The sequence below is a fragment of the Aeromonas sp. R7-2 genome (assembly GCF_040908105.1).
Taxonomy (GTDB): Bacteria; Pseudomonadota; Gammaproteobacteria; order Enterobacterales; family Aeromonadaceae; genus Aeromonas; species Aeromonas caviae.
In genome coordinates this window covers 1-82,746 of the sequence record NZ_JBFODC010000033.1, presented here as the reverse complement: position 1 = coordinate 82,746, position 82,746 = coordinate 1, and the positions used below count along the sequence as shown (strand labels likewise).

The 82,746-nt window shown below is 61.2% G+C and carries 71 protein-coding genes, 4 tRNA genes and 1 riboswitch; of the genes, 29 read left to right on the top strand and 46 right to left on the bottom strand.

The annotated features are described in order from the left end of the window. The first annotated feature begins 64 nt into the window (after positions 1-64). Positions 65-1,215, top strand: a protein-coding gene (locus AB5Y47_RS13495; protein ID WP_102948979.1) for an IS3 family transposase whose coding sequence is annotated in 2 segments (ribosomal slippage) — positions 65-302 and positions 302-1,215 — 1,152 coding nt in all. Because the reading frame shifts where the segments join, the coding sequence is not laid out codon by codon here. A 15-nt stretch (positions 1,216-1,230) separates the two neighbouring features. On the opposite strand, the gene AB5Y47_RS13490 is transcribed toward AB5Y47_RS13495, so the two are convergent. The 9 genes from AB5Y47_RS13490 to AB5Y47_RS13450 all read right to left on the bottom strand — a co-directional run bounded on the left by AB5Y47_RS13490 (position 1,231) and on the right by AB5Y47_RS13450 (position 7,965). Then, on the bottom strand, positions 1,231-1,527 hold the full coding sequence (locus tag AB5Y47_RS13490) for a hypothetical protein (protein WP_049637215.1): 297 nt from the start codon (positions 1,525-1,527) through the stop codon (positions 1,231-1,233). A 162-nt stretch (positions 1,528-1,689) separates the two neighbouring features. Then, the gene (mnmE, locus tag AB5Y47_RS13485) at positions 1,690-3,051 is read right to left on the bottom strand and encodes a tRNA uridine-5-carboxymethylaminomethyl(34) synthesis GTPase MnmE (RefSeq protein WP_010672278.1); all 1,362 of its coding nucleotides are present in this window, start codon (positions 3,049-3,051) and stop codon (positions 1,690-1,692) included. A gap of 109 nt (positions 3,052-3,160) precedes the next feature. Beyond that, complete coding sequence (yidC, locus tag AB5Y47_RS13480) at positions 3,161-4,807, bottom strand: membrane protein insertase YidC (protein WP_041214180.1); 1,647 nt, start codon at positions 4,805-4,807, stop codon at positions 3,161-3,163. A gap of 5 nt (positions 4,808-4,812) precedes the next feature. Further along, on the bottom strand, positions 4,813-5,061 hold the full coding sequence (yidD, locus tag AB5Y47_RS13475; RefSeq protein WP_010672280.1) for a membrane protein insertion efficiency factor YidD: 249 nt from the start codon (positions 5,059-5,061) through the stop codon (positions 4,813-4,815). Beyond that, positions 5,028-5,387, bottom strand: coding sequence for a ribonuclease P protein component (rnpA, locus tag AB5Y47_RS13470; RefSeq protein ID WP_010672281.1), 360 nt, complete (start codon positions 5,385-5,387; stop codon positions 5,028-5,030). Before rnpA ends, yidD begins: the two co-directional genes overlap by 34 nt. After that, the gene (gene rpmH / locus AB5Y47_RS13465) at positions 5,387-5,521 is read right to left on the bottom strand and encodes a 50S ribosomal protein L34 (protein WP_005307156.1); all 135 of its coding nucleotides are present in this window, start codon (positions 5,519-5,521) and stop codon (positions 5,387-5,389) included. The genes rnpA and rpmH overlap by 1 nt, the downstream gene beginning before the upstream one ends. A gap of 269 nt (positions 5,522-5,790) precedes the next feature. Then, complete coding sequence (locus AB5Y47_RS13460; protein WP_010672282.1) at positions 5,791-6,525, bottom strand: amino acid ABC transporter ATP-binding protein; 735 nt, start codon at positions 6,523-6,525, stop codon at positions 5,791-5,793. A 12-nt stretch (positions 6,526-6,537) separates the two neighbouring features. Beyond that, on the bottom strand, positions 6,538-7,206 hold the full coding sequence (locus AB5Y47_RS13455) for an amino acid ABC transporter permease (RefSeq protein ID WP_010672283.1): 669 nt from the start codon (positions 7,204-7,206) through the stop codon (positions 6,538-6,540). Then, complete coding sequence (locus tag AB5Y47_RS13450; protein WP_010672284.1) at positions 7,207-7,965, bottom strand: amino acid ABC transporter substrate-binding protein; 759 nt, start codon at positions 7,963-7,965, stop codon at positions 7,207-7,209. Between the two features lie 310 nt (positions 7,966-8,275). On the opposite strand from AB5Y47_RS13450, the gene dnaA reads away from it, so the two are divergent. The 4 genes from dnaA (at position 8,276) to gyrB (ending at position 14,347) form a co-directional block, all read left to right on the top strand. Further along, positions 8,276-9,646 carry a chromosomal replication initiator protein DnaA gene (dnaA, locus tag AB5Y47_RS13445; protein WP_039040645.1) on the top strand — a complete coding sequence of 457 codons (1,371 nt, stop codon included), beginning with the start codon at positions 8,276-8,278 and terminating at the stop codon, positions 9,644-9,646. Between the two features lie 83 nt (positions 9,647-9,729). Next, a complete protein-coding gene (gene dnaN / locus AB5Y47_RS13440; RefSeq protein ID WP_041212068.1) occupies positions 9,730-10,833 on the top strand; it encodes a DNA polymerase III subunit beta in 1,104 nt (367 codons plus the stop codon). Positions 10,834-10,835: 2 nt separating this feature from the next. Continuing rightward, complete coding sequence (recF, locus tag AB5Y47_RS13435; protein ID WP_010672287.1) at positions 10,836-11,939, top strand: DNA replication/repair protein RecF; 1,104 nt, start codon at positions 10,836-10,838, stop codon at positions 11,937-11,939. Beyond that, complete coding sequence (gyrB, locus tag AB5Y47_RS13430; protein WP_010672288.1) at positions 11,936-14,347, top strand: DNA topoisomerase (ATP-hydrolyzing) subunit B; 2,412 nt, start codon at positions 11,936-11,938, stop codon at positions 14,345-14,347. Before recF ends, gyrB begins: the two co-directional genes overlap by 4 nt. A 98-nt stretch (positions 14,348-14,445) precedes the next feature. Here gyrB and AB5Y47_RS13425 read toward each other — a convergent pair whose 3' ends face one another. Beyond that, positions 14,446-15,411: a GlxA family transcriptional regulator gene (locus AB5Y47_RS13425; protein ID WP_180911302.1), complete on the bottom strand. Its 966-nt coding sequence runs from the start codon at positions 15,409-15,411 to the stop codon at positions 14,446-14,448. Between the two features lie 85 nt (positions 15,412-15,496). Beyond that, complete coding sequence (locus AB5Y47_RS13420; protein ID WP_124244155.1) at positions 15,497-16,267, bottom strand: MBL fold metallo-hydrolase; 771 nt, start codon at positions 16,265-16,267, stop codon at positions 15,497-15,499. Positions 16,268-16,523: 256 nt separating this feature from the next. On the opposite strand from AB5Y47_RS13420, the gene AB5Y47_RS13415 reads away from it, so the two are divergent. Together AB5Y47_RS13415 and AB5Y47_RS13410 are read left to right on the top strand one after the other, a co-directional pair. Then, positions 16,524-16,937, top strand: coding sequence for an Hsp20 family protein (locus AB5Y47_RS13415; RefSeq protein WP_010672291.1), 414 nt, complete (start codon positions 16,524-16,526; stop codon positions 16,935-16,937). Between the two features lie 92 nt (positions 16,938-17,029). Beyond that, entirely contained in the window at positions 17,030-17,470 is a 441-nt protein-coding gene (locus AB5Y47_RS13410) for an Hsp20 family protein (RefSeq protein WP_010672292.1), read from the top strand. A gap of 72 nt (positions 17,471-17,542) precedes the next feature. Here AB5Y47_RS13410 and AB5Y47_RS13405 read toward each other — a convergent pair whose 3' ends face one another. After that, positions 17,543-18,793: a valine--pyruvate transaminase gene (locus AB5Y47_RS13405; RefSeq protein WP_368220305.1), complete on the bottom strand. Its 1,251-nt coding sequence runs from the start codon at positions 18,791-18,793 to the stop codon at positions 17,543-17,545. Positions 18,794-19,076: 283 nt separating this feature from the next. Here AB5Y47_RS13405 and AB5Y47_RS13400 point away from each other — a divergent pair, with 283 nt between their 5' ends. After that, positions 19,077-19,310 carry a hypothetical protein gene (locus AB5Y47_RS13400; RefSeq protein ID WP_041212072.1) on the top strand — a complete coding sequence of 78 codons (234 nt, stop codon included), beginning with the start codon at positions 19,077-19,079 and terminating at the stop codon, positions 19,308-19,310. On the opposite strand, the gene AB5Y47_RS13395 is transcribed toward AB5Y47_RS13400, so the two are convergent. Further along, positions 19,240-20,064 carry a helix-turn-helix transcriptional regulator gene (locus tag AB5Y47_RS13395; RefSeq protein WP_368220304.1) on the bottom strand — a complete coding sequence of 275 codons (825 nt, stop codon included), beginning with the start codon at positions 20,062-20,064 and terminating at the stop codon, positions 19,240-19,242. The two genes, AB5Y47_RS13400 and AB5Y47_RS13395, sit on opposite strands and share 71 nt — an antisense overlap. A gap of 92 nt (positions 20,065-20,156) precedes the next feature. Here AB5Y47_RS13395 and AB5Y47_RS13390 point away from each other — a divergent pair, with 92 nt between their 5' ends. Continuing rightward, entirely contained in the window at positions 20,157-21,284 is a 1,128-nt protein-coding gene (locus AB5Y47_RS13390; protein ID WP_368220303.1) for a multidrug effflux MFS transporter, read from the top strand. A gap of 4 nt (positions 21,285-21,288) precedes the next feature. Here AB5Y47_RS13390 and AB5Y47_RS13385 read toward each other — a convergent pair whose 3' ends face one another. The 10 genes from AB5Y47_RS13385 to AB5Y47_RS13340 all read right to left on the bottom strand — a co-directional run bounded on the left by AB5Y47_RS13385 (position 21,289) and on the right by AB5Y47_RS13340 (position 37,705). Next, positions 21,289-21,972 carry a response regulator gene (locus AB5Y47_RS13385; RefSeq protein ID WP_201970148.1) on the bottom strand — a complete coding sequence of 228 codons (684 nt, stop codon included), beginning with the start codon at positions 21,970-21,972 and terminating at the stop codon, positions 21,289-21,291. Between the two features lie 38 nt (positions 21,973-22,010). After that, positions 22,011-24,599 carry a sensor histidine kinase KdpD gene (locus AB5Y47_RS13380; protein WP_319896717.1) on the bottom strand — a complete coding sequence of 863 codons (2,589 nt, stop codon included), beginning with the start codon at positions 24,597-24,599 and terminating at the stop codon, positions 22,011-22,013. A 102-nt stretch (positions 24,600-24,701) separates the two neighbouring features. Then, the gene (locus tag AB5Y47_RS13375) at positions 24,702-25,229 is read right to left on the bottom strand and encodes a potassium-transporting ATPase subunit C (RefSeq protein WP_368220301.1); all 528 of its coding nucleotides are present in this window, start codon (positions 25,227-25,229) and stop codon (positions 24,702-24,704) included. A gap of 60 nt (positions 25,230-25,289) precedes the next feature. Continuing rightward, positions 25,290-27,347, bottom strand: coding sequence for a potassium-transporting ATPase subunit KdpB (gene kdpB, locus AB5Y47_RS13370; RefSeq protein WP_368220300.1), 2,058 nt, complete (start codon positions 27,345-27,347; stop codon positions 25,290-25,292). A gap of 55 nt (positions 27,348-27,402) precedes the next feature. Next, positions 27,403-29,085 (bottom strand): potassium-transporting ATPase subunit KdpA, encoded by a 1,683-nt coding sequence (kdpA, locus tag AB5Y47_RS13365; RefSeq protein WP_368220299.1) that lies wholly within the window; start codon positions 29,083-29,085, stop codon positions 27,403-27,405. Between the two features lie 325 nt (positions 29,086-29,410). Continuing rightward, positions 29,411-30,760 (bottom strand): glutathione-disulfide reductase, encoded by a 1,350-nt coding sequence (gene gorA, locus AB5Y47_RS13360; RefSeq protein ID WP_201956202.1) that lies wholly within the window; start codon positions 30,758-30,760, stop codon positions 29,411-29,413. A 76-nt stretch (positions 30,761-30,836) separates the two neighbouring features. Beyond that, entirely contained in the window at positions 30,837-32,795 is a 1,959-nt protein-coding gene (locus tag AB5Y47_RS13355; protein WP_069651592.1) for an ATP-binding protein, read from the bottom strand. Positions 32,796-32,915: 120 nt separating this feature from the next. Next, positions 32,916-35,996: a multidrug efflux RND transporter permease subunit gene (locus tag AB5Y47_RS13350; RefSeq protein ID WP_045522654.1), complete on the bottom strand. Its 3,081-nt coding sequence runs from the start codon at positions 35,994-35,996 to the stop codon at positions 32,916-32,918. 15 nt (positions 35,997-36,011) lie between these two features. Further along, positions 36,012-37,118 carry an efflux RND transporter periplasmic adaptor subunit gene (locus tag AB5Y47_RS13345; RefSeq protein ID WP_041212081.1) on the bottom strand — a complete coding sequence of 369 codons (1,107 nt, stop codon included), beginning with the start codon at positions 37,116-37,118 and terminating at the stop codon, positions 36,012-36,014. Beyond that, positions 37,115-37,705: a TetR/AcrR family transcriptional regulator gene (locus tag AB5Y47_RS13340; RefSeq protein ID WP_010672311.1), complete on the bottom strand. Its 591-nt coding sequence runs from the start codon at positions 37,703-37,705 to the stop codon at positions 37,115-37,117. The genes AB5Y47_RS13345 and AB5Y47_RS13340 overlap by 4 nt, the downstream gene beginning before the upstream one ends. A gap of 263 nt (positions 37,706-37,968) precedes the next feature. Here AB5Y47_RS13340 and AB5Y47_RS13335 point away from each other — a divergent pair. The 5 genes from AB5Y47_RS13335 (at position 37,969) to AB5Y47_RS13315 (ending at position 39,101) form a co-directional block, all read left to right on the top strand. Then, positions 37,969-38,045 (top strand) — tRNA-Arg (locus tag AB5Y47_RS13335). A gap of 50 nt (positions 38,046-38,095) precedes the next feature. After that, positions 38,096-38,171: transfer RNA gene (locus tag AB5Y47_RS13330), tRNA-His, on the top strand. A gap of 20 nt (positions 38,172-38,191) precedes the next feature. Further along, a tRNA-Leu gene (locus tag AB5Y47_RS13325) sits at positions 38,192-38,277 on the top strand. 58 nt (positions 38,278-38,335) lie between these two features. Next, a tRNA-Pro gene (locus AB5Y47_RS13320) sits at positions 38,336-38,412 on the top strand. A gap of 170 nt (positions 38,413-38,582) precedes the next feature. Further along, the gene (locus AB5Y47_RS13315; RefSeq protein ID WP_043153707.1) at positions 38,583-39,101 is read left to right on the top strand and encodes a ricin-type beta-trefoil lectin domain protein; all 519 of its coding nucleotides are present in this window, start codon (positions 38,583-38,585) and stop codon (positions 39,099-39,101) included. Between the two features lie 70 nt (positions 39,102-39,171). Here AB5Y47_RS13315 and AB5Y47_RS13310 read toward each other — a convergent pair whose 3' ends face one another. From AB5Y47_RS13310 to AB5Y47_RS13280, 7 genes are all read right to left on the bottom strand, one after another. After that, positions 39,172-39,975: a Cof-type HAD-IIB family hydrolase gene (locus AB5Y47_RS13310; protein ID WP_102949268.1), complete on the bottom strand. Its 804-nt coding sequence runs from the start codon at positions 39,973-39,975 to the stop codon at positions 39,172-39,174. A gap of 103 nt (positions 39,976-40,078) precedes the next feature. Then, positions 40,079-41,119: an alpha/beta fold hydrolase gene (locus tag AB5Y47_RS13305; protein WP_102948987.1), complete on the bottom strand. Its 1,041-nt coding sequence runs from the start codon at positions 41,117-41,119 to the stop codon at positions 40,079-40,081. Further along, a complete protein-coding gene (gene trmH, locus AB5Y47_RS13300; protein ID WP_180911303.1) occupies positions 41,109-41,852 on the bottom strand; it encodes a tRNA (guanosine(18)-2'-O)-methyltransferase TrmH in 744 nt (247 codons plus the stop codon). Before trmH ends, AB5Y47_RS13305 begins: the two co-directional genes overlap by 11 nt. A gap of 107 nt (positions 41,853-41,959) precedes the next feature. After that, positions 41,960-44,077: a bifunctional GTP diphosphokinase/guanosine-3',5'-bis pyrophosphate 3'-pyrophosphohydrolase gene (spoT, locus tag AB5Y47_RS13295; protein ID WP_039040667.1), complete on the bottom strand. Its 2,118-nt coding sequence runs from the start codon at positions 44,075-44,077 to the stop codon at positions 41,960-41,962. Between the two features lie 135 nt (positions 44,078-44,212). Then, on the bottom strand, positions 44,213-44,488 hold the full coding sequence (gene rpoZ, locus AB5Y47_RS13290; RefSeq protein WP_005307060.1) for a DNA-directed RNA polymerase subunit omega: 276 nt from the start codon (positions 44,486-44,488) through the stop codon (positions 44,213-44,215). Positions 44,489-44,567: 79 nt separating this feature from the next. After that, entirely contained in the window at positions 44,568-45,194 is a 627-nt protein-coding gene (gene gmk / locus AB5Y47_RS13285; protein ID WP_045522661.1) for a guanylate kinase, read from the bottom strand. Between the two features lie 256 nt (positions 45,195-45,450). Continuing rightward, positions 45,451-46,551, bottom strand: a complete 1,101-nt coding sequence (locus tag AB5Y47_RS13280) for a glycosyltransferase family 9 protein (RefSeq protein ID WP_102949269.1) — start codon at positions 46,549-46,551, stop codon at positions 45,451-45,453. A 138-nt stretch (positions 46,552-46,689) separates the two neighbouring features. On the opposite strand from AB5Y47_RS13280, the gene AB5Y47_RS13275 reads away from it, so the two are divergent. Continuing rightward, positions 46,690-47,403, top strand: coding sequence for a 3-deoxy-D-manno-octulosonic acid kinase (locus tag AB5Y47_RS13275; RefSeq protein ID WP_010672321.1), 714 nt, complete (start codon positions 46,690-46,692; stop codon positions 47,401-47,403). A 169-nt stretch (positions 47,404-47,572) separates the two neighbouring features. Then, positions 47,573-48,436: a sensor domain-containing diguanylate cyclase gene (locus tag AB5Y47_RS13270; protein ID WP_039040669.1), complete on the top strand. Its 864-nt coding sequence runs from the start codon at positions 47,573-47,575 to the stop codon at positions 48,434-48,436. A 63-nt stretch (positions 48,437-48,499) separates the two neighbouring features. Here the strand turns inward: AB5Y47_RS13270 and AB5Y47_RS13265 are convergent, their stop codons facing one another. Continuing rightward, complete coding sequence (locus tag AB5Y47_RS13265; protein ID WP_053287971.1) at positions 48,500-49,354, bottom strand: carboxylate/amino acid/amine transporter; 855 nt, start codon at positions 49,352-49,354, stop codon at positions 48,500-48,502. A gap of 42 nt (positions 49,355-49,396) precedes the next feature. Between AB5Y47_RS13265 and AB5Y47_RS13260 the strand changes: the two genes are divergently transcribed. Then, on the top strand, positions 49,397-49,867 hold the full coding sequence (locus AB5Y47_RS13260) for a DUF6314 family protein (RefSeq protein ID WP_113978755.1): 471 nt from the start codon (positions 49,397-49,399) through the stop codon (positions 49,865-49,867). A gap of 105 nt (positions 49,868-49,972) precedes the next feature. Here AB5Y47_RS13260 and AB5Y47_RS13255 read toward each other — a convergent pair whose 3' ends face one another. Then, a complete protein-coding gene (locus AB5Y47_RS13255) occupies positions 49,973-50,134 on the bottom strand; it encodes a hypothetical protein (RefSeq protein WP_113978745.1) in 162 nt (53 codons plus the stop codon). Next, entirely contained in the window at positions 50,119-51,018 is a 900-nt protein-coding gene (locus AB5Y47_RS13250) for a DMT family transporter (protein WP_160837950.1), read from the bottom strand. Before AB5Y47_RS13250 ends, AB5Y47_RS13255 begins: the two co-directional genes overlap by 16 nt. 91 nt (positions 51,019-51,109) lie before the next feature. Here AB5Y47_RS13250 and AB5Y47_RS13245 point away from each other — a divergent pair, with 91 nt between their 5' ends. Further along, positions 51,110-52,084 (top strand): LysR family transcriptional regulator, encoded by a 975-nt coding sequence (locus AB5Y47_RS13245; RefSeq protein ID WP_039040672.1) that lies wholly within the window; start codon positions 51,110-51,112, stop codon positions 52,082-52,084. Here the strand turns inward: AB5Y47_RS13245 and trpS are convergent. Continuing rightward, positions 52,063-53,076 carry a tryptophan--tRNA ligase gene (gene trpS, locus AB5Y47_RS13240; RefSeq protein WP_104455000.1) on the bottom strand — a complete coding sequence of 338 codons (1,014 nt, stop codon included), beginning with the start codon at positions 53,074-53,076 and terminating at the stop codon, positions 52,063-52,065. The genes AB5Y47_RS13245 and trpS overlap by 22 nt on opposite strands. A 191-nt stretch (positions 53,077-53,267) precedes the next feature. Continuing rightward, positions 53,268-53,702, bottom strand: coding sequence for a universal stress protein (locus AB5Y47_RS13235; protein WP_010672329.1), 435 nt, complete (start codon positions 53,700-53,702; stop codon positions 53,268-53,270). Between the two features lie 452 nt (positions 53,703-54,154). Between AB5Y47_RS13235 and fabV the strand changes: the two genes are divergently transcribed. Then, a complete protein-coding gene (fabV, locus tag AB5Y47_RS13230) occupies positions 54,155-55,342 on the top strand; it encodes an enoyl-ACP reductase FabV (RefSeq protein WP_045522675.1) in 1,188 nt (395 codons plus the stop codon). Positions 55,343-55,359: 17 nt separating this feature from the next. Here the strand turns inward: fabV and AB5Y47_RS13225 are convergent, their stop codons facing one another. Then, on the bottom strand, positions 55,360-57,144 hold the full coding sequence (locus AB5Y47_RS13225) for a GGDEF domain-containing protein (RefSeq protein WP_049637076.1): 1,785 nt from the start codon (positions 57,142-57,144) through the stop codon (positions 55,360-55,362). A gap of 209 nt (positions 57,145-57,353) precedes the next feature. On the opposite strand from AB5Y47_RS13225, the gene ftnA reads away from it, so the two are divergent. Further along, entirely contained in the window at positions 57,354-57,878 is a 525-nt protein-coding gene (ftnA, locus tag AB5Y47_RS13220; RefSeq protein WP_010672333.1) for a non-heme ferritin, read from the top strand. 162 nt (positions 57,879-58,040) lie between these two features. Beyond that, entirely contained in the window at positions 58,041-59,225 is a 1,185-nt protein-coding gene (locus tag AB5Y47_RS13215; RefSeq protein ID WP_049637075.1) for an NAD(P)/FAD-dependent oxidoreductase, read from the top strand. A gap of 225 nt (positions 59,226-59,450) precedes the next feature. Here AB5Y47_RS13215 and AB5Y47_RS13210 read toward each other — a convergent pair whose 3' ends face one another. Then, entirely contained in the window at positions 59,451-60,671 is a 1,221-nt protein-coding gene (locus AB5Y47_RS13210; protein ID WP_041214206.1) for an MFS transporter, read from the bottom strand. A 211-nt stretch (positions 60,672-60,882) separates the two neighbouring features. On the opposite strand from AB5Y47_RS13210, the gene leuE reads away from it, so the two are divergent. Then, on the top strand, positions 60,883-61,521 hold the full coding sequence (leuE, locus tag AB5Y47_RS13205) for a leucine efflux protein LeuE (RefSeq protein ID WP_010672336.1): 639 nt from the start codon (positions 60,883-60,885) through the stop codon (positions 61,519-61,521). Between the two features lie 34 nt (positions 61,522-61,555). Here the strand turns inward: leuE and AB5Y47_RS13200 are convergent, their stop codons facing one another. The 5 genes from AB5Y47_RS13200 to AB5Y47_RS13180 all read right to left on the bottom strand — a co-directional run bounded on the left by AB5Y47_RS13200 (position 61,556) and on the right by AB5Y47_RS13180 (position 67,688). Then, a complete protein-coding gene (locus AB5Y47_RS13200) occupies positions 61,556-62,230 on the bottom strand; it encodes a fimbria/pilus periplasmic chaperone (RefSeq protein ID WP_234922342.1) in 675 nt (224 codons plus the stop codon). Positions 62,231-62,244: 14 nt separating this feature from the next. Next, positions 62,245-63,867, bottom strand: a complete 1,623-nt coding sequence (locus AB5Y47_RS13195) for a hypothetical protein (RefSeq protein WP_043153743.1) — start codon at positions 63,865-63,867, stop codon at positions 62,245-62,247. Between the two features lie 2 nt (positions 63,868-63,869). Next, positions 63,870-66,317, bottom strand: coding sequence for a fimbrial biogenesis outer membrane usher protein (locus tag AB5Y47_RS13190; RefSeq protein ID WP_223918057.1), 2,448 nt, complete (start codon positions 66,315-66,317; stop codon positions 63,870-63,872). Positions 66,318-66,395: 78 nt separating this feature from the next. After that, positions 66,396-67,055 (bottom strand): fimbria/pilus periplasmic chaperone, encoded by a 660-nt coding sequence (locus AB5Y47_RS13185; RefSeq protein ID WP_045522689.1) that lies wholly within the window; start codon positions 67,053-67,055, stop codon positions 66,396-66,398. A gap of 60 nt (positions 67,056-67,115) precedes the next feature. Next, positions 67,116-67,688 carry a common pilus major fimbrillin subunit EcpA gene (locus AB5Y47_RS13180; RefSeq protein WP_010672341.1) on the bottom strand — a complete coding sequence of 191 codons (573 nt, stop codon included), beginning with the start codon at positions 67,686-67,688 and terminating at the stop codon, positions 67,116-67,118. A 585-nt stretch (positions 67,689-68,273) separates the two neighbouring features. On the opposite strand from AB5Y47_RS13180, the gene AB5Y47_RS13175 reads away from it, so the two are divergent. Continuing rightward, positions 68,274-68,897: a response regulator transcription factor gene (locus AB5Y47_RS13175; protein WP_045522690.1), complete on the top strand. Its 624-nt coding sequence runs from the start codon at positions 68,274-68,276 to the stop codon at positions 68,895-68,897. After that, entirely contained in the window at positions 68,894-72,493 is a 3,600-nt protein-coding gene (locus tag AB5Y47_RS13170; protein WP_368220297.1) for a transporter substrate-binding domain-containing protein, read from the top strand. Before AB5Y47_RS13175 ends, AB5Y47_RS13170 begins: the two co-directional genes overlap by 4 nt. A 31-nt stretch (positions 72,494-72,524) precedes the next feature. Here the strand turns inward: AB5Y47_RS13170 and AB5Y47_RS13165 are convergent, their stop codons facing one another. Continuing rightward, positions 72,525-72,965, bottom strand: coding sequence for a hypothetical protein (locus tag AB5Y47_RS13165; RefSeq protein WP_368220296.1), 441 nt, complete (start codon positions 72,963-72,965; stop codon positions 72,525-72,527). Between the two features lie 161 nt (positions 72,966-73,126). Between AB5Y47_RS13165 and AB5Y47_RS13160 the strand changes: the two genes are divergently transcribed. From AB5Y47_RS13160 to AB5Y47_RS13150, 3 genes are all read left to right on the top strand, one after another. Further along, complete coding sequence (locus AB5Y47_RS13160) at positions 73,127-74,800, top strand: LytS/YhcK type 5TM receptor domain-containing protein (protein WP_368220295.1); 1,674 nt, start codon at positions 73,127-73,129, stop codon at positions 74,798-74,800. 76 nt (positions 74,801-74,876) lie between these two features. Then, positions 74,877-75,605, top strand: a complete 729-nt coding sequence (locus tag AB5Y47_RS13155; protein WP_069651566.1) for a LytTR family DNA-binding domain-containing protein — start codon at positions 74,877-74,879, stop codon at positions 75,603-75,605. 109 nt (positions 75,606-75,714) lie between these two features. After that, positions 75,715-76,908, top strand: coding sequence for an MFS transporter (locus AB5Y47_RS13150; RefSeq protein ID WP_069651565.1), 1,194 nt, complete (start codon positions 75,715-75,717; stop codon positions 76,906-76,908). A gap of 72 nt (positions 76,909-76,980) precedes the next feature. Here the strand turns inward: AB5Y47_RS13150 and AB5Y47_RS13145 are convergent, their stop codons facing one another. Next, positions 76,981-78,105: a 5-(carboxyamino)imidazole ribonucleotide synthase gene (locus AB5Y47_RS13145; protein WP_368220294.1), complete on the bottom strand. Its 1,125-nt coding sequence runs from the start codon at positions 78,103-78,105 to the stop codon at positions 76,981-76,983. Further along, positions 78,102-78,611, bottom strand: coding sequence for a 5-(carboxyamino)imidazole ribonucleotide mutase (gene purE / locus AB5Y47_RS13140; protein WP_029313402.1), 510 nt, complete (start codon positions 78,609-78,611; stop codon positions 78,102-78,104). Before purE ends, AB5Y47_RS13145 begins: the two co-directional genes overlap by 4 nt. Positions 78,612-78,818: 207 nt before the next feature. Continuing rightward, a riboswitch (cobalamin riboswitch) is annotated at positions 78,819-78,997 on the top strand. A 51-nt stretch (positions 78,998-79,048) separates the two neighbouring features. Between purE and AB5Y47_RS13135 the strand changes: the two genes are divergently transcribed. Both AB5Y47_RS13135 and murI read left to right on the top strand, forming a co-directional pair. Further along, entirely contained in the window at positions 79,049-80,914 is a 1,866-nt protein-coding gene (locus AB5Y47_RS13135; RefSeq protein ID WP_049636934.1) for a TonB-dependent receptor, read from the top strand. Between the two features lie 108 nt (positions 80,915-81,022). Continuing rightward, on the top strand, positions 81,023-81,811 hold the full coding sequence (gene murI, locus AB5Y47_RS13130) for a glutamate racemase (protein ID WP_049636935.1): 789 nt from the start codon (positions 81,023-81,025) through the stop codon (positions 81,809-81,811). A gap of 3 nt (positions 81,812-81,814) precedes the next feature. On the opposite strand, the gene AB5Y47_RS13125 is transcribed toward murI, so the two are convergent. After that, a complete protein-coding gene (locus AB5Y47_RS13125) occupies positions 81,815-82,306 on the bottom strand; it encodes an RNA-binding protein (RefSeq protein WP_041212101.1) in 492 nt (163 codons plus the stop codon). Between the last annotated feature and the right edge of the window lie 440 nt (positions 82,307-82,746).

Here is an 82,746-nt window from a genome sequence, read left to right as displayed (position 1 = left end):
TTGAATCGCCCCCAGTTCCCTAGACACCTCACAGCCTTAAAATGAGGCAACTATTGGAGGTGTTATGACCCGTCAGCGTTATCCAGAAACATTCAAAATCGAAGCCGTTAAACAAATCACCGAGCGCGGGCGGCCGGTGGCTGACGTTGCACGTGCCATCGGGGTATCCAGCCACAGCCTGTATGCATGGCTCAAGCAGTACGGTAAGCCTGCTGACCAGCAGATAGAAGAGTCTGCCTTGCAAGCCGAGATCCGCCGCCTGAAAACTGAACTGCGCCAGGTCACCGAGGAGCGCAATATTCTAAAGGAGGCCGCCGCGTACTTTGCCAGCGAGTCAAGGAAAGGTACGCGTTCATAACCTCCCGACTCGACCGGTACAGTGTCGTTACCCTGTGCCAGACCCTGGGGGTTCACCGAAGTGGCTTCTACGCGTGGTTGAAACAGCCCACATCGCCACGACAGCAGGAGGACGAACGACTGACCGGATTGGTCAAGCAATCCTGGCTGGAAAGTGGTGCTGTCTACGGTTATCGCAAGATCCATCGCGACTTTCGTGGCGCAGGGGAAGCCTGCGGCAAGCACCGTGTGGCCAAATTAATGAAGCGGGAGGGACTGCGTTCGCAAACGGGCTATCAACGCCGCAAGGGGCATTATGGAGGCAAGAGCACGCAAGCTGCCCCAAACACGCTGGCACGTCAGTTTAAGGTGCCAGCCCCCAACATCACCTGGGTGACTGACATTACCTACATTCGCACTCAAGAAGGGTGGCTGTACCTGGCGGTGGTGCTCGACCTGTTCTCTCGCCAGATCGTCGGCTGGGCGATGAAGTCACGCATGACGGCAGACTTGGCGGTTGATGCGTTATTGATGGCCGTCTGGCGGCGCAAACCCAAGCAGCCGGTACTGGTGCATTCGGATCAGGGCAGCCAGTTTACCGGTGGTGAATGGCAAGACTTTCTGAAGGCCCACAACCTGAGTTGCAGCATGAGCCGACGGGGTAACTGTCACGACAACGCGGTCGCCGAGAGCTTCTTTCAGTTGCTCAAACGGGAGCGGATCAAGCGCAGGATTTACGCGACAAGAGACGAAGCCCGCAGCGATGTGTTTGATTATATCGAGATGTTTTACAACCCAATCAGGCGTCATGGTTCCAATGATGGGCTGTCGCCGGTAGAGTTTGAAAGGCAGTTTATTTTTCAGCAACAAAGTGTCTAGAAAACCAGGGGCGCTTCACTCGAAGAAGCTGGCCTTGTAGGCATTCGAGAAATCCAGATGGTGTTTACCAGTCTCGTACTCGAAGAGTCGCTTGGCGCGGATGGCTTCGGCTGCTCGCTGGGTTTCTTTGTTGTGGAGCCGCTGTGCTGGGGTACGCGGCTTGTCGTACAGGAAGAGATCCAGGGTCTCTCTGCTGCGTTTGTGCTTGCGGATGCCCGTGGTTGGGTCAAGGTAGGAGCCGGCGTAGTAGGTTAGGCGCAGAGCGCGCTTGCCTTCGGCGTCCGGTGCGCGGTATTCGATGCTGATCTTCATAAGTGTCCCCCAAAAGTACCCCAAGAGGTTACTTCGGGGTACTCTCGGGGTAAATTCTCACGAAACAAGATCAGGCAAGAATAGCCAGAAAAAAACAAAATCCAATATTTACAATTACTTATGTTCTCACTGGCTGCTTTTTATTGCTGATTTTTCACCACATTACTTCCCGATGCAGAAGCTGGAGAAGATGCGGCCCAGCAGATCGTCGGAGCTGAACTCGCCCGTGATTTCGGACAGGGACTCCTGGGCCAGGCGCAGCTCCTCGGCCACCAGTTCGCCAGCCACATAGACCTCAAGCTGCTCCCTGGCCACCAGCAGCCGCTCGGCGGCGCGCTCCAGGGCGTCCAGGTGGCGGCGGCGGGCCATGAAGCCCCCTTCGGTGTTGCCCTGGAAGCCCATGCAGGCTTTCAGGTGCTCGCGCAGGGCGGGCAGCCCCAGTTCGGTCTTGGCGGAGATGCGATAGACGGCATGGCCCTGCTCCTGGCTCGGTGCCAGATCCTCGCCGGTCAGGTCCGCCTTGTTGCGCACCACGGTGAGGCCGATGTTTTTTGGCAACCGATCAACGAATTCCGGCCAGATGTCGTGGGGGTCGACGGCATCCGTGGTGGTGCCGTCCACCATGAACAGCACCCGGTCGGCCTGTTCGATCTCGGCCCAGGCGCGCTCGATGCCGATCTGTTCCACCTTGTCCTGGGTATCGCGCAGGCCCGCGGTGTCGATGATGTGCAGCGGCATGCCATCCAGATGGATGTGCTCGCGCAGCACGTCGCGGGTGGTACCGGCGATCTCGGTGACGATGGCGGACTCGCGGCCTGCGAGGGCGTTGAGCAGGCTCGATTTGCCGGCGTTGGGGCGACCGGCGATCACCACCTTCATCCCCTCTCGCAGCAGGGCACCCTGCTTGGCCTCGCCGCGCACGTCGTCCAGCTCGGACATGATGGCGTAGAGGTCACCCGCCACCTTGCCGTCGGAGAGAAAGTCGATCTCTTCATCCGGGAAGTCGATGGCCGCTTCCACATAGATGCGCAGCCGGGTGAGGCTCTCCACCAACTGCTGAACCTTGCCGGAGAACTGCCCCTGCAGGGAGTGCATGGCGCTGCGGGCGGCCTGCTCGCTGGAGGCTTCGATGAGATCGGCGATGGCCTCGGCCTGGGCCAGATCCAGCTTGTCGTTGAGGAAGGCGCGCTCGCTGAACTCGCCCGGGCGGGCGGGGCGGATGCCGTCGATCTGCAGGATGCGGCGGATCAGCATGTCGAGAATGACGGGGCCACCATGGCCCTGCAGCTCCAGCACGTCTTCGCCAGTGAAGCTGTTGGGGGCCTTGAACAGCAGGGCGATGCCCTGATCCAGCGCCTGGCCCTGCTCGTCCCTGAACGGCAGATATTCGGCATAACGCACCCTGGGGAGCTTGCCGAGCACTATCTCGGCGACCCGCTCGGCGGCAGGGCCGGAGACGCGGACTATGCCGACGCCGCCACGGCCGGGGGCGGTGGCCTGGGCCACGATGGTATCTGTTGTCATCTTGCTTGACTCGCTGGTTGGCTGAATGAGTAAGAGGGTGGGGGACATTGTAATAAAAAAGGCGGCCCGAAGGCCGCCTCTTTTGTCATCAGGAAAGATGGGCTGCGCATCAGTTGCGTGAGTGCAGGCCTTTCTTCTCCAGCTGACGATAGATGATGGTCTGCTGGATGATGGAGATGACGTTGCTCACCAGCCAGTACAGAGTCAGACCTGCCGGGAACCAGAGGAACATGAAGGTGAAGATGATCGGCATGAACTGCATCACCTTCTGCTGCATCGGGTCCGTGATGGTGGTCGGGCTCATCTTCTGCAGATACCACATGGAGGCACCCATGAGGATTGGCAGCACGAAGAAGGGGTCCTTCACCGACAGGTCGGTGATCCACAGGGCGAACGGCGCGTGGCGCAGCTCGACAGACTCCATCAGTGCCCAGTAGAGGGCGATGAAGATGGGCATCTGAACCAGGATGGGCAGGCAGCCGCCCAGCGGGTTGACCTTCTCCTTCTTGTACAGCTCCATCATGCCCTGGGACATCTTCTGGCGATCGTCACCGAAGCGTTCCTTGAGCGCAGCCAGCTTGGGCTGGAGCATGCGCATCTTGGCCATGGAGGTGTACTGGGCCTTGGTCAGCGGGAACATGATGCCGCGCACCAGCAGGGTCAGCATGATGATGGCCAGACCCCAGTTCTGGACGAAACCGTGGAACACGGTCAGCAGCCAGTGCAGCGGTTGGGCGATGAACCAGAGCCAGCCGTAGTCGACAGTCAGATCCAGGTGGTTTGCCACCTTGGCCATCTGATCCTGCAGCTTGGGACCGATCCACAGCTTGCCGCTCACTTCGGCCTGCTGGCCGGCAGCGACGTCAACCAGAGGCGCCTTGTAGCCGATGATGGCCTGGTCCTTGCCCGGGATCACGCGGCTGTAGAAGCTGTTGGTGTCGTTGGCATTCGGAGCCCAGGCAGAGACGAAGTAGTGCTGCAGCATGGCGACCCAACCACCCTGGGTGGTCTTGTTCAGGTCGGCATCCTTCATCTCGTCGAAGGTGTACTTCTTGTAGCGGGAGTCTTCGCTGGAGAAGGCACCACCACGGTAGGCACTGGCCACCATGGCATGACCTTCCTGATCCTTCGGCGTGGTCATGGTCTGCTTCAGCTGACCGTAGAACTGTACCTGGACCGGCTCGGCAGACTTGTTGTCGATCTTGTAGTCGACGCCCACGGCGTAATCACCGCGCTTGAGCACGAACTCCTTGGTGAAGACCACGCCCTTGCTGTCGGTCCAGGTCATCGGAACGACGACTTGATCCTGACCATCGGCCAGCTGATAGCTGGTCTGGGCGGCTTCATAGGTGGGACGACCCTGGGCCTGGCTGTCCGGACCATCGCGACCGACCAGACCGCTCTGGGCCACATAGAGGTGGGCAGGCTGGCTGGTCAGCAGGGTGAACGGCTGTTCCTTGCCTTCTTCCAGCTTGTGGGCCAGCAGTTCGGCAGAGACGATGTCACCGCCCTGGGTGTCCAGGGTCAATTTGAGCACGTCGGAGGAGACGGTGATCAGCTTGCGCGCGGCGTTACCATTTGCTTGCTCGGAAACCTGAGGAATATCACCGGTCTGACCGGCTTCAGGTACGAAATGTTCGGTTTGGGCCACGGTAGTCGGGGCCGGCTTCGGAGCCTTGTCGGACTCCCACTGTTGCCAGAGCAAGAAGCTCACGAACAGCAAACCGATCAGGAGTAAATTGCGTTGTGATTCCATAGTCTTCAGTTTCTTCGCTTTGGTTGCGGAACCGGGTCATAACCACCCTCGGATAAGGGATGGCATTTTAATAGACGTTTGCTGGCTAACCAAACGCCTTTTATGAAACCGTGAAGTCGGATTGCTTCTATCGCAAATTGGGAACAAGTCGGGGTGAAACGGCAGCGCGGCCCGAGCAGGGGACTAATGATTAGCTGATACAGGCGTATCAGTTTGATTGCTACCCATTGCAACGGCGTGACAGAGTGCGCCATAGCTTTTCCAGTAACTTGAACAGCGCTTCGTTGTCCATCTCCTTCACGCCACCCTTGGCGATCACGACGATGTCGATAGCGGGCAGATTGGCTTGATTGAGGCGAAAACTTTCCCGAACCACTCGTTTTACACGGTTGCGCCAGACGGCACGCTTGAGCGCCTTTTTGGGCACGGCGAGGCCAAGACGGGGGTGTTCGAGGGAGTTGGGGCAAGCAAGAAGCGTAATTTGCGGAGAAGCGGCCCGGACAGGCTCGGCGAAAACGCGTTTGAAGTGTTCGGGAGTTAACAGACGTAACTCCCGAGAGAAGGTGTGCTGGGTAGGCATTAGACTACCAGGCGGGCACGACCCTTGGCACGACGAGCGGCCAGAACTTTGCGGCCGTTGGCAGTAGCCATGCGAGCGCGGAAACCGTGAGAGCGCTTGCGCTTCAGGTTGGACGGTTGAAAAGTACGTTTCATGATTCGATTCCGTATTTCTGTACAGTTTTGATTGTCACACTTAGCCGACGCGCCAGCTATAGCGTGTGACGACTAGCAAAAGAGGCCGAATTCTAAACAGAGTTCAGCTTCTCGTCAATCCGCCGTTCCTTTCCATCTCGCCCCGTTCGTCGACCGAGCGGGGTAATCTGGCAGGATCCGGAGGATCAAGGGCCCCGAATTATACTGGCAACCCGGGGTTAAACAAGGATCCCTCAAGAAAAAAGGCGGCCAGGCCGCCAAAGAGAGAGCTATTTAAGTACTTTGCGCAGGAACTCCCGGGTACGGGGATCCTGCGGATCGACCAATATCTGATCCGGCGGGCCCTGCTCCACGATCCGGCCTCCTTCCATGAAGATCACCCGATCGGCGACATCACGGGCAAACTCGATCTCGTGGGTCACCACAACCATGGTCTGGTGCTGGCGGGCGAGCTGCTTCATCAGGCCCAGCACCTCGTCGACCCACTCGGGATCGAGGGCGGAGGTGGGCTCGTCAAACAGGATCACCTTGGAGTGGGCCGCCATGGCCCGGCCGATGCCGACGCGCTGTTGCTGGCCGCCGGAGAGGGAGGCCGGGTAGGCATCCTGTTTCTCGGCGAGGCCGATGTCCTTGAGGATGCCCAGGGCAGTGGCACGAGCCTCCGCCTTCGGCTGCTTCCAGACGGTGATCAGCCCCTCGGCGATGTTGTCCAGCGCCGTCTTGTTGGCGAACAGGGCGTAGTTCTGGAACACGAAAGAGGCACGTTTGCGCAGTTCGATGGCCTGCTGGTCGCTGGCCTTGGCCAGATCCACGGCGAGGTCATCGATGACGAGCCGCCCTGCATCCGGGGTTTCCAGCAGGTTGAGGCAGCGCAGCAGAGTCGACTTGCCGGTACCGGAAGGACCGATGATGACGACAATCTCCCCCTTCTTTACCTCAAGATCGATGCCGTTGAGCACCTGATTTCCGTCATAGGCCTTGGAGAGACCCGTTAGGTTGATCATGACAGGCCTCCTTTAATAAGCACGGTTCAGCCGCACTTCCAGCAGATGCTGCAAGCGAGTGAAGAAGATGACCACCACCCAGTAGATCAGCGCCACCGCCATGAAGCTCTCGAAGAACTTGAAGGAGGAGGCCGCTTCCATCTGGGCCTTGCCCATGATCTCCGCCACTCCCAGGGTAAACGCCAGGGAGGTGCTCTTGATCATGTCGATGAAGTAGTTCATCAGCGACGGTGTCGCGATGCGGGCCGCCTGGGGCAGGATGATCCGCTGCATCGCCTGCAGCCGGCTCATGCCGATGCTGAGGGCGGCTTCCATCTGGCTCTTGTGGATGCCGAGAATGGCTGCCCGGATCGACTCGGCCATGTAGGCGGCAAAGTGCAGGGTCAGGCCGATGATGGCGGCGGTAAAGGCATCCATCCCCACGAAGATGGGGAAGAGCTGCGGCAGCCCGTAATAGAGCAGAAACAGCTGGACGAGCAGCGGTGTACCCCGGAAGAACGAGATATACAGCATCGCCAGCCAGTGAAGTGCGGGAACGCGAAACACCCGTACTATCGCCAGGATCAGCGACAGTACGAGTGCCAATACGAATCCCCACAGGGCCATTTCCATCGTGGTGCCCAGGTATTTGAGCAGGATGGGAAACAGCCCTAGCGTGTACTCGAGGTCAAATTCCATCATTTATTTGCTGGTGATGTCCGCTGCGAACCATTTTTCGGAGATTTTGGTCAGGGTGCCGTCTTTGCGCATGGCGGTGAGGGCATCGTCAACCTTTTTCAGCACTGCCTGCTTTTCCGGGGTCTTCAGGAAGGGCAGGGCGTTCTCGATGGTTTCGAACGGTGCACCGGCCTGTTGCAGCGGCAGCTTGGATTCCTTGATCAGCTGGGCGGTGGAGACGCGGTCCATCACGAAGGCGTCGATGCGGCCCAGGGCGACATCCTGCTCGAAGGCGGAGTCATAGGTACGGATATCGATCTTCTTGTTGGGGTCGTTCTTGCGCAGCAGCTCTTCGAAGTTGGAGCCCAGGTTGACGGCGACTTTCTTGCCTTCCAGATCCTTGATGCCGTGGATGGTGTTGTTGCCCTTGCGGACCACGATCTGGGCACCGTCATAGACATAGGGCTGGGAGAAGGCGTACTTGGCCTTGCGCTCGTCGGTGATGGTGATCTGGTTGGAGATGGTGTCGACGCGGCCGGTTTCCAGCATGCCGAACAAGCCGGAGAAGCTGGCGGTCACGAACTCGACCTTGTAGCCGGTGCGCTCACCGATCTGGTTCCACATGTCCACCTCGAAGCCCTGCAGCTTGTCCTGCTTGACGAAGGTGAACGGGAAATATTTGCCGGACATGCCGACCTTGATGGTTTCCTGGGCGATGGCCTGGCCGGACAGGCTGGCCAGCAGAATGGCGGCGCCGGAAATCAGCTTGATGGTGGTTTTCATGGGGATTCCTCTCTCTGTAGTGCTGTATTTTTAGTTGTAATCACGGGTTGGCGCTGATGTTATTGGAATAAAATATAAAAAATAAATGATATTTGGTTATATAAAATAACTATGGTCGCAGCGCGCCATTCTGTCCACATTGACGATATCCGGCTGTGGGTAACTTTGGGGATGAAATGGGATCCTGGGGCGTTGGATCCTTGAAAGTCAAGGATCTTATTTGCTGGATCCGTGCGGCAGCAACTGGAGATCCGGCCACTAAAAACGTAGAATAGCCGGTCTTTACTTAATCAATTGACGGGAGTCTAGAGTGACTGCTTCGCTATGGCAGCAGTGCCTTAACCGGCTGCAAGATGAGTTGCCCTCGGCAGAATTCAGCATGTGGATCCGGCCGCTTCAAGCGGAGTTGAGTGACAATACTCTGACCCTGTATGCACCGAACCGCTTTGTTCTGGACTGGGTACGCGACAAGTACCTGCTCCGGGTCAACGGCATCATCAACGAGCTGTGCGGAGCCGACGCTCCCACCCTGCGTTTTGATATCGGCAATCGCCCTCATCCCGTCGCGGTCGCCAGGGCGCCGGCCCGTGGTGTCGATCCTGTGAATAACTCTCCCAAGAGCTGGGAAAACAAGGCCGAAAACAAGCCCGAGCCAAACCACAAGAGCAACACCAACGTGAACTATACCTTCGAGAATTTCGTCGAGGGTAAGTCCAACCAGCTGGCCCGTGCGGCCGCCCGTCAGGTGGCCGACAATCCGGGTGGTGCCTACAACCCGCTGTTCCTCTATGGCGGCACTGGCCTTGGCAAGACCCACCTGCTGCACGCCGTTGGCAATGCCATCAAGGATCGCAAGAAAGACGCCAAAGTCATCTACATGCACTCCGAACGGTTCGTGCAGGACATGGTGAAGGCGCTGCAGAATAACGCCATTGAAGAGTTCAAGCGTTATTACCGTAGCGTCGATGCCCTGCTCATCGATGACATCCAGTTTTTCGCCAACAAGGAGCGCTCCCAGGAGGAGTTCTTCCACACCTTCAATGCCCTGCTTGAAGGCAACCAGCAGATCATTCTGACCTCGGACCGTTATCCGAAAGAGATCAACGGGGTGGAAGATCGTCTCAAGTCCCGCTTCGGCTGGGGACTCACGGTGGCGATCGAGCCGCCGGAGCTGGAGACCCGGGTTGCCATCTTGATGCGCAAGGCGGACGAGAACCAGATCCACCTGCCGGATGAAGTGGCCTTCTTTATCGCCAAACGGCTGCGCTCCAACGTCCGTGAACTGGAAGGTGCCCTCAACCGGGTGATCGCCAATGCCAACTTCACCGGCCGCGCCATCAACATCGACTTCGTGCGCGAGGCGCTGCGCGATCTCCTGGCCCTGCAGGAGAAGCTGGTCACCATCGACAACATCCAGAAGACGGTGGCGGAGTATTACAAGATCAAGCTGGCGGATCTGCTCTCCAAGCGTCGCTCCCGCTCCGTTGCCCGCCCGCGCCAGCTGGCGATGGCGCTGGCCAAGGAGCTGACCAACCACAGCTTGCCTGAGATAGGGGATGCCTTTGGTGGCCGTGACCACACCACGGTTCTTCATGCCTGCCGCAAGATCGAGCAGCTGAAGGAAGAGAGTCACGACATCAAGGAAGACTATTCCAACCTGATCCGTACCCTTTCTTCCTGATAACGGAACGGAGTGCACAGATGCAGATTGCATGTTCCAGCCTGATCCGAATCCTTTCCTCCCAATAACAACGGAGAGCACAGATGCAGCTCGAAATTAGCCGTGAGGCCCTGTTACGTCCCCTGCAACTGGTGTCCGGTGCCCTGGGTGGCCGGCCGACCCTGCCCATCCTCGGCAACGTCCTGCTCGATGTCAGCAATGGCCTGCTGTCGCTGACCGGGACCGATCTCGAGGTGGAGATGATCGGACAGGTCTATCTCAACAGCGACAGCCAGGATGGCCGCACCACAGTGCCGGCGCGCAAGCTGCTGGACATCTGTCGCGGTCTGCCGGAGGGGGCGGAGATCCGCCTCAGCACCGAGGGAGAGCGCCTCATCATCCGTTCCGGCCGCTCCCGCTTCAACCTGTCGACCCTGCCGGCGACCGAATACCCGAACATCGAGGATTGGGAATCCGTGCTCGAGTTCGACATCAGCCAGCTGGAGCTGAAAAAACTCATCGACGCGACCCAGTTCTCCATGGCGAGCCAGGACGTGCGCTACTACCTGAACGGCATGCTGTTCGAGAGCGAAGGACACGGCCTGCGTACCGTGGCGACGGACGGTCACCGGCTGGCCACCTGCCGCCGCGAAGTGGTAACGGAATCGCTGCCCGACCATCAGGTTATCCTGCCACGCAAAGGGGTGCTGGAACTGGTGCGCCTGCTGGAAGCGGAAGACAAGCCGGTGCGGCTGCAAGTGGGTCGCAGCAACCTGCGCGCGGCCCTGGATGGCTTCATCTTCACCTCCAAGCTGGTGGATGGCCGTTTCCCGGACTGGCGCCGCGTCATCCCGAGAGGGAGCGACAAGGCCCTGATCGCCGGTCGCGAGGATCTGCGCCAGGCCTTTGCCCGTGCCGCCATCCTCTCCAACGAGAAATTCCGTGGGGTGCGTCTCAATCTGCAGGAAAACCTGCTGCGCATCACCGCCAACAACCCGGAACAGGAAGAAGCCGAAGAGCTGCTTGACGTACAATACGCCGCTGGCGAGATGGAGATCGGCTTCAACGTCTCCTATGTGCTGGACGTGTTGAATACGTTAAAATGTGACCAAATCCGGATCAGCCTGAGCGATTCCATCAGCAGCGCCATTATTGAGGATTTTGAGAACCAAGATGCCCAGTATGTGGTGATGCCGATGCGGATCTAGTCGTGTCCCTGGTCAAACTCCAGCTCAGCGACTTTCGCAATATTCAGCACGCCAGTCTCGCGCTGTCTCCCGGCCTCAATATCCTGGTCGGGAGCAACGGCAGCGGCAAGACCAGCGTGCTGGAAGCCATTCATTACCTTGGTCTCGGCCGCTCGTTTCGTACCCATTTGACCGGGCGGGTCATCCGCCAGGGCGAGCGGGCCTTTACCCTGTTTGCCCAGTGCGAGCTGGAGGGGCGTCAGGTGCCCATCGGGCTTGCCAAGGACAAGGGGGGCGAAACCCAGCTCAAGATCGCCGGTGCCCAGGCCCAGCGCCTGGCCGATCTGGCGGAGCTGTTGCCGGTACAGTTGATCCACCCCGATGGTTTCAGCCTGCTGACCGGTGGGCCCCAGGCCCGCCGTGCCTGGCTCGACTGGGGTGTTTTCCATCAGGAGCCGACCTTCTTCTCCCTCTGGGGGCGGGTGCGTCGGCTGCTGAAGCAGCGCAATGCCTTGCTGCGCCAGAGCACCCAGTATCGTCAACTGGCGTTCTGGGATCAGGAGCTGGTGCGACTGGGTGGCGAGCTGGCGGGTTTTCGCGCCAGTTATTGTCAGGCCATTACGCCCCTGATCAAGGAGATGACGGCAGATTTTCTGCCGGAGTTCGATATCAGTCTTGGATTCTATCGAGGCTGGGAAAAAGACACTCCCCTCGATGCATTGCTGGAGGCGGGGTTCGAACGGGATCGTTCGCTGGGGTACACTGGGGTCGGTCCGCAGAAGGCGGACGTGCGGCTCAAGGCGAACGGCGTGCCCGCGCAGGATATTTTGTCCAGGGGTCAGCTGAAGTTGCTGGTCTGTGCCATGCGGCTGGCCCAAGGGCTCTATTTGAATCAACATAGCAGCCGCGGCTGTATTTTTTTAATTGATGATTTTGCCTCTGAACTGGATGTCGACAAACGTCGTCTGCTGGCCGCAAGGCTGAAGCAGTGCGCGTCCCAGGTGTTCATCACCGCCATCGATACCGGTCAGCTCGCAGACATGATGGATGCGAGTGACTGCAAGCTGTTCCACGTGGAACAAGGCAAGATCTCCGAAACGTTAGAGAAGGCAGAGAGTAAGCTATGAGTGAAAATACTTACGACTCCTCGAATATCAAGGTGCTCAAGGGCCTGGATGCGGTCCGCAAGCGCCCGGGGATGTATATCGGCGATACGGACGATGGATCGGGCCTGCACCACATGGTGTTCGAGGTCGTCGACAACTCCATCGACGAGGCTCTGGCTGGCTACTGCTCCGATATCCAGGTCAAGATCCATTCCGACGGCTCCGTCTCCGTGCGCGACAACGGTCGCGGCATACCGGTGGACATCCACCCGGAAGAGGGCCGCTCCGCCGCCGAAGTCATCATGACCGTGCTGCACGCCGGCGGCAAATTCGATGACAACTCCTACAAGGTGTCCGGCGGTCTGCACGGTGTAGGCGTCTCCGTGGTGAACGCGCTTTCCGACAAGCTGCTGCTGACCATCCGCCGCAACGGTCATGTTTACGAGCAGACCTATCACCTGGGCGAGCCGCAGGCACCCCTCAAGCAGATTGGTGACAGCACCGGCACCGGGACCGAAGTTCGCTTCTGGCCGAGCCCGACCATCTTCAGCGACACCCTGTTCCACTACGAGATCCTGGCCAAGCGTCTGCGCGAGCTCTCCTTCCTCAACTCCGGCGTCTCCATCCGTCTGATGGACGAGCGTGACGGCCGCGAGGCGCACTTCTGCTACGAAGGGGGCATCAAGGCCTTCGTCGAGTACCTGAACCAGAACAAGACCCCGATCCATCCCAAGGTGTTCCACTTCACCACTGAGCAGGACGGCATCGGTGTCGAAGTCGCCATGCAGTGGAACGACGCCTATCAGGAAGGGGTCTACTGCTTCACCAACAACATTCCGCAGCGGGATGGTGGCACCCACCTGGTGGGCTTCCGTACCGCGTTGACCCGGACGCTGAACAACTACATGGACAAGGAGGACTACAGCAAGAAGGCCAAGTCCGCCGCCAGTGGTGACGATGTCCGTGAAGGTCTGATTGCCGTTATCTCCGTCAAGGTGCCTGACCCTAAGTTCTCCTCCCAGACCAAGGACAAGCTGGTCTCGTCCGAGGTGAAGACCGCCGTGGAACAGGCGATGGGCGAGAAGCTGGCAGACTTCCTGCTGGAGAACCCGGGCGACGCCAAGATCGTGGTCAACAAGATCATCGATGCGGCCCGTGCCCGCGAAGCGGCCCGCAAGGCCCGCGAACTGACCCGCCGCAAGGGCGCGCTGGATATCGCCGGTCTGCCCGGCAAGCTGGCGGACTGTCAGGAAAAAGACCCGGCGCTCTCCGAACTCTACATCGTGGAAGGGGACTCTGCTGGCGGCTCCGCCAAGCAGGGTCGCAACCGGAAGAACCAGGCCATCCTGCCCCTCAAGGGTAAAATCCTTAACGTGGAGAAGGCCCGTTTCGACAAGATGATCTCCTCCCAGGAGGTGGGTACCCTGATCACCGCTCTGGGCTGTGGCATCGGTCGTGACGAGTACAACCCGGACAAGCTGCGCTATCACAACATCATCATCATGACGGATGCGGACGTCGATGGTGCGCACATCCGTACCCTGCTGCTGACTTTCTTCTATCGTCAGATGCCGGAAATCATCGAGCGTGGCTATGTCTTTATCGCCCAGCCGCCGCTCTACAAGGTGAAGAAGGGCAAGCAGGAGCAGTACCTGAAAGACGAAGACGCATTGTTGCAGTACCAGACCGCCATGGCGCTGGACGGTGCGACCCTGCACGTCAACGAGTCTGCCCCGGCCATCGGTGGCGAGGCGCTGGAGCGTCTGGTCAACCAGCATCGCTCCGTGACTCACCTCATCACCCGCATGTCCCGCCGCGCGCCGGAAGCCGTGCTGACCCAGCTGATCTATCAGCCTGAGTTGAACGAAACCCTGCTGGCCAGCGAGAGCGATCTGCAGACCTGGTGCCAGAGCATGGAAGCCGTGCTCAACGAGAGCAACCACGGTATCCAGTACCAGATGCAGGTACGCCGCGACGAGGAGCGCAGCCTGTTCGTGCCCCACGCCGTGGTACGCCAGCACGGGGTCGACCGTGAATATCCGCTGAGCTATGACTTCCTGCAATCCTCCGAGTACCGTCAGCTGGTCTCCCTGGGCAAGGAGATCGCCAACCTGATCGAGGAAGGCGGTTACATCAAGCGTGGCGAGAAGGTGAAGCCGGTCGCCAGCTTCGTTGAAGCGGTCGAGTGGCTGATGGGCGAAGGCAAGCGTGGCATCTACATCCAGCGCTATAAAGGGCTGGGGGAGATGAACCCGGAGCAGCTGTGGGAAACCACCATGGATCCGGAAGCTCGTCGCATGCTGCGTGTCACCATCGACGACGCGGTCGGCGCAGACCAGCTCTTCTCCACCCTGATGGGTGACGCCGTAGAGCCCCGTCGCGACTTCATCGAGACCAACGCCCTGCGGGTTGCCAACCTCGACGTCTAATCAGACGGTCCGACAACCATCAAAAGCCGCTCCTCGTGAGCGGCTTTTTGTTTGCTGGGGCAAGGAAGAGGGCGCGTTCCACGTGAAACATGAGGGACCTAGACTCTGTCACCACGAAAGGTGCGGCGCCACTCCCGCGGCGACACCCCGAAGCGGGCGCGAAAGTGCTTGCGCAATATGGTGGCAGACCCGAGCCCCACCAGTTCGGCGATGCGTTCCACGGTGTGGGAGCTGGACTCCAGCAGCGTCTGGCTGCGGTGCAGGCGCTCCGCCATCAGCCACTCCCCGAGGGAGAGACCGGTGGCGAGCTGGAAGCGGCGGCTAAAGGTGCGTCGGCTCATCATGCAATGTTCCGCCAGGCTGTCCAGGGTGTGGGGCGCGGCCAGGTGCAGGCGCAGGTGATCGAACAGCTGGTTGATCCTGGCATCCCGGGTGGTGGCGGGTACCGGCAGCTCGATGAACTGGGCCTGGCCACCCTCCCGGTGGGGAGGCACCACCAGCCGCCTGGCCAGCTTGTTGGCAATCTGGCTGCCGTGATGCTGGCGAACCAGATAGAGGCAGCAGTCCAGGCTGGCGGCGGTGCCAGCCGAGGTGATGAGTCCGTCGTCGTCGACGTAGAGGGCATTGGTATCGAGCCGCACCCGGGGGAAGCGCTGGACGAACTCCTGTTCAAATTCCCAGTGGGTGGCGGCACCGCGCCCGTCCAGCAGGCCGGCATAGGCCAGCACATAGGTGCCGAGACAGAGCCCCACGATCTGGGCTCCCCTGATCCGGGCGGCAACCAGGGCATCGAGCAAGGGTTGGGCGGGGCGCTCGGCCGGATCGCGCCAGAAGGGGATGATGATGATATCCGCCTCCAGCAGGCCCTCCAGGCCATAGTCGGCCTCCATGCGAAAGCCCTGGGAGGAGGCGGGTTGCCGCGTGTCATCCCCGGCGCAGAGTCTCAGCTCGAACAACGACTGGCCCGGCATCATCTTGTCGCCAAAGATGAGGCAGGGCACCGAGCAGTGAAAGGGGCTGAAGCGATCGAAGGTGATGACGGCGACGATAAGGGGACGGGGCATGGTGGCAGACTCCTTTGCACTCGGATCCCCATCATACGGGGCCGCAACAGAAAGCCGAAGAGCCATGTGGTGCCCGGCCTCTCGCTCAGAGCACCATGGTGTCGCCATCCTCGGGCACCCTTACCCGGGCGGCCATCCCCTGGCTGTCCAGGTAGTCGCGCAGCTCCCGCCGGGACAGCAGGGCATGATTGACCGCCTCCATGTGGCTGGCGATCAGGGTGGCCTGCGGGGCGGCCTGATAGACGGCGGCCACATCCTCCTTGCCCATGATGATTGCGCCCAGACCCGTCACCTGGGCATCACCGCAGTTGAGGACAACGACCTCGGGTTGGTGCCGGTGCAGCGCTTGTTCAACCTGGGCATTCCAGACGGTGTCGCCGGCCAGATAGAGGGTCTTTTCGGCGGGATGGGAGAAGACCACTCCGCTGACCTCGCCAAGGCGATCCCCCAGCAGGGCCATGATGGTATCGCTGCCGTGCCGGCCTTCCGTCTGTTGCAGGCGGATGCCGGCGAACTCGCCGACCTCGCCCAGCAGGCGCACATCCTCGAAGCCGCATCCCCTCATGGTGTCGGCATCTTTCTGATGCTGCACGAACAGGGGAAGGTGCCTGGGGATCTTCGCTTTCGCGACATCGTCCCAGTGATCCAGATGGTCATGGGTGACAATCACCGCATCCACCTCCAGCAGGGTCGCCATGGGCAGCGGCAGCTCGACCAAGGGGTTGCGAAGATGGCTGTTGGCCATGCCTTCGAAGCCGGGGTAGCTCCCCTTGGGGGCCAGCATGGGGTCGATGAGGAAGCGGGTTCCTGCGTAGTGGATGAGCAGGGTGGCGTTGCGAACCTGGGTAATCTTCATGACGTGCTCCGGTTTCTCGTTGGGGACACGGCCAGTATGGAGGGATGAGGGACGGATCATGAGTGGCCCGCAGGCCTATTATCGATCTAATCGGGCCATTTTTGATGGCCTGCATTTCTTTTGTTTTTACCCCTTGAAAGCCAAATGTTGGCCCCTATATAGATAACAAGGCCGGAACGCTCGACAGAGGTTTCGACCAGGCGCCCGTCCATCAGGAGGGCAAACAATCCGTTATCGCTCACAAGAGGGTAATACTATGCGTTCTATCGACTTTTCTCCGCTCTATCGTTCTGCCATCGGTTTCGATCGTCTGGCCACTCTCATCGAATCTGCCGCCAGCAATGGCAATGCCGGATATCCCCCCTACAACATCGAGCAGCTGGGTGACAGCGACTACCGCATCAGCATGGCGGTGGCGGGCTTTACCCAGGAAGAGCTGGAGCTGAGCTTCCAGGAAAATCTGCTGACGGTGAAGGGCAGCAAGCAGGCCGATACCGAGCGCAACTACCTCTACCAAGGCATTGCCGAACGCGGCTTCGAGCGTCGCTTCCAGCTGGCCGACTACGTGCGGGTGAAGGGGGCCGACCTCAAGAACGGTCTGCTGCACATCGACCTGGTGCGCGAAGTGCCCGAGGCGATGAAGCCCCGCAAGATCGAGATCAACGGCTGACAGCCTGACCTCGTCGCATTGCTGATGTTTCCCGGGTGCCGATGGCGGGCCCGTGGAGAGTAAACCCTGTTGCTTTATAGAAGGATAGGATCATGCGTAACCTCGATTTTTCTCATCTCTATTCCAATGCCGTCGGCTTCGAGCGGATGGCCCGCGAGCTGGAAGGCCTGTTCGATCAGAAGACCTCGGCCTACCCCCCGTACAACATCGAGAAGCGGGATCACGACAGCTACCTCATCACGGTTGCCGTGGCCGGTTTCGATCGCAATGAGCTGGAGCTGGAGACCGAAAACGGTACCCTCAAGGTGAAGGGGCGCAAGGTCGCCACCATGGGCGAGCGCCAGTTCCTCCATCAGGGGATCGCCGAGCGGGACTTCGAGCTCGCCTTCAAGCTGAGCCAGCACGTGGAAGTGCAGGGGGCCAGGCTGGAGCACGGCCTGCTGACCATAGAGCTGGCCCGGGAGCTGCCGGAAGCGCTCAAGCCCCGCGCCATCCCCATCGGCAAACCCGATCAGCTGGCACTGCCCGGTTAAACAACATCGCTGACCACCTGATAGAAAAGAGGCCTGCATCTGCAGGCCTCTTTTTTCATGCCGAAGGGGGAATCAACCGGCGTAGAGGGCGTTGATCTCGTCGGCCAGGATGGCGATGCCACGACGCACCAGATCTTCGCTCTGGGCATAGTTGAGGCGGATGCACTCCTGGCTGTGGCGCCACTCGGGGTCGTCGATGCCGGGGAAGAAGTAGTGGCCGGGCACGATCAGCAGGTTCTTCGCCTTCAGTCGCTCATACAGCTCCTGGCAGTGGATCGGCAGGTCTTCGAACCAGAGCCAGAGGAAGAGGGCACCCTCCGGCTTGTGGATGTTGAAGCGCGGATCCGGAATGGCCTCGCGCAGCAGCTGGACCGCGAAGGTGGCTTTCTGCTGGTAGAAGGGTTTCACCACCTGTTCGCTCAGGGTGATGATGTCACCGTTCTCGATCATCGGAATGGTGATGGCCGGACCCAGGCTGCCCGGTGCCAGATTGATGATGCCGCTCAGGTTGGTGATGGCCCGGATGATCTTCTCGTCGGCGATGACGATGCCGCAACGGGTGCCAGGCAGGCCGAGCTTGGAGAGGCTCATGCAGAGGATGGTGTTGGCGTTCCAGAACGGCTTGGCGTCGCTGAAGATGATGCCGGGGAAGGGCACGCCGTAGGCATTGTCGATGAGGAGCGGGATCCCCTTGTCACGGGCGATCTGATCGAGGTGCTCGATCTCCTCGTCGGTGAGCACGTTGCCGGTGGGGTTGGTCGGCCGGGAGACACAGATCACCCCGATGTCGTCGCCCACCTGCAGGCTCTCGAAATCCACGTGGTATTTGAACTGGCCGTCGGGCAGCTTCTCGATGGTGGGCTTGTAGGCGACGAAATGATCGTCCGAGAGGGCCGAGTCGGCATAGCCGATGTACTCGGGGGCGAGCGGGAACAGCACCTTCTTCTTGCGACCGTCGGCGAACTCGCCGGCCAGCAGGTTGAACAGATAGAAGAAGGCGTTCTGGCTGCCGTTGGTCAGGGCGATGTTGCGGGCGGAGATCTCCCAGCCCAGCTCCTTGCTGAGCAGGGCGGCCAGCGCCCTGGTAAACCTGTCCTTGCCCTGGGGGCCATCGTAGTTGGCCATGGCCTTGATCAGTTCGCCGTTGTCGAGCAGGGTATTGGCCTCGGCCTGAAAGCGTTCCAGCATGGCGGGGATGGGGGCCGGATTGCCGCCTCCCAGCATGATGGCGTCGGGATTCAGCAGCCCTTGATTGAGGTCGTCCATGAGTTGGGTAATACCGGCGTGGCGAGTGAACTTCTCGCCGAACAAGGAGAATTCCATTCGGTGGCAAATCCAGAGTCAGTTAAGGGGGGAGCTAGCACCATAGCTCACTTCAAAAGCGGGTGTCGATCAAAAAAACGGGGCGTTTCACGTGGAACAGGGTTGCCATGATGGAGGTGGTAAAAAAAACCATTTATAGGTTTTAAAATAACCAACATTCGATTCAGGAAGGGGGGTGGCAGCATCAAAAAATTATTTATATCAATAAAATCATGCTGTTATAAATCTGGCACAACTATTGGAATAGTTATGTGGTCATCTCAACCACACCGGAGCACGCCAGATGAAGATCCTGATCGCTACCCTGATTGCCAGCAGCCTGAGCCTGAATGCCATGGCCGCCGAGAACCCGAGACCCGAGCTGGACAGCGCCGCCCTGCAGCAGGAGATGCTGGCCTTGCAGCAGCAGGCTTCCCATGACGTGGTGGCAGAGGCCATTCAAAACCTCAAGCCGCTGGCCCTGGAGACCCTGGTGGTGGAGGCGAGTTCGGCCGATGCGACTCATCCCGAGAGTTGAGGTAGCGCAAGGGGGTCTGCCCCGTGTGCTGCCTGAAGAAGGAGATGAAGGCGCTGTCGCTGGCGAACTCCAGCGCAGCGGCCACCCGGCTGATGGGCTCGGCTTCGGCCAGCAGTTCCATGGCCCGCAGCAGTCGCCACTGCTGGCGCCAGGCCTGGTAGCTCATGCCGGTCTCCCGCATGAAGATGCGGCCTATGGTCTTGTCACTGGCACCCACCCGTTCGGCCAGCCGGTTGAGCCGATCGGGCAGGGTGTCACCCCGCTTTAACTCCTGCAGCCAGCCGGTCAGACGCCCGTCTGACGGCAGCGGCAACTGCCAGGATTCCCGCGGCGCTTGCGCCAGCTCTTCTTTCAATAATGCCAGTGTGCAGGTTTGCTCTGCTTCCGGCTTGTCCCAGGGCCAGAGCGCCATCCGTTCGATGATCTCCCGCAGCAGCGGGTTGACCGCCAGCACCGCCATCTCGTTTGGCAACGCGGGCTCCGGCTGGAAGTAGAGGGAGCGATAGGCCACTACCCCGCGCATCAACACCCGATGGGGCAGGCCTGCTGGCAACCAGGCCGCTCGCGTCGGCGGCAGCAGGCAGACCTGATCGTCCAGCTCTATGGTCATGCAGCCTGCCTGGGCGAACAGCAGCTGGTGGCGCTGGTGCTGATGGCGGCCGGAGTCGTGCCAGCCGAGGGCGGCGGCAATACCGATGGCGCTGCCATCGTGCTGGTCCGGATCAAAGGGGTGATCGGGAAGAATAAAGGCCATGTGTCCGATTCTTGCTGTTTATAGTCCGCCTTATTGTAATCGGACATGTTATCCCTCTCTAGAATGGCGACCTCTTGTGAAGGAGGTGTGTCATGAACAACAGGTTGCCACCGCGCTGGCTGGTGGTCGGATTGATGATGTTTCCCCAGATGGTGGAGACCATCTACAGCCCGGTGCTGACCCATATCGCCACTGAGTTTCGGGTGAGCGAGGGGCAGGCGTCCCAGACCCTGTCGGTCTATTTTCTGGCGTTTGCGGCGGGCGTGGTCTGCTGGGGCAGGTTGTGCGATCTCATCGGGCGGCGTCCCGCCATGCTGGCGGGGTTGCTGACCTATGGCGCCGGCACCCTGCTGGCGTTGCTGGCCACTCAATTTGAAACCCTGCTGCTGGCCCGGGTCATCGCGGCCTTCGGCGCCGCCGTGGGTTCCGTGGTGACCCAGACCATGCTGCGCGACAGCTATCAGGGCAGCGATCTGGCGCGGGTCTTTTCGGTGATGGGCATCGCGCTCTCCCTGAGTCCTGTGCTGGGGCTGGTGAGCGGTGGCCTGCTTGCTGATGGCTTGGGTTATCTCGGGGTATTCGGCGCCCTGCTGGCGCTGGCAATCGGCTTGTTGCTGATGGCTTGCTGGCAACTGCCGGAAACCTGCCCGGCCACCACCCAAAGGGTCGCACTCTGGCCGCTGGCCTGCCGGATGGTGCGTGATACCGGCTTGTGGCGCAGCGCTGCCCTGGTCGCCCTGTTCAACACCATGCTGTTCGGCTACTACAGCCTGGCGCCGTTTCTGTTTGCCAGTCTGGGGTTGAGCGCGGGCGAGTTTGGTTACTCCGGCATCGTGCTGGCGCTGGCGACCCTGGTGGGCAGCCTGCTCAACAAGCGTCTGCTGGGCCGTGGCTGGACGCCTGCCTCGTTAATACGGCTCGCCGCCGTGCTGGCGCTGGGTTCGGGTTGGCTGGTGTGGGCCAGTCAGGCATCGCTCTGGTTTCTGCTGCCCATGACGGGAGTGGTGGTCGCGTTCGGGCTGGCTATCCCCAATGTGCTGAGCCAGGCACTGCTGGCCTATCGGGAGGTGGCGGGCAGTGCCGGGGCCCTGTTCGGGCTCGGTTACTACCTGTTGCTCAGCCTGGGATTGGCGGTTGCCGCCAGCTTGCAGGATCTCGGGCTGCTGCTCGGGGGATGCGGTCTGCTGGCATTTTGCTGCGGTTGGCGTCGTTCCACGTGAAACATCAGCTGCCGATAAAGCGGTAGCCGATGCCGGCTTCAGTTTCGATCAGGGTGGGTTGCTGGGGGTTATCTCCCAGCTTCTTGCGCAGGCTGGCGATGACGATGCGCAGGTAGTGAGTGTCCTCCTTGTGGCTTGGCCCCCAGATGTCGATGAGCAGCTGGGTCTGTTGCACCAGCTTGCCGGGGTGGCACACCAGCGCCTGCAACAGGGCGAACTCCTTGCGGGAGAGGGGGATCTCCTCGCCCTGCAGGGTCACTTTGTGGCTGCTGCTGTCCAGGGTCAGGCCACAGTGGGGGAAGTGGCGGCATTCGCCGCTGGTGGCACCGACTCGCTGGCGCAGCAGCACCCGGATACGGGCCATCATCTCCCCGACGCCGAACGGCTTGCTCATGTAGTCGTTGGCCCCCGCATCCAGCAGCCGCACCTTCTCCTGCTCCGAGTCCCGCGCCGAGAGCACCAGAACGGGATTGGCGTGATGCTCGCGGATGGCGTGCAGGATCTGCATGCCATCACCGTCCGGCAGGCCCAGATCCAGGATCACCAGGTCGGGGTTGAGGTGGCGATACTGCGCCATCCCCTCGGTGACGCCGACCGCCTCACTCACCTGATGTCCTTCGGCGATCAGGCTGATCCGCAAAAAACGGCGGATGGCCGCCTCGTCGTCGATGACCAGTATGTGAGCCATTCAGCCTCCCGTTTGCTGATTGAAAAGGGCGGCGACCATCAGGCCGCCGGTGCGTTGAGGGCCAGCGGCAGGGAGATGCGCATGCAGGTGCCGTTGCCGTTGGGGCCGGCGAATGCCCAGATGCGGCCGCCGTGGACCTCTATCATAGCGCGGGAAATGGCGAGGCCAAGCCCGGTGCCGCGGCTGCCGCAGTCACCGACCGGCTGGGTGTAGAACAGATTGAAGATCTTGTCCCGATCCGACTCGGCGATGCCGACCCCGATATCGATGATGTCGATGATGAGGTCGGGGTCCGCCAGCATCACCTTGAACTCGATGGGGGTGCCGGCCGGTGAGTAGCGGGAGGCGTTGTCGAGGATGTTGACCAGCACCTGCTCGATCAGGGCGCCGTGCACATAGAGCCGGGGGATCTGCTGATCGAAGTGCACCAGCAGCTTGTGCTGGCGCCAGGAGGAGTCGAGCCGGCGGCGGGCGCTTTCCACCAGGTCCGCCAGGTCGACCCAATCCCGTTTCAGCTGGAAATCCGGTGAACCGATGCGGGTCATGTCCAGCAGGTTCTGCACATAGCCGTGCAGGCGGCGCGCCTCGTCCTGCACCGAGTGCAGCAGTTCGATGCGGTCCTCCGCACTTATCCGGTCCCCGTATTCCAGCAGGGTGCTGCCAGCCCCCATGATGGTGGCCAGCGGCGTCTTCAGGTCGTGGGAGACCGAGGAGAGCAGGGCCGCGCGCATCCGGTCGGTCTCCGCCTGCAACTGGCTGTCGGCCAGCCGCTCGTTGAGATCGATCCGCGCCAGGGCGGCGCGGATATCGGTGAGCAGGGCCTGTAGCTGGTGCTCGGCGGCGGAGGTGAGCGGGCTGGCCAGCCGGATGCCCAGCACCAGGTCATCGCCGAGGTGATGATACTGGGCCTCGGCGGCGTTGAGGGTGGCGGTATGGGCACCGGCACTCTGTTTCTGGGCCAGGCACCAGTCAATGGCGGCCTTGTCTGTCTGGCCCGGCCCGGTCTGGGTGTCACCGGCCCGGTACTGGTAATCCCCATCGAGCGCGAACACGGGCTGCCCAAGGGCGAGGGCGATGGCCTGGGTTCCCTGTCTCAGCACGTCCACCGGGCTGCTGGCGGTGGCCAGCCCCTGGCTCAGGGAGAGCAGGGCGTTACCGAGCTGCTGGGTCTCGCGCAGACTGACCAGTTGCTGACGCTGGCGGGAGGCGAGGCGCCCGGCCGCGATGCCGACGATGAGCAGCACGAACAGGGTGAGCAGGTCGCTGTGGCTGGCCACGCTCAGGGAGAAGTAGGGGAAGGTGAACAGCAGATTGTGGCCGACGAAGCCCAGCACGGCGGCCAGGATGGCGGGGACCAGGCTGGTGGTGAGCGCGGTGGCCAGCACCCCCAGCACGAACAGCATGGGCAGGGAGGCGGGGGGCAGCCAGTGGGAGAGGGCCCAGACCACGGCCGAGGTCCCCCCCATGATGGCCACCGCGAGCAGGCTCTGGCGAAGCTCACCCGGGCCTGCCGTAGGTAGGGTCAGGCCGGGCTTGCGCTTCTCGGTATCCACCAGCGTGATCTCGAATCCCTGCGCCTGTTTGAGCAGGTGCTGTACCAGGGATCGACGCCAGGGCGGGTTGCGGGATTTGCCGAGCAGCAATTGGGAGACCTGCTGCTGTTCGGCGGTTTCCAGCAGGGCATCGGCCACGGCCGGGCTGGAGAGGGTCAGCACCCTGGCCCCCAGTTGGGAGGCGAGGGCCAGCGCCTGCTCCAGCTCGGGGGAGCGTTGCCCCTTGCTGTCGATGTGCACCACCAGCCAGGGTAGTTGCCTGCGCTGGGCGAAGCGGTGGCCGTAACGCACCAGAGCGGCGCCGTGCTCATCCCCGATGCAGACCATCAGTTTGCCCCGCAGCGGCAGTGTGGTCTTGCCGGCGGCCTGCCACTGCAACTGCAGATCCCCCTCCACGTGGCTGGCGGCGGTCTGCATTGCCAGCTCCCGCAGGGCGGTCAGGTTGTTGAGGGAGAAGAAGGACTGCAGGGCGGCCTTGGCCTGATGGGGCACATAGACCTTGCCCTCTTTGAGGCGGCCGAGCAGCTCCTTGGGGGGGAGGTCGATCAGTACCAGGCTGTCGGCCTCCAGCAGCACCTGATCCGGCAGGGTCTCCTTGACCCTGACCCCGGTCAGCTGCCACACCAGATCGTTGAGGCTCTCCAGGTGCTGCACGTTGAGGGTGGTGTAGACATCGATGCCGGCACCGAGCAACTCCTCCACATCCTGCCAGCGCTTCTCGTGGCGGCTGCCGGGGGCGTTGCTGTGGGCCAGCTCGTCCACCACGGCGATGGCAGGCTTGCGCTCAAGCAGGCCATCGAGGTCCATCTCTTCCAGCCGCTGTTGACGGTGAGAGTAGAGTTGGCGCGGCTGGATGGGCAGTTTGTCCAGCAGGGCCAGGGTCTCCTGGCGACCGTGGGTCTCCACCACCCCGATCAGGATGTCGACTCCCTCTCTGGCCTGCTCCCGCACCGCCTGCAGCATGGCGTAGGTCTTGCCGACGCCGGGGGCCGCGCCGAGAAACACCTTCAGCTTGCCCCTGTGCTCCTGCTCCAGGCTCGCCAGCAGGGCGTCCGCCCTCACCTCATCACGCATCCCCGTGCTCCCGTTGCATCGGCCGAACCGCGGCCGTGACCTCATTGCTCATGCTTGTCCCCGTTGTCGAAAGGGAGCCTTCCCGAACGGCAAGGAGCGCCCTCAGGCGCCCTTTTGATGATCGAGTTGCAGGTTCAACTGGAGAATGTTGACCACCTGCGGGCCAAGGATACCAGCTTGTGCCGCCGACTTGACCTGCTCCGTCAACTGAACGGGATCCAGCCCCCGTTGCCCGGCGACCCTATCCACCTGGGCCAGCGCTGCATCGAGGGGCAGATGGGGATCGAGGCCGGAGGCGGAGCGGGTCAGCAGGGCGGGGACCCTGGCTTCCGGCTGCGCCCTGGCCGCAGCTGCGGCAAACTCGGCCCGTAGCGGCGAGCTCATCCTCAGGTTGCTTCCGCCGCCACCTATGGTGGCGAAATCGCTGGCGGAGGGGCGGGAGTGGAAGTAGTCGGCCCGCTCGAACTTCTGTGCCAGCAGGGCGCTGCCGACCACCTGCTGTTTGGCGTTGGTGAGCAGGCTGCCGTTGGCCTGCCAGGGGAAGAGCAGCTGGGCCAGCCCGGTGACGACCAGCGGATACGCTACCCCCAGCAGCAGGGTCAGGGTCAGCAGGGTTCTGATTGCTATCATGATTTTCTTGCTCCAAATGCGTTGGTTGGATGCGGGTCTGTCCCGCATCCGGTGATGCCGTTACACCAGCCCCAGGCCGGTGATGACCAGGTCGATCAACTTGATGCCGATGAAGGGCACTATCAGGCCGCCGACGCCGTAGATCAGCAGGTTGCGGCGCAGCAGGCTGGCGGCCGTTCCCTTCAGGCTGACCCCGCGCAGGGCCAGCGGCACCAGCGCGACGATGATCAGGGCGTTGAAGATGATGGCCGACAGGATGGCGCTCTCTGGGCTGCCCAGCTGCATCAGGTTCAGCACCCCCAGCTGCGGATAGGCGGCGATAAACAGGGCCGGCAGGATGGCAAAGTACTTGGCCACGTCGTTGGCGATGGAGAAGGTGGTCAGGGCGCCACGGGTCACCAGCAGCTGCTTGCCCACCAGCACCACGTCCAGCAGCTTGGTGGGGTTGGAGTCGAGATCCACCAGGTTGCCCGCCTCCTTGGCGGCCTGGGTCCCCTCGTTCATGGCCAGGCCCACGTCGGCCTGGGCCAGCGCCGGTGCGTCGTTGGCGCCGTCCCCGCACATGGCGACCAGGCGGCCATCGGCCTGCTCCTGACGGATGTAGGCCAGCTTCTTCTCCGGCGTCGCCTCGGCGATGAAGTCGTCCACCCCGGCCTCGGCGGCGATGGCGGCGGCGGTCAGCGGGTTGTCACCGGTGATCATCACGGTGCGGATCCCCATGTGGCGCAGGATCTGGAAGCGTGCCTTGATGCCCGGCTTGATGATGTCCTTGAGGAACACTACCCCCAGCAGCTTCTCGTGGGTGCAGACCAGCAGCGGGGTACCGCCCTGGCGGGCGATGTTGTCCACCGATTTGAGGATGAGCTCGGGCACCCCCTTGCGATCGAGCGAGAGGTAGCGCAGCACCGCGTCCACCGCCCCTTTGCGATAGTGATGGCCGTTGCGATCCAGCCCGCTCAGCCGGGTCTCGGCGCTGAAGGGGATGATGATGTCGCTCTCCAGCTGGCTCGGCTTGGTGTGGCTCTTGCCCGCCAGGATCAGGATGGATTTGCCCTCCGGCGTGTTGTCACCGAGCGAGGCCAGCATGGCGGCCTGTGCCAGCAGGGAGGGGTCCACGCCGGGGGCCGGGATCAGCTCGTCCGCCATCCGGTTGCCGAAAGTGATGGTGCCGGTCTTGTCCAGCAGCAGGGTGTGCACGTCGCCGGCGGCTTCCACCGCCCGGCCCGACTTGGCGATCACGTTGAGCTTCACCAGCCGGTCCATGCCGGCGATGCCGATGGCGGAGAGCAGACCGCCGATGGTGGTCGGGATCAGGGTGATGAACAGCGCCAGCAGATAGAGCCGGGGCACCTGGGTGCCGTTGTAGTCGAGGAACCAGGGCAGGGTGGCCACCACCAGCAGGAAGATCAGGGTCAGCCCCACCAGCAGGGCATCCAGCGCCATCTCGTTGGGGGTCTTCTGCCGCTTGGCTCCTTCCACCAGGGCAATCATGCGATCCAGCGTGCTTTCGCCCGGGTTGTTGCTGATGTGCACCCAGATCTGGTCGGAGACGACGGTGGTGTTGCCGGTCACGCCGCTGCGGTCGGTGCCCGACTCGCGGATGACGGGGGCGGATTCGCCGGTGATGGCCGCCTCGTTGACCGAGGCGATGCCGGCGACCACTTCGCCGTCGGCCGGGATCATCTCGCCGCTGCGCACCAGCACCAGATCGCCCTTGAGCAGGCTGGTGGCCGGTACCCACTCGCCCTTGTCATCCTGCGGGCTGGTGACTCGACGTGCCTTGAGCTGGCTCATGCCGGCCTTCAGGCTGTCGGCCCGCGCCTTGCCGCGCCCCTCGGCCAGAGTCTCGGCGAAGTTGGCAAACCAGAGGGTGAGCCAGAGCCAGGCTGTCAGCTGCCAGGCCAGCGAAGGAGCGACGCCGGAGAGCGGTTGCCCCAGCAGCGACTCCAGGGTCGCCATCACGGCCGCCAGCCAGAGGGTGAACAGGATGGGGCTGCCAAACAGCGCCCTGGGGTTGAAGCGATAGAGGGCTTCCACCATGGCCTGCAGGATCTGTGATTTCTGTTTCTTGCCCTTCACCGGAATGGTGTCGGTGCGCATTGAAGCGGACTTGCTCATTGGAAAGCTCCCTGCATCGAATAGTTGGTCACGCAGATCAGTGGGGTGTGCCGCATCAGAAGGCACCTCCCAGCAGGCTCAGGTGTTCCGCCACCGGGCCCAGCGCCAGTACCGGCAGGAAGGAGAGACCCCCCATCAGCAGCACGGTGACGATCAGCAGGGTGATGAAGAGCGGGCCGCTGACGGGGAAGTCCCCCTCGCTTCGCTCCTGGCGCGGGGCACGGGCCAGCTGGCCGGCGATGGCCAGCACCGGAATGATGTAGCCGAAGCGGCCGAGCAGCATGGCCAGCCCGATGGCGATGCACTGCCAGCTGTCGGCGGCGGCAAAGCCGGAGAAGGCGGAGCCGTTGTTGCCGGCGGCCGAGGCGTAGGCATAGATCAGCCGTGACAGACCGTGGGGGCCGTCGTGACCGATGACGGTGGCGGAGTTCGGCATCAGCAGGGTAATGCCGCCGATCACCAATACCCCGACCGGCATCACCAGCATGCTGGCGACCACCCACTTCATCTCGGTGATGCCGAGCCGTTTGCCCAGATAGGTGGGGGTGCGCCCCACCATCAGGCCGCACAGGAACACGGTCAGCAGAACGAACAGCATCATGCCGTAGATGCCGGCACCGACGCCGCCGAACACCACTTCACCCAGCAGCATGTTGATCATGGCGACCATGCCGGCGAGCGGGGCGAAGCTGTCGTGCATGGCGTTGACCGAGCCGTTGGAGGCGGCGGTGGTGGCCACTTCCCAGATGCTGGACAGCACGGGGCCGAAGCGGCTCTCCTTGCCTTCCCAGTTGCCGGCTTCGCTGGTGAGGTGGGCGAGGGCCGGATCCGGTTTCAGCTCCTGACCGATGGCGAGGCAGAGCCCCAGCACCAGCATGATGGTCATGGCGATGAGGATGGCGCGACTGTGAGCCAGATCCTTCACGTAGCGACCCAGGGTGCAGACCATGGCGGCGGCCAGCGTCAGCAGGGCGACCATCTCCAGCCAGTTGGAGAGGGCGGTCGGGTTCTCGAACGGATGGGCCGAGTTGATGCCGAAGAAGCCGCCACCGTTGGAGCCGAGCTGCTTGATGGCGATCTGGGAGGCAGCCGGGCCGAGCGGCAGCAGCTGCTCCTGGCCTTCCAGCGCGTGGAACGGCAGGTAGGCCGACAGGCTCTGGGGCACCCCCTGCCAGACCAGCAGCAGCGCCAGGATCAGCGCCATCGGCAGCAGCACGTAGAGACAGAAACGCACCAGATCCTGCCAGAAGTTGCCGAGGTGGGTGGTCTGCTGGCGGGCGATGCCGCGAAACAGGGCGATGGCGACGGCGGCGCCGGTGGCGGCGGAGACGAAGTTCTGGGTGGTGAGCCCCACCATCTGGCTGAAGTAGGAGAGGCTGGCTTCGCCGGAGTAGGCCTGCCAGTTGGTGTTGGTCATGAAGCTGACCGCGGTGTTGAAGGCGAGTTGCCAGTTCAGCCCGGGCAGCTGCTGCGGGTTGAGGGGCAATAGCCCCTGCGCCATCAGGATCAGGAACAGCAGGCCGAAGCCTGCGCCGTTGAAGGCCAGCAGGCTGAGGGCGTAGGACTTCCAGTCCTGCTCGCGCCCGTCCGTGCCGCAGCAGGCCAGGGTGGCGCGCTCAAGCGGGGCCAGCCAGCGACTCTTGCCTTCAAACACCCGATACAGGTAGTTGCCAAGCAGAGGCGCCGGCAGCAGCACCAGCAGCACGAACGCGACGGGATAGATGATCTCTTGCCACATATCCGGTTCCTCACTCATGAGTGCGCGCGAGGGCGCGCAGCAGATAGCCCGCGAGGGCGAGGACCAGCAGCAGATATAGCCAATTCATAACGACTCCGTTGAGGTAATTAGCGTCAGGGATCGATGCATATCCGTGTCGATCCCATGGGTCTCATTGACGCTGAAAGGGTATGTAAAACGGGCGTAAAGGCGCCATAAAGCCGAATTTGGCTGGCGTAAAATCGGCGTAAAGAAGGCAGGTTTTGTTGGCTGGTGGACAGGCAAGGCACAAAAAACCCGGCCTGGGCCGGGTTTGGTAGCAAGTTGCTGTGACTTTGATATGCGGTTAGCGCATGGTCACAAACTCTTCCGCGCTGGTGGGATGGATGGCGACACAGTTGTCGAAGTCCGCCTTGGTGGCGCCCATCTTCATGGCGACGCCGAAGCCTTGCAGGATCTCGTCCATGGCGAAGCCGATTCCATGCAGGCCGACTACCTTCTCTTCCGGCCCGACGCAGACCAGTTTCATCCGTGTGGGCTGGCGATGCTGGGTCAGGGCCGAGTACATGGCGGTGAACTGGCTGCGGTAGACCTTCACCTGATCTTCCCCGTACTCGGCAACGGCTTCCGGCTCGGTCAGGCCTATGGTGCCGATGGGCGGGTGGCTGAACACCACGGTCGGCACCAGATCGTAGTTGAGGTGCTCGCCCGGCTTGTTGTTGAACAGCCGCTCCGAGAGGCGGCGGCCTGCCGCGACAGCCACCGGGGTGAGCTGGATGCGGCCGGTGTTGTCACCGACGGCATAGAGGTTGGCGACGGCGGTGTTCTGGAACTTGTCGGTGGGGATGAAGCCCTTCTCGTCCAGGGTGATGCCGGTGGCAGCCAGATTGAGGTTGTCGGTGGCAGGCTCGCGACCGATGGCCCAGATGAGGCAGTCCACGGTGAGGTGGCGACCATCTTCCAGTTGCAGGGTCAGGCTGTCGTCTGCGTTCTTGATGACGGCCTTGGGAATGGCGTGGGTGTGCAGCTTGGGCCCTTCCTGCGCCATGATCTCCACCAGAGTCTCGTGGATCATGGGGTCGAAGTTGCGCAGCGGCGCATGCTTGCGCACCACCAGATGGGTCTCGGAGCCAAGGGCCTGCATCACGCCTGCGATCTCCACGGCGATATAGCCGGCACCCACCACGGCAACCCGTTTGGGCTGGCTTTGCAGGTCGAAGAAACCGTCGGAGTCGATACCCAGTTCGGCGCCCGGAATGGTCGGGACCTCGGGGCGGCCGCCGGTGGCAATCAGGATGTGATCGGCGCTGTAGTGCTCGCCGTTCACCTCGACGGTATGGCTGTCGACGAAGCGGGCGAAGCCCTTGATGACGGTGATCTGGTTCTTGCCCAGCACGTTCTGGTAGGACTGGTGAATGCGCCCGATATAGGCCTGACGGGATTCGACCAGCTTGGCCCAGCTGAAGTGGTTGAGCGTGGTGTCGAAGCCGTAGTCGGCGCCATATTTCAGGGCATCGGCGATCTGGCCTGCATACCACATGGCCTTCTTCGGTACGCAGCCGACGTTGACGCAGGTGCCACCCAGCTCTTTGGCTTCGATCAGGGCGACTTTCTTGCCGTACATGGCTGCCCGGTTGGCCGAGGCGATGCCGCCGCTGCCGCCACCGATGGCGATGTAGTCAAAATGCTGTGCCATTGAGAGGTTCTCCGCTCGTTAAGAATGCAGTCACAGCATGATGGGGACAAAGCGGCCGGCCCACAAGAGCCGGTGCTCAGTTCTGCTGGATGGGCAAGCGAATGTGGAACTGGGCGCCCTGGCCCGGTTCGCTGGCGCAGTGGATGCGGCCGCGCAGCAGCTGGACCACCAGGTTGTAGATGATGTGAGTGCCGAGCCCGCTGCCACCCTGTCCCCGCTTGGAGGTGACGAAGGGATCGAAGATGCGCGGCAATATCTCCGGGGGGATGCCGCGGCCGTTGTCACTGTAGTCGATGACCAGCTCGTCTCCCTGCTGCGCCACCTGGATGGTGATCTTTCTGGGCCTGTCCCAGCCATCGAAACCGTGATGGATGGAGTTGAGGATCAGGTTGGAATAGATCTGGGTGAAGCTGCCCGGGAAGGAGTAGATGCTCAGCTTGGGATCGCACTGGATGTCCACCTCGCACTGGGCCTTCTTGAGCTTGTAGCCGAGGGAGACCACCACCTGATGCAGGTTGTCGGCGAGGCTGAAGTTGTAGCGGGCCTCGGAGGACTGATCCACTGCCACCTGCTTGAAGCTGGCGATGAGCTCGGAGGCGCGTCTCAGGTTGCCTTGCAGCAGTTGCATCGACTCGTCGAGATTCTGGGTGAATTCGTTGAGGTAGGAGCGGGAGAGCTGCTTGGCCTCGATATGCTGCTTGAAGTCGGCCACCCGCTCCTGCAGGTAGGAGGAGGCGGTGACGCTGATGCCGATGGGGGTGTTGATCTCGTGGGCCACGCCGGCAACCAGGGAACCGAGGGAGGCCATTTTCTCCGACTCCACCAGGGTCTGCTGGGCCTGCTTGAGATCGTCATAGGCCTTGCCCAGCTGGTCGTTGGCATCGCTCAGGCTGCGGGTGCGTTCAGCCACCTTGCCTTCCAGCTGCTCGTTGAACAGGGTGATCTCCCGCTCCACCTTTTTGAGGGGGGTGATGTCATAGCCAAAGCCGATCAGGTACTTGAGGTTGGGCCCCTCGTAGAAGGGAGCGAAGGTCCACTGCAGTACCAGCTCGTTGCCCTGCTGGTCGTGCATGGTGATCTCCCTGTCCTCCAGGGCGCCCTGATCGGCCAGGGTGGCGGCCAGCTCGTCACGCTGCTCCTTGCTGACGAAGAGATCCAGCCAGTTGTGCTGCAACAGCTCCTGGTGGTGATAGCCGGTGAGCAGGATGGCCGCCGGGTTGATGCTGGCGATGTTGAGATCCGGCTCCATGCAGCAGATGACCATGTTGGCGGAGTTGATCAGGGTGGCGGAGAAGTCCCGCTCCTGCTGGAGCTGATCGGCGGCCTGATGGCGGGCCGTGAACTCGTCGTTCAGCCGGGTGCGCATCTGGTTGAGGGTGGCGGCCAGGGTATCGAATTCGTCAGGAGACTTGCGGGGCAGGGGGCGACCTTCCAGGGTCAGCTCCACCGCGAGGCGATCCAGGCTCAGTTTCTGGGCATAGCTGACGATGCGGTTGATATGACGGATCACCAGATAGTAGATGATGACCAGGATGCAGAACGAGACGACCAGGGTCTTGATGGTCTGGCTGACCAGGATCAGCACGGATTTCTCGATGAGGCGCTGGTAGACCTGCTCCAGGGAGGCGGCGACGAACAGCTTGCCGACCACTTCCCCCTGATAGCTCAGGGTGAACTCGCGGGAGATGTCGTATTGGGGCTGCTCCACCCCCTGGGTGAGCAGGGGCACTTCCGAATTGCCCAGCATCTCCTTGACCATGACGAACTGCATGTTGGGCAGGTTCATGATGCCCTCGATCTGCACCTTCACCTGCTCTTCATCCAGATTCCAGAGACTGGCCGAGATGGGTTGCAGGAAGGAGGCCTCGATCTGGCCGATGCTGGCCTCGATGACGGTCACATCCTTGTTGTAGTCCCAGGCGAGCTGAAGCACGGTGATGAGCAGTGCCAGCACCGTACTGCAGATCAGAATGTAGGAAAGCAGACGATAAGAGAGTCCGTTAAGGCCGACGGCCTTGGAGAAGATTCCTGACATGGCGTCCTTGCGGTCTGGATTGAGTGCGGTTTAGTTTAACTGCTTCATGGACTTATGTCGTGTGTCATCCAATGGATAAAAATAAGGCCCCTTTCGGGGCCTTTTTTGTGTGGGCTGGGATCAGTGACCGCCCTTGGCTTTTGCCGGGATGGATTCGTCGAATTCCGGCAGCGGCTTGTGCTCGGATGCCAGGAAGGTGTAGATGACCGGCAGCACGAACAGGGTGAACAGGGTGCCGATGGCCAGACCCGCCACGATGACGATGCCGATGCTGAAGCGCTGTGCCGCCCCCGCACCCGAGGCATAGAGCAGCGGGATAAGGCCTGCGATCATCGCCGCCGTGGTCATCAGGATGGGGCGCAGACGGACCTTGGCAGCCTGCATCACGGCTTGCATCCGGTTCAGACCATGGAGCAGCTGCTCCTCCTTCGCCACCTCGCAGATCAGAATACCGTGCTTGGTAATCAGACCGACGAGGGTGATGAGACCGACCTGGGAGTAGATGTTCATGGTGGCCATACCCCACGCCAGGGCGATCAGCGCGCCACTGATGGCCAGCGGCACCGACACCATGATGACCAGCGGGTCACGCACGGATTCGAACTGGATCGCCAGCACCAGGAAGATGATGGCCAGGGCCAGGGCGAAGGTGGCGTAGAGCGCATTCCCTTCGGTCACGAACTGGCGGGCTTCACCCATGAAGTCGTAACGATAGCCTTGGGGCAGCTTCTCTTCCGCGGTCGCCTTGAACCAGTTGATCGCATCCCCCATGGCCACGCCCGGTGCCGGTACGGCGCCGATGGTGGCGGAGTTCAGCTGGTTGAAGTGGGGCAGGGCACGGGGCTCTCCCTTCACTTCAATCTTGATCAGGCTGCCCAGCGGGATCGACTTGCCGTCGGCGGCACGCACGTAGTACCCCTTGATGGACTCGGGGTTGAGACGGAACTTGCGCTCCACCTGCGGGATCACCTCGTAGGAGCGGCCATCCAGGTCGATACGGTTGACGTAACCGTCCGCCATCATGGTGCCCATGGTGATGCCGATGTCCTGCATGGTGATGCCGTAGGCACCCGCCTTGTCCTTGTCGATGCTGATCTTCATGGTGGCCGAGTCGTAGTTCAGATCGAGATCCGAATAGACGAACTGGCCGTTGGCCTGGGTTGCCGCCAGCATCTCACCCGCGATCAGGAACAGGCTCTCGAAGCTGTTCGGGGTTGTGATGACGAACTGGATGGGCAGACCGCTCGAGGCCCCCGGGAGTTCCGGGAACTGGAAGGTGGTGATGGCCATCCCGGGGATGTCCTTCACCAGACCGGCAACCCGATCCAGTACCTCTTTCTGGCTCGCTTCACGCTGGCTCCAGGGCACCATGGAGGCGATACCGAACGCCTGATTGGAGTTGAACACCCCCGAGAAGACCTGGGAGTAAGCAATCTCCGGCTGGTCGTCCAGGACTTTGTTCACGTCCGCCATGGTGTTTTCGATGTAGTCCAGGTTGGCGTTGGAAGGCGCCGTCCCCAGCACCGCCATGACGCCTTTGTCCTCGGACGGGGCCAGCTCGCTCGGAATGAACTTGAACAGCAGCGGCAGGCTGGCGAACACGATGACGGCAAACAGGATGACCACGATGCGCTTTTGCATCACGGCATGGAGCATGGCGTCGTAGCGGGCCGTCATCCGGTCCAGCAGATCGTGCACGGTACGCTCGAACTTGCCGGGCTCCTCGTTGGCCCTGAGCATCTTGGCGCACATCATGGGCGACAGGGTCAGGGCGATGATGCCCGAGACGAACACGGCGCCTGCCAGGGTCAGCGCGAACTCCTTGAACAGGGAGCCGGTGATGCCCCCCATCAGGGCGATGGGCGCATACACCGCCGCCAGGGTGACCGTCATGGCGATGACGGGCACGGCGATCTCCCGGGTACCTATGATGGCGGCCCGGAACGGCTCTTCCCCTTCCTTGATGTGGCGGTCGACGTTCTCCAGCACCACGATGGCGTCATCCACCACCAGACCGATGGCCAGCACCATCGCCAGCAGGGTCATGAGGTTTATGGAGAAGCCGAACATGTCCATCATCATCACCACGCCGATGAGGCTCAGGGGAATGGTGATGATGGGGATGATGACCGCCCGGAACGAACCGAGGAACAGGGTGATCACCACCAGTACGATGGCGGCCGCCTCCAGTATGGTCTTGATGACCTCGTGGATGGATTCGTTGATGGCGATGGTGGAGTCATACAGGATGTTCACCTGCATGGTGCTCGGCATGTTGCGCTTCAGGCTCGGCAGCAGCTCCAGCACATCGTGGGCGATGTTGATGGGGTTGGCTGTCGGGGCTGCGTTGATGGCCAGAACCACGGCTTCGCGGCCGTTGGCGCTGGCGCGATAGATGTCGTGGCTCTTCTCCAGGGAGACCTTGGCGATGTCGGAGAGACGGATCACCTTGCTGTCGCGGGTGGCGACCACCAGACGCTTGAGCTCTTCGATGTTGCCGACCTGGGTCTCGGCGTTGCCGTTGAACAGGGTGAAATAGCCGGTGGCCTGGCCGGTCGCGGACTGATAGTTGTTGCTGTTGAGCACCGTCATCACGTCGCTTGAGGTCAGGTCAAAGGCGGCCATCTTGGCCGGATCCAGCCACACCCGCAGGGCGAATTCGACCCCGCCATACAGATCCACCTTGGAGACCCCGCCCACGGTAAACAGCTGGGGCTTGATGACCCGCTCCAGGTAGTCGGTGATCTGGCTGGAGTTGAGCTCCGGGCTGGTGAAGCCCATGTAGAGCACCGCCGTGGTGGAGCCGGTGGAGGAGGTGACCGAAGGGTCTTCCGCCTCTTTGGGCAACTGGGAACGCACCGAGTTGACCTTGGCCAGGATGTCGGACAGCGCGGCGTTCGGATCGGTGTTGAGCTTCATGTACGCCGTCACCGTGGAACTGCCCAGCTGGCTCGAGGAGGTCATGAAGTCGATGTTGTCGGCCTGGGCGACCGCCTGCTCCAGGGGCTGGGTGATGAAGCCTTGGATCAGATCCGCACTGGCGCCATAGTAGCTGGTGTTGACCGTGATGACGGTATTGATCACCTCGGGGTATTCACGCACCTGCATCTTGAAGATGGCCTGGAAGCCCAGCAGGGCTATCAGGAAGCTGAGCGAGATCGCCAGCACAGGCCGTTTTATGAATATGTCAGTAAATCGCATCGCAGCTCTCCGCGCTTACAGCATCGGGGTTTGTGCCGGAACGGCAAGGGCATCGTTCTCGACCACGTGCACCTTGGTATCGTTGCTCAGGCGAACCTGACCCGACAGCACGATTTGATCGCCAGCCTTGATGCCGGACAGCACATGGACATCGTTGCCGCGACGCTCACCTGCCTTGACCACCACCTGCTTGGCGCGTTTCACGCCGTCAGCCTCGTGAATGACGTAGACGTTCTCGCCATAGAGGGTGAAGGAGATGGCGGACTGCGGGATCACTATCTGGTCTTTCACCGTGGGCAGTATGATGCTGGCGCGGGCGAACATGCCGGAACGGAGCTGGCCGTCGTTGTTCGGAATGTCTGCCTGCACCTGGATCAGGCCGCTCTGATAGTTGACCGCGGGCTCGATGGCTGTGATTTGGCCGTCAAACTGGGTCTGGGGATAGGCATCCACGTTGATCTTGATGGTTTGTCCCAAGGTGATTTTGGAGATGTCGGTCTGGGGCACGGTGAAGCGCAGGCGCATCACGCTGGTGTCTTCCAGGCGCACGATCTCGGTACCGGGCTCCAGATACTGGCCGAGGAAGACGTTGCGCAGGCCCACGGCGCCGCTGAAGGGGGCACGCACCTCACGACGGGCGATGGTGGCCTTCAGACTGTCTATGTCCGCCTCGAGGGAGCGGTAGCTTGCCTCGGCATCATCCAGCTGGTCCCGGGAGATGGAGTTCTTCTGATAGAGGTTCTTGTAGCGCTCGAACTTGGCCCTGGCTGCCGGCAGCCTGGCCTGGGAAGAGTTCAGATTGGCTTTTTCCACACTGGAGTCCAGGCTCAGCAGCAGTTGATCCGCTTTGACATGTGCCCCGGATTCGAACCGGATGCTGTCGATGGTGCCTGACAGCTCGCTGGAGAGGGTGACCCCCTGGTTCGGCTCGATGAAGCCGATGGCTTCAATGGTGGGGACCCAGTCCTGCGCCTTGGTGACCATGGCGGTGACCGGGAACTCGGGCTCGGGCCGATTGGCCATGAACTCTGCAATCTTCTTCTGCTTGAACATATTGAAGCCGATGACACTGCCAAACAGGGCGAGTGCTATCAGCAACATGATGGCCATCCACTTTTTCATGAACAGGCTCCTGTGATGGAAACATTAGGGTTTAAAATGGCATTCCAGCTGGCCCGGATGACCGTCTCCAGCTGTTCCTGCGTCAATTCGAAATCGTGAACCCGGCGCTGCTGTGCCAGGTTGGCCACGCAATCCAGACTCAATGCTTGCAACACCAGAATGGGGAGATCGATGAAGAGTCCCTGTTGGCGTCCTTGCTCAAAGAAGCGCTCAAGTGGCGCCCACGTCGCCATTATGACCGGATCCCGCTCCAATTCAGCCCCCAATGGAGAACTTTCGTACTGCAATTTGCACTTGAGTGCATTGGGGTAGCTGGTGAAGATGGCATCGATGTTGAGCCAGAGGCGTCGATACTGCTTATAGGACACCTCTTCTATCTGCACACCTTCCATGACCAGGGGATGACACTTGAGGATAGTGTGCTGATAGAGCTGGCGGATCAGGTCATCCTTGTCGCTGAAATAGCGATAGATGGTGCCTGCCGCCACCTTGGCTTTCTTGGCGACCACGGCAATGGAAAGGCCGTAGAAGCCCTGCTCGCCGAGGATCTCGTGAGCTGCTTCGAAAATGCGTTCTTTCTTATCCATGGTTATCAGAGGTCAACGACTGAATGAACGTTCATTCATTCTAGGTGGGCGCAAAGGCAAGTCAAGCATTGCCCATCATCTCTGACCCTATGGGGTGAGGGATTCAAAAAGTAGTGGGGAATTGCTGGATCCAGCCTGAACAAAACAAAAATAGTTGAAAAGGGTCGGAAGTGATTGAAAAACAGGCACTTGATTCTTTGTGTCAAAAAAAGAGTAGACAAGGTCGGCATCATCATCAATAATGCGCCCCGTTCGACAGCGTAGCGCCCGTAGCTCAGCTGGATAGAGCGCTGCCCTCCGGAGGCAGAGGTCACAGGTTCGAATCCTGTCGGGCGCACCATCAAAAGTGCGCCGGTTAAACGGGCGTGTTGAAGAACGAAAACAGCTGTGGTGGCTGTAGCTCAGTTGGTAGAGTCCCGGATTGTGATTCCGGTTGTCGTGGGTTCGAGCCCCATCAGCCACCCCATTTTACAGCTTGTCAGGTACGCGAAGGTGGCGGAATTGGTAGACGCGCTAGCTTCAGGTGTTAGTGCCCCCCGGGTGTGAGGGTTCGAGTCCCTCTCTTCGCACCATACTTGCTGTATGACGAGGATGACCAGATGGTCATCTTTGTGTTTTTAGAATACCCCTCGGTGATTAGCGCAGCCCGGTAGCGCATCTGGTTTGGGACCAGAGGGTCAAAGGTTCGAATCCTTTATCACCGACCACATTTGAAAACCCCGCTCAGGCGGGGTTTTTGCTTTTTGGCGTTTCTCTTCCGCTTTTTCCTGTCACGTCTTTTTACACTTCTTCAGGCGCCTGTTCGCCACGAGTTCGGTATGCTGGGCCCGGAGCCGCGAGACAGGGGACGCTCGGGCACGGACCAGATACAAGGCCTATGCATCACCATATCACTTCTCTTCAACTCTCCGTGCTGGCCATGGCCGCACTGCTGCTGGGTGGTTGCGCCCTGCAGCCGAAACCGGAAGATCTTCTGATGGGCGCCGCCCCCAAGCCAAAGGCCGAACTCGAGGCCACCTTGGTAACCAGTGGTGGCTTCTGCGTGACCCTGAGCGAGCAGGGCCGTCTGCTGACCCAGCCCTGCGATCAGCAACCGAACCAGTCATTCAGCTGGGATGTCGGCGCCCTGCAACTGGCCGGGGATTGCCTGGTCGCCAGAGGGGAAGATGGTCTGGGGATGGAGGTGTGCCGGGAGGAGAGCCATCAATGGCAGTGGCAGGGGGATCGTCTGTTTAATCGGCAGGTGTCGCTGTGCCTGGATGTGGCGGGTCGCCGTCATAAGCCGGCCGTCCCCCTGCGCCTCGCCGAATGCTATGGCGGCGCCAACCAGAGCTTTGAGTGGACGCCATCCGGCACGCTGTTGAACCGTCTGATGCACCCGGCACTGGCGTGGTGACAAGAGAGCGAGAAACAAAAAGGGTGGCCACATGGGCCACCCTTTTTCGATCCGCGATGGGGATGCCTAATCAGCGGGTCTGGGAGGCGAACAGTTTCTCCAGATAGACGGCAACGCCATCTTCATCGGAAGTGAGGGTCTGTTCGTGCTCTGGCAGGGCCAGTTTGAGGCGATCGTGGGCGTTGCCCATGACCACACCACGGCCCACCATGCTCAGCATCTCGAAGTCGTTCATGCCATCGCCGAAGGCCACGGCCTGTGACATCTCCAGGCCGTGCTGCTCCAGCACGGCGCGCACGGCATTACCCTTGTGCACACCGGCATGCATCACCTCGAGGCAGTCAGGCAGGGAGAAGGTGACGTTGAGTCGATCACCATATTGCTGGTTGAGGTGCGCCTCTATCTTCAGCAGCTTGTCGTGGTCGCCGATGTAGAACACCTTGTTGACCCTGTCCATCGGGTGGCTGGCGAGATCCGCCAGACGGTAGCTGAAGCCGGAGTCGTGATGGAACTTCAGCAACCAGGGCAGCTCCTCTTCCACCAGCCACTCGTCGCCGTAGTAGACGTTGATGTGGATGGACGGGTCGCGTTCCATGGCGATCAGCTCGGCCGCCACCGTGCTCGGTAGCGCCTGGTTGTAGACCAGTTGATCCTGCTTGTCGTGAACCACGGCGCCGTTGGAGGTAATGAGGTAGATATCCAGCCCCAGCGCATCGCGGATGCTGCGCACATCCACATGGTGACGGCCGGTGGCGACCACGAACTTGACGCCCTGGTCGACCAGGCGGTGCAGGGTATCCCGGGTGCGGGAGGAGATCTGGTGCTGCCCGTTGAGCAGGGTACCATCGAGATCGGACACAACTACCTTGAACATCATTACCTCGACTTCAATTGAACGCCGAGGGAGTGTACCCCAGCGTCTGCCGTCACCCCATTTATTTAGGGATCCAAAAAATAACCAGCCCCTTCTGGTTGCGTCAGTAGCGCGCGAAGAAGGCCAGGGTTGCATTGAGCGCGGCCTGGCGCTGGGGATCCGCCTCGATGAAGAGCTCGTGCCAGGCCCCTTCGATACGCAGCGGCTTGCTCCCTTCACATTGGGCCTTGGCGCAGAAGGCCTCCTGGGCGGCGTTGTCCACCACGCTGTCCTCGCCGGCCTGCAGCAGCAGCAGCGGCGTCTTGATGGCGCGGGCGTCGGCCACGACCGCGTCCGATCCTGTGATGGCCTGATGGATCCAGTGGGCGGTGGCGCCCCCCAGCCTGACCTGGGGATGCTGTTCGTAGATCTGGCGGAAGGCCTGATAACGCGCCGTGCTGTGGGTCAGCTCGTTGTCGGCAAAGCCGTGATCCTCATAGGGTCCCTGACCCGGGCCGTAGGGGGGCTCGCCCACCCAGCCGCCGACCGTGCCGATGGTGGCCGCCAACCCCTTGGCCAGCCACTTGGGCAGGCCGCCGAGGTTGATGCCCATCATGGGGGAGGAGAGCACCGCCGCCTGGATGTCGTTCGGCCAGCGTTCCAGATAACGGGCCGAGATGGCCCCCCCCATGGAGTGGGCCAGCAGGAACAGCTTGGCGGGTTGGTCCTGGGCGATCACTTCGTCATGAAACTGTTTGAGATCGGCGACATAGTCGTCGAACTGGTCGACATACCCCTTCTCTTTGTCGACCAGCATGCGGTCTGACATTCCCTGGCCGCGATGATCGATGAGGTAGAGGCTGTAACCCTGACGCCAGAGATCCCAGGCCAGCTCCTGATACTTGAGGTAGCTCTCGACCCGGCCGTTGACGATGAGGATGGCGCGATCGATCTTGGGCTGGCGCAGGGCGGCATAGCGGAGGGTGACCCCGTCCTTGCCCTTGAACTCCCCCTCGACGGCATGCTGGCGCCAGAAGTCGGGCAGGGTCTGCTGATAGAGGGCGGGGACGTCGGCTTCAGTGGTCAGCTGGTAAGGATTGCTCACGGCAAGGGCTCCGGCAGAAAACAGGGTCAGGGCCAGCAGGGGCAGGTGGTTAAGCTTCATCAGTGTACTCTTCCGAAGGATCATCCGATTGTTGGGCGGCCCATCCTTTGCGGGTCAGCTGCATCTGCTGCCACCAGCGTTCGTCCGCCAGGATCTCGCCGGTCGGGCCGAGCTGGGGGTAGGGCATCTCTTTCTCCTTGCAGAGCTGGGCATAGACGGGATAGCCCCCCTCGAACAAGATTGTGTTCTGTTCTTCGGGTGTGAGTGGGCAGCCGCGCTGATAACAGCCGGCCAGTTCGCGCTGGCGCTGGGCCTCGTAAAGGATGGCGGCGGCAGCCACCGAGACGTTGAGGGACTGCACCATGCCTACCATGGGGATGACGATATGGTGATCGGCCAGGGCCAGCGCCTCTTCGCCGATGCCGTGCTTCTCCTGGCCCACCAGGATGGCGGTGGGTCTGGTGTAGTCGATGGCGCGAAAGTCCACGGAGCTGTCGGAGAGGTGGGTCGCCAGGATCTGCATGCCGGAGGCCTTGAGTTCGGTCACCGCGCTGCCGATGTCCGGGTGCAGCTTCACGTCCACCCAGTTCTGGCTGCCGCGGGCGGTGCCCTTGCGCTTGTGGATCCAGCTCTTGGGCCAGACCGCGTGCACCCGGTGGATGCCGATGGCATCGGCAGTGCGCACGATGGCGGCCAGGTTGTGAGGTTTATGAACCTCTTCCATGCAGACGGTCAGGTCGAGCTGGCGCTGGGCCAGCATGTCGGAAATGCGTTTGAAGCGTTCAGGAGTCATGTCGGTTTCTATGTCGTGAGGCCGGTGCATGCAACAAGGCTGGTGGCTTGCGGCATGGGGCCCTGGGTATCTCTTGAAAAGCAGCAGGCGGCTTGCGCCGCCTGTGTTCAGTTTTTCTGTCGGCTCACCCTGAGCACGTTGGGCATGACCCGGATCTTGCGCATGATGTTGGCGAGGTGGATCCGGCTCTTGGTGGTGATGAGCAGGGTGACCACATAGACCCGGCCATCTTTCTCCTCAGTGCTGATGGCGTGGATGTTGGCGCCGGTGGCGGCAATCACGTTGGCCAGCTCCGCCAGGGCGCCCTGGTGATTGACGATCTCGATGCTGATGCCGGTGCGGAATTCCTGCTCCTGCTCCTTGTCCACCTCCCACTGCACCGGCAGGTATTTGTCCGGTTCGCGGCTGTAGCCCTTGATGTTGCGGCAGGACTCCTGGTGGATCACCAGTCCCTTGCCCGGGCTGATGTGGGCAATGATGGCGTCCCCCGGGATGGGGCGGCAGCAGTTGGCGAAGGTGACCAGCATGCCGTCGGCCCCCTTGATCGGCATCTTCTTGCTGGTGGATTTGGGCTGCTCTTCCGGCGGCAGTTCATCTCCCAGCATGCGGCGTGCCACCATGACGCTCATGGCGTTGCCAAGGCCCACGTCGGCCAGCAGCCCCTGCAGGTTCTCGTGTTTGGTATCGGCCAGCACCTGCTTGACGCGGGCTTCCGGGATGTCTTCGATGTTCTTGGCGCCGAGGGCATGGTTGAGCAGGCGGCGGCCCAGCACCACGGACTCTTCGGTGCGCAGGTTCTTGAGGAACTGACGTATCTTGGAGCGCGCCTTGGTGGTCACCACGAAGTTGAGCCAGGCCGCGTTCGGGCGGGCGCCGGGGGCCGTGATGATCTCCACCGTCTGACCGGAGTGCAGCGGGCTGCTCAGCGGATAGGGGTGGCGGTCGACCCGGGAACCGACGCAGGCATGACCGATGTCTGTGTGCACCGTGTAGGCGAAGTCCACCGGGGTGGCGCCGGCGGGCAGCTCCATGATGCGGCCCTCCGGTGTGAAGACGTAGATCTCGTCGGGGAAGAGGTCGGTCTTGACTCCCTCGATGAACTCGAAGGAGCTGCCGGCGCTCTGTTGCAGCTCCAGCAGGCTCTGCATCCAGCGCTGGGCGCGGATCTGGGCCGTGGTGCCCGAGCTGTCCCCATCCTGCTTGTAGGCCCAGTGGGCGGCGACGCCCTTGTCGGCCATCTGGTCCATGAACTCGGTGCGGATCTGCACCTCCACCGGTACCCCGTGGGGGCCCACCAGGGAGGTGTGCAGGGACTGGTAGCCGTTGGTCTTGGGGATGGCGATGTAGTCCTTGAAGCGACCGGGGCGCGGCTTGTAGAGGCTGTGCATCTGCCCAAGCACTCGGTAGCAGGTGTCTATGTCTTTCACTCTCACTCTGAAAGCATAGATATCCATCACTTCGTGGAATTGCAGTTCTTTCTTCTCCATCTTGTTGTAGATGGAGAATAGGTTCTTCTCGCGTCCGCTCACCTGGGCATCGATACCGGCTTCCCGCAGACGCCCCTCAATCTCGCTCTGGATGGAGTCGATGATCTCGCGCCGGTTGCCACGGGCGCGGCGCACCGATTCCCGCAGTACCCGGGAGCGCATGGGGTAGAGCGCCTCGAAGCCGAGCTCTTCCAGCTCGTTCTTCATGGTGTGAATACCGAGGCGGTTGGCGATGGGGGCGAAAATCTCGAGGGTTTCCCGGGCGATGCGGCGGCGCTTGTCCGGTCGCAAGGAGCCGAGGGTACGCATGTTGTGAGTGCGGTCGGCCAGCTTGATCAGGATGACCCGGATGTCCTGGGTCATGGCCATCATCATCTTGCGGAAGTTCTCGACCTGCGCTTCCTTGCGATCGCGGAATTTGAGCTTGTCGAGCTTGGAGACACCGGAGACCAGCTCGGCGACGGCGTTGCCAAACTGCTCGGCCAGGTCGTCCTTGGTGACAGGGGTATCTTCGATGACGTCGTGCAGCACGGCAGCCATCAGGGTCTCGTGATCGAGGCGCATGTCGCCTAGGATGCGGGCCACGGCAACGGGATGAGTGATGTAGGGTTCACCACTGGAACGCATCTGTCCCTGGTGAGCATCACGGGCTACCACATAGGCTTGCCTGAGCTTCTCAACCTGCTCGGGTGGCAGGTAGGAACTGGCTATTTCTTTAAGATTTTCAAATAAATACAAGACAGTCCCCGCAGCGGTTAAACGGCAATCCGTGAAATTGAGGGTATGCCCTCGAGTTTGCGAGGTTTTCGAGCGGTTGTAAATGGGGAGAACAGCCGGCACCCGGGCGGGCGCCGACTATGGGAAGCGACTGACTTAGCCGCGACCTTCTGCGATGGCAGCAACGGCAGCCAGCTCGGCGGCTTCCTGCTCTTGCTGCTCGTAGCGGTCCTGAGTATCCATCACCTGGTTGTTGACCAGACCCAGTTCGATCTCGCGCAGGGCGATCACGGTCGGCTTGTCGTTCTCTTCGTCGACCAGGGGATCCTTGCCTTGTACCGCGATTTGACGAGCGCGGCGCGCGGCGACCAGCACCAGGTCAAAACGGTTACCTACCTGTTTTACAGCATCTTCTACAGTAACGCGGGCCATGCGGGACTCCAGTGTTTGGGCTTTCTGTGATTGAAAAAGCGGTGTTTAAAAATGACGCAAAAGTTTACTTGTTTTTGGCTTACTCTGCCAGTAGCTGTTTCAGCAAGTTTTGCTGGGCCTGCTGTTGCTGACGCATTTCCAGGCGCTGGCACTCTATGATGGCCCTGAGCTGGAACAGTGCCTGATCAAAGTCTTCATTGATGATGACATAGTCATACTCGTCGTAGTGCACCATTTCGGCAATGGCTTTCTCCATCCGGCCCTTGATCACCTCGGCGCTGTCCTGGCCGCGGCCGATCAGGCGGCGCTCCAGCTCCTCGCGGCTGGGGGGCAGGATGAAGATGGACTTGGTCGGCATCAGTTCGCGGATCTGGCGGGCACCCTGCCAGTCGATGTCGAGGAAGACGTCGATGCCCTGCGCCAGACAGGCCTCGATGGCGGCGCGGGAAGTGCCGTAGTAGTTGCCGAAGACTTCTGCCCACTCCAGAAAGTCACCGCGCTCGATCAGCGCCTTGAACTCTTCCACCTTGACGAAGTGGTAGTGCACCCCGTGCTCTTCACCGGGACGGGTGGCGCGGGTGGTGTGGGAGACCGAGAGTTGCATCTTGCCGGCGGCGTTGTGCTGGGTCAGCAAGGCATTGAGCAGACTGGACTTACCGGCCCCGCTCGGGGAAGAGATGATATAGAGAGTGCCTTGTTGCGCCATGTCTGTACCTTTAAGCGATGATCCGCGCTTTGGTTGTAGCAGAGGCCGCCGTCTTGTGCCCGATAAGGGAGACGGTTGCTCGCAATGCGCGGAGGAATCAGAGTCAGGAGGATGTAAAGGCGGCGAATGTTAGCAGATGGGGGCGGATAAAAAAACGGCCGGAATCATATTCCAGCCGATCAAAATATCCGTAGCTTGCTGTGCGGGCGTTACCCGCATAGAGGGCCATTCTGCCCACGGAGCCGGGGCCGGGCCATCAGATTATCCCTGCGCCAGGGCTCGGAATTTCCGAGTTGCCCTGGGTCGGTAGAAGATGCTTGTCGGTACAGAGGCGGTCGAAGGCGGCGATGACCCGCTCGCGGCTTATCTTGGCCATGGCGTCCGGATCCTTGAGGCGGGTGCGCCAGCCGAGCTCGGCCAGCGGCTTGCCGGTCTCCTGCTCAATCAGTTCCTGATAGACGCTGACCAGATAATCCCGGCACAGATAGGGGCCGGTACGGGCGGGGTTGTGGTGGGCGTAGAGGCCGATCACGGGTGTTCCCACCAGGGTGGCCATGTGGGCAGGGCCGGTATCCGGGGCCAGCACCAGGCTCGCCTCGCCAATCAGCGCCAGCAATTGCTTGAGGCTGGTCTGCCCCACCAAATCTGCCGGCTTGCTCTGGCTGAGGCGCTGGATCTCGGCGGCGAGATCCCGCTCCAGCTTGGCCGGTCCGCCGCACAGATAGACCTGAAAGCCCTTGTCTGCGGCGTGATCCGCCAGCGCGGCATAGCCGGCGGCAGTCCAATTCTTGAATGCCTTGCTGGCAGCGGCGCAGATGAGCAGGGTCGGCTTGCCGCCAATTTTCTCCTTCGCCCAGGCCTGGTGCTCGGCGCTGATGGGCAGTTGCCAGTCCGGGGTCAGATCCTTTATCCCGAGCTCTTTGGCGAAGGCGAGAAAGCCGTCCAGGACGTGGGGGGAGGCGGGTGAGGGGACCCGATGGTTGGTGAACAGCCACTGACCGTCGCTGGCGCGCTCCCGATCAAACCCGAGTTTGACCTTGGCCTTGATGCCGAGGGTGGCGATGCTGGCGCGCATGGCGGCCTGCAGGTGAAGCAGGGCATCGAACCTGCGCCCCTTGAGGGTCTGCCAGAGATCGCGATAGCCGCGCCACCCCTTGCTCTTGTCGAAGGGAATGACCTCGACCCCCGGCAGATCGGCGAACAGGGTCGCCTCAATCTTGCCGGTGATCCAGGTGATGCGGGTCTGGGGCCACTCCCGCTGGATGACGCGCACCAGCGCCAGCGCGTGGCAGCAATCTCCGATGGCGGAGAGCCGCAGGATGCAGATGGAGGAGGGCGGCGTTTGGAACAGCGGCATGATGTGGCGCAACGATGGCAAAATGGATGGATGGCATTATGCAAACTCCCCTGTGGATTGTAAAATTGCGCCGGTTGCCCGACCGGCACGGCTTTCTGAATGGAGGCCCTGCACCCACTATCGACCGGAATTCTCATCATGCTGACACACACCACCCACAACCAGGTCTGCTGGTATGCCGACGGAGTCTTCCGCGATCCTTCCCCTGCCTTGTTCGATCCTGTCTGGTGGCAGACCCATCGCCAGGTGGTGGGCTCTTCCATCGGCCGCGGGGTGACCTGGTTCGTGAAGGATGAGTCCCGTCACTTGGTGCTGCGTCACTACTACCGTGGCGGCATGGTGGGCAAGCTGGTGCGTGACCGGTTCTGGTTTGAAGGGGTGGAGAGCAGCCGGGCCATGGCTGAATATCGTCTGCTGGCGACCCTGAGTGAACAGGGGCTGCCGGTGCCGCGCCCCTTTGCGGCCCGCATGGTCAAGCAGGGGCCCTTCTATCGGGCCGACATCCTGATCGAGCGCATTCGCGGCGCCAAGGATCTGGTGGCCCTGCTCAAGCAGGGGCCGATCGCCGGTGAGGTGTGGCACAAGATAGGCAAAACGGTGCGCCAGTTGCACGATGCAGGGGTCTATCATGCGGATCTCAACAGCCACAACCTGCTGCTCGACAAGGAGGGCAAGGTGTGGGTGATCGACTTCGACAAAGGAGCCATCCGCTCCCCCGGCAACTGGCAGCAGGCCAACCTGGAGCGGTTGCTGCGCTCCTTCAACAAGGAGTCGCAACTGCACACCAGCTTCCACTTCGTGCCGGAAAACTGGCAGGCCCTGATGGCAGGCTATCAGGGCAAGGTGGCGTGACGTCGAGCTTCACTTCGTATCTGGAGGCTGGCAAGCCCTGATGGCGGACCACCGGGGGCGAGAGGTGCGAGGCCAGCGATGCTGGCGCGGTTGCTCGGCGCCAGCACCAATGTTACTTATTGAGTGTGATTGCTTGGACAGATATTCAGATCCGGTTTCGAGGCGCGTGATGGAAAGGTATGAGACTCCCGGGGTTGAGGTCACCACTCCCCTTGAGGTGACGCTGATGGCACAGGCCATGGCGATGTTGGAGGCCGGGATCTGGACCTGGTCGGCCGGGCAGGGTCTGAGGCGGGACCCTTCCTGTCTGCAACTGCTGGGTCTGGAGGGGGGCGAGCTGGGAGATCTCGGCTGGCTGGATCGGGTACATCCGGATGATGCTCCCCGTCTGGCAGAGGCCCTGGAGGCCTGTCAGCAAGGGCGCAGCAACGGGCTTCGACTCGAGTACCGCATCCTGCACCATCAGGGCCATTACATCCGGCTGGAGGAGCGGGTCCGTCGCGACGAAGGGGGTCAACTGCTGGGGGTGGTTCGCCATCTGGATGCCGCCATGGCGCCCCTGGAGGATCGCCATGACACGGATCCCCTCACCGGCCTCGAGAGCCGCAGCCACTTCGAGCTGTTGCTGGATGAACGGCTGGCCAGCGAGAGCGGCAGTTTCTGTCTGCTGCAGTTCAGCGTGGATCACCGCAGCAAGATCCTGCAGTTGTTCGGGGAGGCGGCCTGCGACGCCATGCTGGCCAAGCTGGCCCGCATCGTGCGCCGCGAGCTGCGCCGGGAAGATCCTTTCGCTCGTTGGGACGAAGACGGCTTCATCCTGATGCTCTCCCAGACCGATCGGTTGAGCGGCCTGGAGATTGCCGAGCGGCTGCGTCTTGAGATCGCCGACGCCAGCCTGCTGCCCCAGCGCCCGGTGACCGTGAGCATCGGCCTGGTGCAGAGCCAGAGTGCCGAGCAGCTCGATCACCTGCTGGCCCGGTTGGCCTCCTGCCACGGTCAGGCGAAGCGGGAACACAACGCCGTGGTCGGCTGACGGCCAGTCACTGTCCGCGTACCCATTGACGCCGATGGACCCATCAGCGTCAATGGTTTTCAGTCAGCGCTCACTGACCTGCTGACGCTGGCAGACCCAGAGAGAAGCCAGCATCAGCAGGGCGCCCAGACCGAGCCTGAGCAGGTCGGTATCCTTTCCCCAGAGCACCAGATTGACCAGCAGACCCGCGGGGATCAAGGCGTTGTTCATGATGGCCAGCACGCCGCTGCTGACCAGGGTCGCCCCCTTGTTCCACAGGAAGTAGCCGAGCCCGGATGCCCCGACCCCCAGCCAGAAGAGGATGCCCCATTGCAGGGAGCTGGCGGGATATTGAGGTTTGCCCAGCAGCCACCAGGCGGGCAGGGCGATCACCAGGGCGCCCAGATAGAAGCAGCCGAACACCGCCAGCTGGGGCGGCTGCTCAGCCTCCCGGGCCAGCAGCACCTTGTAGCCTACCTGGCCCAGAGCGAAGCAGACGTTGGCGCCCTGCACCACCAGGAATCCCAGTACATAGTTTTCGGTCAGGCCGTCGAAACGGATGACGGCCGCCCCCAGCACCGCCAGCAGGGCCCCCCACAGATAGACAGGCTTGAAGCGCCCTTCCAGCAGGTCGTGGATCAGGGTGACATAGATGGGGGTGAAGATGGTGAACACCAGCACTTCCGGTACCGTCAAGAGCAGGAAGGAGTGGTAGTAGAAGAGATACATGATGCCGAGCTGGATGGCACCGAGGGCCATCAGCTTGGCCACCAGATCGGGGCGCAGCCAGCGACGGCGCAGGAAGGGTAGAAACACCAGGCTGGCGAGCACGATGCGGGTCAGTACCGAGAAGTAGGCATCCACCTGACCGGCAAGGTAGACCCCGATCAGGCTGAAGGAGAAGGACCAGAGCAGGGTAACCCCTATCAAGTAGTTCATGTGATTGAATTGTCGTCAGTTGTCAATTTGGAGGGCGCTATGATGGCCGAGTTGGAAGGCGCGATCCAGCGTTTATGGGAAGGGTTGTCACAGATCGGAGCATTTGCCTTCGAGGCGAGCAACGGGGCCGGATCCGCCACCGACTGGTGCGGTCGTGGGGAGGGGGCCGTGGTGGTGACCGATCATCATGGGGGGTGGCTGTATGCCGAGACGGGTCGCTACACCACGCCCCATGGCCGGGAGCTGACCATGCACAACCGCTTCTGGTGGCAGCGCACCGCACGAGGGATCATGCTCTCCCACCTGCGCTACGAGCAGCCGGTGATGTTGTTCGAGCTGTTGCCCCGGGGGGACGGGCACTGGGTCACGGCCGAGCCTCACCTGTGCGGGCAGGATCACTACAGCGCCGAGCTGACCGAAACCGGCGAGGGTTTCCTGCTCGCCTGGCAGATAACGGGGCCGCGCAAGAACGAGCGGTTGAGTTATCGCTACGGACCAGAGGTGCAGAGATAAAAAAACCGGCGCAGGGCGCCGGTAGAGGGGACAAATCGGAGGTTTTGTTAAAACGGTCCCAAAAACAGGAGAGATACACTCTCGTCACACACGCAGAGAGGGTCTTCAGGCATTCAGTGCATAGTTCAGCATGGCTTGCAGCTTGCTGTCGAAGAACCAGGGCAGCAGCACCATCAGCAGACCCAGCACCCCGGCCAGCGGGTGGCGATACTGCCAGCCGGCTATCAGTACCAGACCGCCGCAGAGGGTGGTCAGGATGCCTGACATAGGGCAGCCTCCCGCTGTTGGCGGCGCTGCTGTGCCCACTGGTTGAGGGCGACCGAACCCAGGATCAGGGCCAGCGCCACGCCCGTGGTGGACTGGATCTGCTCGCCGAGGAACAGGGCTCCCAGCATGACGCCGAACAGCGGCACCAGGTAGTTGCTGAAGGAGGCGAAGGTCGGGCCCGCCTTCTGGATCAGCGCCATGTAGAGGAAGTAGACCAGGCCGGTACAGAAGATCCCCAGCATGGCGACGGCGCCCATGGCCTGCTGGCTCGGCAGGGTGAGGGTGCTCAGGTCGGCCACGAAGGGCGCGGCCAGCAGCAGCTGGATGGCTGAGGAGATCAGGATGTTGCGGGCCACGACCACAGGATGGTCCTTGGCGAAGCGCTTGATCATCAGCAGGCCAATGGCGAAGCAGCTGGCACCGAACAGGATGGCCATGGCACCGAGCAGGCCGGCATTCATGCCGCTGGTCAGCTTGGGCCAGAACAGTATCAGCACGCCGATGAAGCCGATGATCACGGAGACGAGGCCGCCCTTGGTGATTCTTTCACCAGAAATAAACAAGGGAGCCGCCAGAATGGTCACAAAGGGGATACAACCCATGACCACGGCCGCGATGGCGCTGTCCACGTACTGTTGTCCCCAGGCCACCATGATGAAGGGGATGGTGGCGTCGAGCAGGGCGATCAGCATATAGGTTCGCCAGGGTGTGTGTTCACTCTTGAGACGCATGAACAGGCAGAGCAGACCCAGGGTCAGGCTGCCGCACAGGGCGCGTCCGGCGGCCACCATGATGGGGGGCAGTTCAGCCACGGCCTGGTGCATGAAAATGAACTGGGAGCCCCACAACAGGCCGATCGCCAGCAACAACAGATAGCTACGCATTTGAATCTCCGATGTAATTCGCCTGCGCATTCTATGCAATCTGCTACTATGCCAAAAATGAATTGTCGTCATTCAACTATGGCCAATATCGATGGAACTGCCCCTCTCCCGCCTCGACCTCAACCTGCTCACCGTGTTCGACATGCTGATGCAGGAGCGCAACGTCACCCGTGCCGCCGAACGGCTGCACCTCTCCCAGTCCACCGTCAGCCATGCGCTGGGGCGGCTGCGAACGGCGCTTGACGACCCCCTGTTCGTGATGAGTCGGCGCGAGATGATGCCGACCGAACGGGCCAAGGCGCTGGCGAGCCCGGTGCGCCAGGCGCTGGCCATGCTGGAGCAGGGGCTGCGTCAGGCCAAGGGATTCGACCCGGCAAGTGCGCGGCGGATCTTTCGCATCGCCACCCCGGGCTCGGTGGAGCACGGCCTGGTGCCGGTGCTGGTGGAGTGGATGGTGCAACAGGCTCCCCACTGCCGACTGGAAGTGTGCGAGCTGGCGGACAGCGACTACGAGCGGGAGCTGGAGAAGGGGGAACTGGATTTGGTGATCGGGTTTGCCGGTGCCAACCATCTCTCGCCCCGGTTGTGGCGCGAGGAGTGGTTCAGCAATCCGCTGGTCTGTTTGTCGCCCCTCGGCAGCGCCCTACCCGACATGCTGGGGCCGGGAGAACTGGTCAGCCGCCCCCATATCCACACCTCCAGCTGGGGCCACAGCCAGGCCATGGTGGATCTCTGGCTGGCCCGTTTCGGGGTGGAGCGGGAGCTGGGGGTCAGGCTGCCGAGCTTTATGGCGGTACCGCCGCTGATGGCGACCGGCCGCTACCTGGTGGTGGTGCCCGAGATGATCGGGCGCCACTTCTGTCGCCACTATCCGTTGCGCCTGCACCAGCTGGAACCCGCCATCCCCATCGTCTATCTGATGGCGGGCCACCCGCTCAGTGCCCATGACGAGGCGATCGGCTGGTTCAAGGGGTTGTTGCACCGGCTGGCGAGGGAGCGCTACGGCGCGGATGCGCTCGGCCATCCCGCGCCGCAGGGGGCAGATCACGCCAATCCGGAGAAGTAGTCCAGCCCCATCGCCCCCTTCACCTCGGCCAGCACCTCGTCGGTGAGGGCCCGGGCCTGCTCGGTGCCCTGCTGCAACAGGCGCAGCAGCTGGCGCTTGTCGGCGATGGCTGCCTCGCGCCGCTCCCGCATCGGAGCGAGCAGGGTCTGCAGGCAGTCGTTGAGTACCTGCTTGCAGCGCATGTCCCCCAGACCACCGCGCTGGTAATGGGCCTTCATCTCGGCCACCAGGGCCTTGTCAGGGTGGAAGGCATCCAGATAGGCGAACACCGTATTGCCCTCCACCTGACCCGGATCGCTCACCTTGAGGTGATTGGGGTCGGTATACATGGCGAACACCGCCTGCTTGATCTCGTCGCTCGACATGCCGAGTTCGATGGTGTTGCCAAGGGACTTTGACATCTTGGCCTTGCCGTCGATGCCGGGCAGGCGGCCGGTGTCGCTCAGGATGGGCTGGCACTCGGTCAGCACCTCTTTGCCAACCAGGGTGTTGAAGCGGCGCACTATCTCGTTGGTCTGCTCCAGCATGGGCAGCTGATCCTCGCCCACCGGCACGTGAGTGGCACGAAAGGCGGTGATGTCGGCGGCCTGGCTGACCGGATAGACGAGGAAGCCGGCGGGCAGGCTGCGCTCGAACCCTTTCTGCTGGATTTCGGCCTTGACGGTGGGGTTGCGCTCCAGCCGGGCGACGCTGACCAGGTTGAGGTAGTAGGTCGTGAGTTCGGCGAGGGCGGGCAGGGCGCTCTGCAGGCAGAAGGTGGTCTTGGCCGGGTCGAGGCCGGCGGCCAGGTAGTCGGCCATCACCTCCAGCACGTGGTCGGTCACCTTGGCCGGGTTGTGGCCGTTGTCGGTCAGCGCCTGCAGATCGGCGATCATGACGAACTGGCGGTAATGGTGCTGGGCGGCCACGCGCTGGCGCAGGGAGCCGACGTAATGGCCGATGTGCAGTTTGCCGGTGGGGCGGTCGCCGGTCAGGATCACGGGGTTGTGCATGTCACTCTCTCCAGTTGGGTGAGCCGGGAGGCGACAAAGGGATGAAAACAATGACAGCCTCTCGGCGGTCACGGTGTTTTCTTTTGGAAATTTTACATAGAAAAGCAGTGCCGCCTGTTTAGAAGCAGCACCACCAGTAGTTGTGATTGAATGAGGTCATATTCATGGCAAATCACACTACGCCTGTTCGATCACTTCTGCAAGGGCACGACCAGCATGTCGCAGGGCACGGTATTCATCAGCTGGCGTGCGCTCGAGGTGAGCAGGCTCCAGAAGCTCTGGCGATGGCCGCACACCAGCAGGTCGATCTGGTAGTCCTTGACCGCCTGGTTGACCCGCTCGCTCAGATCGCCGCAGATCACCAATTTCTTCTCGATGGGGTAGTCCACCGAGGCGAGGAAGGCTTCCAGCTTCTCCTTCGCTTCGGCGATCACCTGGTCCTGCACGTTGTCGATGTCGATGTCGATCATCTCGGTGTAGAGATCCTTGAGGTCCACATCCACATGGATCACCGACAGCTTGGCGCCGTTGGAGCGGGCCCGGTCGACCGCCTTCTCGATCACCTTGCGGTTGTCTTCCGACAGGTCGATCGCGGCCAGTACGTGTTTGTAATAGGTTCCATTCATGGGAGTTCTCCTCACTGATCCTGGGTCCACTATACCAATGTCTGCTGAAACTAAAACGGCATCGTCGCCACAGTTTCAGGATTTGCCTGACCCCGAACCGGAAGGCGTAGAGGTGCAGGTGGCCGGGGAGTGCATATTTTGAACAGGAGTTTGACGCCGGTCACAGGCGTGCTATTGCCCCCGGGAAGGTGGGGGAATAGGATGTGCCCGTGCTTCGCAATGAACACAAAACAACAAAAAGCATCTGAATACCGCTTTGGGGAGCCTCGCGCTCCCTTTTGTTTTTCTGCCCTCTTCCAGCCCATATCCCGTCCGACATCAAGGTAATCCCGCCCCCCTTGGTTATGCTGTAGCCAGTTCCCTTGGCAAAACGGCCAGGGCTCCTCACCTGCAACCGGGTGACGCTGTCATGGCCGTTTCTCATGTCCCACCGATGCACCGGAGAGTCCTTCATGATCATTCATCCCCAGATCCAGGGTTGTGTTGCCCGCAATTGCCACCCCATGGGTTGTCGCGCCGCCGTGCTGCAACAGATCGAACAGGTGCGGGCGGCGGGGCCGTTCAACGGGCCGAAACGGGTGCTGGTGCTGGGGGCATCGTCCGGTTTCGGGCTGGCGTCCCGGATCGCGCTCACCTTCGGCGCCGGGGCCGATACCCTGGGCGTCTCGTTCGAGCGGGGTCCCTCCGACAAGGGGCTCGGCAGTGCTGGCTGGTACAACAACATCTGGTTTCGTCAGGCGGCGGAGCAAGCCGGTCGTATCGCCGTCAACCTGATCGGGGATGCCTTCTCCGACACCATGCGCCAGCAGGCCATCGACGTCATCCGCCAGCAGCTCGGGCAGGTGGATCTGGTGGTCTATTCGCTGGCGAGCGGAGTCAGGGTGATGCCGGATGGCACACAGGTACGCTCGGTGCTCAAGACCACAGGCCAGCCGCTGCAAGGCTGGGGGCTGGATCTGGAGCACGATGCGCTGGTGCAGCAGTCGCTGGTGCCAGCCACCCCGGAGGAGATCCGCGACACCGTCACCGTGATGGGGGGCGAGGACTGGCAGCGCTGGATGCAGGCATTGCAGCAGGCGGATTGCCTGGCCCCCGGTGCCCGGACCGTCGCCTACTCCTACATTGGCCCCGAGTCCACCTATCCCCTCTATCGGGACGGCACCATCGGCTATGCCAAGGAGCACCTGCACGCCACCGCCGAGACCATCAACCTGCAACTTGCCGGGATTGGCGGTCATGCCTGGGTGTCGGTCTGCAAGGCGCTGGTGACCAAGGCGAGCGTGTTTATTCCGGTGCTGCCTGTCTATCTGGGCCTGTTGATGGGGGTGATGAAGGAGCGTGGTGTCCACGAGGGCTGCATCGAGCAGATGCAGCGGCTGTTTGCCGACAAGATGTACGGGCCCAGAGGGGTCGTCGCCGATGGCAACCGGCTGATCCGGATGGATGACCACGAGCTTGAGCCAGCGGTGCAGGCCGCCGTCTCGGCACTCTGGCCCAAGGTGACGCCGGAGAACTTCCGCACCCTGGGGGATTTTGCCGGGTTGCGCCAGGAGTTCATGCAGCTAAACGGCTTCGAGCTGCCGGGGGTGGATTACGGTGCGCCGGTGAACGTGGCGTCACTCACTGAGCTGACGCCCTGACACCCGCACGAGGGGCATCAGGCGACGTTGCAGGCCAGTTCAGGGGAAAGGTGGGGAGACTGGGCCAGCACGGTCTGGTTGCGCCCCTGGCGCTTCGCCTGATACATGGCCATGTCGGCCCGATGAATGAGCTGGCTCAGGCTGTCATCCTGCGTCGAGCGTTCCGCCACCCCGATGCTGATGGTCATGTGGGGGGCGGCCAGGTAGGCGATCCGGCTTCTCAGCTGCTCCGCCAGCCGCCAGCAGGTGGCCCCGTCCTGGGTCATGGCCACCAGAAATTCTTCCCCGCCCCAGCGCCCGATCAATTGCTGGTCCGGTGCCCAGCTCTTGAGCTCCCTGGCCAACTGCCGGATAGCCTGATCCCCCGCCTGGTGACCATGCTTGTCGTTGATCTGCTTGAAGTGATCGATGTCGATGATGAGCAGGGTCAGGGGCGTTTCGTGCAGCCACTGTTGACCCAGTCTCTCCAGCAGGGCGCGCCGGTTTGGCAGCCCGGTCAGCTGATCGAAGGTGGCGAGCTTGTAGAGGTGGCGCGAGCTGCGGTGGAGCCTGCGGGTGGTGAGCCCGAGCAGGATCAAGGCGACGGCCAGCAGCACCAGCAGCAGCAATTGGTAGTAGCGGGCACTCTGCTGGTAGAGCAGTTGCTGGCGCTTGCTCTCGTTTTCCTGCTGCAACGCGCGATTGCTGGCCTCGCTGCGAGCCAGATCCATCTCGACCTGGAAGGCGGCTGCGTGCTGGCTCAGGGTCTGGTTGAAGTGCTGCTTGTAGTACTGCATGTAGCGGGTCATGGCCCCATAGGCCTCGGGGTAGCGGCCCAGATCGGCCAGCAACCTGGCCTGCATCGCCCGACCATCCATGGAGAGAGGGGCGGTGTGCTCCATCAGCAGTTGCAGGGCCAGCTGCTTCTCGCCACGACCCAGCAGGGTTCTTGCCCGGATCTCGGTCAGACGGGAGGCCGCCTGCGGGCTATCCAGCCTGTCATAGATGGCTTGTGCCTCCTCCAGGCTGCGCCAGGCTGAGTGCCAGTCCGCCCGTGCGTTGAACACCATGGCCTGGTAGCCGAGGACGATGGCGCGATAGTGGGGTGACAGGCTCGGCGTGGCCAGCAGGGTATCGAGCAACTGGCTGGCTCTGGCAGGCTGGCCCATGTCGATGTAGAGCCTGGCCATGTTGGCCCGGATGATGGCCTGGCTGTTGGGCTCGTTGAGCTGCACCATCTGGCCGAGGGCATCCTGATAATAGGTCTCGGCCTCACGGTAGAGATTGAGGTCCGCATAGAGGTTGCCGAGGGTCATCAGCAGACGGCCGCACTGCAAGGTGGAGAGGATGGAACCCGGCTCTTTCTGCTTGAGGTGATAGGCGGTCTTGAGCTCGAGGATCGCCTCTTTCATCTGCTGGGTACGGTAGAGGGCGAGCCCGTTGAGGGCATGCCACTCCGAGACCTGCCTGGGGTGATGCCGGACCGCTGGCCAGAGCTGGGTGAGCAGCTCGAGCGCCTGATCCGGCGTATCGGCATCCAGGGTCAGGGCAATCTGCTGCAACCGGAAGTCGAGCAGGCGAAGGGTCTCCTGCTGGGCATTGGCCAGACCGCGGGCGCGGGCATTGTCGCGCTGTGCCTGTGGATAGCGGCCAAGGGCTGCCTGGGCCAGGGACCTGGCGTAGAACAGTTCCATATCCTGCTGGGGACTGGCGTCGAGGCGCTGCAGATAGCCGACGGGATCGCGCGCCGCCTGCAATTCAGCCTCTTTCAGCAAGGAGGGAGCTGCCTGCAACTGGGTCATCCAGAGCAGCGCCAGTGCCATTATGAATCTCATTGAATCCTTTCCCCGACCAATGGCGCCATCATAATGGCTGATGTCACCTACACCATGTTTCTTTGCTTCTCTATAACCGTATGGGGGAGAGGATGAGGTGAAAAGTCGTCGCAACTGCGGGGTGCGTCGGTTGTCTCTGGTTGCGTCAGGATGCAACAGTGGCGACAATCGTGGGCAAATCACAGTGGAGAATCATCATGTTGGCCAAAGCCATGATCGAGAAGTTGAACGAGCAGATTAATCTTGAATTCTATTCCTCCAACCTCTACCTGCAGATGAGCGCCTGGTGCGAGGACAAGGGCTTCGAGGGGGCCGCCACCTTCCTGCGCCAGCATGCGGTCGAGGAGCGCCAGCACATGGAGCGCCTGTTCACCTACGTGAGCGAGACCGGTGCCATGCCGGTGCTGGGGGCCATCGAAGCGCCTCCCCATGAATTCAAGTCCCTGGGTGACATCTTCCGCACCACCCTGGAGCACGAGTATCACATCACCAAGTGCATCAACGGTCTGGCCCATGTCGCCTTCACCACCCAGGATTATTCCACCTTCAACTTCCTGCAGTGGTACGTGGCCGAGCAGCACGAAGAGGAGAAGCTGTTCAAGAGCATCGTCGACCGTCTGAGCCTGGTGGGCGAGGATGGCAAGGGCCTCTATTTCATCGACAAGGAGCTGGCCGAGCTGGCCAAGGGCGCACCGGCCAGCATCATGGACGGCAACGCCTGATAGTCGTGGACACTTAGTGTTCAGTCAGTACAATGACGGCCCCTTGTAAAGGGGCCGTTTTCTATTTGCAGGTGTCCTTGTACCGCTGTGCTGGTGTCTGCCGGGTACAATGACGGTCCTTTAAGGTAAAGGGGCCGTTTTTCTTTTGATGGGTGAGTGACGATGAAACAGGTGGATGTGGTGGTGATCGGTGCCGGGGCGGCCGGATTGATGTGTGCGGCCCAGGCTGGCTACCGGGGTCGCTCCGTGCTGGTGCTCGACAACGCCAAGAAGCCGGGCCGCAAGATCCTCATCAGCGGCGGCGGTCGCTGCAACTTCACCAATCATCAGGTGGGTCCCCATGCCTTCCTTTCGGCCAACCCCCACTTCTGCAAATCGGCGCTGGCGCGCTATACCCAGCAGGATTTCATCGATCTGGTGGACAGGCATGGCCTGAACTACCACGAGAAGACGCTGGGCCAGCTCTTCTGCGACGACAGCGCCAAGGATATCGTCGACATCCTGCTGACCGAGTGCGACTGGGCTGGCGTGACCCTGCAGTTCCAGACCGAGATCCTCACCGTCAGCAAGACAGATGAAGGCTTCGTGCTCGACACCAGCAAGGGGGAGATCGCCTGCTCGTCGCTGGTGGTCGCCACCGGCGGCCTCTCCATGCCGAAACTCGGTGCTACCCCTTATGGCTTCAAGCTGGCGGAGCAGTTCGGCCTCACCGTGCTGCCGACTCGCGCCGGGCTGGTGCCCTTTACCCTGCATCAGGCCGACAAGGAGGCCTTCGCCGATCTGGCGGGGGTCAGCCTGCCGGTGGCGGTGACCGCCGAGGATGGCACCCGCTTCAAGGAGGCCATGCTGTTCACCCATCGCGGCCTCTCCGGCCCCGCCATCCTGCAGATCTCCTCTTTTTGGCTGGCGGGGGAGAAGATTCACATCAACCTGCTGCCGGATCTCGACATTCCAGAGACCCTCAAGACCTGGGTCCAGGCCCATCCTGCCCAGGAGCTGAAAACCGTGCTGGGGCGCGAGCTGCCCAAGCGCTTCGTCGACAAGCTGGTGGAGCTGGGATGGCTGGTGAGCAAGCCGATGCGCCAGTACAACGAACGGGAGCTGGAGGCGGTGGCCACCCTGCTGGGGGATTGGCAGATCCTGCCCAACGGCACCGAAGGGTATCGCACCGCCGAAGTGACCTTAGGGGGAGTGGATACCAACGCGCTCTCCTCCAAGACCATGGAGGCGCGCACCGTGCCCGGCCTCTACTTCATCGGCGAAGTGGTCGATGTGACCGGCTGGCTCGGTGGTTACAATTTCCAGTGGGCCTGGTCGTCGGGCTGGGTGGCAGGCCAGTACTGCTGAGGGATGCCGCATCCTTGCTGTGAATGGTCCCGTCAGCGGCCTCTCGGGTGACAACTTCCAGTGGGCCCGGTCGTCGGGCTGGGGGAGAGGCCGTACTGCTGACAAAGAGGCTCAGCGGATGAGTCCGAGCGGATCGGGCCGTGTCAGGCGGCCCGAGTGATGGAACCAGACGCGGCCTGCTCAGGCCGCGTTTTTTATGGTCGGTCGCTGGCTGCCGCTTGGCCTCTAGCCTCTCCTGATATTGGGCAGGAAGGCGGTCAGCAGGCCGATAAGGGGCAGATAGGCGCAGACCTGATAGACGGTTTCGATGCTGGTGGCATCGGCCAATCTGCCCAGCAGGGCGGCCCCTATCCCTCCCATGCCGAAGGCGAAGCCGAAGAAGAGGCCGGAAATGGTGCCGACCTTGCCGGGTACCAGATCCTGGGCGTAGACCAGGATGGCGGAGAAGGCCGACGCCAGGATGAGGCCGATGACGATCGACAGCACCGAGGTCCAGAACAGGTCGACGTGGGGCAGCAGCAGGGTGAAGGGAGCGACGCCGAGGATGGAGATCCAGATCACCCGCTTGCGACCGATGCGATCGCCGAGTGGCCCGCCGAGCACTGTCCCAGCCGCGACGGCAAACAGGAAGGCGAACAGATAGAGCTGGGCGCTCTCCAGCGACAGGTGGAACTTGTCCATCAGGTAGAAGGTGTAATAGCTGCTCAGGCTGGCCATGTAGAAGAACTTGGAGAACATCAGCAGACCGAGGATGGCCAGTGACCAGCCAATCTGGCGGCGGCTCAGGCCGGTGCCGGCATGGGCCCTCATCCGCCGATGGAAGCTGGCAGCATGGTGGCTGGACCAGCGGCCGACGAAGCTGAGCACGATGACCCCGATGAGTGCGAACAACGAGAACCAGGCCGCACTGCCCTGTCCTTTCGGCACGATGATGAGCGCCGCGAGCAGGGGGCCGATGGCCGATCCCAGATTGCCGCCGATCTGGAACAGAGACTGGGCCAGACCAGGCTGGTTGCCGGCCGCCATGCGGGCGACCCGGGAGGATTCCGGGTGGAAGACGGAGGAGCCCATGCCGATCAGCATGGCCGACAACAGCACGGCGCCAAAGCTGCCTGCCTGCGACAGGTAGAGCAGCCCCACCAGAGTGAAGCCCATGCCCAGAGGCAGGGAGTAGGGCATGGGTCTGCGGTCGGTATAGAGGCCGATCAGGGGTTGCAGCAGCGAGGCCGTGAACTGGTAGGTGAGGGTGATGAGACCTATCTGGGTGAACGACAGATCGAGCCCCAGCTTCAGGAGGGGATAGATGGCCAGCAGTACCGACTGCATCATGTCGTTCAACAGGTGCGAGAAGCTGATGGCGGCGATCACCGGATAAGCGGTGGTAGTCGGGTTGTCCACCGCGGGCGGGGCGGTGATCGGGGTGTCGGTACTCAAGGTCTTGTCCATGGCTGGGGTATCACTCCCTCTACCATGCCCTATCCCGGCGCATCTGGACATAACCAAAGTGGGCGAACGCCCGGATTGCGTTCGCGTGGCGCGCAGGCCGTTCATGCTGACGGCGTGTGGATGGCTGGTCAGATCTTGTGCTTGGCGCAGGGCGGATTAGTATAGAAGGCCTGCCGCCGTTATCCGGCCCATCACCCGCCATGGAGGGAACATGTTCGAAAGCCTGGGTGTCATCAACGTCTGGACCTATCTGGTCGGTCTCTTCTTCATCATCATCGCCCCGGGCCCGAACTCCCTCTACGTGCTGCGAACCGGTGCCGTGCGCGGCATAGGCCCGGGTTATCGCGCCGCCCTCGGCGTCTTCGTCGGCGATGCCATTCTCATTTTCTGCGCCTATCTGGGGATCGCGTCCCTCATTCGCACCACCCCATTGCTCTTTACCCTGGTGCGCTATCTGGGCGCCATCTACCTGCTTTATCTGGGGGTGAAGATCCTGCACGCGAACTTCATCGCCAAAAAGGCGGGACCGGCGTCCGAGATGGATCCCGGTGAGCGCTATTTTACCAAGGCCCTCACCCTGAGCCTCACCAATCCCAAAGCGATCCTGTTCTACGTCTCTTTCTTCGTGCAGTTCATCGACTTCAGCTATGCCCACACCTGGATCTCCTACCTGGTGCTGGCTGGCATGCTGGAAGCGATGAGCTTCGTCTACCTGACCCTGCTGATCTTCGGCGGTACCCTGATGGCCCGCTTTTTCCGTCAGCGCCAGACGGCGGCCCGTCTCGGCAACGGCCTTATCGGCCTCTTCTTCATGGGGTTTGCGGCCAGGCTGGCGACGCTCTCCTCCTGACCCTGGGGATTGCTGACCGTCCGGTGTCGGGCACCTAGTCTGGCCAGCAATCCTTGCCCACCGGGATGAAGCGGGACTGGTAGACGATGAGCTTCTGGTTGCCCGGTTGATTGATCCCGGGATTGTGGTAGGTCTCCCCGGGCAGCAGGTACTTGCTGTCCGCCTCGCTGTCCGCCTGCTGGCAGCCCTGTTTCACCATGAACTCGAAATAGGTGTTGCCGGTATTGGTGATGGCGCTCTGTACCGGGTCCAGCTGGTATGCAAAACGTGACTGACGCGGGCGCACCACCAGGATGGACTGCAGGGCCAGTTTCACCTCGACGGTTCCCCGGTGCTGCGTCTGGCTGCCTTCATCCACCTGGGCTGCTGGTGATTCGGTGAAGGTGATGCGGTAGTAACGCTCATGGTCATCGGCGGGCCCCTTGTAGTAGAACTTGACGTTCTGGGCATGTCTGGCGTGCAGGGTGAAGCGCCTGGGGGCAAACAGCAGCTCACCGGGGACGGTGGGCAGTGTTCTGCCTCTGGCCGTGGGGTCGCTGATTTTTTCCATTTGTATGTCGTACAGCTTGGGTGAAGCACTGTTGTTGGTCAGGGTTCTGGTAATGAACTCCTGCTCTGGCGCCATGGCAAGAGTCATGGCGCCGATGTCGAGGGCGGCGGCCTGTGAGGCCAGCAAGCCGCCCAGCAAGGGCCAAAGTAGACGATGCATGTTGTACTCCATGGTCAGCGCCAGGTCCCCTTGATGATGATGGTGCCGCTTTGTTCCACCTCGCCTTCCCACATCTCGTCGCCCATGGTGCGCTGCACCATGGGATCGGTCAGGTCGAATTCCAGCGCCAGCTTGTAAAACCGGGTGATGCCCTGGCCGTTGACGGGATCATTCCACTCCTGTGGTGGTTGATTGTCCTGTATTCCGAGGGTGCGAATATCCACCGGTGTGCGATCGCAGCGAATGGCGTGCCGTGAACCCGCTCCATGAGCCACCGAATCGAATACCAGCCTGGTAGGGATGGGGACGGCCTGTTCAGGTGCGAAGGAGCCTGCCGGATAGAAAGTGCAATATCCCCGATAAGGCGACCCCCTGTCCTGTGAAATAGAAATTTCCAGCATATCGGCACTGATGGGGCCGCTATCAGAGATATTGTATGAGAAGCTCAGAATGTCTTTTCCGACCTGCCCCTCCCTGTAAGGATTGCTGACGCCCTCCGAAGACAAGATGGATACGCTGAAGTCCCGTGGTTTTATATGAATTTCGGTTGTGCCGCTGAATTCATAGTATCCACTCTCGGGAGCATATCCATTCTTCATATTGAAGTTGATCAGACTGCGAGTCAGTTGATCTTGCAGTCCCAGCCTTACAACTTGTTTGAAGAAATTGCTGGACAAGAAAAGATAAACAGATGGCTGTCCTCTTAAATAGCTGATGTTGTAGCGAGAGCCTTTGCTTGCCCAATTTTTCAAATCTGCGCTCATTTGCAGATCCGCAGAACCAATGGCGCTATTCAGCGAGCTGTTTTTGACATTGGTATACATGTAGGGCTCGGTGTAGTTCTGACTGCCATCTTCATTGAAGTTGTAATCAAGAAAACGACACAAAATCCCATCTCGGGTACCCAGCCTGTAATTCTCACAGCCTTGTGAACCGGGCAAGACATAAGGAACACCATTGCTGTCCACAATGACTTCACTTATTGCATTGGTTTGTACGAAACGAAGATGGCCGGCCTTCTTGTGCTGCATGTTTCTGACGTACCAGTTTCCGCTGTTCTGATTGATACAGCGTTCACCGGCTGCCGCGTCATATTTTAGCGTGGTCCTGCACAGGTTCATCTCCCTGTTCAAAACAGCTCCGACAGGCATGGTTCGAAGATAATCAAAGAAACTTGCACTCAATTTGCCATGTCCCCACCCGGCAGATGCCCCAATGAGACCGAAGAAGCCCAAATCATCAACGACGGCCGGCTTGTTGACCGCCTCAGCGGTATCGGGGTCACAACGGGTATAAGACATGATGCAGCGTTGGTTGACATAAGGACGGCGAATAGGGCCGTTTTCCCACATATCGACGTTCCAGTTGTTGATATCGGTGTTGTATCCGTTATCAACGTACGCCAGGCTCACCTGACCATTTCCTTTGAGCGAGGTCCAGGCATTTGCGCCGGTCAGACGCGGATCCAGGCCATCAGTCGGCGCAACAAACAGGTTGTTGTCTTCCTGATTTTCAATTAACAGAAAATGGCGCAGCGCGGCATTCGGCCAGACGGTTTTGGATACAGCCGCACTGCCTTGCTGTGCCCAGCCGGCGCCAAGTGCAATGACCAGCAGCAATCTGTGTGTGATGTTCATGTTCAATACTCTCTCACCATGGCGTAGGTGGGCAGTCCTTGGCAGGTCACGATGCCGACCCAGGCCGCGCCCGTGTGTTGTGCAAGATCCAGGTCGGCTTCACAGAAGTCGCTTCCCCGGCGGAAAGTCAGCATGGGGTTGGCCTTGTCCACGTCCAGGGTGAACTCGCCGACCTCGTTGGTCACCGTGGTGCCGATGTGGTTGTCAATGCGGGCGTTAGCAAGCAGCGAGCCATCTTCTGCCCTGAGTACGCCAAACACGGTGACCATCTCCTTGATGCTGCTGCCGGCATCCAGAGTGGCGACGTTGCCGGGGAACAGGGTGTAGCGCTGCTTGCCAGTGTTGATGTCATAGCTGTCCTTGCCCGTCTTGCTGTTGAGCAGTTCCACTTCGTATTCCTGATAAGGCGGGAGCGCCAGGAAGGTCTGTTCCCCTTGCAGGGGGTAGTCCTGTCCATTCACCTTGGCGAGCATCTGTCCTTCCCGGTGGATGCCGGTATTGATGATGAGGCCTGAACCAGAGGTGCTCCGGCTGGATGCGATCACGTCGTTCTCCGTGGTGATCAGGGCACCCCGTGCAATCAGGTTGCCATTCACGTCGCCGCCATGACCGCGACCCAGCGTCATGGTGCCGCCGATGACCCTGTTCTCGAACCCCAGGGTGCCGGAAAGCGCCATATTGTGTGTGTCGCTGCCGTGCATCATGCGGGAGGCATTCAGCGCGGCCAGATTGATGGCTCCCTCCATGCGCTTCTGATAGTTGAGGTTGGCCGTGGTCTGGCCCTGCTCGTTGCTGCTCATGCCGAAGCTGAACAGATTGTCGAACGGGATGGAGTAGTCCAGGGTGATGCTCTTGTTGCTGAATCCATTGAGTGTGCCACTGTCGCTCTGCAGGCTGGCGCGCATGGAGAGGTTGCCGTATCGGCCCGCATAGAGGTGCTGGTAGTAATCCGCATAACTGCGATCGCTGTTCATCTGACGGTCGTGCGTGGTGTTGAAGGTCAGCTGGCCCATGCCGCTGACCCAGCCACCCAGATTGATCGTGATGCCGGCAGAGTAGAGCTCGGTTGCACTCACTCCCAGGGCATCGCCTGCATACAGTTTTTCCTGGCTGACCCACAGGGAGGCATTGTCATGGGCTTGCAAGGAAAGGCTGGACGCCAGCCGCCAGGAGTGATCGGTGGACAGCATGCTTTGTAACTGGGTGCCGAGGCGATCCGTGACCTGCCAGCTTGCGCGTGCCTCGCCGACGGCCGCATCCCTGAAAGCATAGGTGGTCGTCGCCAGATCAAGGGTATCCAGCGAGCGTGCCAGCGACAGACCGAGCAGGGGGGAATCGCCGCTGTGCTGGCTGTTCTCCATCATGCCTCCCCACCATTGCCATCCCCACTCCCGGGTAAAGCCCTGATTGCCGCCCAGCTTGGTGACTCGCTGGGTGGTCGTGCTGGTCAGGCGGCCGTCGACATAGACTTCGACCGTGACGTTGTAGACCCCGTTGGGGAACGCGGAGGTGTCGATGTGCTGGTTGCCGATCGCCAGGTTTTGCAGGCCTATCAGGCGTTCATCCCGATAGACCCTGGCCTCGCCGTTGGCGGGCATGAAGACTTGCACCGGAGTGGTCGATTCGTTGGTGGTCTGTTTTCGAGATTGCGCCTGGTTGCCATAGGATGCGCCGTAGAGGCGACCCGTGGTCAGGCCCGTCACCACCCCCAGGGTCTGCAGGTCCCATGTCGAGACCATGCCTGCTGCGATGCGGCGATCATCGAGATCCCGTTCGTACATGGCGCGGTAGATGTCGCCGCTCTGCTCCGGCTCACCCAGGTTGTAAAGGGATGCATCCACGGCGACATGGTGCGCGCCCAGCCCTACGGTACTCTCCAGCTGCAGGAAATTGGAGTCCTGGTGCCCGCTCTGGGGGGTATTGATGAAGGAGTAACCCAGGTTGTAGCGCTGTACGCCCGTCAGGGTGTCCACCGTCGGGGTCAGTGCGACACGGTTGTCAGATTGCCTCGCCTGGCCAAAGGCATCCCGTGACACCCGGATGGTGAGCAGCATGGCGACGAGGTCCAGCTGCATGCTGGCATCGGCATCGATCTGCAAGGCGCCATCGGCAGAAAAGGTGCGTCTTTGCTTGCTGGAGAGCAGAGTGGTAAGGGCATCGTTCAGCACGCCTTGCTGCTGGCCGGCACTGAAATCAAGGTGCAACAAGTGCAGCTTGCCGTCTTGCAGCAGCAGGGTGGCATTGCCGATGGTGTCGTCGGTCAGGGTGTCGATCCTGTTGTCCTCATCCGTGTATCGCAGGCGTACCGGTACCGCCAGCCCCTCTTCCAGCGCCTTGGCAAAACTGGCAGGAATGATGACGTTGGCAATTTTGAGAGGGGCAGCAGTGCTGGCCGAGGCTGACATCGCAATCAGCCAGGAGAGCGGCAACAGCCAGGCTTTTTTCAACATATCGAGCACCATGGTTCCGGGTGTGGAGATCGAGAGCCGTCACCCTGCAAGAGGGTGGGGCGGCACCGTGATAGGGGGTTACTTGATGACGACGAATTCCTGACCCAGCCAGAGTCCCAGGTGGCTCTTTGGATCACGCATATTGACCTGCTTGAACCGGCGTTGCTTGCCCGGCAGGTCGTAGTAGGTTTCCTTGCACAGCTCCTCGCCTTTCAGGCAGGGGCCATACGCTACCGTGCGATAGGAGGCATTGCCCTGGTTGGTGAGCGTGTCGTCCTTCAGGTCATAGGCGAACCGGTGCTGGCGTGGTGTTACCACCAGAATGGTGCCTATCTGTGCTGACGTGGTGGCAACAGCCTGACGGCGTTCGTTGCGCTGATCGTCGACGGAGAGCGCCGTGTCCAGCCAGCGGATGCGGTAGTAACGCTCCTTGTCATCCTGCGGACCCTTGTAAAAGAACCTGACGTTGTTTTTGGCATTGGCGGGCAGCATCAGCCGACTGGGTGACAACATCAGCTCGCCGCTGACTTCCATGGGGATCTCCTGCCCTCCCTCTTCCGGTGAGGTGATGCGTGTCACGCTGATCGTGACCAATCTGGCCTGGTCACTGCCATTTTCAATCTGTTTGGCGACCTCCTGGCTGCCTGCATCAATGAAGGTGGTGACGGCGCCGACATTGATCGCCTGGCTGATACCGGGAATGAGCAGCAGCCATATCGCTGCAATTTTCAGGTTCATGATGTGCCCCTAAGAGAACAAAGGGCCCCGCAGGGCCCTCAATGGTAAGCGGTGGATGAGTTAGCTCCAGTTCGCTACGAACTCGACGTTGACTTCACCGCTCCACAGGCCGTCCGGCAGGGCGTCAAAGGTGGTGGGGGTGCCGCTGGCAGTGGCACTTTCAATGTTGAAAGTGAAGGAACCCTGCGCTGTGACGCGTTCGGCATCGTTCTTGAAGCCGTTGGCAAGAGGAGAAAGATTCCCCCCCGTGATGCCGGCAGCGGTGTCGATCAGGGTGGTGTAGGCGGTTGTGCTGACCGGTGCGCCGCCCCACAGCACGCCCACATCGACGGTGGAGTCGCCACCCAGGTGATTCAGGGTGCCGTTCAGCTTCTTCGCCTTCAGGGTGAAGTCGGTCGCGCTGGCATCACCCTTGATGGCGACATCGAACAGGCCGTTGACGGTGTTGAACCCCTTGATCCCTTCGGCATATTGGAAGGAGAGGCTGGAGAGCGGGGTGACCACCAGCTCGGAAGTGGTGTCTTTCTTGGCAGTGGCCTGCCAGGTCGCGACGGCAGACGCTTCTACGGCGGCTTGAGCGGTGGCGGCAAAGCCCAGGGTAGCCACGGACAGAGCAATCAGAGTCTTCTTCATTACGATATTTCCTACATATCTTCTGGATGGTATTGACCACCCGGTTGGTTCATTGCCCGTCAGGGGCATGCCTTGCCACGTTGGCGACGATTCGACCAGTCGTGGCAGCCGGACCTGGAATATGTTTCTCCTCGGACCAGCTTGTTTTTTCGTCGACTAAGATAACGATCGGATCTGTTTTGATCGACCGAATGGTGCGTAGGAAAAATCTCAAAGGATGATGGGGCGCAAACTTTATAAAATAATTGATTTCCCTTTCCTTTCAGTGGGTTGTTGTGTCTCATGTATTTGATTTATATGTTTTTTAGGTCTTTTATTGCGGGAGGAAGAGCACAGGAAAAACCGGGAAGGAGGGGACATCAACGAGGGAGGGGACCCGGCCACCACCAGGCTCCATACGAGGCAAATAAAATGCAATATATTGATAAATATATAAAAAATAAATGAAGCTATAATGGTGATTAACTTGAGAATGCCATTTTTATATTTATTTAACATATTGAAAACAAGATCAAGCTGTATGGTGTCGTTGCTTGATTTGTAGTTAATATGCTCGTCGGACAGGGCTGAATAACGGATCTATATATGGCGAAGGTATTGATAGTTGATGATCATCCAGCAATAAGAATGGCCGTGAACATGTTGTTGAAACAGGAAGAACATCATGTGTTAGGCGAGGTTGATAATGGTGTTGATGCTATCGCCATGGCCAGGAACACCCATCCAGATATTGTCATTCTTGATATTGGAATACCTCAGCTTGATGGCATCGAAGTGATAAAGAGAATCAAGATGCTGGATATTGGCGCCAAGATTCTGGTGCTGTCTGCACAGTCCACTCATCATATTATGGTGCGGTGCCTGCAAGCTGGCGCCGAGGGATTCTTGTCCAAGCTGGATGATTTGTATTTGCTGAAGGATGCGATCGCAAAAATAGAGAAGCGGCAACTCTATTACCCCCGTGACGTCATCGCCGGCGCCAGGCATGCCCATACGGTCGATCGGGAAGATCTGCTGTCGACCCTCTCTTCCCGCGAGATGAGCGTGCTGCTGCAGATTTGTCAAGGTCATGCCAACAAGCAGATTGCCCAAAGCATGCTGTTGAGCGAGAAAACCGTCAGTACCTACAAGACCCGGTTGATGAAGAAACTCAACATCACCAACATCGTTGATCTGATCAGTCTGGCCAGACGGCAGAAACTGCTGTGAACAGGGCGAAATTGCTGTTGCTTCTGCTGGCGCTGGTCTGGGGGTGGCCGCTGGCGGCCCGGGAACCGGAAGAGCCCCTGCTGCAAGTCTATTCGCGGGATGGCGGGGAATACCTCGATGCCAGCCCCTTGCCGCTGCATGGGGAGGAGTGGCGCTGGTTGCAGGAGCGCGAGCGGCTGATCCTGGGGGTGCCCAGACCTGACAACCCGCCTATGGACATCACTCTGAGGGCGAATGCCTATGAAGGGGTGACGGCCGACATCGTCGGCATGTTGACCCATCTGTTGCACATCGAGATCCTGGTGAAGGGATATCCCTCCAGGGCGGCTGCCATTGAAGCGCTCCAGCGGGGGGAGATCGATCTGCTGAGTACCTCCAATTCCTATGAGCGGGAACAGCATCTTCTGCTGACTGACAAATATATTGCTGACGACCCAGCCATCTATAAAAACATTCAGGTCAAAGAGCGAGAAATAAGAACAATAGCCGTGCCGGAGTATTATTTGCCGTTCATGGACATCATGCGCTATCTGTCGGACTACAAAATTAAAATATACCCGTCCCGCTATAGTGCATTGTCCGCGGTGGCATATGGTCAGGTTGATGCCGTCATGGTGGACATGATCTCCGGCAATTTCATCGTCAACAAGTTCTATCAGAGCAGCATTCAATTATTGAAGCCGCTCTATATCGATACCGCCGGTTTTGCCTTTGCCCTCAATCCCAAGGAGCGGCGACTCAAGAGGATCATGGATATCGCGCTGGGGGAGATCCTCGAGGGCAAGCGGGCGGAAGTGGCCAAGCGCTGGAATGGGGGGGGCCTCTCCATCGGTGCCAGCAGAATCGACCTGAGCCGCGAGCAATGGGAATGGCTGAGCAAACGGGAGAAGATCCGGATTGCGGTGAACAGCGGCATCCCGCCCCTCAGTTTCTATGACGTCACCGGTACCATGCACGGCGTGGTCGCCGATCTGCTGCAGGTCATGCGAGCCAAGCTGGGGGTGGAGCTCGAGGTGGTGCCTGCCAAGACGCCGGAGCAGATGACCCAGTTGCTGGATAGCGGCCAGGTGGATGCGGGGGTGTTGAGCCCTTCTGCCGAGCGCAGGAACCGCTATCTGTTCAGCCGGGCCTTTGTCCTCGATCCCCTCTCCTATGTGGTGGGGCTGCGCCACCGGGAGGTCCCCCCTGCATCGCTGCTCAAGACCGGCACCGTGGCCATGGTCAGAGGCTTTATCTCGACCCAGGCCATCGAGGCGGAATACGGCAAGCTGACGTCGCGGCAGTTCGATACGATTGAAGATGCCATGCGCTGTGTGGCGATGGATGTGTGCGATGTGACCATACTGCCGCTGCGGGTGGCCAAGTACTACGTGAACAGCAAATTCCCCGACAGCCTGATCATTACGGGGGAGCTGTTCGATTCCATCCCCATCGGTGCCGCGTTGGCGGTCACCCCCGCGCATCCCGTACTGCGGGACATTCTGGACAAGGTGATTGCCATCATTCCGCCGGATGAGCTGGAAGGGCTCTCCAACCGCTGGCGGGTCAATGTCAAACAGGAGAGTGTCTCCTGGCAGGAGTTAATTCAGGAGTTCGGGGTCTTTATCGCCTTGATCCTGCTGCTGACCCTCTGGGTTGGCCTATGGGGGCTGTCCCTGCGCAAGCAGATCCGCGAGCGGCGACTGGTGGAGGGGGCGCTGAGCACCCAGCTCAAGTTCATCGCCGATCTGGTGGACGGGACACCTCACCCCATCTATGCGCGGGATTTGAACGGGATCCTGGTACTGTGCAACAGCAGCTATGCCAGCTTCCTTGGCGAGCCCAAGGTCAGCCTGCTCGGCACGGGTCTGGACGACGCGCGAACGCGCTGGCCTTTTCTTGCTCCCCTGCACGGGGATCTGGTGCTTTCCTGTGACAGCCGCCGTGCCCAGGAGGGGGATCACCGTCTGGTCCTGCCGACGGGCGGGGTCGACGTCTATCACTGGGTTCAGCCTTACTACGATCTGAACGGCAATGTGCAGGGGGGCGTGGGAGGCTGGATCGACGTCAGCGAACGGGTACGCCTGCTCGATGAGCTGGCGGTGGCCAGCCAGGAGGCCCAGGAGGCAAACCGTGCCAAGAGCACCTTCCTCGCGACCATGAGCCACGAGATCCGTACCCCCATGAATGCCATCATCGGCTTGCTGGAACTGGCGCTCAAGCGGGGTAGGCTGCACGAGGAGGATCAGGCCTCCCTCGCTATTGCCCATGGCTCGGCCAGCGATCTGCTGAGCCTCATCGGCGACATCCTGGATATTTCCAAGATCGAGTCTGGCCGGTTTGAACTTTCCCCCGAACCCCATGACATCGTGACCCTGACAGCATCGGTCGTTACCGTCTTTACCGCGCTGGCGAGGCAGAAAAATCTGCGGCTGGATCTCGTCACGGGCAATCCTTCCTGGGTGCAGATCGATGGTCTTTGTTACAAGCAGATCGTCTCCAACCTGATCAGCAACGCCATCAAGTACACCGAGCGTGGGTCGGTCACGGTGACGCTGGCCTCCCGGGTCAGCGATGGCTGGTGTACCGTGCAGCTCACCATTCTGGATACCGGAATCGGCATCGATCAGGCCGAGCAGGCCAGGCTGTTCGAGCCCTTCAGCCAGGCCAGCCAACCCGAGAAAATCCAGCAGTCGGGTACTGGGCTGGGTCTGATGATCTCCCGCTCCCTGTGCGAGACGATGGGCGGCTCCCTGCAACTGGAGAGTGCGCCCGGGCAGGGGACCCGGGTCAGTATCGAGATCAAGCTGCCGGTGGCTGATGCCGTGGCGATGCCCGCCACGCCTGCACAGGAGCCGGCGGTGGAGCCGGTGCGGCGACTGAAGATCATGGTCGTGGACGATCATCCAGCCAACCGGTTGCTGGTCAGCCAGCAACTGGCTTATCTGGGTCATGACGCCACGGCCGTCGAGTCGGGAGAAGAGGCGCTGCGGCTGCTGATCGGAGCCAGGGTGGATGTCATCATGACCGACTTCAACATGCCCGGCATGAACGGCTTCGAGCTGGTTCGCCAATGTCGGAAGCTGGAGCGGCTGCACGGCTGGCGACGCACCGTGATCCTCGGGCTGACGGCCGATGCGCGGCAGGAGCAGATCAATGAAGGGCAGGCGGCAGGGATGGATGACTGTCTGTTCAAGCCAGTTGGACTGGAGGCGCTCGATCACTGCCTGCGTCGGCACATGCAGCGGGAAGAGCAGAGTGACATGGTCGTCTGCATGGAGGAGATCCGGCGGTATCTGGGGCCGCTGACCGCACACCAGTCGACCCTGATGGTGCCTCTGCTGGCCGAGTTCGTGCGGGCCAGTGATGACGATATCGCGGGATTGCAACGGGCCGCGGAGGAGGGGCATGTCGGCCAGTTCATCGACCGCATACATCGCCTGAAAGGGGGCGCCAGGATCATGGGCACTCTGAAACTGGTGGCGACCTGCAGCGAAATAGAATCCTGGGAGCTCGATCAGGCCAGGCTGCCCGAGGCGCTGGCCCGTTTGCAGCAAGAGTACGAGGTCGTTCGGCTGGCGGCGACCCAACTGCAGGTGATGGAAGGGGAGGAATGAAGGCATGGGAACATGCCTTCGGCTCCTGTGGTCAGCCCAGCCAGTACACCATCAACTCATAGGCGGCTTCGCCCACCTGGTTCGGTCTGGCTGACGGGGCCTGATAGCTGAGGTAATAGCGGGTCGCCTGCGCCAGGGGGAGGGCGCGGCTTGCTTCGAGGGGTTGTCCGTTGAGCGCCAGCGTGATCCGGAGATCATCCTGCTGTGGCAGGGAGCCGTAGAGTGCGCGGGCTTGCAAACGATAGGTGGTGTTGAAATCCGGGTGGCTCAGGTCTGCTGCCAGGATCTGGACGGGAGCCTGTGCCGGATCCGAATTGATGGCCTGGAGGCCTGGGTGGGTAAGCGCTACTTCCATGTTGGTCTCTTTGCTGGCGGTGGCCTGCCAGTTCAGCTGGCTCACCTGCGTATTGGCGTGAACGGCGGCACTGCTGCAACCGATCATCACTGCCAGCACCATGCTTTTTTGAAACATAGTTATCTCCTTTGTCGGACTGGGCCCTCCTTGGCGAGGGCCTCCTCTTATCGGCGCTTTCCCCGAAAGCTGAACCGCTCTCCCCGGATTCGCCCATGAGTCGGCGGCAGATAAGGGGTATGATCCGCCCCCTGGCGCCATGCCATTGACGGAGGAGAGCCATGCTCGAAAATCAGATGATGTTGTTGGCGGTGTTTGAGCGGGCGGCGCTGATGCTGATGACGCTCTTTCTTCTCACCCGCACCCGGCCGTTTCAGCGATTGTTCCAGAAGCGTGACCACACCCCGGCCGAGCTGGTGCTGGTGGCGGCCATCTTCAGTCTGTTCGCGGTGTTCAGTACCTACACCGGCATTCCGGTGGAGGGGGCCCTCATCAATGTGCGGATCATCGCCATCATCTCGGGCGGCATCCTGTTCGGCCCCTGGGTCGGCATTCCGGCCGGGGTCATCTCGGGGCTGCACCGCTATCTCATCGACATGGATGGCCACACCTCCATTCCCTGTCTCATCGCCAGCATCATCGCCGGCCTGCTGGCCACCTGGCTGCACCTGCGCTGTCGCAAGTCGCGGCTCTGGCTCTATGGCATCCTGGCGGGGATGGCCTGCGAGGGGCTGACCATGCTGCTTACCTGGCAACTGACCGAGCCCCATGCGGTAGGTGTGGAGATAGTCAGTCATATTGCCTACCCGATGATCGCCGGTGCGCTCTGTATCGGGCTCATCATCAAGCTGGTGCAGGATCTGGATGACGAGAAGGAGCTGATTGCCGCCAAGCAGGCCAAGCTGGCGCTCGACATCGCCAACAAGACGTTGCCGTTTTTCCAGAACATCGATCGCCACTCCCTGAGCCAGGTGTGCGGCATCATTCGCAGCGAGATCAGCGCCGATGCGGTGGCCATCACCGATACCCGCGACGTGCTGGCCTATGTGGGGGTGGGCAAGGATTACTACGAGCTGGACGAGCACCACGCCATCAGCGACATGACCCACAGAGCGGTGCTGCTGGACCAGATCATCATCAACAACGATCTGCGCCAGTATCACCTCTCCGATTTTCACTCGGTCATCATTATTCCGCTGCGGGAAAACGGCGCCGTCAGCGGCACCCTCAAGATCTACTATCGCCGCACCCACAGCATCACCAGCTCCCTCAAGGAGATGGCGGTGGGTCTCTCCCAGCTCATCTCCACCCAGATGGAGGTGTCGCGCATCGAGCAGCTCAAGGAGATGACCCGCAAGGCGGAGTTCACCGCGCTGCAGAGCAAGATCAACCCCCACTTCCTGTTCAACGCCCTCAATGCCATCTCGTCGCTGATCCGCATCCGTCCCCAGCAGGCACGCCAGCTCATTGCCAATCTGGCGGATTACCTGCGCTACAACCTCAACAAGGGGGACACCCTCATCGACATCCAGGAGGAGCTGCAGCAGGTGCGCGACTACGTGGCCATCGAGCAGGCCCGCTTCGGCGACAAGCTGGAGGTGGTGTTCGAGGTGGACGACGTGCATATCCAGGTGCCGAGCCTGCTGTTGCAGCCGTTGGTGGAAAACGCCATCCTGCACGGCATCCAGCCCCGCAGTGCGCCGGGTCGGGTCACCATCGAGGTGAAGCAGCTGGCGGGCGGCATCCGGGTCGCGGTGCGCGACACAGGCTACGGCATCAGCCAGGCGGTGATCGACGGGGTCGCCGCCGGTCGGGTGGAGAGCCGCAGCATCGGTCTGATGAACGTGCATCAGCGGGTCAAGCTGCTCTATGGCGACGGCCTGCACCTCAAGCGGCTGGAGCCGGGGACCGAAGTCTGTTTCTATCTGCCTGATCAGGAGGCAATGCCATGCTGAAAGCCATCATAGTGGAAGACGAATGTTTGACACGGGAGGAGCTGGCCTCTCCTGTGCTCCTTATGGGGGCAATATCATGCTGAAAGCGATCATTGTGGAAGATGAGTATCTGGCCCGCGAGGAGCTGGCTTTTCTGGTGGGGCAGCACAGCAACATCGAGATAGTGGCGAGCTTCGAGGACGGGCTGGAGGCGTTCAAGTATCTGCAGGATCACGAGGTGGACGTGGTGTTTCTGGATATCCAGATCCCCGCCATCGATGGCCTGCTGCTGGCCAAGAACCTGCACAAGTCCAGCCATCCGCCCCACATCGTCTTCGTCACCGCCTACAAGGAGTTTGCGGTGGAGGCGTTCGAGCTGGAGGCGTTCGACTACATCCTCAAGCCCTACAACGAGCCGCGTCTCATCAATCTGCTGCAGAAGCTCGAACTGGCGGGCAAGTCCCAGCCCCAGGGTGCGGAGTCCGGGTTGCCACAGAACCGCACCGTCAATCTGGTGAAGGGGGAGCGCATCATCGTCACCCCCTGCGAGCAGATCTACTACGCGGAAGCCGACGAGAAGCTGACCCATGTCTACACCCGTACCGATCGCTACGTGATGACCATGACCCTCAGCGAGTTCGTCAGTCGGTTGCCTGCCGAGGGGTTCTTTCGTTGCCACCGCTCCTACTGCGTCAACATCAACAAGATCCGCGAGATAGTGCCCTGGTTCAACAGCACCTATCTCATCCGGCTCCATGACCTGCCGTTCGAGGTGCCGGTCAGCCGCAGCAACATCAAGGCGTTCCGTCAGCTGATGCGGCTCTGATTGTCATTCATTCCCGCCGATCTGCATTTCATGCCTTAATCGGTCGGCGGGAGTGGCGTCTTGCCTATAGTGGCCCCAATTTCCTTAAGGCCATTCCTCGAGACGCATCATGACCATCGATCTGAATCGCACCCGCTACCTCACCCTGTTGGGGACCATCATCACCCAGTTCGCGCTGGGATCCGTGTACACCTGGAGCCTGTTCAACGCCCAGCTTTCCGACAAGCTGGACGAACCGGTCAGCCAGGTCGCCTTCGCTTTCGGCCTGCTCAGCCTCTCCCTGGCGGTGGCCTCCTCCCTGGCGGGCAAGCTGCAGGAGCGGTTCGGGGTGCGCAATGTCACCCTGGGCGCCGGGGTGCTGCTCGGCATCGGCTTCTTCCTCACCGCTCATGCCAGCAACCTGGCGATGCTCTACCTCTGCGCCGGCATCCTGGTCGGTTTTGCCGACGGTACCGGCTACCTGATGACCCTCTCCAACTGCGTGAAGTGGTTCCCGGAGCGCAAGGGGCTCATCTCCGCCTGCTCCATCGGTGCTTATGGCCTCGGCAGCCTGGGTTTCAAGTACATCAACCTGCTGCTGCTCTCCAGCAATGGCCTTGAGACCACCTTCCAGCTGTGGGGGCTGATCGCCATGTCCATGGTGCTGGTGGGTGGCATGCTGATGAAGGATGCGCCCCAGCAGGCCTCCGCCGTGCAGCAGAGCGAGAATCGCGACTTCACCCTGGCCGAGGCGATGCGCAAGCCGCAGTACTGGATGCTGGCGCTGATGTTCCTCACCGCCTGCATGAGCGGTCTCTACGTCATCGGCGTAGCCAAGGACATCGGCGAGAAGATGGTGGGCTTGCCGGCCGTGGTCGCCGCCAACGCCGTCGCCATCATCGCCATGGCCAACCTGGGCGGCCGGCTGGTGCTGGGCATCCTCTCCGACAAGATGTCCCGTATCCGGGTCATCACCATCGCCCAGTTGATTACCCTGGCGGGCATGGCGCTGCTGCTGTTCGTGCCGCTCAATGCCAACCTCTTCTTCGTGGCAGTGGCCTGCGTGGCGTTCAGCTTCGGCGGCACCATCACCGTCTACCCCTCGCTGGTGAGCGACTTCTTCGGCCTCAACAACCTGACCAAGAACTACGGCGTCATCTACCTGGGCTTTGGTCTGGGCAGCATCATCGGCTCCATCGTGGCCTCCCTGTTCGGCGGCTTCATGGCGACCTTCAACCTCATTCTGGTGTTGCTGGTGGTGGCGCTGGTGCTCTCCCTCACCATCCGCCTGCCGGCTCCTGTTGCGGCTGTCGACAGGGCCTGATCCCTCTCGCTTCTCAAGTCATAAAAAAAGACCCGGGCCTTGGCCCGGGTCTTTGCATGTCAATGGGTGGACTCAGCGTGGGGGCAGACCCAGCAGGGCGCGCAGCTGGTACGCGGTGGCCTCGACCGCCGGCCAGTCGCGGCCAGTGACGGTGACGTGGCCCATCTTGCGGCCGGGGCGGGCTTCGCCCTTGCCATAGAGGTGAAGGTGCACCCCGGGCAGGGCCAGGGCGCTAGCCCAGTCCGGCGTGCCGTCTTGCCACAGATCCCCGAGCAGATTGAGCAGGATGGCGGGCTGAACCTCAGCCTGTACCGGCAACGGCAGATCGCACAGGGCGCGCACCTGCAACTCGAACTGGCTGCAACCGGCGTTGTCGATGCTGGGGTGACCCGAATTGTGGGGCCGGGGGGCCATCTCGTTGACCAGCAGCTCACCGCCGACCAGGAAGAACTCCACCGTCAGCACGCCCACATAGTCGAGGGCGGCGATGATGTGCTCGGCGATGCGCTGGGCCTCGCGCTCCAGGGCGGGCACATTGGCCGGGGAGCGGGTCTGATCCAGGATGCCGCCGCTGTGCCAGTTCTGCACCAGGGGCAGGGCACTGATGGCACCGCTCGGACTGCGGGCCAGGGTGAGGGCAAACTCCCCCTCCAGTGGCAGGCGTTTTTCCAGCACGCAAGGGACACCGCTGGCGGCCAGGGCCGCTGGCAATTCGCCCGCATTGTGGATAGTCCACTGCCCCTTGCCATCGTAGCCCTCGCGGGCGGTCTTGAGGATGGCGGGGAAGAGGTCGCTGGGCAGGGCGGGCAGCGGCTCGCCGGGCAGCAGGGTCAGGTTCGGGGCGACCGGTACACCGGCGCGGGTCAGGAAGGCTTTCTCTTCCCGGCGATCCTGACAGACACGTACTGCGCTCGCGGCCGGACGCACCGGCTTGTACTGCTCCAGCAGGGCCAGGGAGGCGGCGGGCACGTTTTCGAACTCGCAGGTGATGGCGTCGCAGCGGCTGGCCAGATCGCGCAGGGCATCGGCATCGTCATAGGCGGCCACAATCTGCTCGTCGGCGGCTGCACCGGCGATGCTGACGGGGTCCGGGTCCAGCACGATCACCTTGTAGCCGAGACGGTGGGCAGACATCACGAAGTAGCGGCCGAGCTGGCCGCCACCGAGCATACCCAAAGTGGCGGGGGGCAGTATCATGCCGGCTCCTCCAGGGTGAGCGCCAGCACCCGGTCGCGCTCCTTGGCGCGGAAGCCGTCGAGCTGCTGGTGATAACGGGGAGCGTCGCCATCCTGGGCGACAGAGAGCAGGGATACGGCGAACAGACCGGCATTGGCGGCACCCGCCTCGCCGATGGCGAAGGTGGCGACCGGCACGCCCTTGGGCATCTGCACGATGGAGAGCAGGGAATCCATCCCCTTGAGCTGGCGGGTGGGGATGGGCACGCCCAGCACCGGGATCGTGGTCTTGGCGGCCAGCATGCCCGGCAGGTGGGCTGCGCCGCCGGCGCCGGCGATGATGGCGCGCAGACCGCGATCGCGCGCACTGGCGGCATATTCAAACAGGAGATCCGGGGTGCGATGGGCGGATACGACGCGCGCTTCATAGGGCACGCCGTGCTCCTTGAGGATGCGGGCGGCGGCCTGCATCACGGGCCAGTCAGAGTCGGAGCCCATTACCAGGCCGATCATAGGGGGGGTCGTCATTACGGCTTCCTCGGATGTCAAACGTTTGCCGCATGTTACCAAAAAGCCGTGGGATCTGGCTCAACATTTCTTGTGTTTGACCCGCTCGAATGACGGTCAACGAGCCTCAAGGTACGAGAGGGGGCGAGGATCTGCGCCACTTGGCACCGACTTTGGGTAAAAACGACATTAGAAATCCAGATGGCTATACATCCAAGACGGCTCTGCCTATAATCCCCCCGCTTTGGCGCATCATGCTTAAAAGGGAATCCGGTGAGAATCCGGAGCTGGCGCGCAGCGGTAAGGGGGAACGAAGCGACATCAGGGCACTGCCGTCAGGTGGGAAGCCGTCGCCGTAGGCCATCAGCCCCCAAGCCCGAAGACCTGCCAAAGTTCGTATTTCGGGCCGAGAGAAACCGGCCACGAAGTAGATGCTTACGCGAACTTAAGGATCTCTCATGTCCAAGACATTATTGGCGGCTGCCCTGTTGCCAACGGCGGCCTTTGCCCAACAACTGACCATCCCCGTCAATCCCACCATGGTGGTGACCGCTACCCGTGTCGCCCAGCCTGCCTCCAGTGTGCTGGCGCCCGTCAACGTGGTGACCCGTGACGAGATCGATCGCCTGCAAGCCCAGACCGTGACCGACGTGGTCAAGACCCTGCCCGGCGTGGAAGTGGTCAGCAACGGCGGCCGCGGCCAGCTCAGCTCGCTGCGGGTACGTGGTGGCACCTCTTCCCAGACCCTGGTGCTGGTGGACGGGGTGCGCAGCGCCTCTCTGACCGCCGGGATGACCGAGCTCAACAACCTGCCCCTCAACCAGGTGGAGCGGATCGAATATATCCGCGGTGCGCGCGCCACCATTTATGGATCCGATGCCATCGGTGGGGTCATCAATATCATCACTCGCCCGGATCAGGGGACCAATCAACACAAGTTCAACTTGGGTGCGGGCTCCCACAAGCAGCGTCAGGCCGCCTTCAGCAGCGCCAGCCAGGTGGGTGATGCGGGTCAGATCAAGGTCGCTGGTGGTTTCGATGACGAGACCGGCTACAACGTGCATCCCATCGTCGGGGTGAACGATGGCGACAAGCATGGCCACCGGGGTTACAACGCCATGGTGGATTATCAGCAGGCGCTGGCCAGCAACTGGGATCTGTTCGGTACGACCCGTTGGTTCCGCAACATTGCCCAGTACGACAGATCCTCTGCCGCTTCCGCCTGGGGCCCGGCGTTTCATCAACGCAACGAGACCTGGACCGAGAACCAGAGCTACCAGCTCGGCTCCCGCTATCATGACGAGCGCTACCTGAGCGAACTGCGCGGCGCCTTCTCCAAACAGGATGCCTACGACTACCCGGATACCAGCGGCCGCGATCAGTCCGCTGATCGACTCTATACCCGTCAATACACCCTGAACTGGGTCAACAGCGTCAAACTGGACGAGAGCTGGACCCTGGGGGGCGGCGCCGACTGGCAGCGCGACATGCTGGACGATAGTTCCCGCTCCTCTGGCGTCGCCTTCCCGAGTGACGCCGATGAGCGTGACAACACCGGGCTCTATGCCCTGGCCCAGTTTGACAACCAGGTCTGGCAGGCCGAGCTGAGCGGTCGCAGCGATGACAACGAGCAGTTCGGACGTCACAACACCTGGCAAACCGGCGCTGGCTGGCGCTTCGTTGAGGATTATCGCCTCAGTACCCGCTACGGCACCGGTTTCCGTGCCCCCTCCTTCAACGATCTCTACTACCCAGGGTCCGGCAATCCTGATCTGAAGCCGGAAGAGTCGAAAAGCCACGAGTTGATGCTGGACGGACAGACCGCTGGTGTGGAGTGGCGCTTGACCGGTTATCGCAACGACTTCGAGCAGATGATCCAGTGGGCACCGGACAGCCAGGGCATGTGGACGCCGCAAAACGTCGGCAAGGCGCGGATTGAAGGGGTTGAGCTGGAAGGGGAGTTCGAGACCGGCTGGCTGAGCCATCGCGTTTCCGCCGAATACAAGGATCCCAAGGACAAGGTCACCGACAAGCAGTTGCAGCTGATCTCCCGCAAGGGTGCCAAGTGGGTGAGCCAGGCGCAGTGGCAGCAGTTCGATGGCTCCCTGAGCTGGATCTACCAGGGTGAGCGTTATGGTGACGCGGCCAATACCACCCAGCTGGGCGGCTACAGCGTGTGGAACCTGGCGGTGGGCTATCAGGTTGCACCGTCCTGGAAGGTCTCCGGCAAGATCAGCAACCTGCTGGACAAGGAATACCAGACCTCGGTGGGTTACCCGGCTGACGAGCGTGCCTACTATGTGACGGTGGACTACGCACTCTGATCCCCTTGTCTGGATCTGAAAAATCAGGGGCCCTGCCATTGGCAGGGCCTTTTCTATTGGCGCCGGGCGGGAGTATGATCGCGGCCTCGCATTCAAGGGGGAGCTCAGGTGGCCAATATTCTCGTGTTCGACTCCGGTATGGGCGGTCTGACTGTCTATGGGGAGATCCGTCGCGCTCTGCCGGAGCACAACTATTTCTACAGTTTCGACAATGCCCACTTTCCCTATGGCGAGCTGAGTGAGGCTGCCCTCATCGAGGCTTGTACCGGACTGGTCAGCCACATGGTGGCCGAGCACGCCATCGATCTGGTGGTGATCGCCTGCAATACCGCCAGCACCATTGCCCTGCCATCCCTGCGTACCGCACTCAGCATTCCCGTGGTCGGCGTGGTCCCCGCGATCAAGCCTGCCGCCGCCCTGACCCGTAACGGCTACATCGGTCTGCTGGCAACGCCCGGCACCGTCAGCCGTGACTATACCCATGAACTCATCGCCCAGTTCGCCCCGGGCAAGCATGTGCTGCTGAAGGGGGCCACCGAACTGGTTATCGAAGCCGAGCGCAAGCTGGCGGGGTTGCCGGTCAATATGGCCCTGCTCAGAGAGGTGCTCGCAGACTGGATGGAAGGGGAGGAGAGGCCGGATACCCTGGTGCTGGGATGTACCCACTTCCCCTTGCTCAACGAAGAGATCAAACAGCTGATGCCGGAATGCCAACTGGTCGATTCGGGTCTTGCCGTGGCAAGGCGGGTGGCGCATCTGCTGGCGACACTGCCGGTCCAGGCGCCTTGCGAGGGGACGGGGCGTGCCTACTGCACGCGACTGGATGCAGGGGCCCAGAAACTGACAGCCCCCTTGCAAGCTTGGGGGCTGTCGTCACTCGAAGAAGTGGTGTACTGAATATCAGGCGTCGACGTCGTTGACGTCCTTCTCATCCCGGTCCCGCTTGTCATTTGCTTCACGCACTTTCAGGGTGCGCTGCTGATACTCCTTGTCATTGAGCGCGGCGATGGCCTTGGCCGCATCGGCGACAGGCATCTCCACAAACCCGAAGCCCCTGCGTTTGCCGGTGGCCTTGTCCTTCATCAGACGAACTGACAGTACCTGACCTTGCTCGGCAAAGAGTTCGCGCACCGCAATCTCGTTGGCGCGATAGGGCAGGTTGCCTACATATAAGGTACAGGTCTCCTGGCTGGTCGCCTGTTCGAGGATGGTGGCAGGCGCACGGTTAAGGAAGAGCGGTACCACGAAACCGCCAATGGCCAGACCGGCGGCAAAAATGACTTCGACTTTCAGAGAGAACTGCAGGGCCTGGGCAACCAGATAGCCGAGCAGCGCCAATACCAGAGCAAGAACTGCTGCCTGCACATAAACGGGAAACTTGGATAAATTCATCTTTAAAGACCTTTTGTAAATGAAAGCAAAAAAGGTGCAACACTCTATTCACCTTCATGGTAACCAGCTTTACGACCAGACGCTACCATGGACCACTTGAGGTAAATTATCCGCTTCAGTATGGCATTCCTTCAGCCAGGAAGATCCTGATAAATGCCAATAAAAGAGGGCTGAAATCATCAGCTTGTGGATAACATTGTATATATACACTGGGTAAGTTGTTTCTAACTGGATAATTTGAAGTTTCCGTGACTTTCTTCAAAAATTCCCTTGTCATCGCAATCGGCCTCCCTATAATGCGCCCCTACCAGCACGGCGGAACACGCCAACCTGATGAGCCAGCTGCCTTAGGAAGTGGGCGCCGAAAGAAAAGCGAAAACAACCGCTTGACTTTCGAAGTGAGGAGCGTAAGATGCGCCTCCTCAACGCGATAAGCGTGA

Excerpts from the sequence above, each read along its gene's own strand:
- kdpB (WP_368220300.1), bottom strand. The coding sequence starts at position 27,347 with ATGAGCAAGTCCGCTTCAATGCGCACCGACACCATTCCGGTGAAGGGC.
- AB5Y47_RS13425 (WP_180911302.1), bottom strand. The coding sequence starts at position 15,411 with ATGCCCCGTCCCCTTATCGTCGCCGTCATCACCTTCGATCGCTTCAGC.
- AB5Y47_RS13200 (WP_234922342.1), bottom strand. The coding sequence starts at position 62,230 with ATGCATCGTCTACTTTGGCCCTTGCTGGGCGGCTTGCTGGCCTCACAG.
- dnaN (WP_041212068.1), top strand. The coding sequence starts at position 9,730 with ATGCAGCTCGAAATTAGCCGTGAGGCCCTGTTACGTCCCCTGCAACTG.
- fabV (WP_045522675.1), top strand. The coding sequence starts at position 54,155 with ATGATCATTCATCCCCAGATCCAGGGTTGTGTTGCCCGCAATTGCCAC.
- AB5Y47_RS13185 (WP_045522689.1), bottom strand. The coding sequence starts at position 67,055 with ATGAACCTGAAAATTGCAGCGATATGGCTGCTGCTCATTCCCGGTATC.
- AB5Y47_RS13270 (WP_039040669.1), top strand. The coding sequence starts at position 47,573 with ATGGAAAGGTATGAGACTCCCGGGGTTGAGGTCACCACTCCCCTTGAG.
- AB5Y47_RS13195 (WP_043153743.1), bottom strand. The coding sequence starts at position 63,867 with ATGAACATCACACACAGATTGCTGCTGGTCATTGCACTTGGCGCCGGC.
- AB5Y47_RS13275 (WP_010672321.1), top strand. The coding sequence starts at position 46,690 with ATGCTGACACACACCACCCACAACCAGGTCTGCTGGTATGCCGACGGA.
- AB5Y47_RS13415 (WP_010672291.1), top strand. The coding sequence starts at position 16,524 with ATGCGTTCTATCGACTTTTCTCCGCTCTATCGTTCTGCCATCGGTTTC.
- trpS (WP_104455000.1), bottom strand. The coding sequence starts at position 53,076 with ATGCACAACCCCGTGATCCTGACCGGCGACCGCCCCACCGGCAAACTG.
- AB5Y47_RS13460 (WP_010672282.1), bottom strand. The coding sequence starts at position 6,525 with ATGATCAACCTAACGGGTCTCTCCAAGGCCTATGACGGAAATCAGGTG.
- gorA (WP_201956202.1), bottom strand. The coding sequence starts at position 30,760 with ATGGCACAGCATTTTGACTACATCGCCATCGGTGGCGGCAGCGGCGGC.
- kdpA (WP_368220299.1), bottom strand. The coding sequence starts at position 29,085 with ATGTGGCAAGAGATCATCTATCCCGTCGCGTTCGTGCTGCTGGTGCTG.
- AB5Y47_RS13355 (WP_069651592.1), bottom strand. The coding sequence starts at position 32,795 with ATGTCAGGAATCTTCTCCAAGGCCGTCGGCCTTAACGGACTCTCTTAT.
- rnpA (WP_010672281.1), bottom strand. The coding sequence starts at position 5,387 with ATGCCTACCCAGCACACCTTCTCTCGGGAGTTACGTCTGTTAACTCCC.
- purE (WP_029313402.1), bottom strand. The coding sequence starts at position 78,611 with ATGACGACCCCCCCTATGATCGGCCTGGTAATGGGCTCCGACTCTGAC.
- ftnA (WP_010672333.1), top strand. The coding sequence starts at position 57,354 with ATGTTGGCCAAAGCCATGATCGAGAAGTTGAACGAGCAGATTAATCTT.
- AB5Y47_RS13350 (WP_045522654.1), bottom strand. The coding sequence starts at position 35,996 with ATGCGATTTACTGACATATTCATAAAACGGCCTGTGCTGGCGATCTCG.
- gmk (WP_045522661.1), bottom strand. The coding sequence starts at position 45,194 with ATGGCGCAACAAGGCACTCTCTATATCATCTCTTCCCCGAGCGGGGCC.
- AB5Y47_RS13235 (WP_010672329.1), bottom strand. The coding sequence starts at position 53,702 with ATGAATGGAACCTATTACAAACACGTACTGGCCGCGATCGACCTGTCG.
- AB5Y47_RS13420 (WP_124244155.1), bottom strand. The coding sequence starts at position 16,267 with ATGAAGATTACCCAGGTTCGCAACGCCACCCTGCTCATCCACTACGCA.
- AB5Y47_RS13225 (WP_049637076.1), bottom strand. The coding sequence starts at position 57,144 with ATGGCACTGGCGCTGCTCTGGATGACCCAGTTGCAGGCAGCTCCCTCC.
- AB5Y47_RS13410 (WP_010672292.1), top strand. The coding sequence starts at position 17,030 with ATGCGTAACCTCGATTTTTCTCATCTCTATTCCAATGCCGTCGGCTTC.
- AB5Y47_RS13180 (WP_010672341.1), bottom strand. The coding sequence starts at position 67,688 with ATGAAGAAGACTCTGATTGCTCTGTCCGTGGCTACCCTGGGCTTTGCC.
- AB5Y47_RS13175 (WP_045522690.1), top strand. The coding sequence starts at position 68,274 with ATGGCGAAGGTATTGATAGTTGATGATCATCCAGCAATAAGAATGGCC.
- AB5Y47_RS13190 (WP_223918057.1), bottom strand. The coding sequence starts at position 66,317 with ATGTTGAAAAAAGCCTGGCTGTTGCCGCTCTCCTGGCTGATTGCGATG.
- AB5Y47_RS13455 (WP_010672283.1), bottom strand. The coding sequence starts at position 7,206 with ATGATGGAATTTGACCTCGAGTACACGCTAGGGCTGTTTCCCATCCTG.
- AB5Y47_RS13260 (WP_113978755.1), top strand. The coding sequence starts at position 49,397 with ATGGCCGAGTTGGAAGGCGCGATCCAGCGTTTATGGGAAGGGTTGTCA.
- AB5Y47_RS13345 (WP_041212081.1), bottom strand. The coding sequence starts at position 37,118 with ATGAAAAAGTGGATGGCCATCATGTTGCTGATAGCACTCGCCCTGTTT.
- AB5Y47_RS13125 (WP_041212101.1), bottom strand. The coding sequence starts at position 82,306 with ATGAATTTATCCAAGTTTCCCGTTTATGTGCAGGCAGCAGTTCTTGCT.
- AB5Y47_RS13255 (WP_113978745.1), bottom strand. The coding sequence starts at position 50,134 with ATGTCAGGCATCCTGACCACCCTCTGCGGCGGTCTGGTACTGATAGCC.
- yidD (WP_010672280.1), bottom strand. The coding sequence starts at position 5,061 with ATGGCGCACTCTGTCACGCCGTTGCAATGGGTAGCAATCAAACTGATA.
- AB5Y47_RS13145 (WP_368220294.1), bottom strand. The coding sequence starts at position 78,105 with ATGATACTGCCCCCCGCCACTTTGGGTATGCTCGGTGGCGGCCAGCTC.
- trmH (WP_180911303.1), bottom strand. The coding sequence starts at position 41,852 with ATGACTCCTGAACGCTTCAAACGCATTTCCGACATGCTGGCCCAGCGC.
- AB5Y47_RS13385 (WP_201970148.1), bottom strand. The coding sequence starts at position 21,972 with ATGGCTCACATACTGGTCATCGACGACGAGGCGGCCATCCGCCGTTTT.
- AB5Y47_RS13315 (WP_043153707.1), top strand. The coding sequence starts at position 38,583 with ATGCATCACCATATCACTTCTCTTCAACTCTCCGTGCTGGCCATGGCC.
- yidC (WP_041214180.1), bottom strand. The coding sequence starts at position 4,807 with ATGGAATCACAACGCAATTTACTCCTGATCGGTTTGCTGTTCGTGAGC.
- AB5Y47_RS13395 (WP_368220304.1), bottom strand. The coding sequence starts at position 20,064 with ATGGCCTTTATTCTTCCCGATCACCCCTTTGATCCGGACCAGCACGAT.
- AB5Y47_RS13250 (WP_160837950.1), bottom strand. The coding sequence starts at position 51,018 with ATGCGTAGCTATCTGTTGTTGCTGGCGATCGGCCTGTTGTGGGGCTCC.
- AB5Y47_RS13310 (WP_102949268.1), bottom strand. The coding sequence starts at position 39,975 with ATGTTCAAGGTAGTTGTGTCCGATCTCGATGGTACCCTGCTCAACGGG.
- AB5Y47_RS13380 (WP_319896717.1), bottom strand. The coding sequence starts at position 24,599 with ATGCGTGATGAGGTGAGGGCGGACGCCCTGCTGGCGAGCCTGGAGCAG.
- AB5Y47_RS13155 (WP_069651566.1), top strand. The coding sequence starts at position 74,877 with ATGCTGAAAGCGATCATTGTGGAAGATGAGTATCTGGCCCGCGAGGAG.
- AB5Y47_RS13245 (WP_039040672.1), top strand. The coding sequence starts at position 51,110 with ATGGAACTGCCCCTCTCCCGCCTCGACCTCAACCTGCTCACCGTGTTC.
- AB5Y47_RS13150 (WP_069651565.1), top strand. The coding sequence starts at position 75,715 with ATGACCATCGATCTGAATCGCACCCGCTACCTCACCCTGTTGGGGACC.
- AB5Y47_RS13305 (WP_102948987.1), bottom strand. The coding sequence starts at position 41,119 with ATGAAGCTTAACCACCTGCCCCTGCTGGCCCTGACCCTGTTTTCTGCC.
- AB5Y47_RS13210 (WP_041214206.1), bottom strand. The coding sequence starts at position 60,671 with ATGGACAAGACCTTGAGTACCGACACCCCGATCACCGCCCCGCCCGCG.
- AB5Y47_RS13340 (WP_010672311.1), bottom strand. The coding sequence starts at position 37,705 with ATGGATAAGAAAGAACGCATTTTCGAAGCAGCTCACGAGATCCTCGGC.
- AB5Y47_RS13400 (WP_041212072.1), top strand. The coding sequence starts at position 19,077 with ATGAAGATCCTGATCGCTACCCTGATTGCCAGCAGCCTGAGCCTGAAT.
- rpmH (WP_005307156.1), bottom strand. The coding sequence starts at position 5,521 with ATGAAACGTACTTTTCAACCGTCCAACCTGAAGCGCAAGCGCTCTCAC.
- AB5Y47_RS13450 (WP_010672284.1), bottom strand. The coding sequence starts at position 7,965 with ATGAAAACCACCATCAAGCTGATTTCCGGCGCCGCCATTCTGCTGGCC.
- AB5Y47_RS13135 (WP_049636934.1), top strand. The coding sequence starts at position 79,049 with ATGTCCAAGACATTATTGGCGGCTGCCCTGTTGCCAACGGCGGCCTTT.
- rpoZ (WP_005307060.1), bottom strand. The coding sequence starts at position 44,488 with ATGGCCCGCGTTACTGTAGAAGATGCTGTAAAACAGGTAGGTAACCGT.
- AB5Y47_RS13390 (WP_368220303.1), top strand. The coding sequence starts at position 20,157 with ATGAACAACAGGTTGCCACCGCGCTGGCTGGTGGTCGGATTGATGATG.
- AB5Y47_RS13405 (WP_368220305.1), bottom strand. The coding sequence starts at position 18,793 with ATGGAATTCTCCTTGTTCGGCGAGAAGTTCACTCGCCACGCCGGTATT.
- AB5Y47_RS13280 (WP_102949269.1), bottom strand. The coding sequence starts at position 46,551 with ATGCCGCTGTTCCAAACGCCGCCCTCCTCCATCTGCATCCTGCGGCTC.
- AB5Y47_RS13165 (WP_368220296.1), bottom strand. The coding sequence starts at position 72,965 with ATGTTTCAAAAAAGCATGGTGCTGGCAGTGATGATCGGTTGCAGCAGT.
- AB5Y47_RS13215 (WP_049637075.1), top strand. The coding sequence starts at position 58,041 with ATGAAACAGGTGGATGTGGTGGTGATCGGTGCCGGGGCGGCCGGATTG.
- AB5Y47_RS13490 (WP_049637215.1), bottom strand. The coding sequence starts at position 1,527 with ATGAAGATCAGCATCGAATACCGCGCACCGGACGCCGAAGGCAAGCGC.
- mnmE (WP_010672278.1), bottom strand. The coding sequence starts at position 3,051 with ATGACAACAGATACCATCGTGGCCCAGGCCACCGCCCCCGGCCGTGGC.
- AB5Y47_RS13265 (WP_053287971.1), bottom strand. The coding sequence starts at position 49,354 with ATGAACTACTTGATAGGGGTTACCCTGCTCTGGTCCTTCTCCTTCAGC.
- leuE (WP_010672336.1), top strand. The coding sequence starts at position 60,883 with ATGTTCGAAAGCCTGGGTGTCATCAACGTCTGGACCTATCTGGTCGGT.
- AB5Y47_RS13160 (WP_368220295.1), top strand. The coding sequence starts at position 73,127 with ATGCTCGAAAATCAGATGATGTTGTTGGCGGTGTTTGAGCGGGCGGCG.
- AB5Y47_RS13375 (WP_368220301.1), bottom strand. The coding sequence starts at position 25,229 with ATGATAGCAATCAGAACCCTGCTGACCCTGACCCTGCTGCTGGGGGTA.
- gyrB (WP_010672288.1), top strand. The coding sequence starts at position 11,936 with ATGAGTGAAAATACTTACGACTCCTCGAATATCAAGGTGCTCAAGGGC.